Annotated in this window: 102 protein-coding genes, 3 tRNA genes and 1 pseudogene (1 of these 106 running past the window's edge); 54 read left to right on the top strand and 52 right to left on the bottom strand. The window is 65.4% G+C overall.

The window, feature by feature from the left end; genetic code table 11:
- The 3 genes from ACQP2U_RS00530 to serS all read right to left on the bottom strand — a co-directional run.
- Positions 1–1428, bottom strand: partial view of an MFS transporter gene (locus tag ACQP2U_RS00530; RefSeq protein ID WP_433712842.1) — the 5' portion only. 9 nt of this gene lie to the left of the window's left edge; only the first 1428 of its 1437 coding nucleotides appear in the window; its start codon is at positions 1426–1428; the stop codon falls past the left edge of the window.
- A gap of 123 nt (positions 1429–1551) precedes the next feature.
- Positions 1552–3333 (bottom strand): putative bifunctional diguanylate cyclase/phosphodiesterase, encoded by a 1782-nt coding sequence (locus tag ACQP2U_RS00525; RefSeq protein ID WP_397040685.1) that lies wholly within the window; start codon positions 3331–3333, stop codon positions 1552–1554.
- Positions 3334–3522: 189 nt separating this feature from the next.
- Positions 3523–4785 (bottom strand): serine--tRNA ligase, encoded by a 1263-nt coding sequence (serS, locus tag ACQP2U_RS00520; protein ID WP_433712841.1) that lies wholly within the window; start codon positions 4783–4785, stop codon positions 3523–3525.
- A gap of 92 nt (positions 4786–4877) precedes the next feature.
- Here serS and ACQP2U_RS00515 point away from each other — a divergent pair, with 92 nt between their 5' ends.
- The 6 genes from ACQP2U_RS00515 (at position 4878) to ACQP2U_RS00490 (ending at position 10656) form a co-directional block, all read left to right on the top strand.
- Positions 4878–6569, top strand: coding sequence for an aldehyde dehydrogenase family protein (locus ACQP2U_RS00515; protein WP_433712840.1), 1692 nt, complete (start codon positions 4878–4880; stop codon positions 6567–6569).
- Between the two features lie 89 nt (positions 6570–6658).
- Positions 6659–7795, top strand: a complete 1137-nt coding sequence (locus tag ACQP2U_RS00510) for a septum formation family protein (RefSeq protein ID WP_433712839.1) — start codon at positions 6659–6661, stop codon at positions 7793–7795.
- The gene (locus tag ACQP2U_RS00505) at positions 7795–8145 is read left to right on the top strand and encodes a metallopeptidase family protein (RefSeq protein ID WP_397040693.1); all 351 of its coding nucleotides are present in this window, start codon (positions 7795–7797) and stop codon (positions 8143–8145) included. The genes ACQP2U_RS00510 and ACQP2U_RS00505 overlap by 1 nt, the downstream gene beginning before the upstream one ends.
- Positions 8146–8311: 166 nt before the next feature.
- Positions 8312–8623: a PE family protein gene (locus ACQP2U_RS00500; RefSeq protein WP_397040694.1), complete on the top strand. Its 312-nt coding sequence runs from the start codon at positions 8312–8314 to the stop codon at positions 8621–8623.
- Positions 8624–8674: 51 nt separating this feature from the next.
- Entirely contained in the window at positions 8675–9829 is a 1155-nt protein-coding gene (locus tag ACQP2U_RS00495; protein WP_433712838.1) for a PPE family protein, read from the top strand.
- Positions 9826–10656 (top strand): ESX secretion-associated protein EspG, encoded by an 831-nt coding sequence (locus tag ACQP2U_RS00490; protein ID WP_397040698.1) that lies wholly within the window; start codon positions 9826–9828, stop codon positions 10654–10656. Before ACQP2U_RS00495 ends, ACQP2U_RS00490 begins: the two co-directional genes overlap by 4 nt.
- Positions 10657–10790: 134 nt before the next feature.
- Here the strand turns inward: ACQP2U_RS00490 and ACQP2U_RS00485 are convergent.
- A pseudogene (locus tag ACQP2U_RS00485) lies at positions 10791–11321 on the bottom strand (NAD(P)H-dependent oxidoreductase); the annotation flags it as partial.
- A 50-nt stretch (positions 11322–11371) separates the two neighbouring features.
- Between ACQP2U_RS00485 and ACQP2U_RS00480 the strand changes: the two are divergent.
- Positions 11372–11734, top strand: coding sequence for a MerR family transcriptional regulator (locus ACQP2U_RS00480; RefSeq protein ID WP_433712837.1), 363 nt, complete (start codon positions 11372–11374; stop codon positions 11732–11734).
- A gap of 37 nt (positions 11735–11771) precedes the next feature.
- Here ACQP2U_RS00480 and ACQP2U_RS00475 read toward each other — a convergent pair whose 3' ends face one another.
- From ACQP2U_RS00475 to ACQP2U_RS00465, 3 genes are read right to left on the bottom strand one after another with little or no spacing between them, the layout of a single operon-like run.
- Entirely contained in the window at positions 11772–12434 is a 663-nt protein-coding gene (locus ACQP2U_RS00475) for a histidine phosphatase family protein (protein ID WP_397040704.1), read from the bottom strand.
- Positions 12431–13345 carry a prephenate dehydratase gene (pheA, locus tag ACQP2U_RS00470; protein ID WP_433712836.1) on the bottom strand — a complete coding sequence of 305 codons (915 nt, stop codon included), beginning with the start codon at positions 13343–13345 and terminating at the stop codon, positions 12431–12433. Before pheA ends, ACQP2U_RS00475 begins: the two co-directional genes overlap by 4 nt.
- Before the next feature lie 10 nt (positions 13346–13355).
- Positions 13356–13796 (bottom strand): hypothetical protein, encoded by a 441-nt coding sequence (locus ACQP2U_RS00465; protein WP_433712835.1) that lies wholly within the window; start codon positions 13794–13796, stop codon positions 13356–13358.
- Positions 13797–14651: 855 nt separating this feature from the next.
- Here ACQP2U_RS00465 and ACQP2U_RS00460 point away from each other — a divergent pair.
- Positions 14652–15413, top strand: coding sequence for a DUF2470 domain-containing protein (locus ACQP2U_RS00460; RefSeq protein ID WP_433712834.1), 762 nt, complete (start codon positions 14652–14654; stop codon positions 15411–15413).
- 210 nt (positions 15414–15623) lie between these two features.
- On the opposite strand, the gene ACQP2U_RS00455 is transcribed toward ACQP2U_RS00460, so the two are convergent.
- Positions 15624–15947: a hypothetical protein gene (locus ACQP2U_RS00455; RefSeq protein ID WP_433712833.1), complete on the bottom strand. Its 324-nt coding sequence runs from the start codon at positions 15945–15947 to the stop codon at positions 15624–15626.
- A gap of 292 nt (positions 15948–16239) precedes the next feature.
- On the opposite strand from ACQP2U_RS00455, the gene ACQP2U_RS00450 reads away from it, so the two are divergent.
- From ACQP2U_RS00450 to ACQP2U_RS00435, 4 genes are all read left to right on the top strand, one after another.
- Positions 16240–17028 carry a CPBP family intramembrane glutamic endopeptidase gene (locus tag ACQP2U_RS00450; protein WP_433712832.1) on the top strand — a complete coding sequence of 263 codons (789 nt, stop codon included), beginning with the start codon at positions 16240–16242 and terminating at the stop codon, positions 17026–17028.
- A 109-nt stretch (positions 17029–17137) separates the two neighbouring features.
- A complete protein-coding gene (locus ACQP2U_RS00445; RefSeq protein WP_433712831.1) occupies positions 17138–18511 on the top strand; it encodes an LCP family protein in 1374 nt (457 codons plus the stop codon).
- Between the two features lie 10 nt (positions 18512–18521).
- A complete protein-coding gene (locus ACQP2U_RS00440; RefSeq protein WP_433712829.1) occupies positions 18522–19070 on the top strand; it encodes a ferritin in 549 nt (182 codons plus the stop codon).
- Between the two features lie 71 nt (positions 19071–19141).
- Positions 19142–19690, top strand: a complete 549-nt coding sequence (locus ACQP2U_RS00435) for a ferritin (RefSeq protein WP_433712827.1) — start codon at positions 19142–19144, stop codon at positions 19688–19690.
- A gap of 280 nt (positions 19691–19970) precedes the next feature.
- On the opposite strand, the gene ACQP2U_RS00430 is transcribed toward ACQP2U_RS00435, so the two are convergent.
- From ACQP2U_RS00430 to ACQP2U_RS00415, 4 genes are all read right to left on the bottom strand, one after another.
- Positions 19971–20894 (bottom strand): DUF5926 family protein, encoded by a 924-nt coding sequence (locus tag ACQP2U_RS00430; protein ID WP_433712825.1) that lies wholly within the window; start codon positions 20892–20894, stop codon positions 19971–19973.
- A gap of 406 nt (positions 20895–21300) precedes the next feature.
- Entirely contained in the window at positions 21301–22068 is a 768-nt protein-coding gene (locus ACQP2U_RS00425) for a glycerophosphodiester phosphodiesterase (RefSeq protein ID WP_397039972.1), read from the bottom strand.
- A complete protein-coding gene (locus ACQP2U_RS00420) occupies positions 22068–23093 on the bottom strand; it encodes a DUF4328 domain-containing protein (RefSeq protein ID WP_433712823.1) in 1026 nt (341 codons plus the stop codon). The genes ACQP2U_RS00425 and ACQP2U_RS00420 overlap by 1 nt, the downstream gene beginning before the upstream one ends.
- A 94-nt stretch (positions 23094–23187) precedes the next feature.
- Positions 23188–23559, bottom strand: a complete 372-nt coding sequence (locus ACQP2U_RS00415; RefSeq protein ID WP_433712821.1) for a rhodanese-like domain-containing protein — start codon at positions 23557–23559, stop codon at positions 23188–23190.
- 528 nt (positions 23560–24087) lie between these two features.
- On the opposite strand from ACQP2U_RS00415, the gene ACQP2U_RS00410 reads away from it, so the two are divergent.
- Complete coding sequence (locus ACQP2U_RS00410; protein ID WP_433712819.1) at positions 24088–24699, top strand: hypothetical protein; 612 nt, start codon at positions 24088–24090, stop codon at positions 24697–24699.
- 43 nt (positions 24700–24742) lie between these two features.
- Here the strand turns inward: ACQP2U_RS00410 and msrA are convergent, their stop codons facing one another.
- Positions 24743–25450, bottom strand: a complete 708-nt coding sequence (gene msrA, locus ACQP2U_RS00405; RefSeq protein ID WP_433716790.1) for a peptide-methionine (S)-S-oxide reductase MsrA — start codon at positions 25448–25450, stop codon at positions 24743–24745.
- 283 nt (positions 25451–25733) lie between these two features.
- Here msrA and ACQP2U_RS00400 point away from each other — a divergent pair, with 283 nt between their 5' ends.
- The 3 genes from ACQP2U_RS00400 to ACQP2U_RS00390 all read left to right on the top strand — a co-directional run bounded on the left by ACQP2U_RS00400 (position 25734) and on the right by ACQP2U_RS00390 (position 28320).
- A complete protein-coding gene (locus tag ACQP2U_RS00400) occupies positions 25734–26357 on the top strand; it encodes a superoxide dismutase (RefSeq protein ID WP_040685719.1) in 624 nt (207 codons plus the stop codon).
- A gap of 170 nt (positions 26358–26527) precedes the next feature.
- Positions 26528–27055, top strand: coding sequence for a peptidase (locus ACQP2U_RS00395; RefSeq protein ID WP_433712817.1), 528 nt, complete (start codon positions 26528–26530; stop codon positions 27053–27055).
- A 548-nt stretch (positions 27056–27603) separates the two neighbouring features.
- Positions 27604–28320 (top strand): TMEM165/GDT1 family protein, encoded by a 717-nt coding sequence (locus ACQP2U_RS00390; protein WP_433712815.1) that lies wholly within the window; start codon positions 27604–27606, stop codon positions 28318–28320.
- Positions 28321–28390: 70 nt separating this feature from the next.
- Here ACQP2U_RS00390 and ACQP2U_RS00385 read toward each other — a convergent pair whose 3' ends face one another.
- A complete protein-coding gene (locus tag ACQP2U_RS00385; RefSeq protein WP_433712813.1) occupies positions 28391–29062 on the bottom strand; it encodes a TetR/AcrR family transcriptional regulator in 672 nt (223 codons plus the stop codon).
- Positions 29063–29097: 35 nt separating this feature from the next.
- Entirely contained in the window at positions 29098–29985 is an 888-nt protein-coding gene (locus ACQP2U_RS00380) for an SDR family NAD(P)-dependent oxidoreductase (protein WP_433712811.1), read from the bottom strand.
- A 217-nt stretch (positions 29986–30202) separates the two neighbouring features.
- On the opposite strand from ACQP2U_RS00380, the gene ACQP2U_RS00375 reads away from it, so the two are divergent.
- Positions 30203–30970 (top strand): SDR family NAD(P)-dependent oxidoreductase, encoded by a 768-nt coding sequence (locus tag ACQP2U_RS00375; RefSeq protein ID WP_433712809.1) that lies wholly within the window; start codon positions 30203–30205, stop codon positions 30968–30970.
- Between the two features lie 179 nt (positions 30971–31149).
- Here the strand turns inward: ACQP2U_RS00375 and ACQP2U_RS00370 are convergent, their stop codons facing one another.
- The 4 genes from ACQP2U_RS00370 to ACQP2U_RS00355 form a co-directional block, all read right to left on the bottom strand.
- On the bottom strand, positions 31150–31968 hold the full coding sequence (locus ACQP2U_RS00370) for a class I SAM-dependent methyltransferase (RefSeq protein WP_433712807.1): 819 nt from the start codon (positions 31966–31968) through the stop codon (positions 31150–31152).
- 91 nt (positions 31969–32059) lie between these two features.
- On the bottom strand, positions 32060–32542 hold the full coding sequence (locus tag ACQP2U_RS00365) for an N-acetyltransferase family protein (protein ID WP_433712806.1): 483 nt from the start codon (positions 32540–32542) through the stop codon (positions 32060–32062).
- 161 nt (positions 32543–32703) lie between these two features.
- Positions 32704–34659, bottom strand: a complete 1956-nt coding sequence (htpG, locus tag ACQP2U_RS00360) for a molecular chaperone HtpG (RefSeq protein ID WP_433712804.1) — start codon at positions 34657–34659, stop codon at positions 32704–32706.
- Positions 34660–34680: 21 nt separating this feature from the next.
- Positions 34681–36354 (bottom strand): TM0106 family RecB-like putative nuclease, encoded by a 1674-nt coding sequence (locus ACQP2U_RS00355; protein WP_433716789.1) that lies wholly within the window; start codon positions 36352–36354, stop codon positions 34681–34683.
- Between the two features lie 399 nt (positions 36355–36753).
- Here ACQP2U_RS00355 and ACQP2U_RS00350 point away from each other — a divergent pair, with 399 nt between their 5' ends.
- The 9 genes from ACQP2U_RS00350 to rraA all read left to right on the top strand — a co-directional run bounded on the left by ACQP2U_RS00350 (position 36754) and on the right by rraA (position 42123).
- Entirely contained in the window at positions 36754–37404 is a 651-nt protein-coding gene (locus tag ACQP2U_RS00350; protein ID WP_433712802.1) for a DUF6474 family protein, read from the top strand.
- Between the two features lie 8 nt (positions 37405–37412).
- Positions 37413–37952 (top strand): hypothetical protein, encoded by a 540-nt coding sequence (locus tag ACQP2U_RS00345; protein WP_433712800.1) that lies wholly within the window; start codon positions 37413–37415, stop codon positions 37950–37952.
- 41 nt (positions 37953–37993) lie between these two features.
- Positions 37994–38653, top strand: a complete 660-nt coding sequence (locus tag ACQP2U_RS00340) for a YcnI family copper-binding membrane protein (RefSeq protein WP_433712798.1) — start codon at positions 37994–37996, stop codon at positions 38651–38653.
- A complete protein-coding gene (locus ACQP2U_RS00335) occupies positions 38650–39204 on the top strand; it encodes a copper resistance CopC family protein (RefSeq protein WP_433712796.1) in 555 nt (184 codons plus the stop codon). Before ACQP2U_RS00340 ends, ACQP2U_RS00335 begins: the two co-directional genes overlap by 4 nt.
- Before the next feature lie 22 nt (positions 39205–39226).
- Entirely contained in the window at positions 39227–40156 is a 930-nt protein-coding gene (locus tag ACQP2U_RS00330) for a CopD family protein (protein ID WP_433716788.1), read from the top strand.
- 47 nt (positions 40157–40203) lie between these two features.
- Entirely contained in the window at positions 40204–40662 is a 459-nt protein-coding gene (locus ACQP2U_RS00325) for an SRPBCC family protein (protein ID WP_433712795.1), read from the top strand.
- Positions 40663–40706: 44 nt separating this feature from the next.
- Positions 40707–41087: a DUF5313 family protein gene (locus ACQP2U_RS00320; protein ID WP_433712793.1), complete on the top strand. Its 381-nt coding sequence runs from the start codon at positions 40707–40709 to the stop codon at positions 41085–41087.
- A gap of 63 nt (positions 41088–41150) precedes the next feature.
- A complete protein-coding gene (locus ACQP2U_RS00315) occupies positions 41151–41516 on the top strand; it encodes a DUF5313 family protein (RefSeq protein WP_397040002.1) in 366 nt (121 codons plus the stop codon).
- 118 nt (positions 41517–41634) lie between these two features.
- A complete protein-coding gene (gene rraA, locus ACQP2U_RS00310; protein ID WP_433712791.1) occupies positions 41635–42123 on the top strand; it encodes a ribonuclease E activity regulator RraA in 489 nt (162 codons plus the stop codon).
- Positions 42124–42127: 4 nt separating this feature from the next.
- Here rraA and ACQP2U_RS00305 read toward each other — a convergent pair whose 3' ends face one another.
- A complete protein-coding gene (locus ACQP2U_RS00305; protein WP_397040006.1) occupies positions 42128–42349 on the bottom strand; it encodes an RNA-binding S4 domain-containing protein in 222 nt (73 codons plus the stop codon).
- Positions 42350–42566: 217 nt separating this feature from the next.
- Here ACQP2U_RS00305 and lysX point away from each other — a divergent pair, with 217 nt between their 5' ends.
- Together lysX and ACQP2U_RS00295 are read left to right on the top strand one after the other, a co-directional pair.
- Positions 42567–45881 (top strand): bifunctional lysylphosphatidylglycerol synthetase/lysine--tRNA ligase LysX, encoded by a 3315-nt coding sequence (gene lysX / locus ACQP2U_RS00300; protein ID WP_433716787.1) that lies wholly within the window; start codon positions 42567–42569, stop codon positions 45879–45881.
- 79 nt (positions 45882–45960) lie between these two features.
- Positions 45961–46239, top strand: a complete 279-nt coding sequence (locus ACQP2U_RS00295) for a hypothetical protein (protein WP_433712789.1) — start codon at positions 45961–45963, stop codon at positions 46237–46239.
- 56 nt (positions 46240–46295) lie between these two features.
- Here the strand turns inward: ACQP2U_RS00295 and ACQP2U_RS00290 are convergent, their stop codons facing one another.
- On the bottom strand, positions 46296–47810 hold the full coding sequence (locus ACQP2U_RS00290) for an MFS transporter (protein ID WP_433712788.1): 1515 nt from the start codon (positions 47808–47810) through the stop codon (positions 46296–46298).
- A 108-nt stretch (positions 47811–47918) separates the two neighbouring features.
- On the opposite strand from ACQP2U_RS00290, the gene ACQP2U_RS00285 reads away from it, so the two are divergent.
- Positions 47919–48620, top strand: coding sequence for a winged helix-turn-helix transcriptional regulator (locus ACQP2U_RS00285; RefSeq protein ID WP_433712786.1), 702 nt, complete (start codon positions 47919–47921; stop codon positions 48618–48620).
- A 39-nt stretch (positions 48621–48659) separates the two neighbouring features.
- On the opposite strand, the gene ACQP2U_RS00280 is transcribed toward ACQP2U_RS00285, so the two are convergent.
- Entirely contained in the window at positions 48660–49238 is a 579-nt protein-coding gene (locus tag ACQP2U_RS00280; protein WP_433712783.1) for a Uma2 family endonuclease, read from the bottom strand.
- Positions 49239–49316: 78 nt separating this feature from the next.
- Between ACQP2U_RS00280 and ACQP2U_RS00275 the strand changes: the two genes are divergently transcribed.
- Both ACQP2U_RS00275 and ACQP2U_RS00270 read left to right on the top strand, forming a co-directional pair.
- Positions 49317–49934, top strand: a complete 618-nt coding sequence (locus ACQP2U_RS00275) for a histidine phosphatase family protein (RefSeq protein ID WP_433712781.1) — start codon at positions 49317–49319, stop codon at positions 49932–49934.
- A gap of 129 nt (positions 49935–50063) precedes the next feature.
- Complete coding sequence (locus tag ACQP2U_RS00270) at positions 50064–50387, top strand: hypothetical protein (protein WP_433712779.1); 324 nt, start codon at positions 50064–50066, stop codon at positions 50385–50387.
- 90 nt (positions 50388–50477) lie between these two features.
- Here the strand turns inward: ACQP2U_RS00270 and ACQP2U_RS00265 are convergent, their stop codons facing one another.
- The 4 genes from ACQP2U_RS00265 to aroQ form a co-directional block, all read right to left on the bottom strand.
- On the bottom strand, positions 50478–51377 hold the full coding sequence (locus ACQP2U_RS00265) for a cutinase family protein (RefSeq protein ID WP_433712777.1): 900 nt from the start codon (positions 51375–51377) through the stop codon (positions 50478–50480).
- A gap of 381 nt (positions 51378–51758) precedes the next feature.
- Positions 51759–53228 carry a glutamate synthase subunit beta gene (locus tag ACQP2U_RS00260; RefSeq protein ID WP_433712775.1) on the bottom strand — a complete coding sequence of 490 codons (1470 nt, stop codon included), beginning with the start codon at positions 53226–53228 and terminating at the stop codon, positions 51759–51761.
- Positions 53221–57873 carry a glutamate synthase large subunit gene (gene gltB, locus ACQP2U_RS00255; RefSeq protein ID WP_433712773.1) on the bottom strand — a complete coding sequence of 1551 codons (4653 nt, stop codon included), beginning with the start codon at positions 57871–57873 and terminating at the stop codon, positions 53221–53223. The genes ACQP2U_RS00260 and gltB overlap by 8 nt, the downstream gene beginning before the upstream one ends.
- A gap of 765 nt (positions 57874–58638) precedes the next feature.
- Complete coding sequence (gene aroQ, locus ACQP2U_RS00250) at positions 58639–59193, bottom strand: gamma subclass chorismate mutase AroQ (protein WP_433712771.1); 555 nt, start codon at positions 59191–59193, stop codon at positions 58639–58641.
- Positions 59194–59478: 285 nt separating this feature from the next.
- On the opposite strand from aroQ, the gene ACQP2U_RS00245 reads away from it, so the two are divergent.
- The 6 genes from ACQP2U_RS00245 to ACQP2U_RS00220 all read left to right on the top strand — a co-directional run bounded on the left by ACQP2U_RS00245 (position 59479) and on the right by ACQP2U_RS00220 (position 67757).
- Complete coding sequence (locus ACQP2U_RS00245; protein WP_433712769.1) at positions 59479–61239, top strand: DUF4407 domain-containing protein; 1761 nt, start codon at positions 59479–59481, stop codon at positions 61237–61239.
- Between the two features lie 283 nt (positions 61240–61522).
- Positions 61523–63088 (top strand): adenylate/guanylate cyclase domain-containing protein, encoded by a 1566-nt coding sequence (locus tag ACQP2U_RS00240; protein WP_433712768.1) that lies wholly within the window; start codon positions 61523–61525, stop codon positions 63086–63088.
- 474 nt (positions 63089–63562) lie between these two features.
- Positions 63563–64435 (top strand): hypothetical protein, encoded by an 873-nt coding sequence (locus tag ACQP2U_RS00235; protein WP_433712766.1) that lies wholly within the window; start codon positions 63563–63565, stop codon positions 64433–64435.
- Positions 64432–65478: a DUF4129 domain-containing protein gene (locus ACQP2U_RS00230; protein WP_433712765.1), complete on the top strand. Its 1047-nt coding sequence runs from the start codon at positions 64432–64434 to the stop codon at positions 65476–65478. The genes ACQP2U_RS00235 and ACQP2U_RS00230 overlap by 4 nt, the downstream gene beginning before the upstream one ends.
- Entirely contained in the window at positions 65475–66458 is a 984-nt protein-coding gene (locus ACQP2U_RS00225) for an AAA family ATPase (protein WP_433712764.1), read from the top strand. The genes ACQP2U_RS00230 and ACQP2U_RS00225 overlap by 4 nt, the downstream gene beginning before the upstream one ends.
- Positions 66459–66461: 3 nt before the next feature.
- Entirely contained in the window at positions 66462–67757 is a 1296-nt protein-coding gene (locus ACQP2U_RS00220; protein ID WP_433712763.1) for a DUF58 domain-containing protein, read from the top strand.
- Positions 67758–68070: 313 nt separating this feature from the next.
- Here ACQP2U_RS00220 and ACQP2U_RS00215 read toward each other — a convergent pair whose 3' ends face one another.
- Entirely contained in the window at positions 68071–68877 is an 807-nt protein-coding gene (locus tag ACQP2U_RS00215) for an RDD family protein (protein ID WP_433712762.1), read from the bottom strand.
- A gap of 41 nt (positions 68878–68918) precedes the next feature.
- Between ACQP2U_RS00215 and ACQP2U_RS00210 the strand changes: the two genes are divergently transcribed.
- Entirely contained in the window at positions 68919–69950 is a 1032-nt protein-coding gene (locus tag ACQP2U_RS00210) for a stage II sporulation protein M (RefSeq protein ID WP_433712761.1), read from the top strand.
- Between the two features lie 724 nt (positions 69951–70674).
- On the opposite strand, the gene ACQP2U_RS00205 is transcribed toward ACQP2U_RS00210, so the two are convergent.
- Positions 70675–72840, bottom strand: coding sequence for an MMPL family transporter (locus ACQP2U_RS00205; protein WP_433712760.1), 2166 nt, complete (start codon positions 72838–72840; stop codon positions 70675–70677).
- Between the two features lie 89 nt (positions 72841–72929).
- Here ACQP2U_RS00205 and ACQP2U_RS00200 point away from each other — a divergent pair, with 89 nt between their 5' ends.
- Positions 72930–73562: a TetR/AcrR family transcriptional regulator gene (locus tag ACQP2U_RS00200; protein WP_433712758.1), complete on the top strand. Its 633-nt coding sequence runs from the start codon at positions 72930–72932 to the stop codon at positions 73560–73562.
- Here ACQP2U_RS00200 and ACQP2U_RS00195 read toward each other — a convergent pair.
- Positions 73555–74967: a hypothetical protein gene (locus ACQP2U_RS00195; RefSeq protein WP_433712757.1), complete on the bottom strand. Its 1413-nt coding sequence runs from the start codon at positions 74965–74967 to the stop codon at positions 73555–73557. The two genes, ACQP2U_RS00200 and ACQP2U_RS00195, sit on opposite strands and share 8 nt — an antisense overlap.
- Before the next feature lie 200 nt (positions 74968–75167).
- Between ACQP2U_RS00195 and ACQP2U_RS00190 the strand changes: the two genes are divergently transcribed.
- Positions 75168–75806, top strand: a complete 639-nt coding sequence (locus ACQP2U_RS00190; RefSeq protein WP_433712755.1) for a class I SAM-dependent methyltransferase — start codon at positions 75168–75170, stop codon at positions 75804–75806.
- Here ACQP2U_RS00190 and ACQP2U_RS00185 read toward each other — a convergent pair whose 3' ends face one another.
- Entirely contained in the window at positions 75807–76574 is a 768-nt protein-coding gene (locus ACQP2U_RS00185; protein ID WP_433712753.1) for an SDR family NAD(P)-dependent oxidoreductase, read from the bottom strand.
- Between the two features lie 56 nt (positions 76575–76630).
- A complete protein-coding gene (locus tag ACQP2U_RS00180) occupies positions 76631–76999 on the bottom strand; it encodes a MerR family transcriptional regulator (protein ID WP_433712751.1) in 369 nt (122 codons plus the stop codon).
- Between the two features lie 54 nt (positions 77000–77053).
- Between ACQP2U_RS00180 and ACQP2U_RS00175 the strand changes: the two genes are divergently transcribed.
- Entirely contained in the window at positions 77054–77896 is an 843-nt protein-coding gene (locus ACQP2U_RS00175) for a polysaccharide deacetylase family protein (RefSeq protein ID WP_433712749.1), read from the top strand.
- 238 nt (positions 77897–78134) lie between these two features.
- Here the strand turns inward: ACQP2U_RS00175 and ACQP2U_RS00170 are convergent, their stop codons facing one another.
- The 3 genes from ACQP2U_RS00170 to ACQP2U_RS00160 form a co-directional block, all read right to left on the bottom strand.
- Positions 78135–79031 (bottom strand): DMT family transporter, encoded by an 897-nt coding sequence (locus tag ACQP2U_RS00170; RefSeq protein WP_433712748.1) that lies wholly within the window; start codon positions 79029–79031, stop codon positions 78135–78137.
- Between the two features lie 451 nt (positions 79032–79482).
- Positions 79483–80028, bottom strand: coding sequence for a DUF2231 domain-containing protein (locus ACQP2U_RS00165; protein WP_433712747.1), 546 nt, complete (start codon positions 80026–80028; stop codon positions 79483–79485).
- A gap of 217 nt (positions 80029–80245) precedes the next feature.
- Positions 80246–80328, bottom strand: a tRNA-Leu gene (locus ACQP2U_RS00160).
- A gap of 224 nt (positions 80329–80552) precedes the next feature.
- Between ACQP2U_RS00160 and ACQP2U_RS00155 the strand changes: the two genes are divergently transcribed.
- From ACQP2U_RS00155 to pknB, 7 genes are all read left to right on the top strand, one after another.
- The gene (locus ACQP2U_RS00155; protein ID WP_433712746.1) at positions 80553–81968 is read left to right on the top strand and encodes a DUF3662 and FHA domain-containing protein; all 1416 of its coding nucleotides are present in this window, start codon (positions 80553–80555) and stop codon (positions 81966–81968) included.
- A 202-nt stretch (positions 81969–82170) separates the two neighbouring features.
- Entirely contained in the window at positions 82171–82638 is a 468-nt protein-coding gene (locus ACQP2U_RS00150) for an FHA domain-containing protein FhaB/FipA (protein ID WP_014980860.1), read from the top strand.
- A complete protein-coding gene (locus ACQP2U_RS00145; protein ID WP_433712744.1) occupies positions 82635–84119 on the top strand; it encodes a protein phosphatase 2C domain-containing protein in 1485 nt (494 codons plus the stop codon). The genes ACQP2U_RS00150 and ACQP2U_RS00145 overlap by 4 nt, the downstream gene beginning before the upstream one ends.
- A complete protein-coding gene (locus tag ACQP2U_RS00140; protein WP_433712743.1) occupies positions 84119–85594 on the top strand; it encodes an FtsW/RodA/SpoVE family cell cycle protein in 1476 nt (491 codons plus the stop codon). Before ACQP2U_RS00145 ends, ACQP2U_RS00140 begins: the two co-directional genes overlap by 1 nt.
- Positions 85591–87057 (top strand): peptidoglycan D,D-transpeptidase FtsI family protein, encoded by a 1467-nt coding sequence (locus ACQP2U_RS00135; RefSeq protein ID WP_397039841.1) that lies wholly within the window; start codon positions 85591–85593, stop codon positions 87055–87057. The genes ACQP2U_RS00140 and ACQP2U_RS00135 overlap by 4 nt, the downstream gene beginning before the upstream one ends.
- A 37-nt stretch (positions 87058–87094) precedes the next feature.
- Entirely contained in the window at positions 87095–88600 is a 1506-nt protein-coding gene (locus ACQP2U_RS00130; protein ID WP_433712742.1) for a protein kinase domain-containing protein, read from the top strand.
- Positions 88597–90501: a Stk1 family PASTA domain-containing Ser/Thr kinase gene (gene pknB, locus ACQP2U_RS00125; RefSeq protein WP_433712741.1), complete on the top strand. Its 1905-nt coding sequence runs from the start codon at positions 88597–88599 to the stop codon at positions 90499–90501. Before ACQP2U_RS00130 ends, pknB begins: the two co-directional genes overlap by 4 nt.
- Before the next feature lie 252 nt (positions 90502–90753).
- Here pknB and ACQP2U_RS00120 read toward each other — a convergent pair whose 3' ends face one another.
- From ACQP2U_RS00120 to ACQP2U_RS00110, 3 genes are read right to left on the bottom strand one after another with little or no spacing between them, the layout of a single operon-like run.
- Positions 90754–91212, bottom strand: a complete 459-nt coding sequence (locus ACQP2U_RS00120) for a deaminase (RefSeq protein WP_433712739.1) — start codon at positions 91210–91212, stop codon at positions 90754–90756.
- Positions 91213–91238: 26 nt separating this feature from the next.
- Entirely contained in the window at positions 91239–91928 is a 690-nt protein-coding gene (locus tag ACQP2U_RS00115; RefSeq protein WP_433712737.1) for a RibD family protein, read from the bottom strand.
- A complete protein-coding gene (locus ACQP2U_RS00110; protein ID WP_433712736.1) occupies positions 91925–92569 on the bottom strand; it encodes an aminodeoxychorismate/anthranilate synthase component II in 645 nt (214 codons plus the stop codon). Before ACQP2U_RS00110 ends, ACQP2U_RS00115 begins: the two co-directional genes overlap by 4 nt.
- A gap of 206 nt (positions 92570–92775) precedes the next feature.
- Between ACQP2U_RS00110 and crgA the strand changes: the two genes are divergently transcribed.
- On the top strand, positions 92776–93039 hold the full coding sequence (gene crgA / locus ACQP2U_RS00105) for a cell division protein CrgA (RefSeq protein WP_040697865.1): 264 nt from the start codon (positions 92776–92778) through the stop codon (positions 93037–93039).
- 192 nt (positions 93040–93231) lie between these two features.
- Complete coding sequence (locus tag ACQP2U_RS00100; protein WP_397039855.1) at positions 93232–93633, top strand: PH domain-containing protein; 402 nt, start codon at positions 93232–93234, stop codon at positions 93631–93633.
- Between the two features lie 55 nt (positions 93634–93688).
- On the opposite strand, the gene ACQP2U_RS00095 is transcribed toward ACQP2U_RS00100, so the two are convergent.
- On the bottom strand, positions 93689–94561 hold the full coding sequence (locus ACQP2U_RS00095; protein WP_433712733.1) for a rhomboid family intramembrane serine protease: 873 nt from the start codon (positions 94559–94561) through the stop codon (positions 93689–93691).
- A 4-nt stretch (positions 94562–94565) separates the two neighbouring features.
- The gene (locus ACQP2U_RS00090) at positions 94566–95093 is read right to left on the bottom strand and encodes a peptidylprolyl isomerase (RefSeq protein ID WP_397039829.1); all 528 of its coding nucleotides are present in this window, start codon (positions 95091–95093) and stop codon (positions 94566–94568) included.
- Positions 95094–95359: 266 nt separating this feature from the next.
- On the opposite strand from ACQP2U_RS00090, the gene ACQP2U_RS00085 reads away from it, so the two are divergent.
- Entirely contained in the window at positions 95360–95572 is a 213-nt protein-coding gene (locus ACQP2U_RS00085; RefSeq protein ID WP_433712732.1) for a hypothetical protein, read from the top strand.
- 21 nt (positions 95573–95593) lie between these two features.
- Here ACQP2U_RS00085 and ACQP2U_RS00080 read toward each other — a convergent pair whose 3' ends face one another.
- The 3 genes from ACQP2U_RS00080 to ACQP2U_RS00070 form a co-directional block, all read right to left on the bottom strand.
- Positions 95594–96412, bottom strand: a complete 819-nt coding sequence (locus ACQP2U_RS00080; RefSeq protein ID WP_397039853.1) for an ABC transporter permease — start codon at positions 96410–96412, stop codon at positions 95594–95596.
- A 32-nt stretch (positions 96413–96444) separates the two neighbouring features.
- Positions 96445–97449: an ATP-binding cassette domain-containing protein gene (locus ACQP2U_RS00075; RefSeq protein WP_433712731.1), complete on the bottom strand. Its 1005-nt coding sequence runs from the start codon at positions 97447–97449 to the stop codon at positions 96445–96447.
- A gap of 698 nt (positions 97450–98147) precedes the next feature.
- Positions 98148–99074 (bottom strand): acyl-CoA dehydrogenase family protein, encoded by a 927-nt coding sequence (locus ACQP2U_RS00070; protein WP_433712730.1) that lies wholly within the window; start codon positions 99072–99074, stop codon positions 98148–98150.
- 154 nt (positions 99075–99228) lie between these two features.
- Here ACQP2U_RS00070 and ACQP2U_RS00065 point away from each other — a divergent pair, with 154 nt between their 5' ends.
- The 3 genes from ACQP2U_RS00065 to ACQP2U_RS00055 all read left to right on the top strand — a co-directional run bounded on the left by ACQP2U_RS00065 (position 99229) and on the right by ACQP2U_RS00055 (position 102231).
- Positions 99229–99939, top strand: a complete 711-nt coding sequence (locus tag ACQP2U_RS00065) for a YoaK family protein (RefSeq protein WP_433712729.1) — start codon at positions 99229–99231, stop codon at positions 99937–99939.
- 39 nt (positions 99940–99978) lie between these two features.
- Complete coding sequence (locus ACQP2U_RS00060; protein ID WP_433712728.1) at positions 99979–101223, top strand: hypothetical protein; 1245 nt, start codon at positions 99979–99981, stop codon at positions 101221–101223.
- 474 nt (positions 101224–101697) lie between these two features.
- Complete coding sequence (locus ACQP2U_RS00055) at positions 101698–102231, top strand: cytochrome P450 (protein ID WP_433716786.1); 534 nt, start codon at positions 101698–101700, stop codon at positions 102229–102231.
- A 409-nt stretch (positions 102232–102640) separates the two neighbouring features.
- Here ACQP2U_RS00055 and ACQP2U_RS00050 read toward each other — a convergent pair.
- The 10 genes from ACQP2U_RS00050 to dnaA form a co-directional block, all read right to left on the bottom strand.
- Positions 102641–102713, bottom strand: a tRNA-Ala gene (locus ACQP2U_RS00050).
- A 24-nt stretch (positions 102714–102737) separates the two neighbouring features.
- Complete coding sequence (locus ACQP2U_RS00045) at positions 102738–102845, bottom strand: DLW-39 family protein (RefSeq protein WP_433712727.1); 108 nt, start codon at positions 102843–102845, stop codon at positions 102738–102740.
- 29 nt (positions 102846–102874) lie between these two features.
- Positions 102875–102948: transfer RNA gene (locus tag ACQP2U_RS00040), tRNA-Ile, on the bottom strand.
- Positions 102949–103083: 135 nt separating this feature from the next.
- A complete protein-coding gene (locus tag ACQP2U_RS00035; protein WP_433716785.1) occupies positions 103084–104028 on the bottom strand; it encodes a DUF3566 domain-containing protein in 945 nt (314 codons plus the stop codon).
- Positions 104029–104226: 198 nt separating this feature from the next.
- On the bottom strand, positions 104227–106749 hold the full coding sequence (gene gyrA / locus ACQP2U_RS00030; RefSeq protein ID WP_397039815.1) for a DNA gyrase subunit A: 2523 nt from the start codon (positions 106747–106749) through the stop codon (positions 104227–104229).
- Positions 106750–106796: 47 nt separating this feature from the next.
- Complete coding sequence (gyrB, locus tag ACQP2U_RS00025) at positions 106797–108845, bottom strand: DNA topoisomerase (ATP-hydrolyzing) subunit B (RefSeq protein ID WP_397039814.1); 2049 nt, start codon at positions 108843–108845, stop codon at positions 106797–106799.
- Between the two features lie 408 nt (positions 108846–109253).
- On the bottom strand, positions 109254–109814 hold the full coding sequence (locus tag ACQP2U_RS00020) for a DUF721 family protein (RefSeq protein ID WP_397039812.1): 561 nt from the start codon (positions 109812–109814) through the stop codon (positions 109254–109256).
- A gap of 222 nt (positions 109815–110036) precedes the next feature.
- Positions 110037–111224 (bottom strand): DNA replication/repair protein RecF, encoded by a 1188-nt coding sequence (gene recF / locus ACQP2U_RS00015; protein ID WP_433712725.1) that lies wholly within the window; start codon positions 111222–111224, stop codon positions 110037–110039.
- Between the two features lie 136 nt (positions 111225–111360).
- The gene (gene dnaN / locus ACQP2U_RS00010; RefSeq protein ID WP_433712724.1) at positions 111361–112536 is read right to left on the bottom strand and encodes a DNA polymerase III subunit beta; all 1176 of its coding nucleotides are present in this window, start codon (positions 112534–112536) and stop codon (positions 111361–111363) included.
- Between the two features lie 842 nt (positions 112537–113378).
- Positions 113379–115343 (bottom strand): chromosomal replication initiator protein DnaA, encoded by a 1965-nt coding sequence (gene dnaA, locus ACQP2U_RS00005; RefSeq protein WP_433712723.1) that lies wholly within the window; start codon positions 115341–115343, stop codon positions 113379–113381.

The following is a 115343-nucleotide window of genomic DNA, read 5'->3' as shown; positions in this document are numbered from 1 at the left end:
GGCGACCGCATCCTCGTATTCCAGAGCCTCACTGCCGCACCGCTCGGCGGTACGCCGCGGTAGCGAGGACGGGATCAGCAGGGCAATCGCAAGCAAGGAGGCCCCCAGCAGCGCGACCGTCGTCGACATCGACAACCACATAGTGGCGATTGCGGCGAACCCGAATACCACCAGCGCGACAACCTCCGATGCGAGGCCGGATACCGAGGTGACCGTTGCCCTGGCAGGCCCTTCGATCGCATCCTGCAACCGAGCCCCCGCCACCACACTGGCGTTGTAGACGATGCCGTAGGAAACACCGATCGCGGTAAAGCCCACGCCCGCAAGCACATACACCGCCGCTGGCGAGCGGACAGCGAGACCGGCGACCACCGCACCGCCGACGAACAGCGCCCCACCCAGACCCACCGCGATCGCCATGGCACGTGCCGACATTCCCTCGGTACGCCCGGCCGACACCGAACCCACCAGCGAACCGACAACCGTAATACCGACCAGCACCGGCACCACCGCCGTCGCCACTCCGACCTCCTGGGCGAGCAACGCAAAGTACTCGTCGAAGGCCGTGACCCCGGACAGTAGCGCGCCCAACGCCACCGCATTGCGCACGGCACGCACCCGAATCGCCTCGCTCACACCGGTTCGCAGCATGTTGAGATACGTCGCGAAGGGTCGCGATTCCGTCACTATCCCGGCGGCTTCCGTCGCCACGCGTCCTGTCTCCGACGCGTAGTGAGCGTGCGGTCCCTGAGCTATATCGCCATCCAACTGCACAGATGACCCGGACGCGCTCGACTCCCGCACCGCGACCGGCTGCCCGGTCGAGGCGCCCGCCGCTCGAGATATCTCGGAGGAGCCATCCTCGTCTTCCAGATCCTCGACCGCCGAAGCCGACACAGCCTTCGGCGCGCTCGGCAATGAAAGCCCGACCAGAGTGTGCAGCGCCGCGAACGCGACACTGCACCACCCGAGCAACGGATAGCCGCCCCAGATATACAACGGCGTCGCGGCGAGAATGGCGATCACGATCGCGGCTTCCGACGCCGCCCTGGCATATACGATGATGCGCGGATACGCCCGTTGCTTGTTCCTGGCAACGAGTTCGTCATAGAGCAATGCCTCGAAGGTCCCCGACACCAACGCGCCCGAAACACCCCACAGTACGAAGCCGATCGCGAACCCCAGATAGGTCGGCAGCACAGTCCAGCACATGAAACCGGCAGTCAACAGCACACCGCTGGTGACGAGCAGTCCACGCCGTGACACCGTATCGGCCCAGGCACCGGATGGCACCTCTAGCAGGAACGCGGTCGCCGACCACATTGCCAGCAGGGAAGAGATCTGCCCGGTGCTCAATCCATGATCGGCGAACAGCACCGCGTACAGCGCGTAGAGCGGAATCAGATCGCCGATGCCCTTGAAGAGCACCGCCCGCACGGTAAGCGCGCGCAGACCGATCCCGCCGGTCAGCGACCTACCTGATCAACAGCCGTAGATGAGCAAACGCATACCGTCAGCCTGACGAACTGTCCCGCGCACGTCAAGCGATTTTCAGCCGAGCGGCAGCCACCCGTTGGCGGTGTGCAGGTCCCCATCGCCGAGTTCGTCGAGCCCGGGACCGACTCGCCCCTGATGTTCGTTCAGATCGGTGATCAACTCCGAGACCGGATGCGAATCGCTGTAGTGATAGCCCTGGGCCAGCGCGAAACCGAGTTCGGTCAGCACCGCCGCCTGGTACTCGGTCTCCACGCCCTCGGCGATCACCTGCAGGTCCAGTGCACTGCTCAGTGCCGCGATCACGCCGAGCAGCGGCGGCGCGGGCGAGTCCGAACGGATCGCGGCGACGAACGACTGGTCGACCTTGATGATGTCGCTCGGCAGCGTGGCAAGGCGGCTCAACGACGAGTACCCCGTGCCGAAGTCATCGATCGCGATGCGCACGCCGCGTTCGCGGAGAATATGCAGATTGCCAATGGCCGTTTGGGATTCGGCCGCCAACTCGCTCTCGGTCACCTCGAGCACCAGTTGATCGGCGGGCCAACCGGTGCTGGACAGGATATCGGCGACCCGGTCGGCATAACCTGTCTCGGCCAGTTCCAGGCCGCTGACATTGACATTCAGCGTCAGATCCAGTTGGGCGAAGGTCTCCTGCAGACGAGCCGCGTCCGCACAAGCGCGGCGCAATACCAGTTCGTCCAGATCGGAGATGAGGTCGTATTCCTCGGCAACCCGAATCAGCCCCTCGGTGGTGACATCCGGCTGTGCACTCGACGACCAGCGCAGCAGCGCCTCGACACCGACCGCCTTACCGCCGCCCTCGGTCAGGCTGACGATCGGCTGGTAGTGCACATCGAGCGCGCCACGGTCGATGGCCTCGCGCAACTCGACCGCCAGCGGCAACTGCCGTGACGACTCCAGCACCGTCCGGTTGCGCCCCGCTTGCTTGGCCCGGTACAGACCGACATCGGCCCGACTCACCAGCAGCGAACCCGACTCACCCGGCTGCCATGAGGTGACACCGGCCGAACAGCCCGTTGTCACCGATGCCCGCAACTGCTCGGTCAGCAGAATCGCGGCCTGCTCGGTGGTATTCGGCAACAGCAGCGCGAAGGCGTCACCGCCGTAGCGAGCCAGTCGCTGATCCGACGCGAGCAGCTTCGACCACGTATCGGCGACTCGCTGCAGCACCGCATCGCCCGCGCGATGGCCGAGGTGATCGTTGATCTTCTGGAAGCGGTCGAGGTCGACGAGCACCAGCGCCAGTCCCTGGCCGGTTCGCGTGGCGGTTTCGATCGCGCCGTTCAACGCTCGGTCGAAACCACGCCGGTTGAGCAGTCCGGTGAGCACGTCGATATCGGCCTCGGAGGCCATTCGGGTCAGGATCCCGACCACCACGCCGACACCGAAGGTCACACCGGCCGGTATCAACCCGGACCACCACGGCAGTGTGGGATGTATCGGCCGCGTGGGCATCACCCACAGGCACATGACCATAGCGAAGGCTATGTGCGCGAATGCCTGCGGCCATGCGAAGAACAATGCGGCATCACAGGCCACGAAAGCATAGAAGGAGGCGAGACTGATCGCGCCGACGGTATTCGGGAATGCGTATACCGCGATCGTCACCAATACCGTCGCGATCGCGACATAACCATGGTGAATCCCATGCGGCAACCGCGGACCCCAGCCGAGCAGGCTGAGTCCGAGCAGCAGCGCCACCGCGGCGGCGGTACCCACCAGCGCTCGATTGCCTTCGCTGCCCGGGGCAATTCCCGTGATCAGCAGGCCGAGCGCGCCCCCCATTACATAGAAGGCCCCGGTGGTCCGGGACATGACCATAGCCGTCGCCAACGCAGAAGCGGCCCGCACCCGGGTTCGGGTATCGCCGCGAGACCCGATTCCTCGCACGGGGAATAGCCTAGACATAGAAATTACCTACAGTTGCCACATCCTGTGAATCCGGCATGGCGAACCCCTAGCTATTTACCTGCAGGCAATGTGGGACGGGCTATTTCGAGGTGTTTATCGCGGGGGTGTCAGCACCTCGGTACCGACGAACGGTACCAGCGCGGCGGGCACCCGAACAGAACCGTCGGCCTGCTGATGGTTTTCCAGGATCGCGACAATCCAGCGCGTAGTCGCGAGCGTACCGTTCAAAGTGGCTGCGATCTGCGGCTTTCCGTTCTCGTCGCGATAGCGCACGGCGAGGCGGCGGGCCTGGTAGGTGGTGCAGTTCGAGGTCGAGGTGAGCTCGCGGTAGGTCTGCTGGGTCGGCACCCAAGCCTCGCAGTCGAATTTGCGCGCGGCCGAACTGCCAAGATCACCCGCGGCGACATCGATGATTCGATAAGGCACCTCGACGGCCGCGAGCATGTCCTGCTCCCAGGCGAGCAGTCGCTTGTGTTCGGCCGCTGCCTCCTCGGGTGTGGTGAACACGAACATTTCGACCTTGTCGAATTGGTGCACCCGGATGATGCCGCGGGTGTCCTTGCCGTAGCTGCCCGCCTCGCGCCGGAAACACGACGACCAGCCCGCATAGCGCTTCGGCCCCGCGCTCAGGTCCAGGATCTCGTCCGAGTGGTAGCCCGCCAGCGGCACCTCCGAGGTGCCGACCAGGTACAACTCATCCTCCTCGAGGTGGTAGACCTCGGCGCTGTGCTGGCCAAGGAATCCGGTACCGGCCATGATCTCCGGGCGCACCAGCACCGGCGGAATCATCATGGTGAACCCGTTGGCCACCGCCTTCTGCGCGGCGAGTTGCAGAAGACCCAGCTGCAGCAGCGCACCGTAACCGGTCATGAAGTAGAACCGCGCGCCCGAAACCTTCGCGCCGCGTTCCATATCGAACAGACCGAGCGATTCACCGAGCTCCACGTGGTCCTTGGGCTCGAAATCGAATTCCCTTGGCGTGCCGATCGTCTCGAGCACGATGTAATCGTCCTCGCCGCCCGCGGGAGCGCCTTCCTGGACCACATTCGAGATGGCGCGGTGCGCGGTGTCCATATCGGCGTCGGCGGCGTGCTGGGCGACCTCGGCCTCTTTGACCTTCGCCGACATCTCCTGCGCCTGTTCCAGCAGGACGGACCGTTCCTCCGGTTTCGCCTTGCCGATCAGCTTGCCCATCGCCTTGTGCTCGGCGCGCAGGTTATCGGCGGTGGCCACCGCCGCACGCCGCGCCGCGTCCGCCTCGAGCAGGGCGTCGACGAGGGCGGGGTCTTCGCCGCGGGCGCGTTGCGAGGCGCGGACCGCGTCGGGATTGTCCCGCAGGAATCGGAGGTCGATCATGGGTGACCAGCCTAATGGTCGCGATATTGCGGTTTCACGCCGATATCCCAGTATGCGGATCGTCCTGCGGTACACACGCGCATAGTTGGCTTGTGGGCACAGCTTTCGACGAAACCGCTATTGATAACGCAGTAGCCGATCTGGTCGCGGGCGAGAAAACTTGGGCGCATACCCCGCTGCGGCGCCGCCGCGAACTTCTCGACGATATCCACACCCGCACCGGCCGGTTCTCCCATGAATGGGTGCGTGCCGCGCGCACCATCAAGGGTCTGGCCACGGACTCGCCGCTGATCGGCGAGGAGTGGATGTCGGGTCCGATGACACTGCTGCAGGCAACGGCCGCGCTGTCGGCCACGCTCTCGGCGCTGGAGCAGGGGCACAGCCCGCTCGACGGGGTCGCGTTGGCCGAGGCACCGGGGGAGCGGGTCGCTGTGCCGATTCTGCCGCTCGATTTCTACGACAGGTTGCTGCTCAGCGGCTTTCACGGGGAAGTATGGTTACGACCCGGCGTCGACGCCGATACCGCGCGTCGACGCGCCGGGCTCGCGCAACTCGACCCCACCGCGACCGGCGGCGTCGGCGCGGTCCTCGGGGCTGGCAATATCACCTCCATTCCGCCGCTGGACGTGCTCTACGAGCTCTACGCCCACAACCGGGTGGTCGCGCTCAAATTGAATCCGATCACCGACCCACTGTTCACGGTGTACGAGATGGTCTTCGCACCCCTGATCGAGCTCGGTGTGCTGCGGATTCTGACCGGTGGGGCCGCGGCGGGCGAGTTCCTGGTGCACCACAGCGACGTCGCGCATGTGCACATGACCGGCAGCATGCGAACCCATGACGCGATCGTCTGGGGTCCGGACGGCAAGGCCGCGGGTCGGCCGCTGCTGGACAAGCCGATCACCAGCGAACTCGGCGGCGTCTCGCCGACCATTGTGGTGCCCGGCGAATGGGAGGACGCCGACCTGCGCTTCCAGGCCCAACACGTCGCGACCCAGCGGCTACACAACGGTGGCTACAACTGCGTCGCGACCCAGGCGGTGGTGGTGAGCGCGGACTGGCCGCAGAAGGACCGGTTCCTCGCCGAGCTGCGTGCCGCGATCGAGCGGGCACCACAGCGCCGGGCCTACTATCCGGGCAGTGACGATCGGGTCGCCGCGGCGCTGGATTCCTATCCGGATGCCGAGCGGCTCGGGCCCGATCGCGAACGCGTGCTCGTCGAGAGGCTGCCGTCGACCGAAACTCCGCTGCTGCGCACCGAATACTTCTCGCCGGTGCTCGGCGTGGTCGAACTGCCGCATACCGGAGGTGAATTCCTGCAGCGCGCGGTTGATTTCGCGAATGACGACGTGATCGGGACGCTCGGGGTGAATGTGATCGCGCATCCGAGCACCATCAAGCGGCTCGGCATCGCCTTCGACCGCGCGGTGGAGCGGCTGCGCTACGGCGCCATCGCGGTGAATGCCTGGACAGCACTGGCTTTCCTGGCCCCGAGGGCGTCCTGGGGCGCCTATCCCGGCCACACCCTCGACGACGTGCAGAGCGGAATCGGCGTGGTGCACAATGCCTTCCTGCTCGACGATGTGGAGCGCACAGTGGTGCGCGGACCGTTCCGGCCCTCGCCCCGGTCGCTGCTGCGCGGCGAACTGGCACTGTCGCCGAAGCCGCCGTGGTTCGTCGATAATGCGACCGCCGCCGCGACGGGACGCAAGCTCACCGAGTTCTACGCCAGCGCCAATCCGGCACGGTTGCCCGGCCTGTTCCTCTCCGCGTTCCGCGGCTGACGCGCCTCGCATAGGTACGACCGGGGCGCTTGCGATCGATTCGACCAGGTCGTAGCAACTGCGAACAGACGCTGACATGATGGACCGCGATGTCTGCTGATGATGTGACCAAGGACGTGCGCGAGTCCGACCTGCCCTCGGGCGAGTTCTCGCGCGCGGAATCGTTCCCGCAGTCGGTAATCATCGACCGCGACGCCGTCGCCGACGGCAAGCTGCATCTGTCCGCGCCGAAGCTGCGTTGGGTATTGCTCGCCGCGGCGGCCGGCGCCGTCATCATCTCGTTGGTCGGTCTGTTCATCACCGGCTACGACAACAAGGGTCTGGAGGCGCACAATCCGGGCTCTCCCGGCCAGCCCGCCATTGACAAGGAGTTCGGCACCGCGGCCAGGGGCGATTGTCTCAGCTGGAGCAAACCGGACCGCGGCGATCTGGTGAAGGTGGCCTGCTCCGGCAAGCATCTGTTCGAGGTCGCGGCCGATGTCGATATGGCCAAATATCCTGGCGTGGAATTCGGTCCGGGCTCGCGCTTTCCGGACTCGCTGCGACTGACCGAACTCAAGGAAGAGCACTGCACCCCCGCCGTCGAGCAGTATCTGAACGGCAAATTCGATTCGCGCGGTCGCTATGTAGTCGGCCTTATGTATCCGAGTCCGGACGGGTGGAAGCACGGCGACCGAACATTGCGCTGCGGCCTCCAGTTCTCCGGCAGCACCGGCACCCCGCTGCCGACCAGCGGCGCGGCCACCGAACACGATCAGTCGAAGGTCTTCGAGCCGGGCACCTGCCTTGGTATCAATCAGAATCTGCCCACCGATCCGGTGGATTGCGCACAGGCGCACGCCGTCGAGATCGTGTCCACCATCGATCTCGGCCAGCACTTTTCCGGCGGTCCGCCCACCAAGGACGACCAGGACAAGTTCATGGAGGACGAGTGCGGTCGGGCGGCAAACGACTATCTCGGCTCACCCGATGCGGTGCGCAACAAGACGCTGACCGTCTTCTTCGACTACCTCGACGCGCGCAGCTGGCTGGCGGGCAGCCGCAAATTGGACTGCATGATCGGAAAGGGCACCGACCGTGAGGGTTTCGCGCCGATCACCGGATCGGCGAAAGGCGACATCCTGATCAACGGCCAGGCTCCGGTGCCGCCACCGAACTCCGGCCGCTCGACTCCTGCCCCGCTGCCCGGCGCCGCACCGCTGCCACCACAGCCGCAACCGCGCTGATGGCGGTGACCATGTCCGCGGACCGGTTCGAGGAGCTGGTCGGCGATGCGCTCGATCACATTCCGCCCGAATTGGCCCGCGCCATCGACAATGTGGTCGTGCTGATCGAACCGCGCAATCCGGAGGATCCGCATCTGCTCGGGCTGTATCACGGAATCGCGCTGACCGAGCGCGACAGTCACTACGGCGGCTCGCTGCCCGACACCGTAACCATCTATCGCGAGGCGATTCTCGATATCTGCGGCAACGAGCGCGAGGTCGTCGAGGAGGTCGCGATCACTGTGATCCATGAGATTGCACACTATTTCGGCATTGACGAAGACCGGTTGCATGAGCTGGGATGGGGCTAGTCTTATCCAAGTTGTGTTCGGCTCGGCTCGACGAGCGCGAAACCAGCACGGATGACCGGAAGAAACTTGGGGATTCGATGGAACCGATCGCGTTGCTGTCGCGTCCTATCACTCGAAGGGGGAATTCTCGTGGTTCCGCCCCACAGCCACTAGAAGGAGTCGAGTCATGGTTGGACATGTACTGATCTCGCCCGAGGCCATTCTCGCCGCCGCGGCAGAACTCGATCTGGTCGCCGAGCGGCTTTCCGCAGCGTCCATGATCACCGCACCAGCGACGCATGTGATCCCGTCCGGCGCCGAAGAGGTGTCGCTCGTGTCCGCAAGCCACTTCAACCAGGGCGCGGTAACCCACGATCATTCCGTCGCCCAGGGCATTCTCGAACTGCATCATGCCGCCCAGACATTGCGCATGCAGCTGGCGCAGCATATCGCCGGCGATGTTGTGCGCGCCGCTGGAGTCAACGCCATTCAGGTCTAGCCCGCTCGGCTGTCCTCAACCACCATTCAGACATTCAGGGGAGTTACAAGCATGGTTGCAGGAGTCACCGGGGTCCTGTGGGTCGCCCGGCCGTCCGAAGTCAACTCGGCCACCCTTCACGCGGGCGCACACGCGGTCCCGATTTCGGCCGCCGCTACCGCATGGGGCGCGCTCACCGCCGCCTGGGTCGATGCGACGACCACCGTTGCCCGTGTCATGGCCGAACTCGGCGTCGGCATGCAGGGGGTCAACGGTATTGCCGCGCTCAGCAAGCTGACCGGCTTCCTCGGCTGGTCCGAACAGCAGGGTGTGCAGGCCGCGGCGATGGGCGGCAAGGCAGCGGCGAACGTCATCGCGTACGGCGTTGCCGCGCTCGCTATGCCGAGCCCGCCCGAAATCGCGGCCGTCAATGCCGCGCTGATCGCTTCGACGAACCCGGCCGGGGCCGTCAGCGGCGCCTATGAGGCCGCCGAACTCGCCAGGCACGCCATGGATCTGCGCGCGGCGATGGTGATGGAGACCTACGAGGCGGCGACCTCGGCGATGGTGGCCACACCCGCCGACTTCCCGATGCCGCCGCCGATCGCCGCGGGTGCGGGTCAGGCCAACCCGAGCGGGACCGCCGATGCCGCCTTCGAAGCGCCCACCGACCCTATCTCGACAGCAGTCGCCGCCGTGCAGGCGTTCGTGTCGAACCCGGGTGTGGCCAGCGCCGCGACGCAGGCCGCGCAGGCAGTCGGATCAGTGGTCAGCACCGGTGTGTCGACGGTCGGCAGCGTGGCGAGCAATGCGGTCGCCGCGGCGGCGACGAGCACGCCGATGGCCACCATGGCCCCGATGGCGATGGGTGGCGCGATGGCCGCGGCGGGTACTGCGGCCGCGACTCGTGCGGTCTCGTTCTCCGGCACCTCGGCCGGTGCGGGCAGCGCCCAGCTCAAACTGCCGGAAGGCTGGGGTACGGGCAGCGTGATCGGCGGTAACACCGCGACAGCGGCACCCGAGACGGTCGCATCTGTCGAAGCCACACCGGCCCGGTCGATCAGCAACGGCAGCGCGGGTAACCCGCTGCTGGGAAACCAGGCCCGTGACGGCGAGGACGACGAGTCCGAGCACGACAGCAAGGTCGACCTGCGGGCCGATCACTTCACCGATGGTCGCTTCGCCGCCGACGGGGTGATCGGCGCCAACGCCGGGACGGTGGGGTGACCGTCCTCGGCTCTATCGGTGGCCCATCCGCACTCGAGGCGGTTGTGCTGTCTCCCGACGAGATCCAGTTTCTCCGCGAGAAACTGGATCTCGATGACCTCCCGGTTGTACTGAACGCATACGCCCGCTTCGACAGTGTGCCCGCGCATCAGGCGGCAATGGCCGCCGCCGCCGAGTCGCTCGAACAACGGGACCTGCTGATCGACGGTGGGATTCAGCCCGACTTGGAGGACCGACTTCGGGTGCTGAACCGGCCGCACTGGATCATCGCCATGCGGCTGATCGTCGATGGGTACGTGAGTCGTTTTTGTCTGGCGAAGGGCGACGACCTTTCCGTCGTAGCCCTTCGCGGGCAGGACTCGTATGTGATCGACGAAGTGGGAATCGACCTGGCGGGCACCGTAATAGCGGCGCTCGGCACGGCCCAGCCACTCGAGCTCTACGGGATGAACGCACCGACCGAGGAGCTCGCCACGATCTTCGAGGATGTCGGCGATGCGACTGCCACCGCCGAACGACTCGCAAAGGTCGGCAATCCCGCGCAGGACGCGCAAACGATCGCCTCGGCCGTGGTCCAAATCCATTCGCACGCGCAGATCACGGCCGTCCTGTACGGGGACGGCACCCGCGATATCGTCGAGAATCACATCGCTGTGTTCAACACCCGCAACGGGCGATTCATCTCGACGGCGAGCGTGGCCGATGACGGCACCAAGTGGTCGTCGCTGGCCAGCGGCACTCCCGCCCGCCTGCGCGCCGCGGTGGAGGATCTGATCCATTCCTTGCCGGAGCGCGAAGAGTTTCCGAGGAATCCGAGGTTGGCCTGAGGGCGCATCCGCTGGGAAGTAATGCCCGCTATGCCGCGTCCTGATCTCGAGCCGATTGCGCCCGCTGCGCCAGATCTACACCGATCCGGTGTCTGGTCGATCAGCCGTTCGTGAACTCGCGGGTCGTCGGTCTCGGTGCCGTAGAGCATCTTGATGGATGACTCGGCTATCCCACAGTATCCGGCAACGCCGTGCACCATCAGAGTCGTCATCGCCTCCTTGTATCGGCGCCGGTCGTAGGTGCCTTCATCGAGACCGGCAACTGCGATGAAATGCAAAGCTCTTACTGCACTCTGACCGCTTTCCAAAAGGGTGTCGTAGGCCCAGCCTCTGGCGAATACGCGGTCTATCCATCCCTTGGCCAAGGCCGGCATCGACCACCAGTGCACCGGGAAGAGGAGAGCGATTGCATCGGCCGAGTCGAGCAATTCCTGCTCACGCCTGACATCGGGGGGAACCTCGCCCCGTAGCCGGTGCACCGCCAGATCCTGCTTGCCGAAGACGGGATCGAATCCCGACTTTGTCAGATCATGTGTTGTGGCAGTGGTGTTTCCAACCGCCTTGATGCCTTGTGCAACTGCTCTGGCAATGGCCCAGGTAGCGGAGTCGTGATCCGGGTGCGCAACCACTAGTACGACGTTCGGCCGACCGTCTTCGTTCGTCATATGGCCAAGCTAAAGTGTGACACTAACGTCAATGTCAAGGAGTTTGCCGGGTGCGGATCAGCGATCTGAGTCGTATCACGGGCGCGAGCCCTCGAATGCTCCGTCATTACGAGGCCGCCGGTGTTCTCTCGCCTCGGCGGGATCTCAACGGCTATCGGCATTACCGCCCCGAGGATGTCAAGACCGTGAAGGATATTCGCTGCTTGCTGGCATCGGGACTGTCGCTGACCGAGTCCTACACGATGTTGCACATTGCGTGCACCGCCCCGTCCAGTGCATCCGAGGACGATCGTGAAGCCGTGCTGCGGCAAATCGATGAGCGCACAGGCCAATTGGACACCGCCATCGAACGGCTCGTCGCCGAGAAGGCCAATCTGCTCGAGCTCCGCTCGGATATCGAGGCTGGCCGATAACACGAAGGCGAGCGGGGAGCATTGTGCCCCAAGCGATTCAGCCCATCGGGTCGTCGGCGGTAGGGGAAACTTCGTAGGCGAAGGGTGGGGTGAAGCGCCCCCAACGGATGCATTCCCAGCCGCCTACGGGCCGAGGGACGAGTTCGATGGTTTCGGTGTTGTCGAGATGGTTGTTGGTGGTGAAGGGCGGTGCAACGCCGCTCAGGTTGCGCGAGACCAAGCGCATCGCGGCACCGTGGCTGACCACCAAGATGTCGCCGTCGCCGCCGTCGGTCAGGTATTTGGTGCGCAGGTCCTCGACGACCGGTAGGAAGCGGGCCAGGACGTCGTATCCGGATTCACCGCCCGGGGGGCGTTCACCGAGATCGCCTTCGTGCCAAGCTCGGTAGATCCGCTGGAAATACGAGTGGGCTTCCTCGGTGTTCTTGCCCTCCAGTTCGCCGACCTGCACCTCGTGAATGTCATCGAGCACCTCGACCGGTACGCCGGTCGCCGCCTCGATATATCCGGCGGTCTGTCTGGCGCGCAGCGCGGCCGAGCAGAACAGCGCCTTCGGCGGTCTCAGCAGACTCGAGCCGAATGTCTTCGCTTGGGCCGCACCACGTTCGGTGAGCGGTAGGCCCGGGATACGGGTGTCCAAGATTTTGGCGACGTTGCCCTCGGTCTCACCGTGGCGAACGAGTATCAGTCTGCCGGTCATAGGTCGGCCACCCCCTTACGCAACTGGGTCAACCACTCGGCGGCGGGTTCATCCGAGGGCGGTGGGGTTCCGGTCGCCGAGGTAGCGGGCCAGGAGCCGAGGAAACGGATACGCGCCGTGCGGTGCAATGCCTTGAGCGCCTCGGCGACCGCGGTGTCGTCGATATGGCCGACGCAGTCGAGGTAGAAGCGGTAGGTGCCCATACCCGTTCGAGTCGGCCGGGATTCGATTCTGGTGAGATCGATACCGCGAGTGGCGAATTCGGCGAACGCGCGCATGAGTGAGCCCGGCTCGTTGAGCAGTTCGAGCACGATCGAGGTGCGGTCCGTGCCGGTAGCGGGTGGCGCGACACGGGGGCGGGTCACCAGCACGAAGCGGGTGATCGCCTGGTCGTGGTCGGCGACACCGGAGGCCAACGCCGTCAGACCGAGGCGTGCACCGGCCAGCGCGGTAGAGACCGCGGCATCGGCGCGACCCGCGGCGACATCCTCCGCGGCAGCCGCATTCGAGGACGAGGTGTACATCTCGACATCCGGCAGCGTGCGGGCTACCCACAGCCGCACCTGCGCCGCGGCGACCGGATAGGCGGCCAAGGTGCGAACATCCGCGAGTTCCGTCCCCGGCCTGGCCAGAATCGCGAAGCTCACCTCGAGTTCGGTTTCGGCGACGATCTGCAGCCGCGGTCCGATGGCCAGCGAATCAAGGGTCGCCGAAATCGAACCCTCGACCGAACTCTCGATCGGCACAACGGCACCCTCGACATCACCGGATCGGATCAGGTCCAGCGCCGCACCTTGGCTGGGCGCGGCAATCCGCTCGACCGGTCCGTCGAAGGCTTGCGAGGACTCGAGTTCGGCGAGGGCCATCTCGGTAAAGGTTCCGGACGGCCCGAAGTACGCGATTCGCGGCACGGTTACGAGATTACTTGCGTGCGCTGAGGATGCTCAGAGTTCCAGCTAGATCGTCGGGCACATCGGTTTCGATCGCCAGCAACACACTGCGCGCCGCCTCTACGGCAGGCGGCTTCAACGAGGTCAGAAAGGAGATATCGGGCTGGGCCAGCGCCGCTCGAATATCCTCACCGCATAGCGCCGCAACCGTTCCCGCGACGATAGCCAGGGCCCGCTTCCCATCGGAGGTCCGCGCGATGAACCCGCCATCGGAGTGCGCGACCTCGACCAGAAATTCGGCGACCTCCCCATCGGTCACCTCCGCGTCGAGAATCCGAACACCTGACGCCCCGGTCCCCACCGCCCGCACCAGGCCGTCGTCCAAACTCCGCCGAGCCGCCGACGGTGCCGCCAACGAAAGCAACACCGGCTCCCCCGCCACCCCATGCGCCGCCTGCACTCCATCCGCCATGTCTCCACCGTAGCCACGCCCACCGACCCACCCGGGGTCACCTGCGCACATCCAGTTGCTCGCACCGTCCGCCCATCCAGTTGCTCGCACCGGTCCCGTCCGCCGGTCGTTGACTTCTCTACCGACGTCAGGGACGCGCTCGCAGACCTCGGCCGCGTGGACGCTCGGCTTGGCGTTATCGCCTGCCATGAGTCGGTGCAGGCTCGAGCGTGAAACACGGTGCCTACACGGCAGCACCGCCTCCGACCTACGCGGCCGCGCTGATCCCATCGGCCTCGGCGCGCAGTCCGCGCAACCTGCCGAGTTGCACATCCTCCGCCCATTGACATGTCGCGAGCTGCTCGCACGGTCAGCGCGCGGGCGGAGTCGCCGTGGGCGGCCCCTTCGGCCAGCAGGCCGAAGGTCTGCTCGTGGAGGGGCGATCTCGGACGGCCGGGTGATGAGTTCGACGCTCGCGGCCCAGCCCGGCTGAACGACGCCGACGGAAACGTCACTGCGAATACCGGGGCGTCCGGCTACGGGCTGCCCCGCGAATCGGCGTTGAACCGATGAGGCACCCCGACCGTCGACCATCCCGTAGGCCAGGCCGCCGCTGAACCGCCGGCCGCCGATCGCGAGTTTGCAGAACAGCTGAACCGGATGCGGTCTGAGCGAAATGACGTTGGCTGAACGCGGACGTGAGGTCTACGCGCTCTCTTCTGCACGCTCGCGAAGGACTCCCGCAAGAGCTGGGACGCACCGTCGGTGCCGCGACAGGTCGTAATCGAGGGGATTCGATGCTGGAGCGGTTGCGGAAAGCCGGGAGGTAACTTAGCTTAGGGTAACCTAATCGTGCCGCGTGACTCGGAGGTCTGCATGCTGAAGCCGACTGTTGCACCGTCTACCGCTGAGCGGGTCCGCAGTGCATGTGCTCATGCGGAGCAGGCTGTACTGGCGATGCCGGGCATCGACCCGACGCCGATTTCGGTGCATCACGTGCGGCAATGCGGAGATGCGGTGATCGCGGTGCCGACCGCGTCCATGGCGGCGGTATTGGCCGGGAATTCGGGTGAGAGCGGTGCACCGGCGGTGCTGGAGCTCACCGATCACGCGCCGCTGCCACTGCGGGAACCGGTGCGGGCGTTGGTGTGGCTGCGCGGGTCGGTGCGGGCGGTGCCGGCGCAGGCGCTGCGGCCGCTGGCCTCCGAGGTCGCCAAGGATCATCCGCATCCCGACCTGCTCGACGTCGGCTACAGCTCCACCCTGTTACGCGTGGTGATCAACTCCGCGGTGGTGGCCGATTCGACCGGCGCCGAATCCGTCTGCGTCGACGAACTCCGACTGGCCCAACCGGACCCCTTCTGCGCACTGGAATCGGCCTGGCTGCAGCATATGGACGCCGACCACGCCGACATCATCGCCCAACTCGCCCGCCACCTTCCACTCCGCCTGCAGACCGGCGCCGTGCACCCACTGGCCATCGACCGCTACGGCGTGACCCTGCGCATCGAAGGCCACGACGGCGACCACGATTTCCGCCTCCCCTTCAACTCCCCCGCCGATGACATCGAATCCCTCGGCCGCGCCGTCCGCACCCTCGCAGGCTGCCCCTTCCTGAACGGCCTGCGCCGCATCTGATGCGGACCGCCGGCCTGCGCCGGATACCGAAACCCTGCACCGCAACCCGCAGCGAAGATCGCCTGCCGCGACCGTCAGCAGCGACGCACCCCACCGAGCAGACGCGTACCAACCCAACCGGCAGCACCGGACAGGACCACTATCCGGGCGGCCACGCCTCGCCAGTGAAGCGACACCCAGCAAGCGACACTGCACCCAGACCAACCGACCTCAACCGACGATGCGGTCCGCAACGCGGACTCGCTGTTCCAGCGGACTGTTGCGACGGTGGCCATTGCTGCCGGAACCCAGGTCCTCGACATGGAAGGTGTCCGCTTTGGCGCCGCCAGGAGGAGCCGAGGGCAGGATGGCGGCCACGCGTGCCGCCAGTCGCCGCACGTGCCGCGTTGGCTGTCGTGCTGGATGCGGTCGGTGTGTCGGTGTGCCGGGTAGCTGCTGCCGGGTTTGCCCGAGGTGTGCCACCCAGCCCGCTGCCCGTGCTTTGCCCGGATAGCTGCTCGGCGTCGTCGCCACCTCGAACTGCTTACCGAACACGACCCCCACGCCGGGCGGACACAGCGGCCACCCTTCGCCAGTGAAGCAACACCTAGCAAGCGACACTGCACCCAGACCAACCGATCCTCAACCGACGATGTGGTCCGCAACGCGGACTCGCTGCGCCACCTCGAACCGCTGATCGAACAGGCATGTCGGGCGGTGGCGGTGTCGCCGTACCGCCGTAGCCTGCGACCAACAGGTGCCGCGATCGCGACGACAGAACCGCTGATCAATCCGACGCGACACGCACAGCGCACGCCTGAACGGTGCGGGCAATAGATTCGGACGCATGCGTGCTGAGACCGGTGCCGGGGACGAGCCCGAGTTGACCGATCGGGAGCGGCTCGGGATTCGGCTCGAAATCCTGGTCGTGCTGGTGGTGACGTTCGGGCTGAGTGGTTTGAATGCGGCGCTGTCGTTGCTGGAGAGTGCGCTGTCGCCGGGCGGGGTGGGCGGGCAGACCGTGGCGCTGAATCCGACGCGGGCGGCGCAATCGACCATCGACCTGTTGTTTCAGCTGCTCAGCGCGTTGCGACTGGCCGGGTGGGGTGCGCTCGGACTGTATCTGTTGTGGCGCAGCGGGATCGGGCCGCGAATGATCGGTTTGGCCAGGGTCCGTTGGCGTTCCGATGTGCTGCCGGGGCTGATTCTCGCGGCGGTCATCGGACTACCGGGGCTCGGACTGTATTTGATCGCGCATGCGCTCGGGTTCAGCGTGACGATCGTGCCGAGTTCACTCGGTGACCACTGGTGGCGCCTGCCCGCACTCATCGTTTCCGCCTGTGCGAATGCTGGGGCCGAAGAAATCCTGGTGGTGGCCTATCTCATTACCCGATTGCGCAGGCTCGGCTGGTCGGAGAACCGGTCGCTGCTGGCCTCGGCACTGCTGCGTGGGAGTTATCACCTGTATCAAGGCTTGGGCGGCGGGCTCGGCAATCTGGTCATGGGGGTGATTTTCGGCCGGTTCTGGCAACGCACCAACCGGCTGTGGCCGCTGGTGCTGGCCCACGCCACCATCGATGCGGTCGCCTATATCGGTTATACATTGCTACGCGGTCACGTTTCCTGGTTGCCGTAACATCCGCCGGTCCGCGCGGCGAATTCATCGACGAGCGCTCACCCCGAGCGCACCGCTTCCGGCCGCTCGTCAAGCCCCCCGACGGCCCTCGAACAGTAGAGTCTGTGTGATGAACGGCGACGATCCCCAGCGCTACGACCGGATGCGTCGGGTGCCGCAACCCTTCGCAAATCCCGGTGCGCCGTCCATGCCGCCGCAGCGGCGCGAACCACATCCGCCGGGTCGTCGCGGACCCGGCCCGGACCCGAGGCATATCGACCCGACCAACATCATCCGCCGCGACGGATCGGATTCCGCGCCACCACTGGCGTATTCGCAGGTACCGCCCGAAACGCGAATGCCGCCGCGCAGGGCCCCCCAGCCGCCGCAACAGCCGCAGCCCTACCACGAGCCTCGCGGCGTTCCCGGCTATGCGCCGCCCCAGCGGCCGGTCCCATACCAGGAACCGCAGAGCCTGCGCCCGCGCCGCGAGGTCCCCCCGCCACCGCCATCCTCGCCGCCGTCGCGCCGCCAGCGCGAACCCCGCCCGCCGCGTCGCCGTCGCAAACTGCACCTGTTCCGCTGGTTCCTGGTGCTGTTGGTGGTGCTGGTCCTCGCGATTGTCGGCGCGGTCGTCAAACTCGACGGATCGCTCAATCGGATAGACGCACTCGCCAACTACTCGGGCCGCGTCGGCGATACCCCGGGCACGAACTGGCTGCTCGTCGGCTCCGATGGCCGGGCCGGACTCACCGCCGACCAGGAACAGGAACTCGCCACCGGCGGTGAAGTCGGACCCGAGCGCACCGACACGATCATGCTGGTGCACATCCCGAAGTCGGGTCCGACCACGCTGGTCAGCCTGCCGCGCGACTCGTATGTGAGCATTCCGGGCCAAGGCAAGGACAAACTCAACGCCGCCTTCGCCTTCGGCGGTGCGCCGCTACTGGTGCAGACCGTCGAAACCGCCACCGGCGTGCACATCGATCACTACGCCCAGATCGGATTCGGCGGCTTCGCGGGCATCGTCGACACCCTCGGCGGCATCGATGTCTGCGTGCCCAAGGCCATCGACGATCCGCTCGCGGGCATCAATTTGGCGGCTGGGTGCCAAACCCTGGACGGTCCGCAGGCCTTGGGTTTCGTTCGCAGCCGTGCCACCGCCCTCGCCGATATCGACCGGATGAACAACCAGCGACTGTTCATGGCCGCCCTGCTGAAAAAGGTGACCGGCGCGGGCACGCTCGCCAATCCGTTCACGCTGTGGCCGCTGGCCAGCGATACCGCGAAATCGCTGAAGGTCGATAAGGGCGATCACATCTGGAATCTGGGCCAGCTCGGTTGGGCAATGCGCGGCGATACCGTCGCGACCACCGTCCCGATCGGCGGCTTCACCGATACCGATAGCGGAAATGTATTGCTGTGGGATAAGCAACGTGCTGGTCAATTCTTCGACGACCTCGCCAAGGACCAACCGATCCCGGGGGATCTGTTGACCAGGTAGCGTCGGGCCTATGCCAGATACCGATGCCGACGAGCCGTTCCCGGACCTGCTGCGTGACCAGATCCGTCGTGGCTTCACCGCCTCGCAGCAATATCTGGCTGCCGCGGTCTACTTCGATTCGAATCGCCTGCCGCAGTTGGCCAGGCACAGCTACGGCAAGTCCGCCGAACACCGATCGCACGCCCTGCGCATGGTGCAGTACCTGCTGGACCGCAATCTGGAAGTCCAGGTCGGAGGCCTGGACGACGTGCGATCCAGCTTCGAATCACCGCGCGGCGCCGTCGTTTTCCTACTGGAATCCGAGCGGGCCCGCAATGCGCAGATCACCGAATTGGCCAGCACCGCGCGGGCCGCGGGCGACTACCTCGGCGAGCGATTCATCCAGTGGTTCCTCAAGGAACAGGTGGAGGACGTCGCCGGGATGACCACCCTGCTGACCGTCATCGACCGTGCTGCGGGCGATCTGTTCGACGTCGAGGACTTCATCTCGCGCGAGCTGCGTACCACACCGCGCGCCGATATTTCCGCCCCGAGAATGGCGGGGGCGGCCAAGAATTAATTAGGCAACACTAGCCTCAATAAGGCTGCACTTGGATGACACGTGGCATGACCAGCGCTAATGTCGCAATCATGTCCAGCCATCCGGAGTCCCCACGCAGCAAATTCCACAGCCTGCTCCACGATCAGATCCGGCACGAATTCAATGCCGAGCACCAATACATCGCGATCGCGGTCTGGTTCGACAATGCGGATCTGCCGCAGCTGGCCAAACGTTTCTATGCGCAGGCGGTCGAAGAGCGTAATCACGCGATGATGATCGTGCGGTACTTCCTGGACCGGGATATCAGCGTCGAACTTTCCGGTATCGACGCCGCGAAATCGCATTTCGAGAATGCTCGCGAACCGATCGCACTGGCTCTCACCCAGGAAAAGAACGTCACCGACCAGATCATCCAGTTGGCGAGCACGGCTCGCGAAGAGGGTGATTACCTGGGCGAACAGTTCATGCAGTGGTTCCTGAAGGAGCAGGTGGAGGAGGTCGCCAATATGACGACCCTGCTCACCATTGCCGATCGCGCCGGGTCGAACCTGTTCGACCTCGAGGATTTCGTCGCTCGGGAAATGAGTGGTCCCAGCGATGCTTCCGGCGCCCCTTCGGCCGCGGGCGGCAGCATTTAAATTCGCGATTCATCAGGGCCGGCTCGTCGCGACGAGCCGGCCCTGTCGCTGTGTATCGAGCGGGATCGCAACCCCGCGGTCCGCGTAACGGCTTATGCGGCGCTCATGGAGCTGAGCAGCGTCTTGAGCAGCGTCAGAATAATTTCCATGATGGTCCTACTTTCCTCATCTTTCGGTGAGACTTCGCTCACCACCACCAGCTTTCGGTGATGCAGAGAACCTAACCGAGCAACGATTAGAAAGGAGGGTGTTTCACAAAATTATTCGTAATTTTTCAAAATCACCGCAGAGTGACCTGACGCGATCGCAGCCCGTCCCGGGAGCGACGCTCGTCAGCCGAGAGCGGAGCCTCATCGGCCAGTGCCGCCGCCAGGCGTTTCCCGAATTCGATCGCCGGTTTGGTCCACTCGCTGGCATGCATTTCCGGATCCAGGTCGAAGACCGGCACCAGCAGTCCGTGCGTGCGGAACGAGCCCGCGAACCGGGAACCCTCGCCGAGATGCAGTCCACCCGACGCGTGCAGCCGAGCCAGCGCCAGCATCAAATCGTCCTCGTTCTCCGGACGCACCCAGCGCAGATGCGCCTTGTCACCGGCATCGACCCACCAGGCCGCGCCGATCGAATCGGGACCGAGATCCAGTCGCGCGGACGGCATGATCGCCTGCTTGGCCTGTTCGATGGTCGCGGCGACCTGCGGGTCGGGCTGCACGCCCTCGGGCACCCACCAGTCGAAGTCCTGGTGCACGGTCAGTTCCAGCTGTGCGTCCGCATCGATCACATCGGCCAAACGCGGTCCGCCCTCGGCACTTTCGGCCGCGGTCAGCGATTCGCCCGGTTCGGCGGACTGGGTCCACAGGATCGCCGCCGCTATATCGGCGGCCGGATCCGGACCCTGGAATTGCACCTGCGCGGCGACGTATCCGGTCGGCGGCTCGCCCGCCCGCACCATTGCGGCGACCGCTCCCGGCAGTACCGTTGCCAACACGACGGAACGCTCCGCCGCGATATCGGACGACAACGGCAGCGTCGCGGTCGCCGACGGCACGAATTCGCGCAGCGCGACCAGATCACACTCCGCGGCCAGCCCCACGAACGGACGCGAACCGGACTGCGCCGCCTGCAGTTCCAGCGCCGCCCGCCGCTCGGCGAGACGCTGGGCCCGGTTCCCTCCGGGCTTCGGACTATTGCGCTTGCTTTTACCCACGGCAGGTCAAACTACAGTGGCTGGGTTGGATTTGCCGCGCCTGGCGGCGCGGCGTGTTCGCGGGCTCTGTTTAATGGCCGCGGCTCCGCCGCGGCGGGTTCGCGGCCCCCTGGTGTCTCGCGTCCGAGCCGTCGAGACTCGCGACTTCGTCGCATGCGCTTCGACGGCTCGGACGCGAGACGGGCCGCGAACGGTCGCTCGTAAGACCCGCTCCGTTGAGATCGGTGATAGCGGGGCGTTCGGCACCTGGTGCGCGGGTGCTGGATGGTGGAGACTCTGACTTCGTCGCATGCGCTTCGATCGTTCGGACACGAGACGGGCCACGAACTCCTCGCTCGTAACCCTCGCTCCGTCGTGGTCGTCCCAGCAGGTCGTTCGGTTCGCTCGCCCAGCGAACCGATTCGACTCAGGCGGGCGCGAGCAAGGCCTTCGTGCGGGCCGGGTGGTTGGTCGCGACCCAGCTGACGCCCAGGTCGGCGCACAGGCGCACATCGTCGGGATCTTCAACCGTCCAGCAGTAGGTGGCGCGGCCAGCGGCGGCAGCCTTGTCTACGAGGTCCGGATGGTCGCGCAGAGTTTTCACCGAGGGACCGACGGCGGTCGCGCCGACCGTGGTCGCGGCGCTGCCGCCGAGGTAGCGCGATGATTCGCCGAGCAGGACCGTCGGCAGCAGCGGTGCCGAACGTCGGATGCGCCAGACCGCGGTGGCCGCGAAAGACATGACGACGGCGCGGGAGTGATCGGCGGAGGCCGGGGTGGCGATGCCGAAGCGCTGGAGTTCGGCGAGTAGCTTGTTCTCCACCAGCGCGCCGTAGCGCACCGGATGTTTGGTCTCGATGAAGAGCTTGGTCGGCCTGCTACGCCAATCGAGTACCAGCTCGATCAGTTCGCTGAGGGTGAGTACCGCGGCGGGTTTGCCATCGGCACCGAAATCGAGTTCCTTGAGCTCGTCCAGGGTCATTTCGCTGACCAGTCCGGTGCCCGAGGAGGTCCGATCGACGGTGCGGTCGTGCACGCAGACCAGATGGCCGTCCCTGGTCAGCCGGACATCACACTCCACGCCATCGGCGCCCTCCTGCAGCGCTAGCTCATACGCGGCGAGCGTATGTTCCGGGCGCGCCGCCGACGCTCCCCGGTGCGCGACGACGAATGGTGCGCGACTGCCCTGGCTCACTAGGCCGAAACCTCCTCATGCTCACGGTGCGGTGTACTTGTTTCGAGCGCGACGGGCTGCTTCGACGCGCCGCCACCCGGCTGCACCGGTTCGATGACGGGCACCGCGGGATCGACGGCGATCACCCACCGGCGCGCGATCCTGGTGCGGCCGAACAGATCACGACCGGTCATCGACCGATGTACCCAGAGAGTCAGCACCGCGACCCCGGCCGCGACCAGATCGGTGAACGCGGTGAACAGCACACCGTCCGCCTTGGCCTGCAGCGTATCCGCGGTCCGCCACAGCAGGGTCGCCACCGTACAGCCCGCGCCGAGCACCCAGCCCACCCACCAGATGCGCACGGCCCGCAACGTCCGCGGATCCGGCCGCACGGCTACCGCCTCGGTAAGAAAAACACCGGGCCACAACAGATTCACCACCGGTATCAGACAACCGAGCGCGAGCGTCCGGACCAATCGCGGGTCGCGACGGCCGACCGCGGCGAAGGCGGCCCGACGCGTTTCGATCAACCAGCCGAGCATCGCGATCGCGGTGATCAACCCGAGTGCCAGGCCGACCAATGCGGAAAGCCACACCATGGCATCGGAGACGTGCAGCAGCCACGACGGAATCAGTCGGGTGCGGTTGCGCAGCAGGATCAGATAGCGCCCGAGTTCGGCGCAGGCGGCAACCGCGAAAACCGTCGCGGTCGCGATGAGCAGCACACCGGCCCGATTGGTCAGCCGATCCAGCCGACGTTGTGGCGCAGACGCGGACTCGACCGGCGGATCCAGCAGGCCCCAACGTGGAATCTCCCGGTAGCGCGGTGTTTCCACGGGTGGCCGCGGTCGAGATGAACTCAGTTTGCGGCTGCGCTGATCGGGCCGGCGCGCCACCCATCGGTAATTGCGCCGCTCGGCGGGGGCATCTATGGGCGCCGGTGACAACAGCACGCCACGGCAGCGCGGGCACCAGTGCATCGGGGTCGTCTGCACGGCCCAGCGCGCGCCACAGCGCGCACAAGGTTGCACCACCGTACTCACGGTGTCTCCTTTGCGGCATGCCAGGGCCCTTCGTGGTTACGCAGGCTGCCGCCTCCGGGCCTGACGTTCATGCCGCGTGCCTCGCTCTCTTGCCTCAGTAGATCTTCGCCTGGTGATCGCCGTCGGCGACCACTGGTCGACCGGCCCGTTGCCATGCCACCATGCCGCCGCTGACATTGACCGCGTCGTATCCGATGTGCGCCAGGTACTTGACCACCTCGATCGAGCGGCCACCCTGGCGGCAGACCACATACAGCTGGGCGTCGTAATCGAGCTCGTCGCCCCGTGCCGGCACGTCGGCCATCGGAATGTGGATCGCGCCCGGCGCGTGTCCGAGCTGCCATTCGTCGTCCTCGCGCACGTCGAGCAGAATCGCCGCCGGAGCGTCCGCGGCGACACGCTCGGTCTTATCGAATTCGTCCGGGACGGCTTCCACCGGCACCGACGACACTTCGGGGCTCGTCACGCTTCGATCCTGCCATGGGTGGCGCACCGCGGGGGAGTTCCGGCCCCGCTACGCCGGTGTCCCACGGGTACTTCACGGCCTCGACATCGGCACGTTACCTCGGGTATGTTCTGTGCTTCTGGCTCCTGTCCGATGCCCCGCTCCGGGGCCGCTTGTGCATACCTCGGTCGAAGTTATCCACATAATCCACAAGTTGATCCACAGGGCGCAGCTATCTAGCAGCACACTGCTCATGAGCATTGGATATCCAGCAGCTGTCGATCTACATGGGATGATGCGCCGAGTCCGTAATCAGGCGGGCGATCCCAGGAGATTGCTGGAGGAGGTCGCGGTACGAACGACCGATCCGGGACTCCCCTCCTTGCCATCCCGGAGCGGTCATTCGCCGCTGCTTCGGGATCTGAGGCTGTGCAGGTCCCGATATCTACTTGGACGCCGCCCATCGCCGATCGGTTCCAAAAAATTCGAGAACACCAGCGAATAACTGAAATACCGGGTTCGGGCGGGTGCTGTCGGTAGCCTGGGCGCATGGACGTGAGCAGGGGGCTACTCGACGGAATGGATACAACAGCACTCAACACAGCACTCTCGGAGGCCACATGCCTAGGCGTGGCGGTCGATACCGCGGATGCGCGACTGAGCCTCGACCTGGAGGTATTGACGCTTCCGGCCGAGGGACCCGCGCCCGAGGACTACCGCGTGAAGTTGACCTTCACCGGTGTGAGTCGAGTCGCGGCATCGCTGCGCATTCAAGAGTGGGACGATGTGGCGGCCAGGGTGCTGCCGCTACAGCTGGACAATCTGGACGCGGCCATCCGTAGCTTCGGCGGCGGTCGACTGCACGGCTGGGAGTTCATCGATGTGGACGACAGTGGCTGGGTGCACTGGGGTGAACTACTCAGCTTCGACACCCAGATCGACTCGCACGCCGCCACACACGTACTCGAGTTCTCCCAGGAGGAGGGCATCGACCCGCGCGAACTCGACGTGCGAGTGTGGTTCGACGACATCACAATTCACGACGCCAACGGCGCCGAGATCCCGCTGAAGGAATTCATCGCGGGCGGGGTGCGCTGGTGGAAGGCGCATGACGAGGGCGACCCGCGGACTATGCGCGCCGGAATCGTGCCGCAGCTGTAGTCACGCGACCCGCACGCCCGGTCACCGGGTGTGCGGGTCGTGTTCAGGCGCCCAATCCGACCGGGCAGCTGACGCCGGTGGCGTGCACCGGGCAGTAGCCGTCGGGATTCTTGGCCAGATACTGCTGGTGATAGCTCTCGGCGTAGAAGAATTCGGGCAGCGCCCGCAACGGATCCGTGCCGCCGTGACCCGGCAGTTCGTTGATCCCCGTGGTGATCTCGCCGTAGCCCGTCGCAGCCAGCCGTTCGCCGAAGGTCTGCGCGGTGCTGTGGGCGAGCTGCTTCTGCGTCGCGTCGACGGTGAAGATCGCCGAGCGGTACTGGGTGCCGCGATCGTTGCCCTGGCGCATGCCCTGGGTCGGATCGTGGTTCTCCCAGAATTGGCGCAGCACACCGGCGTAGTCGATGACGTTCGGATCGAAGACGATCAGCACGGCTTCGGCATGGCCCGTGCGCCCGCTACAGACCTCTTCATAAGTGGGGTTCCGGGTATAACCCCCGACGTACCCCACCGCCGTGGTGAAAACACCGTCGAGTTGCCAGAACTCCTTCTCGGCACCCCAGAAGCAACCCATGGCCAGCACCGCGATCCGCAGACCTTCCGGAAACGGCGGATGGATCGGCCGACCGTGCACATAATGGGTATCCGATACCAGCAGCGGGTCGAGACGACCGGGCAGCGCTTGCTCCGGCTTCACCATCACTGGCTCGGGAAGACGAATTCGTCCAACTAGTTCGTCGTACCAGGACATGATGCTCACCGTCTCTCCGCCGTCTTCAGGCCATCCGAGTCGAGTGCCGCACGGCCCGGTCTCAGGTGCTGTGTAGGAAGCCTGGCCGACTTTCGGGCGCACCGGGCGAGTTACCCATGTACTCACGAAATCAGTCGTACCGTCAGTTGTCCAGCGCACCGCGCAAGTCCCCCAGCGGAATGTGGGGGCAAGAAGCGCGGTTGCAAACGAGCGGGTGTACGAATGATGGTTGGGTGTGTTCGAGACGGCGAGCACACACGGCCCGACATTAGGAAGGGACATCGTGGCTGAGTACACGTTGCCAGATCTGGATTACGACTACAGCGCCCTGGAGCCCCATATCTCTGGGCAGATCAACGAGATTCATCATTCCAAGCACCATGCTGCCTATGTCGCCGGCGTCAACACCGCACTGGAGAAGCTCGAGGCCGCACGCGAGGCGGGCGACCACGGCGCCATCTTCTTGAACGAGAAGAACCTGGCCTTCCACCTGGGCGGTCACGTCAACCACTCCATCTGGTGGAAGAACCTCTCCCCCAACGGCGGGGACAAGCCGGTCGGCGAGTTGGCCGCCGCGATCGACGACCAGTTCGGTTCGTTCGACAAGTTCCGTGCCCAGTTCACCGCCGCGGCCAACGGCCTGCAGGGCTCCGGCTGGGCGGTGCTCGGCTATGACACCCTCGGCCAGAAGCTGCTGACCTTCCAGCTCTACGACCAGCAGGCCAATGTGCCGCTCGGCATCATCCCGCTGCTGCAGGTCGACATGTGGGAGCACGCCTTTTACCTGCAGTACAAGAACGTCAAGGCGGACTACGTGACCGCGTTCTGGAACGTGGTCAACTGGGAGGACGTGCAGGAGCGCTTCGCGCGCGCCGTCGGCCAGGCCAAGGGCCTGATCTTCGGCTGAGCACTTCCCGCCTCCGAGCCCGCGAACCGACACGGTTCGCGGGCTCGTTGCTTTATCGTGTCCGATTAGCACTCTTTGGTACTTGTGTGCCAACTGAGTTTTGGCGCATCCTCGAGAATCCACAGTTCGAGGACGGGCAAAGCCGCCCCCGTTAGCTCACGGGAGGCATCATGAGTACGAACGGACCCATCGGCATCACGCCGTTCCAGGCCCGCGGATCGCTGCGGGGGTTCGTCATCTCCGGACGTTGGCCAGACACCACCAGGGAATGGGCACAGGTATTGGTGCTCGCGGTGCGGGTCGCCTCATATCCGGGGCTGCTGACCACCTCGACCGTCTTCGGTGTGCGCGAGGAGCTACCGGATGATCCTGCGCCTGGCACCGTCGGGCTGGTCCTCGCCGAGGGGCCGGTGCTCGGTGACGAGGCGCTCGAACCCGGCCGGTTCGCCGATCATGTGCCACCGGCGCTGTTGATGCTGCATCCGCCCTCGGAGACCCGCCCGTCGCTGCCGGAATGTGTGGGTGTGGCATCGGGTTGTGTGCTGCTGCCCGGCGTCCCGCATCTGGGGTTGGAGCATCGGGCGGCGTGGGCCGAGGCCGAATCCGACGGCACGGTCACCTCTTTGGTGAGCCGAGTTGGTCTGGACCCGATCAGTGACCCCGATACCGCAGTACTGGCCATGCTGCTGGCGGCCTGATCTCGCAGCCTCGCACGGCCAGTGATGACCGCACAGTTCGGACAGCGGTCTGGCTCGTGCCACGGCATGTGATGGGGCCTGTCTAGTGGGACTGGCATTGGCCTTGCCACTTGCGATCGCCTTGACCCTCGCCCTGACGACTGTCGCGCACCGGTTCTCTGTGGCAGCCCACGGAATGCCGACCGGCGCCCAACCGTGCTGATTGCCGAGGACTAGCTCACTTCTGGATAAGAGTCGGCTGCCAGACCTGTCAGGGCACCCGAAACTCCGGAGTTGGGCCGCCAAACTTATTGTGCGCATTGCGATTTCGATTACAGCGGCTTGGCGTGCGTGCGCCAGCGGGGTACAGTCGATGGCAGCGAAGGGGAGTAGCCCGCAATCGCGCTGTCGACATACTGGCCCGCCGCCTCATGAGGGCGCGGACCCGGCCGCGTGAACCGGCGCAGATCCGGTGGGCGAGACCTTCGGCCGAGACAACCATTTCGTTGTCGGCCGGAGGCGTATCCGATCTCCCGGCCGACAGGCCGGAGCCCGGGAGTACACACCACATGATCGCGACGATATTGCTGAGCGTCGGAATCGTCTTTCTCGCCGAACTGGGCGATAAGTCCCAGCTGATGGCGCTGACGTTCGCGTTGCGCTATCGGTGGTGGGTGGTGCTCGGCGGCATTGCCACCGCGAGTGCGGCGGTGCATCTGATCTCGGTCGGCGTCGGCTATTTCCTCGGTACCGCGCTGCCCACCCGAGCCATCGCCCTGGTCGCCGCACTGACCTTCCTGGCCGTCGGCTTGTGGACGCTGCGCGAACATTTCGGCAGCGATGATGAAACGGCCGAACCCAAGCCGCCACGCGGTACGACCGCGCCGTTCCTCGTGGTCCTGTCCGCCTTCCTGCTCGCAGAACTCGGCGACCGGACCATGTTCGCCACTGCCGCCCTGGCCACCGATAACAGTTGGGTCGGCGTTTGGGTCGGCTCCACCATCGGCATGGTCGCCGCCGATGCCCTCGCCATCGCCGCAGGCATCCTGGTCGGCAAACATCTCCCGGAACATGTCATCGGCATCGGCTCCGGTCTGCTGTTCCTCTACTTCGGTACCGCGAGTCTGCTCGCCGCCACGCTCCCCGACCTCGGCATCGGCACCGGCGGCGCACTGGCCATCCTCGCACCGGCCGCCGCAGGCATTGCCCTGCTGATTCGAGCACGCCGCACTCGGCGCAATTCGAAACCCGTCGCGGTAGCTGAACTTGCCGAAGAGCTGCGCTGATCGCTACGGCCCTTACGCAGCATAGCCTCGCCGTATTGATCGCCGTGTTCCGAACACGACCGTTGGCGGCTCAGGCACGTACTCGCGCCTGACGCATCGCCTCGCCGTAGAGGTCGCCGCTGCGGCGGACCAGGTCGATCAGGGGTTCACGCAGGGATCGGAGACCCGGCAGGTCGTCGACGGCTATCCGGGCGGTGACCATGGCGCTGACGGCGGCGGCGAGGGTCTGGCAGGCGAAGCGCTGTTGGTCGGTGCGGGCGTCGAGGACGTCCGCGATCATCGCGACGAAGGATTCCTGCAGTTGGGCGCGACGGGCGACCGCCTTCGAGCCCACCGCGTAGACCTCGACGAGGTAGAGGCGGGCGTATGCGGGTTCGGCGATCAGCACGTCGAAGTAGGCCTCGAGGATGCGACCCATCCGGTCCGGATCGGCCGGGTTGGCCGAATCCCGCGCATCGCCGCTGATCGCATTCGAGATAGTCGAGATCAGCAGTTCGACGGCCCGCTCGTAGGCGGCCTCGAAACAATCCTGTTTGGAACGGAACTGCTCGTAGAAGGTCTCGCGGGAAACACCGGCCCGCTTCAGGATGGCCGCGACCGAGGTACCGACGTATCCGTTCTCGACCATCGCCTCGGCCATCGCACTCAAAATCCGCTCACGCTGCGAGGCGATCACCTCCTCCCTCGGCAGGCCGTGTCGCCCCCGTGGGAGTTGGCGTGCGCTGCTGGCGGATTCGGTCATTCAGTGGCTCCGAAGGTCGGGCGGGCGTTATCCGGCTATGCCGGTCGCTCCATTTTGCGGGGCCTGGCCGGTTGGTCTGTGGTGAAGCGCGCATCTTCGGTTCGCGCGATCTCCAGCGCCCGCGCCACCCCGCGGCGCAGCGCGATATCGATGACGCGCTGTGTGATCGGCCGGAACGGCAACGCCACCGCTACCCACCATGGCGATACCACCTGACGTTTGCGCCGGGCGATGGCACGCTCGACCGCATCGATCGCGGGACCGAGCGGTGCGACGCCGGACACCGTGGACCGGCCGAGAATGGCGCGCGCGGCGGCGGTACCGAAGCCGCGCGTGGTCATATCGGTATCGAGTTCGGCGAAATACGCGACACCTACCTTCGCACCGGTATGCCTGACCTCGTGCCGAAATGTATTGCCGAGCGCCTCCACTCCGGCCTTCGAGGCGCTGTATGCCCCAACCAACGGCAGGTTCACCGCCGCCGCCAGTGACGAAATGACCAGCGCGTATCCACTCGGATGACAGATGTGCGGTCCGGCGGCGCGCAGCGTGTAGTAGACGCCGAGCACATTGACCGCCAGCGTCTGCTCGATGACCGCCGGATCCCCGCCGAGCAGCGCCAATTGTCTGGCGATCCCGGCATTGGCCACCACCACATCCAGCCCGCCGAGTTCGGTGACCAGCGTGCTCACCACCCGCTCCACCTGCCCGTGATCGGCGATATCGCAGTAACGCCACGGTGCGTCCCCGCATTCGCGCGCCACCTCCGCGAGCAGGTCCGCCTCCAGCCCGAGCAGGGCTACCTTCGCCCCTTTCGCATGCAACTGCCGCGCCAATGCGGCCCCGATGCCGCGCGCCGCGCCGGTGATCAGAATCCGGCGCCCGCTGACCGACGCGGCGGAAAACAGCTGCCCACCTGTCACCTGGCTACCAACCCTGATCGAGTCGCTCCGCGATGCTGCATAGCTGCGACGATACCAGCCGCGAACACATATGTTCGCAAATAATTTTCCGTTTATCGGGCCGTGCTATATGCAGCGGATATCGGGCGCGAGGGAGCCGTGATCGGCCTCTCACACGCCACCGGTTAGGGTGCAATTGACGAAGGGCCAACTGGCTGTCACGAACGAGAGGACCATCGTGGAGATTTCGGGTTCCGCCGCCATCATCACCGGAGGCGCATCCGGCCTCGGCGCCGCCACTGCCAAGCGTTTCGCCGATCTGGGCGCGACCGTCTTCGGACTCGACGTACCTCAATCCATCGAGCGCGCCGGGGATAATGTGCCCGACGGCGTCACCCTGATCCCCGCCGACGTCACCAGCAACGACGAGGTTTCCGCCGCGGTCGCGCAGGTCGTCGAATCCGGTGCGCCGCTGCGCATCGTGGTCAACTGCGCCGGTGTCGGCTGGGCCGGGCGCATCCTGTCCAAGAACGGCCCGCACGATCTGGAACTGTTCCGCACCGTCATCACCGTCAACCTGCTCGGCACCTTCAATGTGATGCGCCTGGCCGCCGACGCGATCGCCAAGGCCGACGCCGTCGACGAATACGGCCAGCGCGGCGTGATCATCAATACCGCTTCGGTCGCCGCATTCGAGGGTCAGATCGGTCAGATCGCGTACTCGGCCTCCAAGGGCGGCGTGCACGGGATGACCGTCCCGGCCGCGCGTGACCTGGCCCAATTCGGCATCCGCGTGAACACCATCGCCCCCGGCATCATCGACACCCCGATGCTCGCCGGTGTCACCGACGAATACCGCAAGGGCCTCGAGGCGGGTGTACCGTTCCCGTCGCGCCTCGGCCGACCGGACGAGTACGCGCAGCTGTCGCAGTACATCGTCGAGCACGACTACCTCAACGGCGAGACCATCCGCATGGACGGCGCCCTGCGCATGGCCCCCCGCTAACGAGCCTTCCGCCTCCCGGATATTCAGGCCGAAGCAGTTGGGTGCCACGATCGGTGGTCGTAGACCAGCGATCGGGCACCCATTGGGCTTTCGGGCGTACCCGATGAGGGTACCGATGCACTCACGAAATCAGTTGGCGCGCTGGGCTCCTGCGGAGCCCAGCGTTTTTGTGACTGGGCTCAGGAGGTCGGTTTGTGGCCGATGCCGAGGAATGCCGTGGTGGCCAGGGGTTTGTTCGGGCGGTAGTTGACGGCGAGATAGGCGCGCATGAGGGCGACGCGTTCGGCCCAGACCTCCTCGCCGACGGTGCGGCGCATGAGCAGCAGTGGGGCACTGCTGCGCGCCATGGTCTCCCACATCTCGTCGACATCGGCGAAACTCAGTGTGCTGGTATGGCGTTGGATGCTCACCCCGGCGAAGCCCGCGGTGCGCATCTCGGTCGCGAAGACCTCCGGATTTTCCAAAGTGAGGAAGTTGGGTTGGGGCTCGGAGATGGTCGGATCGGCGGCGGCGAAGGCGCCGAACATCATTCGCATGAGCGTCGACTCGGCCACCGGCGCCCAACTCGACACCACGGCGGTGGCACCGGGACGCAGTACCCGGAACAATTCGGCGAAGCCCTTGGCCCGATCCGGGAAGAACATCAGCCCGAACATCGAGAAACCGGCATCGAAGCTCGCGTCGTCGAACGGCAGCGCCTGCCCGTTCCCCACCCGCGCGTCGATATTGGTCAGCCCGGCGGCGCGGGCATCCTCGGTGAGTCGCTGGATCATCGGCTCGGAGAAGTCGATGGCCGATACCCGCGCGACCCGTTCGGCGGCGGGCAGACTCAGCGTGCCCGGCCCCGCCGCCACATCGACCACGTGTGATTGCGCCGAAAGACCGGCGAGTTCAAGGGCATGGGCGGAGAAGGGCGCCATAATCGCGGGGCCGAATTCGGCATATCCGTCGGCGACGAGATCCCACGGTTCGGCGGCGGCAAGCGGGTTACCAGACATCAGCTGACGATCCTTTCGACCGTCCAAGGCTAACCGGGCGATACCCCCGGGGCCTATCAACTCCGGCCGAACACGTTGTGCGCGAAGCAGATCAGATTTCGCGTTCGAAGGTGATCAGGTGATGTCCGGGTCCGTTGTAGTCACGCACCGGTCCGGCGACCGTGAAGCCGAGGTGCCGGTGGAAGCCGATCGACTCGTCATTGCCAGGCGAGGTGATCGCCTTCACGATATGGCGGTCATTTGCCCTGGCTATCGCGAAGAACCGCTCGTAGAGCTCACGCGCGAGACCGCTCTTGCGGGACTGTGGATCGACGCCGACGAAGTGGATGTAGGCCTCATCGGATTCCGACGGCGAGAGGAAGCCGATCAGGAAGCCCGCCAGCCAGTCGGTCGGTTCCCGCCGTCCGGCCCCGGGCACCTCGGCGACCAGGCTGGTTCGATAGAAATGATCGAGGAACAACCTGGGCAGGTGCGTCAACACCGAGCGCCCCCACCAATCATCGATGACGGTGGCGATGGCGTCGTAGTCATCGGCACGTGCGGCCCGGATGACCGGTCCGTTCGCATTCGGCACGTTAGCTAGCCCGCCTCCCCGCATATTCAAGCCAGATCAAGTGCCACGATAGTCGCGTTGGCGTTGCGGGTCGTCGCAGACCTGGTGAGCGGCTCACACAGGTTGGAACCTATGTGAGCCGCTCACTGGTTATGTGTCACCCATTCTTCGCAGGTCGACCTTCAGAGCGTGCGGGTCAGGCGCTCGGTGAGGATCTGGGCGAAGCGGGCCGGATCCTCGAGTTCGCCGCCCTCGGCGAGAACCGCTGTGCCGTAGAGCAATTCGGCGGTCTCGGTGAGTTCGGGAACCTTACCCGCGTCGGCGTCGTCCTTGCGGGTGTCGTAGGCGTCGCGCAGGCCGGTGACCAGCGGGTGGGTCGGATTGAGCTCGAGGATCCGCTTGGACTCGGGGACCAGCTGACCGGAGGCGCGGTACATGCGCTCCAGCATCGGGGTGAAGTCGAAGACATCACCGACGAGGCAGGCCGGCGAGGTGGTGAGCCGGTTGGTCAGGCGCACCTCCTTGACGTTTTCCAGAGTCTTGCCGAGCCAGCCGAGCAGTTCGGCGAAGTCCTTGTCCTGCTGTTCGCGCAGCGATTCGGTGGCCTTCTTCTCCTCCTCGGTCTCCAGATCGACCTCGCCCTTGGCGATGGACTGCAAGGGCTTGCCATCGAATTCGGTGACCGAACCGACCCACATCTCGTCGACCGGATCGGTCAGGATCAGCACCTCGCGGCCCTTGGCCTTGAAGGCCTCCATGTGCGGGGAGCTTTCGACCTGCTGACGGGTCTCGCCGGTCATGTAGTAGATGGCGTCCTGGCCATCCTTCATCCGCTCGACGTAGGCGGCGAGGGAGGTCAGCTCGTCCTCGGAGTTGGTCGAGGCGAACGAGGACACCTGCAGCAGCGTCTCGCGGTTGTCGAAGTCCGAGAGCAGGCCCTCTTTGAGGACACGCCCGAACTCCTTCCAGAACGTCTGGTACTTCTCCTGATCTTCGGCACCCTGCAGTTCCTTGACCGTCGAAAGCACCTTCTTCACCAGGCGCTTGCGAATCATCTGGATCTGCCGGTCCTGTTGCAGGATCTCGCGGGAGACATTGAGCGACAGATCCTGCGCGTCCACCACGCCCTTGACGAAGCGCAGGTATTCCGGCATCAGCTCTTCGCAGTTGTCCATGATGAACACCCGCTTGACGTAGAGCTGCACGCCGCGCTTGTGCTCGCGGGTGAACAGATCGAACGGCGCGTGCGAGGGAATGAACAGCAGCGCTTGGTACTCGAAAGTACCCTCGGCCTTCATCGGGATGATCTCGAGCGGATCGTCCCAGCCGTGGCTGACGTGCTTGTAGAACTCCTTGTACTCCTCGTCGCTGACCTCGCTCTTCGGGCGGGTCCACAGCGCCTTCATGGAGTTGAGCGTCTGCTCCTCGAGAATTGTCTTCTCGGTCTTCTCCTCGCCCTCCCCCTCGGTGACGGTCCGCTCGACCTGCATGCGGATCGGCCAGGCGATGAAGTCGGAGTACTTCTTGACGATCTCGCGGAGCTTCCACTCCAGGGTGTAGTCGAAGAGGTGGTCGTCCTCGTCCGGGGTCTTCAGGTGCAGTGAGACGGCGGTGCCCTGCGGTGCCTCGTCGAGGGTTTCGATGGTGTAGGTCGAGCTGCCCGCGGCCGACTCCCAACGGGTCCCCTCCGTCTCGCCGGCCTTGCGCGTGGTCAGGGTGACCTTGTCGGCGACCATGAAGGTCGAATAGAAGCCGATACCGAACTGGCCGATCAGCTCCTCGGCGGCTGCCTCGGATTTGGCCTCGTTCAGCTTCTTGCGCAGCTCCGCGGTGCCGGATTTGGCCAGTGTGCCGATCAGATCGACCACCTCGGCGCGGGACATGCCAATGCCGTTATCCCTGACCGTCAGGATCCGGTTGTCCTTGTCGACCGCCAGCTCGATATGCAGATCGGCGGTGTCGACGTGCAGATCCTTGTCGCGGAAGGACTCCAGCCGCAGCTTGTCCAGCGCGTCGGAGGCGTTCGAGATCAGCTCCCGCAGGAACGTGTCCTTGTTGGAGTAGACCGAATGGATCATCAGCTCGAGCAGCTGATGGGTTTCTGCCTGGAACGCGAGTTGTTCGACGTGCTCTGTCACGTCGCGATGGTACCGCTGCGCCTATCCGACATCCGCCGACATCTGCCCGAAGTCGGCGAGTCCGGGCACTTCGATGTCGGCACGGTGCGGATCATCGGCCCGTGTGGGCCGTGGATGCATCCATTCGCGCAGGACCATGGTGGCCCGCACATCGTCCTCGTTGTACTCCAGCAGCCGGGTGCGCTGGCTCGGATCGGGTTCGCCCTCGTAGCCGACGGCCAGCCGATACCAGCTCATCGACGCCTCGCCGCCCGCCTCCGGGTCACGCCAGGAGAATCCGGCCACCGGCGCGATCTTCTTGAGCCCCTTGCCATTCGGGCAGATGAACTGATCGGAGACGGCCTGGAACATATCGACCCACTGCGGTCCGTCGACGAAGGCGCGGACCTGCTCGACCGTCGGCACCCCGGGCCGCCCCGCGAACCGGCGTGCCGATTCGTAGAGCCACTTGTCCTCTGCTGTGCGCGAATAGCAGTACGCGGCGAAGGTTTTCCCGGAGGCGACGGCCTCGGCACGGACGGTCATCAGCCAGGTCCAGAATTCGCCGAAGGAGCGGCCCTCATCCTCGGTGGGCAGCGGATCCCAGGTGACGAACGGGCGGTACACGCCGTCGAGCAGCGTGCCCCAGAGGTATGCGCCGTACTCCTGAAAGCTCTCCAGATCGACATCCACCTCGACATCGGCACGACGCACCCAGACCCGCTCGACCCGGCGCACCAGTGGTGCACCCGCGAGCCAGGCGCGTGCGGTCACCACGGCCTCCTCGAAGGGGCCGTGCTGCCAGTCCTCCGGATCGTCGCCGACCCAGGCGGCAAGATCGTCTATGGTTTCGACACCGTGACCGCGCAGCACCTCGGCGCGGGAACCGGGCGCGACCAGGCTCACGTCCCGATGTTCGATCAGCCAGCCCTCGCAGCTTTGACCCGCGACCCGCGCCTCGTCGGCGGGCGCTTTGCGCGTCCACCACGGGCACTGGCGGCATTCGGGCACCTTCGACGGAACCGTCGGCAATTCCCCGCGCACCACCGCGATTCGATCGGCGTAGCGCCGGTCGTAATCGGCGAGCAGCGGGCCGAGATCGTGCACCAGAATGCGGTCGAAGTGGTAGCCGATCACGCCACCGACCAGCGCCGGACTGGCCAACCCGTGCCGCTGCAGCATCCGGTACAGATGCGCGAGCCGTTGTTGATCGCGGGGCTGCGGGCGCAGTTTGCGATGCGGATCCGGTTGCGGATCCCAGTGATACGGATCCGAGGTGGTCGGGTGGAAATCGGCCGGTTCGGGCTGACGCGGATCGGTGACCTTGTGATTGACCACTATGACCGGAATGTAGCCGCCGCGATCGCGATCGCGCAGCAGGATCTCCGAGCCGCCGCGGCGGCCGGTATCCGGTTCCTGCGGCAGCAGTCCGCCCCAGATATGTTGCGCGCCTTCGGCACACGCGCGCATCGTGGCCGCGGCCCGCTCCCCGGCGCGCAGCGTCGGATCGATCACCACCCAGTTGTCCGGATCCGCGGCGATCAGCGCCTCACGCACCCGGGTTCGATGCGCGGAGGCGGCCTCCCGGCGCTGCCGGACCCCGGCATCCTCGATCACCCCGGTCAGCAGGACCGGATGGGCGGCGTTCAAATGCAAGCGGTGCCGACACCCGATCAACGCTCTGGCATCGACGAACGCGGTCGGCTCAGCGGGCATCGGCGCAGCGCTCGGCTCGGTCTGCCGCTCGTCGGCTACGCCTTCGTGATTGCGACCCTCGCGGTCACCGCTGCCCGAATACACATACGCAGTATGGTCCAGACCCCTGACAACTCCGTGATCGCATGACGCGACGTCGCGTAGTACACCCTGAAGTCGCGTGGTACACGTACGGGCCGCGTGATAGACCTATGCACTGGTAGTCCTGCAACGGATGATTCAATATCACTCAACCCGTTCGGAGCGAGTCTTACGAGCGACGTTCGCGGCCCGTCTCGCGTCCGAGTCGTCGAAGCGCATGCGCCGCAGGCGCGAGTCTCGACGGCTCGGACGCGAGACACCAGGGGCCGCGAACACGCAGCGCCGCAGGCGCTGCAAATCAGACACAGGAGGGCCTCGATGGGGTTGTTCACGAAGCGCAAGCGGCGGCCGAGCCGCAGGGCCGAGGCGAAGGCTCTCAAGCACAAGGCCGCCATGGAGGCGAAACTCGGCGCCAAGAACGACCGCAAGGCCCGCCGCGCGGAGGCCCGCACCCAGAGCAAGGTCGCCAAGGCGCAGATCGCCGCATTGCAGGCCGAGGAGAAGGCCGCACTCAAGGTGGCCGCCAAGGCTGAGCGGGATCCGTTCACCGCGAGCCAGGTCCGCAAGTACCTCGGTGTCGCCCGGGTGCTGGTGCCTGTGCTCGCACCGCTGGCCTACCGCGCCGCGACCTACATCCGCGGGCAGATCGACACCCGTCGGGCGCATCAGCTCGGCATCGGCGTCGAACAGCTCGGCGATTTCAGTGGTCACGGCGGTCGGCTGCAGGCGCGGATCGCCACTACCGAAGCCGCCCTCGACAAGATCGGCACGCAGTCCAACGACAAGGCGAGCAAGGGCGAGACCCAGAAATTCGTCGCAGCCACCCAGGATCGACTCGGCAATCTGACCGCCGCGATTCGGACCGCGGAGCAGATGCCGGCGCCGCGCCGTCGCTCCGTGCACGCGTCGATCTCGAGCGAGCTGTCCGGTATCGAGGCAGACGTCTTGGCGCGCCTCGGCGTCAGCTGATCCACCCGATGTCTTCCGGCCAGCCCTCCGGCAGTCCGCGTGGCTGCCTGGTCGGCGGCATGGTCGGTGCGCTCGCCATCGCCGCACACGGTGCGGCCGGTGGCGGATTTCCGGATTCGACCGAATCCGCTCTGCTGCTGCTTGTTTCGGCGTTGTCGGGTTGGGCCGCGGGGCGGCTCCAACAGCGCAGCGACCGCCGGTGGGCCGTACTCGGTGCGCTCGCACTCGGACAGCTCGCTGGGCATGCGGTGCTATCCGGGTTGATCGACCACACCCACACCCATACCGGCGCACCGCAACTCGAGCCGTATCTGCCCTCGAGCTGGATGTTGTCGGCGCACCTGATCGCAACGCTCGGCTGCGTTGCACTGATCCTGCTGGCCGAGCGGCTCTATGCGATGGCGTCCAGCGTCATTCGCGCGGTTTTCGCCAACGGATCACCGCTCGCGCTCGCCAGCCCGGTTCGCTGGTCCGATCCACTTCCGCGGCACTACCGCTTTCATCCGAACGGCGCGATCGGTCCGCGCGCGCCACCGGTGTCGGCCTGACCCGCCACACCCAACTCCCTTCGGACAGAAAGCACTTCATTATGCGTACGCAGATCACGCGCGCCTGCACGGCCGTGGCCGCCGCCGGTTTCGTTCTCCTCGCGGGCGGCACCGCCTCCGCACATGTCACCGCCGACGCACCCGGCGCGACACAGGGTGACTACTCGGTGATCACCTTCAAGGTCCCGACCGAATCGGAAACCGCGAACACCACCGCGCTCACCGTCGCCCTGCCCAACCTCAAGAGCGCCCGCACCGAACCCATTCCGGGTTGGAGTTCCAAGGTCGACCGCAATGACAAGGCCGAGGCCACCTCGGTCACCTGGACCGCCGATCCCGGCATGCCCGGCGTGCGTCCCGGCCAGTTCCAGCGCTTCGTCCTCTCGGTCGGGCCGCTTCCGACCCAGGACGAGGTCAGCTTCCCGGCCACCCAGACCTACAGCGACGGCAAGGTCGTCAAGTGGGATCAGCCCATGGGCGCGGACGGTTCCGAACCCGAACATCCGGCACCGACGCTCACCCTCGCGGCGGCCACCGGCGACGGCCATGACGGCCATCACGTCGGCGGTTCGGCTGCCGCCCAGGAGAAGTCGAAGGACACCGACAACACCGCGCGCTGGCTCGGCGGCATCGGTCTCGCACTCGGACTGCTCGGTGTCGCGCTCGGGCTCGGCAATGTGATCCGCGGACGCCGGGCATGAGTGCCACCGCCATGCGTCGCATGGTCGCCGGGCTGGTCGCGGGCGTGCTCTTGCTGAGCATGGGCGCGCTCGCGGCCGGAACGGCGGCGGCCCATTCCACGCCGGTCAGCAGCGTGCCCGCCGATGGCACGAGCATCGAAACCGGTCCGGAGCGGGTGAGCATCACCTTCAACGAGCCACTGCAGGAAAGCTTTCCGGCACTCACCGTGGTGGGGCCGGACGGGAATCTGTGGTCCAAGGGCGATCCGAAGGTGGATGGTCCCACCGTGAGTGTCGCGGTCGGCGAACTCGGTCCGACCGGCGTCTACAAGATCGGCTACCGAGTCACCTCCGCCGACGGCCACCCGGTCAAGGGCGAGCGGACCTTCACCCTGACCAAGGCGGGCAACGGTACCCCGGGCCCGAAGGCCGACGCCAAGAACAACTCCGCGGGTGGTGACGATTCCAACGGAATTCCGCTGTGGGTCTTCATCATCGGCGCGGTCGTCCTGTTCGGCGGTGGCCTGGCCTTCGCCCTGTTCGGCGGCAGGAGCCGCAAATCGCCACGGTGAGAAGAGCACACGGGTGAACAAGGTGCAGCCGACGACCGGCGGCGGAAATGCGCAAGCTCTGCTGCTGGTCGTCCCGGCCGGGTTGCTCGGGGTGGCGCTCGCGCTGATCCTGGCCGTCCCGGCTCCCGCACAGACCGAGAGCGTCATCCGGGTGCTCGCGGACTGCACCGGGGCGACCGTGCTCGGGCTGGCCGCATTGCCCCGGTTGCACGATCGACTGCGGCCGCCGTGGCGGATGGTCGCGGTGCTGGCCGGGATCTGGTGTGTCACCGAATTCACGGTGCTCGCCTTCGAGGCGGCCGCCGTAGTCGGCGTGCCGATCGGCGACCTCAGTGCTGGGCAGTTCGGTAATTTCCTGGTCGAGATCAGCGCCGGGCAGGTCGGCATCGCGGTGCTGATCGGCAGCGGTGCGGTCGCCTGCTATGCGGCGATGGCCTTCCGGCGACCGGACACCGCATCGGCGGATCTGGTGCTGGTCTTCACCGCGGTGTCGTTGGCGTTGCGGCCGATCACCGGTCATATGTCGCAGCAGACTTTCGGCTCGGTGCTCGCGGCGGTGCACGCGCTGGCGGCGGCGTCCTGGTTCGGACTGCTGGTCGCGCTGGTACTGGTGGTGCGCACCCGGGGTGAGTGGGCGGTGACGCTGCCCAGGTACTCAGCGGTGGCGCTGCCACTGGTCGGGATTGTCGCGGTCACCGGCGTGGTCAACGGCTTGGTGCGGGTCGGCGGGATCGCCGCGTTCGCGACGACCGGCTACGGCCGCATTCTCCTCGCGAAAACCCTTGTGCTGGTTGGGCTGCTGGCGCTGGGCTGGTGGTGGCGCCGGAGCTGGGTACCGCGGGCGACGGGACATCGGATGTCTGCCGAATCCTCGCTGCGGCGCGCGGTCATCGAGGTAGCGGTGATGGCGGTGGCCTTCGGACTGGCGGCGACCCTGGCGGTCACAGCCTGACGCTTGCAAATGCAAGCACCCGCTGGGAACCCGTTACAGTTGTGCCCATGACCGAGGTGAAGATCGTCGAGGACTGTGTGGCGTCTGCCGAAACAGCCTTCGCGTATGTCAACGACTACCGGAATTTGTCGCGTTTCATCACCGAGGTCCAGGACTTCACGCCGATCACCGACCAGGTCGAGGGCGTCGGCGCGACCTTCGACGGCACCATCAAACTCGGTCCCGCCTCGTTGCATTCGCGTCTGCGCGTCGTGCGGTGGGAGGAGAACTACGCGATCGCGGTGAGGTCGATCAAGGGCTTCGAGATCGAATCGACCTTCCTGTTCCACGCCAAGGGCACCGATAGCTGCACGGTCGACGCCATTGTCGACTATCGCGTGCCTGGCGGAATCGCGGGCAAGGTGCTCGGCAAGACCATCGAGCCGTTTGTGAAGATCGCGGTCAAACACTCCACGCACAACCTGACCACCCAGATCGCCGAATTCCACGCCAGCGGAAAGGGCTAGCCGGAACTTGTCCTGGTCGGTCCCGCCAGAGGATGCTTGGCACCATGGCCGACCGAACAACACCGACATTTCCGCAGCGCATCGCCTACATCTGCGGACGCACGCTGCCGCGGTCGATGTCGGCGTGGGTACTCGAGGACCTCACCGGCCCCGGTGCGGCACGGCGCTATCTGATGCGCTTCCTCATTCCGATGATTCCGGTACTGAGTCTGTTCCTGCTGGTGCCGGGACCGAAATGGATGGGCCTGGCGATGATGGCGCTGCTGTATCTGCCACTGATCTATTTCACCGCGGCACTGATGTATGTGTATCGCAGGGCGCGTCTGGTCAAGCATGGCCTCGATCCGGCATTGGCCGACTCCGCGTCCAGCAAGCGTGCCGAAACCGAGCGGCTGGCCTACGAACGCCGCCACGGTCGCGCCTGATTTCGGCTGCCGAATATTCGCCGAACCTGGCGGTGACGCATCTCACGAGCATAGCCTGAACATATGAAACGCCCCACGATAGGCCAGCGGATCTCTTACGATCTCGGCCGCGAGCTCCCCGAGGAGCTGCACGAGTGGGTCATCCACGACCTCGTCGGGCACGGGGCCGAGGTGCGCTATCTCGTCCGGTTCATCGTTCCATTCATCCCACTCTTGCTGGTCCCGCTGCTGTTCCCCGGGCCGATCGCGCTGAAGATCGGCGTGATCATCATGATGCTCGTGCCGCTGGTCGTGTTCACTGTGGCGCGCAGCTATGTCTGGCGCCGCTATCGGATGAGGCAGCACGGCCTCGATCCGCAATGGATCGACCACAACAAGATGCGCGAAACCGAGCGAATCAAGTACGAGATGCATTACGGGCACCGCTAGCGAACTGCTTGCAGGTCGCTCGAAGGGATCAGCCCACGGACGCAAAAAGTCCAGCAGCCCCGGCAGACCAGGTGGTCCGTTCGGAGTCGACTGCGGCCCGAACTCTAAGCTGGCACTCGTGACCGAATCGCAAAAGACCACTGCTACCGCGGATCTCGCCGACGAAATCGGCCCCGAAATCCGTAGCTGCGATACGCAGTTCATCCAGTTCGGCGGGCGCGCGGAGTTCTCCGGGCGCATCACAACGATCCGCTGCTTCCAGGACAACCTGCTGGTCAAGCAGACGCTGAGCGAGCCGGGCAACGGCGGCGTGCTCGTCGTCGACGGCGGCGCCAGCGTGCACACCGCACTGGTCGGCGACATCATCGCCGGACGTGGTGTGGCCAACGGCTGGTCCGGCGTCATCGTCAATGGTGCGGTGCGCGACTCGGCCATCCTGCGCACGCTCGATATCGGCATCAAGGCGCTGGGCACCAACCCGCGCAAGAGCACCCAGACGGGCAGCGGCGAGCGCGATGTCCCCGTCGAATTCGGTGGTGTCAGCTTCGTCCCAGGTGAAATGCTCTACTGCGACCACGACGGCATTGTCGTCCGTGCCGAAGACTGAGCGACTAGACCGCGGCCACCCTCGCCTTGTGACCGGCGATGGCCACAATGTCGCCGACATGCAATTGCCGGCCGCGACGCAGTTCCACCTCCTCGTTCACCCGTACCAGACCCGCGGCGATCACGGTCTTGGCCTCCGATCCGGAATCGATCAGATTGGCCAGCTTGAGGAACTGACCGAGTCGAATGACGTCGTCATCGATCGGCACATCGACTGCATCGGACATGGGATACATCCTTACTCCGTCGCCGTCGAACCGGAAATCCCGCCCCCACCCGCGGTGCGAACGACGGACCCGGAGACGGTGGCGCACAGTAGCCGTGAACACCGCGAATCGAACACAGGCGACCGAAACGCATGAATGACGCGCCCATAACCGACATGCCCGGGTGGTCTTGGAGCACCACCACCGCGGCACCGTACACACTGGTGCTGTGACAACCATGCACGCCGGGCAACACATCGACACCGAAGCACCCTCGGAGCGATCGGCACCACCGGTTCCGCATCGCGGGCACGGACGGTTGCGCGAGGTCCCGCACATCGCGGGTCTGCTCCTCGGTGTGTTCGCCGTGCTCTGCTTCCTGTGGAGTCTCTCGCCCGGACTGCGCTATCTGAGCCATGTACCGCGTCGCTATATCGACCTGTACTACTTCGACGCACCCGATACCAGCCTCGTGTGGGCACTGGTAGTCGGTCTGCTCGCGGGGGCGACGGCCAGTCGCAAGCGAATCGCCTGGTGGTTGCTGGTCGGCTATATCGCGCTCTATGCCCTGGCGAACGTGCTCGAATTCCTCGACGAGGCCAATATGCACGCGCTCGTGGCGGCGGCGGTGCAGATCGCCGCGATCGCCGTGCTGCTCGCGTCCTGGCGGGAGTTCTACACCAAGGTGCGCCGAGGCGCGGGCTGGAAGGCGCTGGGCGTACTGGCCGGCGGCCTAGCGGTCGGGTGTCTGCTCGGCTGGGGTCTGGTGGAACTGTTCCCCGGTTCATTGCCGCGCGGCGTGCAGCGGCCGCTGTGGTCGGTCTATCGGGTGACGGCCGCGGTGCTGGTGGACAACGAACATTTCGACGGTCATCCGCGCCCGTTCGTCAACTTCCTGCTCGGCCTCTTCGGCGCCATCGCACTGTTGGCCGCGGTGGTCATCCTGCTGCGCTCGCAACGGGCGGGCAATGCGATGACCGGAACCGACGAATCCGCGATCCGCGGTCTGCTGGAGCGTGCCGATGTCGAGGATTCACTCGGCTACTTCGCGACTCGGCGCGATAAGGCGGTGGTCTTCGCGCCGAGCGGCAAGGCGGCACTGACCTATCGTGTCGAATTGGGCGTTTGCCTCGCCAGTGGCGATCCGATCGGCATTCGCGGGGCTTGGCCGCAGGCGATCGATGCATGGCTGCAGCTTGCCGACCAATTCGGTTGGGCTCCGGCGGTGATGGGCGCGAGCGAACTCGGTGCGACGGCGTATCGGCGGGCCGGACTTTCGGCGCTGCGCCTCGGCGATGAGGCAATTCTGGACACCAGATCCTTCTCGCTCGCGGGCCCGGAGATGAAGCAGGTCCGGCAGGCCGCGAATCGGTTGCGCAAGCACGGGATCACCGTGCGCATCCGCCGCCATCGCGATATTCCGGCCGCGGAGTTCCGGCAGGTGATCGCTCGTGCGGATGCCTGGCGCGATACCGAAACCGAGCGCGGCTTCTCCATGGCGCTCGGACGCCTCGGCGATCCGCTGGACGGCGACTGTCTGCTCGTCGAAGCGGTGAATTCGCAGGAGCGGGTGCTCGGCATGCTCTCACTGGTGCCATGGGGACGCACCGGCGCGTCACTCGAGCTGATGCGCCGAGATCCACATGGCCCCAACGGTGTCATGGAGCTGATGATCTCCCAGCTCGCGTTGGCCTCGGAACAGCATGGGATAACCAAGGTTTCGTTGAACTTCGCGGTGTTCCGCTCGGTCTTCGAGGAGGGCGGCCGCATCGGCGCCGGACCGGTGCTGCGGCTGTGGCGCGGTGTGCTGCTGTTCTTTTCGCGCTGGTGGCAGTTGGAGGCGCTGTACCGGTCGAATGTGAAGTATCAGCCGCACTGGGTGCCGCGGTTCTTCCTGTTCGAGGAGCGCAGGCAACTACCCCGGGTGGCCATGGCCAGTGCGCTCGCCGAGGGCTTCCTACCGCGGTTCGGCAAGGAACCCGAAACCATTACCCACACCGGTCTGCACAGTGCGGTACCGGCGGGCATCACCGGACTGCACGCCGACGGCAGTCCGCCGGACCTACCGGATAACGTTGGTGTGGAACTACTTCCGCGCCGCCCGGAACAGGTACGGGTGCGCATGGACAAGCTCGACCGGCTCACGGCCGCCGGAGTCGATGCCTATCCGGTCGCCTATCCCCCGACGCATACCGTCGCGGCGGCGCGTCGTTCGCCGCGCGGCACCACCGTGCGGGTCTGCGGCCGGCTGTTGCGCATCCGCGATTACGGCGGTGTGATCTTCGCGGTGGTGCGGGACTGGACCGACGATATCCAGCTCGTCATCGATCGCGATCGGGTCGGCGCCGGACGCAGCGCCGAATTCGGCGAATTCTTCGACCTCGGTGATCTCATCGAGGTCAGCGGTCAGATCGGGCACAGCCGCCGCGGCGAGCTTTCGCTGCTGGCCGCGGACTGGCGGATGATCGGCAAATGCCTGCATCCGCTGCCGGACAAGTGGAAGGGCCTGGCCGATCCCGAGGCCAGGGTGCGTCAGCGCTACGTCGATATGGCGATCAATCCCGAGGTCCGCGAGGTGCTGAGTAAGCGCACCGCGGTGGTGCGCTCGCTGCGGGATTCATTGAATGCCTGGGGATATCTCGAGGTGGAGACCCCGATCCTGCAGAAGGTGCACGGCGGCGCCAATGCGACACCGTTCCTCACCCATATCAATGCCTACGATCTGGATCTGTATCTGCGGATCGCGCCCGAGTTGTATCTCAAGCGGCTGTGCGTCGGCGGTATGGAAAGGGTGTTCGAAATCGGGCGCAATTTCCGCAACGAGGGTGTGGACTTCAGCCACAATCCGGAGTTCACCAGCCTGGAAGCCTATGAGGCACATGCCGATTACGAGCGAATGATGCAGCTGGCGCGCCAACTCATCCAGAACGCCGCACAGGCGGCCAACGGTTCGATGGTCGCGCTGCGCCCCAAGCCGGACGGCTCGTTCGAAGAGGTGGACATCTCCGGTGAGTGGACGGTGAAGACCGTGCACGGCGCGGTATCGGAGGCGCTCGGCACCAAGATCACTCCGCACACCACGCTCGAAGAACTGCGCGAACTCTGCGATCAGGCGCAAGTGCCCTATCAGCACGGTTGGGATACCGGACAGGTCGTGCAGGAGATGTATGAGCATCTGGTCGAATCCCATACCGAGAAGCCGACTTTCTACATCGACTTTCCCACCTCGGTCTCCCCACTGACCCGCGCACACCGCAGCATTCCCGGCGTGACCGAGCGCTGGGATCTGGTCGCCTGGGGCGTCGAATTGGGTACGGCCTACAGCGAACTCACCGATCCGATCGAACAGCGCCGCAGGCTCACCGAACAGTCGATGCTGGCGGCCAACGGCGATCCAGAGGCCATGGAGCTCGACGAGGACTTCCTGCAAGCGCTCGAACATGCGATGCCGCCGACCGGCGGATTGGGAATGGGCGTGGATCGCATCGTCATGTTGATCACTGGACGCAGCATTCGCGAAACGCTGCCATTCCCATTGGTGAAACCGCGCTGAAACCTGCATATCGAAATCATCACTCTGAAGGATTTCCAAACATAGGAAAGGCTTCCCAGACGGTATTCGCCCACTACGCTTGACAACTCGGCCCCGGGAGGAGGCCGGTACCTTCGACAATGGGATGCATATGTACCTTGATCTGCTGACCAATACCGCTTTGCTGGACCCGCAGGTATGGGCGAGCGCGGACACTTGGACCAACTCCGACACCGTCGCATCCGCAGTGGAATTCGCGGCCAAGAAAAAGAAGAAGAGCAGCAGTGGGCTGCTCATCGGCGGCATCTGCTGCCTGGTCGTCGTCGCACTGATCGTCGGCGGCATCTACCTGCTGACCCAGCGCAAGAAGCAGCAGTAAGCCCACGAAAAGGCCCGGTTCGCGATCGCGAACCGGGCCTTTTCGGCATTTCCGGACTAGATGGCGGTGCGTTCGGAGGCCACCTCGGCTTCGAGCAACAGCTCGTCATCGAGTTGATCGTGCGGCTGCGTCGGGACCGACTTCAGCACCACCACCGCCGCGACCAGCGCGGCGACCACCAGTGCGGCGCCGATCCAGAACGCCAGCTGGAATCCGTTGGTGAGCGCCACATTTGCCGCGACACCGTCCTTCAGCAGATGTTCGGTCTTGCTCGCCGACAGGGTGGCGAGCACCGCCAGACCGAGCGCGCCGCCGACCTGCATGGTGGTGTTGGCCAGGCCCGAGGCCAGTCCGGCCTCCTGCGGCTCGACCCCCGACATCGCCAGATTCATCAGCGACGGGAAGGCCAGACCCGCGCCGGTGCCGAACAGGGCCATCGGACCGAAGATATTGAGCCAGTAGTTGCCGTCCACCGGCGCCTGGGTCAGCCAGAGCAGCGCGACGAGAATCAGCAGCAGACCGGGAATCAGCACCTTGCGGGCGCCGAACCGTATCACCAGATGTTCGGAGTAGCGCACCGACAGCAGACCCATGATCGCGGCGACCGGGAAGAAGGCGGTGCCGAGTTGGATCGGCGAATAGCCGAGCACCTGCTTCAGGTACAGCGAACCCATGAAGAACATACCGAACATGCCAGCCACGGTGAGCACCTGGATCACATTGGCGCCGGACAGATTCCGCGAGCGGAAAATCTTCAGCGGCATCAACGGGGTGGCCGCCGTCGCCTCCCGCGCGATGAATCCGGCCAGCAGCGCCAGCGCGGCCGCACCGAGCCCGAGCGTGACCGGATCGGTCCAGCCGTATTCGGCGGCTGGCTTGACGATCGTGTAGACGCCGAGCATCAGCGCCGCCGTGATCAGCACGGCGCCGGGGACATCCGCGCCGTCCTTAAGTCCGGCACCCTTGTCTTTGTCCAGAATCTTCAGCGCGCCGAGGCCGACCGTAATGCCGATCGGCAGGTTGACCAAGAAAATCAGCCGCCAGTCCAGCGCGGTGAGGAAACCGCCGAGCAGCAGACCGATCGCACCGCCGGCCGATGCGACGAAGGCATAGCGACCGATGGCCTTGGCCTGCTCGCGCGGATCCGGGAACATCGCGAAGATCATGCCGAGAATGACCGCCGAGGTCATGGCACCACCGATGCCCTGCAGGAAGCGGGCCGCGATGAGAGTCACCTCGTTGACGGCCGCACCACACAGCGCCGAGGCCAGGGTGAAGACCACCAGACCGGACAGGAACATGGTGCGGCGACCGATGAGGTCACCGAGTCGGCCGGCCAGCATGAGCAGCCCGCCGAAGGAGATCAGATATCCGTTCACCACCCAGGCCAGACCCGATGCGGTGAAGCCGAGGTCGGTCTGGATATCCGCCAGCGCGACATTCACGATCGTCGCATCGAGCACGATCATCAGCATGCCGCCGCACAACACATAGAGGGCGAGCCAGCGCTTGCTGTCCGCACCGGAGGGGGCGTCCCCCACCTGTCTATGTCGTTCTTTTGCTTCCGTCACCACAGACGCCTTCCACCCGAAGATCGTTACTGTGGCACGCTAGCAATGGCTAGTCCTAAAAGACAACTATTTAATTCAGTTGAAGAATCGACTGATATGCTGTAGTCCATGACTATTGCCCCGGAGCAGCGCGCCAAGCGCAGCTACCACGACGCCTGCGGTGCCGCCCGCGCACTCGACCTCGTCGGCGAACGCTGGTCCCTGCTCGTCGTGCGCGAATTGCTCCTAGGCCCCAAACGCTTCACCGATCTGCGCGCCGGACTGCCCGGCATCAGTCCCAATGTGCTCTCCCAGCGCCTCGAGGAACTCGTCCAGATCGGCGTCGTACACAAACGCAAGCTGCCGCCGCCGGTCGGCGCCGCCGTCTACGACCTCACCGATTGGGGTCGCGAACTCGATGACGTGATCGTCGCGCTCAACCGCTGGGGCTCCCGCACCCCGAACAGCTACAGCTGCTCCGATATGTCGACCGATTCGCTGATGGTCACCCTGCGCACCTTCTTCCAGCCCGAGCAGGCGGCAGGCGTGCACGCCGACTACGACCTGTACTTCACCGGGTCCGATTCCGGCACAGACGAATTCCACGCGGTCGTCGCCGACCAGACCCTGAGCGTCAGCCGTGGCGCGACGGGTACTGCAACCGTCGCCATCCACACCACCGTCCCGGCGTTCATATCCGTCGCATTTCACGGGCGTCCGCTGGCCGAGGCCTTGCGGACCGGCGACACGAAGATCAGCGGCGACTATGCAGCGGCGGCACGATTCATCGACTTCTTCGAACTCCCCCCGGAGTGCACGACGAAGCGATGAACATGATTGCTCGAACCGGTTCTAGGGCCGGAGTCGTTGCTAGAGCCGATCGATGTCGCTGAGGTCTATCTCGATCTTGAAGGGTGTACTCAGCTGCAGTCGCTCGTGGTGAATGCCGGTGAGTGCGTAGAGGGATGTGGCTGGGTCGAGTTCATAGACGTAGACCACCGGTCGCCCATCGGCATTCTCGATACGCCAGAAATGCGGGATTCCTGCCTGGGCATAGAGCTGAGGCTTACGCTCTCGATCACGTGTCTGCGATTCCGCGGACACGACCTCTATCGCCAATACGACGTCCTCGGCGTTATAACTGGTCGCCGAAGGATCGCTGGTGGCGTTCGCGCGTAGTACCAACACGTCCGGCTCCGGGCGCTGGTTACGGCCGAGCGTAACCGTCATCTCGCGACGCACCCGCATGCCCTCCGGCGCAAAACGGCGAAGCATGTTCTCCAGCAACGAAATCACCAGCATGTGAAACTCCGCCTGCGGGCTCACGAAGACAAGACTCCCGTCGATCAACTCGGTATGCGGAGGCAGGTCGGGCAGGCGGTCCAGGTCCTCGGCGACAAAACCGCCCGGCGGCGGGCGCAGCCACTGCGGAAACGGTTCGACGGTCATGGCTTCGAGTATGGCACCCATACGTCGCTTACTCCCCCTAGTGCGAATGAACACCGATCGTACGGCAGAGTGGGCGAGGTGCAGTTGATATTCGTTCGTCATGCGCAGCCACTGCGGGTGCAAGCCTCCGATGGACGAGCCGATCCCGGGTTGGCGCCGGTCGGCCTCGAGCAGGCCGAACGGGTGCCTGCGGCATTGGGTCAGCATCGGATCAGCCGGATCGTGAGCAGTCCGCAGCGGCGGGCGCGGGAAACGGCCGAGCCGACCGCGGCGAAGCTCGGGCTGCCGGTGGATGTGATCGATGATCTCGCAGAATACGATCGCGACCTGCCCGCATACATTCCGATCGAGGATGCCAAGGTCGAATTCTCGGCCGTCTACGAACGGATCAAATCCGGACATCTGCCCGAGCAGATCGATGGGCCGGCCTTCACCACCCGGGTGCGTGACGCCGTCACCTCGATCGCCGCGCATACCGATCCGGCCGATACGGTGGTCGTCTTCGCACACGGCGGGGTGATCAATGTGCTGCTGCAAGATGTGCTCGGCCTGGCCCGGCCGCTGACCTTCCCGATCGACTATTGCTCGATCACCCGGATCCTGTTCTCCCGCAGCGGCCGCCGCACAGCGGCGACCATCAACGAGAACGGCCACGTGTGGGATCTGTTGCCGCGCAACATCTCACAGCAATCCTGACGGCTATTCACAGACACCGGCGTTCACAGCCGACTGCCAGACAGATCCCACCCCAATCCCAGTGACGGAGCCTTGTATTGGTCCGGTGAGCCGCCGCAGCGACTCACAGTCCGAGGAAAGGAATCCGTTTTGCTCTCCAAGACATCGACCTCCTTCAGGCGGGGCTTCGCTCGCATTGCGATCGCAGGCGCGCTGGCCGCGGTTCCGCTCAGCGCGCTCGCGGTCACCGCATCCGCGGCGACGGCCGATTCGACCGTGCCGACGGTTCAGGCAGCATCGGATCAGATTCCGTTGCAAGGCGCAGATATCGACCGCCACCACCATGGTGACTGGGACGGACAGCGCGGCGACCATGACGACCGCGGCCCCGGCGATTGGCACCATGGACCCGACAATCAAAACAACGGCCCCTGGCAGCCGCCGATTGTGCCGCCAACCGGTTCGGCTGGCTAGTCGGCCCAGAACCGTTGGACACAGCGAAGGCCACCCCTCCAGACCGGAAGGGTGGCCTTCGCTTTTGCTTCGGGAACTACCGCCCTGGGATCAGGCCATGCCCGCGATCCAGTTGTGCATCCAGGAGATCGCGGTCTGACCGCCGCCCACCGGGTAGCTGCCGTAGAGCGTATGGGCGTGCGAGTTGTAGAAGCGCTCCAGATCCTTCGCCCGCTGCTGGTTGGCGGAATCGGTGAGCTGCGACTGCAGCGTCGGGATGCCGCCGAAGTTCATCAAATCGTTCATGATGGCCCCCGCCTCGAGCTGATAGCGCCAGAGGTTGGCCGGATTCGCCTCGGAGGTCTGGGCGAGGAAGCCGGCGAAGCGGGTCACGAAGTCGTCGGTCGCGGTGGCGCAGTAGAGGTCGTCGAGCGCGCAGATGGTGCGGGTGCGGTCGCTGAGCCAGCCGAAGCCGCCGACCCGAGCACCACCGGCGCCCGCGCCGGGCGCGACCGGTCCGACCTGGATGTCGGTGGGCGAACGGCGCGGATCGGAGATCAGGCCGACACCCGCGATCCGGTCCGCCGGAATCGGGCTCAGGCCGGTGCCGATTTCGGCGGCGAGATCGCCCGCCGCATCCGCGCCCTGGCTGTAGCCCACGATCGCGATCTTGGTGCCGCCACAGCTCTGCGCCATCTCGGTGGCCAGGCCACGGGCGCGATCGGTCGCTTCCTTCTTGGACGCGCCGTAGACATCGCCTTCCCACGGGAAGGCCGTCGCGGCATAGGTCACGTAATCGACGTCCACCGACCGGGGCAGATGATTGGTGACACCGGACAGCATGCCGGGCTGCGGCGTCTTGTCCTTTCCGGTCTCCCAAGTACCCGGAATCGCGACCACATAGAGGCTCGGGCAGCCCGGATCGGCCGTTACCGAACCGCTACCAAGGACTACGCCGGATGCAACAGCCGCGCACGCACCGATGGCGGCGGCAACCTTCTTCAACCGCATACTGCTCCAGTTCAAAACATCGCCCCTTGCGAGAGCAAGCACCGACAGTTGTTGTAACCGTGCTGACCTCGGCGGATGTCGGTCCAGTGCACACCGGCTCACCCACCGGTAGGACATGCACGTCGCGGCCCACATCCCAAGATCACGCACCACGCCGCAGATCACAATAAGGCAACACCACTATCGACGCCATTCGAACCCGTGACCGTGTCCGATTCCCGTCACCGCGTACACCGAAATCGGTTCCGCTCGGCGATGTTCCGTGCGACGCGCCGAGATCGAATACATACGCGAGGCAAATGCCCGGGGGTGCCGACGAATGAATAAGGGCGCCTGTGGATCGAATCCACAGGCGCCCTTTCCGCTCCGGTAAGAGAGGTTCTAACGTTGCGCGACCGCCGTCGGCGGGATCGGCGCGGGCAGCGCGGTCTCGCCCTCGAGGAACTTGTCGACCGCCGACGCGGCGGCGCGGCCCTCGGCGATGGCCCAGACGATCAGCGACTGGCCGCGGCCTATATCACCAGCGACGAATACGCCGGGGATATTGGTCGACCAGTTCTTATCGCGCTGGACATTGCCGCGCTGGTCGTAGCCGACGCCGAGACCTTCGAGCAGGCCCCGCTTCTCGGGCCCGGTAAAGCCCATGGCGAGCAGCACCAGATCGGCCTCGAGGGTGAAGTCGGTGCCCTCGACCTTCTCGAAGCGGCCGTTGACCATCTTGACCTCGTGCGCCTCGAGCGCGCTGACCTTGCCGTCCTTGCCGACGAAACGCTCGGTATTCACCGAGAACACACGTTCGCCGCCCTCCTCGTGCGCCGAGGAGACCCGGTACATGAGCGGGTACGTCGGCCAAGGCGTGGAGGACGCGCGCTCCTCCGGCGGCCGCGGCATGATCTCGAACTGGTGGATGCTGGCCGCGCCCTGGCGGTGCGAGGTGCCGAGGCAGTCCGCACCGGTGTCACCGCCACCGATGATGACGACCTTCTTGTCCTTCGCGTGGATCGGCGGCAGACCGTTCGCGTCGGTGACATCGTCGCCGAGCTGCACCCGGTTGGCCCACGGCAGGAATTCCATCGCCTGGTGGATGCCGTCCAGATCCCGACCCGGGATCGGCAGGTCACGTGCCAGGGTGGCGCCACCGGCCAGCACGATCGCGTCGAACCGCTCGCGCAGCTGCGCGGCGGTGATGTCGACACCGACATTCACTCCGGTCTTGAAGATGGTGCCCTCGGCCTCCATCTGCGCGAGCCGGCGGTCGATGAAGCGCTTCTCCATCTTGAATTCCGGAATGCCGTAGCGCAGCAGGCCACCGATGCGGTCGGCGCGCTCGAAGACGGTCACGGTGTGACCGGCCCTGGTCAGCTGCTGGGCGGCGGCCAGACCGGCCGGACCGGAGCCGACCACGGCGACCTTCTTGCCGGTGAGGCGGGTCGGATAGACCGGAGTAACCCAGCCCTCGTCGAAGGCGTTCTCGATGAGCTCGACCTCGACCTGCTTGATCGTCACCGGATCCTGGTTGATGCCGAGGACACAGGACGCCTCGCACGGCGCCGGGCACAGCCGCCCGGTGAATTCCGGGAAGTTGTTGGTCGCGTGCAGCCGGTCGATGCCCTCACGCCACTGGCCCCTATGGACCAGGTCGTTCCACTCCGGGATGAGGTTGCCCAGCGGACAGCCGTTGTGACAGAACGGAATACCGCAGTCCATACACCGGCTGGCCTGGGTCTGCAGGGTCTGGTGGGGGAAATTCCCCTCGTAGACCTCTTTCCAGTCCATCAGGCGCAGCGGAACAGGACGACGCGTCGGCAGTTCTCGTTTGGTGTGCTTCAGAAATCCTTGCGGGTCAGCCACGTGCCGCCTCCATAATCGCCTCGTCGACATCGGTGCCGTTCTTTTCGGCCTCGGAAATCGCGAGCAAGACCTTCTTGTATTCGCGCGGCATAACCTTCACGAAGTGGTTCACCTGTTGGGACCAGTCGCTCAGAATGCGTTCGGCTACAGCCGAACCCGTCTGATCGCGGTGCTGGGTGATGACGTCGCGCAGCCAGGTGAAGTCGTCACCGGCGAGCTGCTCGACCGCATCGGCCTGCTCCGGGTTGAGCTTCGCCTCGAAGGTGCCGTTAGGGTTGTAGACGAACGCGACACCACCGGACATACCGGCGCCGAAGTTGCGGCCTGCCTCACCGAGGATGACCACCCGGCCACCGGTCATGTACTCACAGCCGTGGTCACCGACGCCCTCGACCACCGCGATAGCGCCGGAGTTGCGCACGGCGAACCGCTCGCCGACCACACCGTTGATGAAGGCTTGGCCGCTGGTGGCGCCGAACAGGATCACGTTGCCCGCGATGATGTTCTGCTCGGCGACGAATTCGGCCGGTGCGTTCAGCGACGGACGCACGATGATGTGGCCGCCGGAAAGTCCCTTGCCCACATAGTCGTTCGCGTCGCCCTGCACCCGCAGCGTGATGCCCGCGGGCACGAATGCGCCGAAGCTGTTGCCCGCCGAACCGGTGAAGGTGATGTCGATGGTGTCGTCGGGCAGGCCCGCGCCACCGTAGAGCTTGGTCACCTCGTGGCCGAGCATGGTGCCGACGGTGCGGTTCACGTTCGTGATCTTGGTTTCGAACTTCACCGCCTGACCGCGCTCGAGCGCATCGGCGCTCTGCGCGATCAACTGCACGTCCAACGCCCGGTCCAGGCCGTGGTCCTGGGTCTTGGTGCGGTACCGGTCCTGGCGCATGAAGGCCGTCTCGACATCGTCGAGGATCGGCGACAGGTCCAGCTTGCTGGCCTTCCAATGCTGCTTGGCCTTGGAGGTGTCGAGCATATCGACCCGTCCGATGGCCTCGTCCAAGGTGCGGAAGCCCAACTCCGCCAGCAATTCCCGGACCTCTTCGGCGATGAACAGCATGAAGTTCTCGACGAATTCCGGCTTGCCGGTGAAGCGTTCGCGCAGCACCGGGTTCTGCGTCGCGACACCGACGGGGCAGGTGTCGAGGTGGCAGACCCGCATCATGATGCAGCCCGAGACCACCAGCGGCGCGGTGGCGAAACCGAATTCCTCGGCGCCGAGCAGTGCGGCGATCATCACGTCGCGCCCGGTCTTCATCTGGCCGTCGACCTGCACGACGATGCGATCGCGAAGTCCATTGAGCAGCAGGGTTTGCTGGGTTTCGGCCAGGCCGAGCTCCCAGGGACCACCCGCGTGCTTCAGCGAGGTCAGCGGCGAGGCACCGGTACCACCGTCGTGGCCGGAGATGAGCACCACGTCCGCATGCGCCTTCGACACACCGGCGGCAACGGTGCCGACACCGGGCTCCGCGACAAGTTTCACGTGAATCCGCGCCTGCGGGTTCGCGTTCTTCAGGTCGTGGATCAGCTGCGCCAGATCCTCGATCGAATAGATGTCGTGGTGCGGCGGCGGCGAGATCAGGCCGACGCCCGGCGTCGAGTGACGCACCTCGGCGACCCACGGGTACACCTTGTGCGCGGGCAACTGCCCGCCCTCACCGGGCTTGGCGCCCTGGGCCATCTTGATCTGGATATCGGTGCAGTTGGTCAGGTAGTGCGCGGTGACACCGAAGCGACCCGAGGCCACCTGCTTGATCGCCGAACGCCGCCAGTCACCGTTCTCCTCGACCTCGAAGCGGGCCGGATGTTCGCCGCCCTCACCGGAATTCGAGCGACCGCCGAGGCGGTTCATCGCGATCGCGAGGGTCTCGTGTGCCTCGGCGGAGATGGAGCCGTAGCTCATCGCACCGGTGGAGAAGCGTTTGACGATGGCGCTGGCCGGTTCGACCTCGTCGATCGAAATCGGCTTGCGCTCCCCGGTCTTGAACTTGAACAGACCGCGCAGCGAGGCCAGCCGCTCGGACTGATCGTCGACCAGCTTGGTGTACTCCTTGAAGATCGAGTACTGACCGCTGCGGGTCGCGTGCTGCAGTTTGAAGACGGTATCCGGGTTGAACAGGTGGTATTCACCCTCGCGCCGCCACTGGTATTCACCGCCCACCTCGAGTTCGCGGTGCGCGCGCTCGTTGCGGTTCTCCAGGAACGCCACGGTGTGCCGGGCCGCGACATCGGCGGCGATCTCGTCCAGACCGATGCCGTCCAGATGCGAACGCAGGCCGGTGAAGTACTCGTCCACCAACTCCTGCGACAGACCGATGACCTGGAACAGCTGTGCGCCGGTGTAGGAGGCGATGGTGGAGATGCCCATCTTGGACATCACCTTCAGCACACCCTTGCTCGCGGCCTTGTTGTAGTTCGCGACCGCCTTGCGGTAGTCGGCGGCCAGATCGCCGGTGCTGCCGGGCATCTGCAGTCCGCCGCGCTCGAGCAGATCCTCGATGGTCTCGAAGGCCATGTACGGATTGATCGCGGCCGCGCCGAAGCCGACCAGCATGGCCATGTGATGCACCTCGCGGGCGTCACCGGCCTCGACGACCAAGCCGACCATGGTGCGGGTGCGCTCGCGCACCAGGTGGTGGTGCACCGACGAGGTCAGTAGCAGCGACGGAATCGGCGCCAACTTCTCATTGGACTCGCGATCGGACAGCACGATGATCCGCGCGCCACCCTCGATGGCGGCCGAGACCTGGGTGTTGATGGCCTCGAGCGCCTTGCGCAGGCCCTTGCCACCCTTCTTCACCGGGTACAGACCGTGCACGACCACCGAACGCAGCTCTGGATGCGAGCCGTCGTCGTTGATGTGGATGAGCTTGGCCAGCTCATCGTTGTCCAGGATCGGCTGGGGGATGGTGATCTGGTGGCAGGACTCCGGGCCCGGATGCAGCAGATCGGCCTCCGGGCCGAGAGCCCGACGCAGGCTGGTCACCACTTCTTCGCGGATGGCGTCCAGCGGCGGGTTGGTCACCTGCGCGAAGAGCTGGGAGAAGTAGTCGAAGAGCAGTCGGGGGCGCGAGGACAGCACCGCGATCGGGGTGTCGGTGCCCATCGAGCCGAGCGCCTCACCACCGGTCTTGGCCATCGGCGAGATCAGCAGGTTCAGCTCTTCATTGGTGTATCCGAAGATCTGCTGGCGGATCAGCACACGATCGTGCGACATGTGCACATGCGGGCGGTCGGGCAGATCGGCCAGCTTGGTGACACCGGCGTCGAGCCATTCCCGGTACGGGTGCTCGGCGGCCAACTGGCTCTTGAGCTCCTCGTCGCCGACGATGCGGCCCTGTGAGGTATCGACCAGGAACATGCGACCCGGCTGCAGCCGGACCTTTTGGACCACCTTGGCTGGATCGATATCGAGCACACCGACCTCGGAGGCCATGACGACCAGACCGTCATCGGTGACCCAGATGCGGCTGGGTCGCAGACCGTTGCGGTCGAGCACGGCACCGACCACGGTGCCGTCGGAGAAGCACACCGATGCCGGGCCGTCCCACGGCTCCATCAGCATCGAGTGGTAGCGGTAGAACGCCCGCCGCTGCGGGTCCATGTTCTCGTTGCGTTCCCAGGCCTCGGGAATCATCATCAGCACCGCGTGGGGCAAGCTGCGGCCGCCGAGATGCAGCAGTTCCAGCACCTCGTCGAAGCGCGCGGTATCGCTCGCCCCCGGGGTACAGACGGGGAAGATCTTCTGCAGTCGGTTGTTGCCGGCCTCGTCGACGCCGAAGACGTCCGAGCGCAGCAGCGCCTCGCGGGCGCGCATCCAGTTCTCGTTACCGGTGACGGTGTTGATCTCACCGTTGTGCGCGACCCGGCGGAACGGATGCGCCAGCGGCCACGACGGGAAGGTATTGGTGGAGAACCGGGAGTGCACGATACCGAGCGCGGACTCCATCCGGCCGTCCTGTAGGTCCAGGTAGAACGCGCGAAGCTGCGGCGTGGTGAACATGCCCTTGTAGACGAAAGTCTGACCGGACAGGCTCGGGAAGTACACCGACTCCTTGCCGACCGCGCCCTCACCCGCACCGGCCTTGCCCAGTTCGTGCTCGACGCGCTTGCGCACGACGTAGGCCCGTCGCTCCAGATCCATGCCCGAGAGCGGTGCGGCCGAACCCTTCGGCGAGCCGATGAAGATCTGGCGAAAGGTCGGCATGGCGTCGCGGGCCAGCGCACCCAGGGTGGACTCGTCGGTGGGCACATCGCGCCAGCCGTACACGACCAGGCCTTCGGATTCGACGATGCGCTCCAAGCCGTAGGCAGCCTTGGTCGCCTCGCGGCGGGCCTGCGGCAGGAAGGCGATACCGGTGGCGTAGGAGCCCTCCGGCGGCAACTCGAAATCGACCACGGCACGGAAGAACCGGTCCGGAATCTGGATCAGGATGCCGGCGCCGTCACCACTATTGGGTTCGGCACCTGCGGCACCACGGTGCTCCAGATTCAACAGAGCCGTAATAGCCTTATCGACGATGTCGCGGCTGCGGCGGCCGTGCATGTCGACGACGAATGCGACACCGCAGGCGTCGTGCTCGTTCGCCGGGTCATAGAGCCCGATGGGTCCGGGGGACCTGTGGCCAGGAAGTTGCGTCATGCCTCTGCCTTCAAGAAAGTCGGCCTCGATGAATCGGCCTATGGGAAAGGGGCCTTTCGTCGATTGCCTCCGTCAAGACTGCGCCTGTACGTTGCGAAACCAGCCGCGCTGATGGTCTTCTTCGTGCAGTCACGTCTCCAGTTGTCCACCCGCTGCGATGACGTAGGGGTGCTCGTCGGTAACGGAACGCTTACGTGTTCCTTACCTCCGCGCGGGTGCGCGCCCGCTACGCTTGGGCACCGGATTTCCGAGCCCGAGCGGGCGCTATTGCCGAACATTGTTGTGTTCGGCATTAAGAGCAAACGATAAGTCAGGTCCTGGGCCCAACCAACTCAGGCCAGGCTAATAACCGGGTCTAGCTGGGCTTCTTCAATTGGTCCTCCACGTGTGCGCGTTGTCCAGTGTAAAGCAGCGAACGCGGTGCGATCGATCCCCATGGCACCGGGTGCCAACCAGCGAGAACGGGCGCCCAGGACCCGTATCACGCCGCACGCCGCATCCCGAGAACCGGCGCTCACCTGCATCGAAGTGGATTTCCCTGCTTCGGTCGAGGCAAACCCGATTCGCCGTGGCTAACTGACCAGCGGGGTGGATGAGAGATTTCCTACAGGGGTGTGACAAGCACACAACCCGATCCGACCGTCCGGACTCTTTTGCCCGATGTGGGATTCAGCACATTTCCAGCAATCGAACTCGAGTGGTTTACGACACATTTACATCGGGCGACACGCGGTGCCCGGGACTTGCGGCCCGCGGCACACGGATCTAGGAACCGCACAACGCGGCGGCGGCGCGGACCAGCGCCGCCCGATGCAGCGTGTCACGGCCAGCGGAGAGCACTCCGAAAACTGGCGGTACCAGGCGCTCGGCACAGTTCGCTCCAGTGAGCTCGACACGCCGCAGTGCGAGTTGGTCGACGATTTCGATGTTCACCCGGTCGATCACCGGGCGCACGGACGCCAGATCGGACGGCGCGCTCGGCACCGCAGCCGGGTCGAAGCGCCAGCGGGTGACCAGGCCGCGCTGCACGATTTTGTTGGCCTCGATCTGGCCGTAGAACACCTGGTGGATCCAGCTCTCCGGGAGCCCGCGGTCGGCGCCGAGGCGTGCCATCGCCGCATAGACCTGCGCTTCGCGGACCGGATCGTCGATAGCTGGCTCCCCGCCGTTCTGCGTGGCGCTCGCCCATTTGGCCGCGGCTACGGCGTCCGCGGTATCCAGGCGTTCGGCCACCAGCGCGACGATGCGGTCCAAGGCGGGATCTTCGTCGAGCGTTTGCGCACGGCTACCGGGGGCGGCCATCAACAAAGTCGCGGCCATACACATCAAAACCCTTGCCGAGCCTCGGAAAAGCATTCGCGACACCTCGTTCCGGTCCGGTCATCCATGCCAGATTATGGGTGAGCGGGGGCACAGGTCAGGCCGCATTGGCGGGCTCTGTGAGGCTGACCACATCCCCGGCTCCGTGCTCGGTGTGTCGCGGCCGCGCCTGTCACGCTGTGACAACGAATCTGTGACAGTTTCGGCAGGTTCTAGTCCAGCGACCTGCAAGCAGTCGCTAGCGGCCAGCCACTTTGACTTGGGATGTAGAGGATGTGGGATCCCATGACAATCACCGGCTTGTTCACCTGGCTCGGCGGAGGTCTCGGGCGCGAGCAGGGGACCGAACTCTACTACCCGCATGAGCGGGCGGATTATGCCGTGAGCGGCGCCGTTGTTCTGCTGTTCACGGCGGTGGCCGGGGTCGTCGGCGCGGTCGCACTTGCCACGGCCGGTGCCATGCCGTTGTTCGCGGTCGTGTTCGTCGCGGTGATCGTCGCACTGCTGGCCGGGGCGGTGGCTCGCGCCTTGGCGACCGCACGACCCGCCGGCGGGCCGGATCGTCGCGGTCTCGTCGGACGCATCGCCGTCGCGGTGGTGGCCGGGGTTCTGGTCGCCGAACTCGCTTCGACGGTGCTCTTCGGCGGCACCATCGATCGGCTGCTCGATGAAAAGTCCCAGCGTGCGGCCGAATCCGCACCCGCTGTGGTGACCGCGCGAACCGAGTTGGAGCGCGCGAAGGCCGATCGTGCTGCACTGGATCAGTCGATCACCAAGGCTCAGGCCGATATCGACCACGCGCTGGTGATCGCGCGCTGTGAATACAACCCGTCGCCGGAGTGCCCACAGACCAGAATCACCGGTGTGCCCGGTCGTGGCCCCGAATCGCAGACCGCCAATGCGATGCTCGATGACGCGCGCAAGCAGTTGGCCGCGGCGCAGGACCGGGTGGGCGGACTGGACCAGCGGATCATCGAGGACCAGAAGGCTCTCGACACCGCCGGTTCCGCCGCCTTCGCCGCAGCCGATCGCGGCCTCGGCGCGCGCTGGCTGGCCATGAACGACTACACCGCCGGCAGCGCGGCCGCATTCCTGCTGCGGGTGCTGACCATCGGCGCTTTCGTCCTGCTCGCGCTGCTGCCGCTGATCCTGCGGTGGTGGCGCGGTGAGACCTCACTGGATCGGCGACTGGCCTTCCACACCGTGCAGGACCGCGCCGAACGCAGCGCCGATGCCGCTATCGCGATGAAACGCGCCGAGGTGCGGACCGAGGCAGAAAATCTGCGCGCGGAACAACAATTGACCGCCGCCCGACTGGCCGTCGAGGCCGATACCGCCATCGATCGGGAGCATCAGCGCACCCGGATCATCGCCGCTATCGGCGGGTTGGAAATCGGCATCACGGACCCGGGTCGACCTGAACTTCCAGTCGGTACGGCTGGCGATCGAGAGGACAGCTCCGTGTCTCATGAGGTGACTCCCCATCTTCCGGCCACCGTGACGGGGGGTGCGCTCGCGCCGACCGGTAGTGCAAGCGCGGTAGTGCCGCATATCGCCTCCACCACACCCAAGGGCGGCGGCCTGGAACTTCCGCTGATCGGCACCGTACCGTTCTCCGATACCGCGGCCCGCTTCATCCGCCCGCTGGTACCCGCGTTCGTCGCCAATGCGATCGACACCGCCACCCACCCCCTGCGCACCGCCCGCCAGGCCTTCGAAGAGGTCGAGGAAATCACCTTCACCCTGCGCCGGACCCGCAAGGTGACCGTGGACTCCCAGGACTCACACACCCAGGCCATGACCCAGCCTCCGCACCCCGGCTACCAATTGCCCGGCACCCCCGACTCCTGGCATGCCCAGCGCGTCGCGGCCACCGTCGTCGACGCGGACTACACCCAGGACCCCCGCTACTCGGCCCTCCCCCCGGCCACCGCACCCCAAAGCTACGGCCTGCCCCAAGCCGGGCAGCGCGACGAACTCTCGGCCCACCACCGCAACGAACTCCCCAACCACCGCGGCCCACGCGAACTCCCACCCGCCAACTAGCCGACCGCACCATCCAGCGGGCCGATTCGCGCGGCCTGACGGATTGCTCCAGCCACGGCGCGACGCCCTCGGGATCAGCCGCCGTTGGCCCACGGCTGGTGCACCCGAATAGCTCGACGCGCAGTTCTGCCCCCACCAACCAACCGACCGGCGGCCGCACGATTTGGGCGGCACGGTAGCCGTACCTGGTGCATCGCGGCGTCGCTCGGCGTGAGGTACCGGACATTCTCGGGGGCGATCCGGGGTGGCGCTGGCTGCCGGTGGGGCGCATAGTCTGCAACGCATGCCCGACAGTGACTCGCGGACCGTGCCGGATGCTGGGGCTGCCCCTTGGGGGTCGCGGCTGCTCGGGTCGGCGGCGGAGTCGGCTGAAAAGCGGCGGGTTCGGGTTCAGTTGTTGTTGACGGTGCCGTTATTGATTGCGAATGTCACCGGGATCACTGTCTCGATCGCACTGATCGGGTTCGTATTGCCCGGGCCGACGGTGTTCACCAGGCGGCTGGTGCTGCTCAATTTTGTCGCGACACCGCTGTATGGGGTGTTGGCGCTGCTGATCGGGATGTGGTGGGGCACGACCCGCGGGCTGCGGGCGTTGCGCTGGGCCATCGACCCGGATCAGGTGCCGAACGAGGCGGAACAGGTCGCGGCGACGCGGGTGCCGATGCTGCTCGTCGGCTGCCAGGCGGTGCTGTGGTTGGGCGGGATGGCGCTGCTGACCACGCTGTACGGACTCTCCGAACCGGCACTGATTCCGAAAATCGTCTTCGGCATCGGGATCAGCGCAATCGTGGTGTCCGCCAATAGTTACCTGATTATCGAGTTCGCACTGCGACCCGCGACCGCCCGAGTCCTCGAAGCCGCGGCCTCCCGACAGCGGCGCGGAATCGGCGTCTTCGGCCGCTCGATTCTGGCATGGACACTCGGATCAGCGGTACCGGTCGCGGGCTCCATGGTGCTCGCCATCATGGCGCTGGCCATGGACAACATCAGCACGGCGCGACTGGCGGTGTGCATGCTCGCGCTCGGCGGGGCCGGCCTCTGTTTCGGTCTATTGCTGATGGCACAGACGCTTTCGGCGACGGTCGCACCCATTCGAGGTGTGCGGCGCGCGCTGCGTCGGGTGGAGGACGGCGATCTCGATGTCGCGGTCACGGTGTACGACGGCACCGAACTGGGTGAGCTGCAAAGCGGATTCAATCGCATGGTGGCGGGACTGCGTGAGCGCGAGCAGATCAGGGACTTGTTCGGCAGACATGTCGGCCACGAGGTGGCCGAGGCGGCGCTCGAAGGCGAGCCGAACCTCGGCGGTGTGGAGCGCGAGGCGGCCGTGCTGTTCATCGACATCATCGGCTCGACGACCATGACCGCCACCCGTCCCGCCACCGAAATCGTCGCCATCCTGAACAGCTTCTTCGAGATCGTGGTCGACGAGGTCGAAGGATGCGGCGGCCTGCTCAACAAATTCGAGGGCGACGCCGCACTGGCCGTCTTCGGCACGCCAGCACTGCTCGACGACGCGGCGGGCGCGGCCCTGAGCTGTGCCCGCGCTATCCGAAACCGTTTGACCGCCGAGGCCTCCGATTTCACCGCCGCCATCGGCGTCGCCGCGGGCCGTGTCGTCGCCGGCAATGTCGGCGCGCACCAACGCTACGAATTCACCGTTATCGGCGATGCCGTCAACGAGGCCGCGCGCCTGTGCGAACTCGCCAAAACCGACCCCAACCGCCTACTCACCTCGGCATCCACCGTCACCGCCGCCGACCCATCCGAGGCAATGCACTGGCAACTCGGCGAATCCGTCACCCTCCGCGGCCGCGTCACACAGACCCAACTCGGCAGGCCCCGGTAGGACGTCGCCACGTATGACAACGCCCCGCCGCTCCTGGGCTGCAAGAGCTACGCATCGGCCATCCCCAATCGCAACGCCACCCCGGCAGTGATCAGCAACACGACGACCGTGCCGATTGCGGCGGCGTGGACACCCGACACGAAGGGCAATTGGAGTCGAGCTTGCGGGGGTCGCGCGCCTTACGTCGAGCATTGCGGTCGCCTGGTTCGAGCCAGTTGCGCTGCATTTGGGCGCGGGTCTCGAGTCCAGCCTTGGTGTCGGCGTACTCCTCGTAGCCCCCGCGGGCGTAACTCGTGCACCGAGGTCAGGAAGCCGACCACCACCAATTCCGGCGGCTGACGGCCCACCGCGAGCAGCACCAGCGTTACCGGGCAGACCGACGCGATACCCAAAAGTCGTGGACCGGCTGCCCCAGCATTGATCGCCGTATGTTGTGTCCAGCCTGGTCGGTCGCCGACGGCTAGACTCGGCCGCGTGTTACCAGCCGCCGAGCCGGCCGGTGCCGTCGGGGCGGGGAACGATCCGGTGCCAACCTCCCCTGGAACGACGGTGCCGATCCGCCCACTGAGCTTCCGCGAACTGCTCGACGAGCCGTTCGCGCTGATCCAGGCGAATGTCGTCGTGCTGGCGTGCACCACCGCGCTCGGGCTCGTCCTCGCCGAACTGCTTGTCGTCGCCGTCACCGGCGGGATCTCCTATCTGACCAATGGCTCCGACGCGGGCACCGCATGGGCGGCCATCCTGACGACGGGCGCCGCCGCATGGCTGCTCCGGTTTCTGCTGCGCGGGATGACGGTCGCGCTCGGACTTGCGACGGTCGCCAAATCGCCGATCGGCTGGCGCACGGCGCTGGGCCGGGTGGGTGCGGTCGCCGGTCCGCTAATAGCGTTCCACCTGCTGTTCACGCTGGTCGGCATCGGCGTGCTGATCGTCGGCAGCCTGCTGATCATCACCTATCCATTCGCGCTGATCTGGCTCGGCTATCTGCGCGCCGGGCGGTTCGTCGCGGTGCCGGTGATCTTCGTCGAACGGACCACACACGCCGGTGCGGTCGCGCGCTCGAAACTGCTCGTCCAGGGCGCTCAGTCGTCGATAACCGGATTGTGGTTCGCCTGCCGGGCACTGGTCGTCCTCGTCGCGGTGCCGCTGCTCGGCATTCCGTGGTACCTCTCGGATTTCACCGGCACCCACCGCTGGCAGGTCATTGTCCTGCTGTCGGTATCTGCATTGTTGATCATCGCCTTCGGCGAGGTGGTCGAATCGGCCACGCGGGTGGTCTCGTATGTGGATCGCAGGTGTCGTCGCGAAGGGCTCGATATCCGGGTGCCCGGGACGGATAAACGATGACAGAACCCACATCGAATCAGCCCGCGGCCCCGCCACCACCACGACTCGGCCCCGCCGCCGCCCACCGCGCCGCCGCCGAAAATGCCGCACTGCACCGGGATTTCGATACCGCGCTACGCGAACGGTTCCGCGCGGTACTGCGCGGCCTGGAACAGCGCGGCATGCTGGAGGTCCGCCGCTCGCGGACCGCTCGGGAAACCGCCGACGACGCGAGCACCGCACTGCCGCTCGAGGATGCGAGCGAATTACAACCGGCCGCATACAGTTTCGACGAGGTCGTCTACGGCGGCCGCCGCGCCACCGAGGACGAATACCGCCGCCTCGAATACGCCGACCGCTACTCGCGCAGCGCCCCGCCGCCCGCACCGGAACCGGTAGAGGCGACGATCACCGAGAAAACCAGGACCCGCAGACAACTTCCGCCGCTGCCGGATTTGCTGCGCAACCCGAAATTCTGGGCCGCGCTGCTCGCCGTGGTCGCACTGGTAGTGCTGTTGTACGCGGTGCTGAATTCGTGTGCGGCGCCCGCGCCGCATAAGCCGACACCGCCGGATATGCCGCCGCCCGAACCGCCCGACCACCCGCCGGATGACAACCGCGACGATTCCGGCTTCGGCGCGGGCCAGGACTCCATTTTCGGCAGGCTGCCCGCTCCGGTCGCCTTCGGCGGCCTGCAATTCCTCATCGCCGCGGCGGTGCTGGTGTGGTGGCGGGCGCGTCGTCGGGGCGCGCTGGTCGGTGAACCGCGACCGGTGGAAGTGGCCGCGAACGAACTGCTCGGCGGTCAGGCGGCGCTCTATCGCCGATCGAAGGACTACGAACATGTGGCCGCCCGGTTGCGCGCCGCGACGCTGCGCCGCATCCGGCCGATGCTCGGCGTCGGCACCGAGGTCACACCGGACCGGATTGTCGCGACCGTCGCGGCGCGTACCAGGGCCGATCCGGCGATGGTCGGCGCCGCACTGTACGGACCGGTGCCCGATGCGAGCACCATGCAACTCGTTGCCACACAACTCGAATGGATAGAGGCAGAGGTCGGATGACCAGCACGGACACCAACCACACCCCGACCGCCGATGAGGCGGGCGCGGCATTCGCCGCGCTGCGTGCCGAGATCGGCAAGGCGGTGATCGGCAACGACAGCGCGATCATGTACCTGGTGCTCGCCCTGCTCTGCCGCGGCCATGTGCTGCTGGAAGGCGTTCCCGGCGTGGCGAAGACGCTGTTGGTCCGTGCACTGGCGACGGCCGTGGATCTCGAACACGCCAGGGTCCAGTTCACCCCGGACCTGATGCCGGGCGATGTGACCGGTTCGCAGATCTACGATCCGCACACCACCGAATTCACCTTCCGACACGGCCCGGTCTTCACCAATCTGCTGCTCGCCGACGAGATCAACCGCACACCCCCGAAAACCCAATCCGCGCTGCTGGAATCGATGGAGGAGCGTCAGGTTTCGGTGGACGGTAAGCCGCAGCCGCTGCCGGACCCGTTCGTCGTGGTCGCCACCCAGAATCCGATCGAGCAGGAAGGCACCTATCCGCTGCCGGAGGCGCAGCTCGACCGCTTCCTGTTCAAGGTCGATATCCAATTGCCCGGCCGCGATGACGAATTCCGCATTCTGCAGCGGCATGCGGGCGGCTTCGATCCGCGCGATCTGACCGCGGCCGGGTTGCGTCCGGTCGCTGGTCCGGCGCATATCGCCGCGGCGCGGGCGGCGATCACCCGGGTGAGCATCAGTCCTGAGGTGCTCGCCTACACCGTGGATATCTGCCGGGCCACCCGCAACTCTCCGGCGGTCCAGCATGGTGCGTCCACCCGTGGTGCGACCGCGTTGATGGCGGCCTCACGAGCCTTCGCCTGGTTGAACGGTCGTGGGTTCGTGACTCCGGACGATGTGAAATCGGTTGCGGTCGCGGTACTTCGGCATCGGCTGCAGCTACGGCCCGAAGCGGAGTTGGACGGCGTGACGACCGAGGGTGTCATGTCGTCGCTGCTGCTTTCGGTTCCGGTCCCGGTGTAGCGCGTGGTCGTTACCGGTCGGCTCGCCCTGACGGCGGCGGTGCTCGCGCTGTTCGTCTGCTTCGTCATGCCGTCGTGGCTCGGTGTCGTTCTCATGACGAGTGTGCTTGCCGCCCTGGTACTTTTCGATCTCGGCACGGTGGCGCGAGCGCGCGACCTCACGCTCACCAGGGAAGCGTTGACCGTGATCCGGCTCGGACGCAGCGCCGAAGTGGAACTGGGCGTGGTGAACAAAGGAACGAGAACGGTGCGCGGGCGGCTGTGGGACGACTGGCCCGGCAGTGCCCGCGCCGAAACCGGCACGCACCGACTGGATCTGCCGCCGAATACCCGCATGCGAGTGCAAACCACATTGACACCGAGCTACCGTGGCGATCGGGTCGCCGGTCCGGTGACAGTCCGATTGTTCGGCCTGCTCGGCATGGCCGGATGGCAGAGTCGCCACACCGTGCCCGCCCGGATCCGCGCGTTGCCCGAGTTCCGCAGCGAACGGTTGCTGCGCTCGAAAGTTAAACGGCTGCAGCATCTCGAGGGCCGCAATGTCGCGAATATGCGCGGTCAGGGCACGGAATTCGATTCCTTCCGCGAGTATGTCGCTGGTGACGATGTGCGGGCCATCGACTGGCGCGCGACCGCCCGCGCCACCGATGTGCTGGTACGGACCTGGCGTCCGGAACGCAACCGTCACATGCTGATGGTGTTGGATACCGGCCGCATCAGCGCGGGCCGCGTCGGCACGGGCACCCGTCTGGACGCGAGTATCGAGGCCGCGCTGCTGCTGGGCGGATTGGCCGCCGCCGCAGGGGATTCGGTGGATCTACTCGCCTACGATCGCCGGGTCCGCACCGAGGTCCGCGGTGTCGGCGGACGCCGCCTGCAACTGAAGCTCATGCACGCTATGGCGGGCGTCACCCCGGCGCTGGTCGATACCGACAGCGCGGGCCTGGTGCGCGCCGCCATCCAACGTGCTCGCCGTCGCAGCCTGGTCGTCTGGTTCACCAGTCTGGATGGGGCAGCCGTCGAAGAGAACCTGCTGCCGGTCCTGCCGACCCTCGCCCAACGCCATCGCGTCCTGATCGTCTCGGTCACCGATCCCGACGTCGCCGAGGCCGCCGCCAAACGCGACACCCTCGCAGACCTCTACTCAGCTGCCGCCGCCGAATCCCTGATCGCCGAACGCGCCCTGGTTCAGGAATCCCTGCGCCGCATGGGCATTGCCGTCGTCGCTGCCTCCCCGCAGACCCTCCCCGAAGCCTTGGCCGATGAATATCTCGAGCTGAAACAGTCCGGCACTATGTGACTCCACGGTCGCCCAATGGCGGGCACGATGCCGCCTCGGCATCGATGTCGATTCCGGGGCCACGGCCTCATCCGAATACGGATCGTGATCTCCTTGTCCGGGGCGGGCAGACGCTGGTGAGCAGCACAATGGCCACGCGCCGGGCACGGAGGTCGATCAGAGCCAGAACAGCCACAAGCCAGGTGCAGTGCCGATAAGAACCCGCGAACCACGCTCCGCGGCGGCCAGCGAGTAGCGCGTACCCCAGCACGGCGGGTCCTGCGCTAGCTCAACTGATGGCCGATGACCGTCGCAGGGGAGAGTTTCGACAGGCTCAGCTCGCGCGGGCGATCGGCATCGGCCGGTGACCCGCCATCACCATCGGTGTGATGATCGGGGCGAGGGTACGGCGTTGGCGTTCGGCGATGACCGCGCCGAGGATCTGTACGGGTGGATATCCGGCGGGGACCGGGATCTGCATGCGGTCACAGACCGCGAGGAGCAGGGTGTGGCCGAGGTTGGCCTGCGCGGCGGGGGTCAGGGTGTTGATGCGGGACAGGTACTGACGCACCGCGAGTGCGAGATCCTCGGTGATCCCGGACAGGTCCAACTGCCCTGACCAGGCGATGAGCCAGGGCGGTGCGACGGCAAGCAGCGGGTAGGGCACGCTGCGCCGACCATGCACGACAACGGTGCCCGCGAGTACATCGCCGACCCGGCGCGCATTCGGCGAGCACATCGAGGTGATCACCCCGACCGCACCGAATGCGCCCAACATCCAGAAGTCGACGATCACGCCCGCAAGACCGCGGGTCAGGGCATGGCGGAAATCAATGGGACCGCCGTCGCCGCGCACGACCCGCAGCCCGAGCGCGAGCTTGCCGACGGTCCGTCCGTGCAGGAGGGTTTCGCAGACCACCGGATAGCCGACCAGCGTCGCGACGATGGTGGTTATCGCAGCCGCGCTGTACCACGCGGAGTCGGCGCCGAAGTAGAGCAGTGCCGCGCTCAGTCCGAGCATCAGCATGCTGCCCAGCACGAATTGCACCAGCACGTCCAGGAGGAACGCGGTGGCCCTGGTTGGGATCCGCGCGATCGGCAGCTCGAGTGCGACCGCTTCGCCGGTGGTGAATTCAGCCATGTCGATAGCATTCTTGCGACCGGCGGTATGGGAGGCAACCAATGGACGTAGATGCGTACAGCTACGCACAGCGGGGGGCATGGGATCGACTGGCCTATCTGGTCGGCCGGCGCAAGCTCACCGGCGCGGAGGCCGACGAACTCGTCGCGCTGTACCGGCGCACCTCGCAGCAGTTGGCGCGCCTGCAATCGCATAGTCCGGATCCGGAACTCATCGCCGGACTCAGCGCACTGCTGACCAAGGCACGCGGCCGAGTGCTCGGCACCAGGGGCGATGCGTGGAGCCATGTCGGCCGGTTCTTCACCCATCGCTTCCCCGCGACGCTGTATCGGGCGTGGCCATGGTGGGTCGGGGTGGCGGCGGTCTTCATCATCGTCTCCACCGGTCTGGCGGTCTGGATTTCCGGATCCGGTTCGGCCCGCGATCTGTTCGGCATCTCCGATCAGAACGACTGGCTCACCGCGCCCGGCGGCGAATTCGAGACCTACTACTCCGAACATCCGCACGACGCGTTCGCCGCGCAGGTGTGGACCAATAACGCCTGGGTGACCGCGATGGTGCTGTTCACCGGGGTGCTGATCCTGCCCGCTGTGTACCTGCTGTTCGGAAACGCGCTCAATACGGCGGTGACCGGCGGGTTGATGGCCGATGCCGGTCGGATCGATTCGTTCTTCGGATTCATCCTGCCGCACGGCACGCTCGAGCTGACCGCCATCTTCGTGGCGGGCGGGGTCGGCCTGAAGCTGGGCTGGACGCTGATCGATCCGGGACGGTCGAGTCGGCTGGAGGCGGTGGCGCGCCAGGGTCGGGCCACCGCGACGGTAGCGCTCGGTCTGATCGCGGTGCTGCTGGTCTGCGGACTGCTGGAGGGCTTCGTAACACCGAGTTCGCTACCGGTACCGATGAAGGTCGGCATCGGATGCATCGCGGAGGCACTATTTCTCGGCTACGTGTTCGTGGTGGGTCGCCGGGCCGCACTCGAGCAGGACGCCCGAGCCGCGGCGGCAGCGGGATTCGGTGGCGCTGAGGAGGATTCCGCGAAGCGCTGGCAGACAACGCCGAGCACACGGTGAGTGAAATGGGTCCGGGGAACCGGTAGCAACGCTATGTTGCGGATGATTTTCGAAGTTCCCCAATTGAGTTCCGCTGGCCGCAGCGAGTCCAGCTCAGCTGCGGCCAGCGTTACCGTCAACTCTACACAATCGTTATCCCTACGCAACCCTCCCCGCCGAGGTCAGGCGTATAAAGCAGCACTCCAGCAAACCCAGGTGAGCACCTCATTTTGCCGTCATTCAGCAAACGTTTGGCGACCTTTTGACGGCTATACCAGACCTCACAATCGGCCTTCGGCAGCCGATCCCAGATCACGATCGAGAAACCACGGGTAATCCACGAACATTTCTTCGAGCGATTAGCTGCTTTGCAAACATAGAGCTCTCAATGGTTCCAAAATGCCATTCGTACCTGCGCATTCACCACTTCGTAATTGATGTTGCCGATAGTTGGATGAGGCAAAAGAGACTTCAGGTTGGTTTACCGCGTTATAAACGTGATGTACACCTAGCCGTAACGCCTCGACGTGGACTTACATCCGGTCAAGATCATGATTAACCAGTTGCGGAAATGCGGTCGTCGGAGTACCGGATCGCAGCGGGGTCAGCACCACGGCCGCAACCATAACCGGCTCTGTGATCTCTGCCACCTTCCTCGCCCAACCTCGTCGAATCGGGCGAAAACGGCAGTGCGACAGGCGAACGCGGCCCCGCACCCAACATGCGGAGCCGCGTGACATACGTCTCAGGCTTCGGCCAGACCGACCCGCCGGTGCACCAAACGCAACGGCTTCGGCGCGTACCAGGCGGCTCGGCCCAGCAGTCGCATCGCCACCGGAACCAGCACGCCACGAACCAGCGTCGCATCGATCAGAATCGCCAGACCCGCGCCGAGTCCGAAGAACTGGATGAACCGGACATCACTGCTGGTGAAGGCGAGGAAGCTGATCGAAATCAGCGCGGCCGCGGTCGTCACCAAGCGCCCGGTGCGGGCCAGCCCCTCGATAACCGCTTCCTTCGTGGACACACCGCGATCGTGCAGCTCCTTGATCCGGCTGATCACGAACACCTCGTAGTCCATCGACAGTCCGAAGGTGATGCAGAACAGCAGCAGCAACATCGAAACATCCAGCGGCGCAGGGGTGAATCCAATCAATCCGGACAGGTGCCCCTGCTGGAAGATGAACACCATCAGCCCGAGCGTGGCGGCCAGACTCAACACATTCGATAGCAGTGCGCGCAGCGGCTGCACGACGCTGCCGGTGAACAGGAACAGCAGTACAAAGGTCGTCAGCACGATCCACCCGATGGCGATCGGCAGTTTCGCGCCGATCGATGCGAGGCTGTCGCGCAGTTCGGCCACCTGCCCGCCCACCAGTGCATTCGTCCCGCCCGGACCGGGTACGTCACGCACCCGGTCGACCAGATCGCGGGCGGCGGAGGAATTGCGGTCCAGATCCGTGAGCACGGTCAGGCGCTGCGCATCCGGCCGCGCGAATCGGGCATCGGCGGGGGTGTTGGCCGTCCGCTCGCCGTGCACGAAGGTGCCCGCACTCGAATCGACCTGGGTGACGTGCTCGACCCGGGACAGATTGCGCGCGTAGTCCGCGAGCGGCGCTGCGGCGACGCCGGTTTCGGTGATCACCGAGAGCGCATTGACATCGCCGCCGCCGAAATCGTCGCGCATCGCGTCACCGACCTGACGCACCTCGGTACTCGTCGGCAGCACCCGATCGTCGGGTGTGCCGAACTGCACTTGCAATAGCGGCGCGGCAGCGAGCAGCAGTACCGCCACCACCGGCACCCCAGCGAGCAGCGGCCGACGCATCGCGAATCCGGCCACTGCGGCCCAGAACGGCGTCGCGTCGCCGCGGATCCCGCGGACACCGGGCACCCGCCACGCATCGGTCCGCACGCCGAGCACCGCCAGCAGCGCGGGCAATACGACCACTGCGGCAATGGCGGAGATGGCGACCACGCCGATGCCGCCGTAGGCGAAGGAGCGCAGGAAGTACTGCGGGAAGATCACCAGTGCGGACAGGGCCGCCACGACGGTGGCCGCGCTGAAGGCGATGGTGCGTCCAGCCGTCGATACGGCCGCGATCACCGCATCGTCGGGTTCTGCCCCGGCCGCGCGACGTTCGCGGTAGCGGCTCACCATCAAGAGCCCGTAATCCACCGCGAGCCCGAGTCCGAGTCCGGTGGTCAGATTCACCGCGTAGATCGACACATCGGTCACGGACCCGAGGATCGAGAGTTCGGTGAAGGTGCCGAGGATAGCGATCCCACCGACCACCTGGGTGAGCAGCGCGGCGACCACATTGCCGAAGGCCAGCACGAGCAGCGTCAGAATCAGCGGCACCGCAACGGCTTCCGCGAGGCCGAGATCTTTGCCGATCTGCTTGGTGATCGAGTGGAAGATCGCGGTACCGCCCCCGATCTTGATCTGCGCGGCCGGGCCGTCGGCGCGATAAGTGTCGACGATCGCGGCGGCGGAGGACTCCTTATCGGTGGCGTCCTTGTCGACATTGCCCGCCAGGACGACGGCCGCGGTCCCGTCCGCCGCGCGCATGGCCGTGGATCCGGTATCCCAGTACGAGACAACATTGGTCAGCCGCTGGTCGGCCGCTAGCCGCCGGGCCAGATCGCGGCCGATGGCGGCGACCGCGTCACCGTCGACCGTGCCCTGCTTCGCCTCGACCAGGAAGACATAGTCGGTATCGGTGCCGAACTTATCGGCCAATCGGGTTATCGCGGCACTGGATTGCGCATTGGGATCCTCCTGACCGCCGGGCTGCATCTTGCTGAAGGCCGTCGCGCCGACCACACCACCCGCGATAAGGGCGAGTACGCCGACGACCAGGATCCAGCGGGCGTGGTGGACGACGAAGCTGCCGAGTCTTTCGAACATATCGGATCTCCGATCGGGCATGTTGTCATGCGTAAACTTTACGGGTGTTAACTTGCCACGCTATGTGTGCGGGTGTCAACATCAATGTGATGGCAGATTCGGAAACCGCAACGAAGCACCCCAACCGCGACGGCCCGTACCACCACGGCGACCTGCGCAATGCCCTGGCGCGCGCGGCCGCCGAACTCGCCGAAACCGGCGGGCCGGAGGCGGTGACCGTGCGCGCGGCGGCACGGCACGTCGGCGTCACGCCGACCGCGGCCTATCGGCACTTCACCAATCACGAGCAGTTGCTGAACGCGGCGCAGGAACAGGCCCAGCAGACCCTGTTCGGCGCGATGACCGAGACGATGGCGAGCCTGGCACCAGAAGCCGATGCGATCACCCGGCTCGGCGCGGTAGGCCGCGGTTATATCGCCTTCGCGCTGCGCGAACCCGGTCTGTTCCGTACCGCCTTCTGCGGCGATCAGGCGCCATCGCCCGCATTCGATCTGCTGGCCGGGCTCCTGGACGAACTAGTCGACGTCGGCTTCCTCGATCCCGCGGACCGTCCGGATGCCGAGTACGCCGCCTGGTCGACGGTGCACGGTATGGCCTCGCTGATCGTCGATGGCGTACTCGACGACCTCGATGACGCGGCCAGGGATAAGGCGATTCACCGAGCGCTCACGAACGTCGAGCGTGGTCTGGCCACCGGACCGAACGCCCGCGACTTCAGCTGACGCGCAGGATTCCGGTAATCGTGCCCTGCAGGATCTTGCGATCAGGTGTGATCAGCGGTGACATCTGCAGTGGATCGTCGACGACGGTGCCAGCCAGCGGCCTATTCGAAACCACCGCACCGGTATCGGGGTTCACGACGGTGAAGGCGTAACCGTCGAGCGGGCTCGTGATGTCGAGTCCGACGCGGGTCACGGTGTAGATGGATCCGTCGGCGGTGGACAGATGCGGAACCGCCGCGCTGCGGACGGTGTTCTCCCACACCGTGTTGCAGCCGGTGTCGTCGACATCGACCCTGGTCATGCCGCCGACGAACGGTGCGGAAGCCGGAACAGCCGGTCCCGCGCCCTCGGGAACCGTCGGGTACGGGTATCCGTAAGTGCTGGCGACGAACAGGGACCGGCCGATGCCGATCGGCGAGTTCTCGCTGCCCGCACCGCCGCGGGGAAGCACCGGCTGCGAGCACACCAATTGTCCAGTGCCGGAACGGAAGACCAGCGCGTGGACCTGTCCGTCCGCATTGTCGACGATGGTCAGATATTCCGCTCCGGAACTGGGCCCGAAGTAGGTCGGGGTGGAGCCGGTACCCCAGCTGAGTTGGCCCGGCTTGCGCGCCGATCCGCGATCGTATGCCTCGCGCCACAGCACCTCCGGCCGCCCGGTGGCATCGGCGCGCAACTCGTACAGCGCGTATGTCGTGGCCACCGCGACCCGACCGCTCGGTGCCGACGAGATGCTGTTGGCCACCGACTCACCCGCTGGCAGCGCGACGGTGGCCGCCGCGCCCGCAGGCGTCACCAGCCCGACCACACTTTTACCGGTGGCGAACCAGACATTGCCGGACCAGTCCGGCACCAACCCGGTCACGTTGTCGCCCACCGGGATTACCGAACTGAGATCGGTGGAGGAATCGATCGACAGCCGCCATTCGCCCGCCTCGTCGCGCGAATGGCCTACGCGCAGCAGGGTGCGGTTACCGTCCACGATGACCAGGCGGTCGGCGTTGTCGAGATAGGCGTACACACCGCCGAGCAGACTGCCCTTGGCGATCTCCAGCGAAGCCAGCGACATGCCGACCGGACCGGCGAAGGTCGGATCGAGCAGATGGATGGTCGGGGTCTGGCCGATGACGGGTGTGCACAGCGCGACCAGATTGTCCGATCCCTCCAGCAGAGTCGGACAGGCCGATGCCAACGGGTATCCGCCCACGGAAATCCCGCTGCTACCAGGCCCGGCCAGCGGCGTCGCATCCGACGATCCGGCATCGCCGTGCATGGTCGCGGTACCGAGCGGCCCGAGATACGGATTGGGTGGTGCCAGCGGCCCCCACGACCCGGCTGCCTCGGCGGTACCGATCGGTGCGAGCGCCAGGACAGTGGCGGCAAGAAGTGCCAGCGGTGATCGCATCAGGTCAGCTTGCTCCCCCGTCTCCCGGCACCTTTGGCCGATCGTCGAGAGCCATGCCGGTGCCGTCGCGGACCGGCGGTGGCGTATGAGGCGAGTCCCGGACGTACCCGACGAGTTACCCATGTTCATCCGAAATCAGGAGTCCATCCGGTGTATCTTGCCGTGTCCGATTCGACATGTCGGCCGATACTATGGCCGCTATGAATGGTATCCGGACCCGCGTGCTGTCCACGATTGCCGGTCAGCTGGGCAATCCGCACGGAACGCTCGGCAAGGGCTTCGCCTTCATTCTCAATCGCGGTAACAAACGCGCCATCGCGGGCGCGGTCGAGGCGGCCGGGATCGCGGCGGGTGCGACGGTCGCGGATATCGGATTCGGCGGTGGCGCAGGGCTTTCGATACTGCTCGAGCGGGTCGGCTCGAACGGGATGGTGCACGGTTTCGAGATCTCGCCGGACATGTTGGCCAGGGCGAAGCCGAAGTTCGCCGACGAAATCGAGACGGGCCGAATGCAACTCGCACAGGGCTCGATGACCGATCTGCCGCTGGCCGATGACGCTCTCGATGCCGCCATCACCGTCAACACCGTCTACTTCGTGCCGGATCTGGCCGCCGCCTGTGTCGAACTCGTGCGCGTCGTCCGTCCCGGCGGCAGCCTCGTCGTCGGTATCGGCGATCCGGACGCGATGGCGAAAATGCCGTTCACCGCATACGGTTTCACGCTGCGGCCGGTGGCCGAGGTAATCGCCGCGCTGGAAGGCGCGGGCTGCACCGTCGACCATAAGCAACTGGCCAATCCACCGATTCCGCATCACCTACTCGTCGCCCGACCAACCTGACTACATCAGGGCGCCGCCGTCTACGCGGATCTCGGTGCCGGTCATATAGCGGCCGTCATCGGAGGCGACCATGGCGACCACACCGGCGATATCCTCTGGAGTGCCCAGCGCACCGCCGTTGAGCCAACCGGTCATGCGGGAGAACAGCTTCGGATCGAAGCCCTCCGGCTGATCGAGGATGGACTTGGTGGTGATACCACTGGTGATGCCCGCGGGCACGATATTCACCGCACGCAATCCCTGCTTGGCGTATTCCAGCGCGATCGCGTGCGTGAAGGCGTTCACCCCGCCCTTCGACGCCGCATACGACGCCAGATAAGGCGCAGCACTGAAGGCGGCGGTCGAGGAGAGGTTCACCACGACGCCGTGGCCGGACTCCAACAGCGCGGGCAACGCACTCTGGGTCATCAGGAAGGTCCCGGTCAGATTGACCCCGATCACCTGATTCCACACCTCGAGCGGCATCTCCTCGGTGCGCGCTGGCCGTAGAATGCCCGCCGCGTTCACCAGCACATCCAGGCCGCCGAGGAATTCGACCGCCTCGCCCGTCGCGGTGCGCACCGACTCGATATCGGCGATATTCACCTGCACGGTGCGCAGCCGCTCAGCGGCGTCGCCCGCCTTCGCCGCGGTGCTCTCCAGACCCGCCGCATCGATATCGGCGGCAACCAGTGTCGCCCCCTCATCGAGCAGCCGCAGGGCGATCCCCTGCCCGATTCCCGATCCTGCTCCGGTGACCAATACGCGGCGGCCGTCAAATCTACGCATGCCAAAAATTAGAACAGGTTCTCTTTAGGAGTCAACAGGTTCTGACGGAACCGGTGTCAGGAAGCGGCTTTCCCACGGACCGCCTCGAGGTATTCGGCGATGGCGTCGCGATTGCGGGACAGGCAGCGGATGCGGTCGGACATGCGGTCACGTTCGCGTTCCAGGGTGGCCAGCATTTCCGGAGTCGCGTCCGGGAAGTAGATGGTGCGCGGCTTGTCCAGACAGGGCAGGATCTGTTTGATGATGCGGGTCGGCAGGCCAGCGTCGAGTAGGCCGCGGATCTGCAGAACCCGGTCCACGAAGCGGTCGTCGTAGGCGCGATAGCCATTGGCGCAGCGGTCGGCGACGATGAGGCCCTGCTCCTCGTAGTAGCGCAGCAGCCGCCGCGAGGTGCCGGTGCGCTCCGACAGTTCTCCGATCCGCATATTTCCACCTCGCATTGACCTTCACATGTATGTGATGGTTAAAGCATAGGTCGCATGGACAACGCACTCTTCGGCTACAGCCCGATCGTCGACCGCGCACCGATTCGCTGGCCCAACGATGCTCGGGTCGCGTTCTATGTGGGGCTGAATATCGAGCACTACCAGGTGGACCGGCCCTCGACCAGCATCTTTCCCGGCACCGCCACCCTCACCCCGGATCCGCTGAACTACGGCTGGCGCGATTACGGTCCGCGGGTCGGCATCTGGCGGGTGATGCAGGCGCTGGACAAGTACGACATCCGCGCCAGCGCGCTGCTCAACTCCGATGTCACACACCATAATCCGCAGATCATCGCCGCCGGTCGGCAGCGCAACTGGACCTGGTTGGCCCACGGCAAGAACAACTCGATCTTCCAGGCCGATATGTCCATCGACGACGAGCGCGCCTACCTCACCGATATCGTCGAAACCATCGAGCGCGCGACCGGCCGCCGCCCGCGCGGCTGGATGGGCCCCGCACTCACCGAGACCTTCCACACCCCGCAACTGCTCGCCGAACTCGGCCTCGATTACGTCCTGGACTGGACCAATGACGATCAGCCGTATCGGCTCAATGTGCCAGGGCTGCTCAGCGTTCCGTACTCGGTCGAACTCAATGACAACAGCCTGTTCCTCGGAACCGGTTTGCGCGGTGCGGATTTCGTGCAGATCGTCAAGGACCAGTTGGACCGGCTCTACGAAGAGTCCGGCCGCGTCATGGTCCTTGCGCTGCACCCCTTCGTCATCGGCCAGGCCTTCCGCATCAAATATCTGGAGCAGGCCCTGGATTATGTGGCGAACCATCCGGGCGTATGGCTCGCCACCAGTGACGAGATCGCCGATGCCATGGCTGTGTGAAAGCTGGCTACACCGACGAAATCGAAATCGAGTCCGGCCTGCACCGCGCCCAACCCGCATCTTCGTCCCTCTGATGTTCCGCCATCGTCACCGCCGTTGGCGTCAACTCGCCACCGTCCTCGCCAACGGCGCATCGAACTCAGGGCCCGGCGCGAGAGCACCGACTATGTCGCACATGATGCTGCGCCGGAGTCATCTCCGTCGACATCGAACTAGCGGCCAGGGGTCACCTGTCGGATCATCGCACCGGCTGAACGCTGGTGTGGACGAGTGCGGCGGTCAGTAGTACCGCACCCAGCAGGCCGGTCGGTGACAGCCGTTCGCCGAGGATTGCGGCGGCCAATATCGCCCCGGTCAGGGGTTCGAGGAGGGCGAGCACCGCGGCTGTGCCCGGACCGACGTCGGCCAGACCGCGGAAGTACAGCGCGTATGCCATTGCGGTGGAGATCAGGCCGAACACGATTGCCAGGGCGACGCTGTGTGCGGTCGGGTCGAAGGTGAGTCCGAATATCGCGGCGAGTGGCGTCAGCAGCACGGCGCCGCCGGTGACGGCGAAACCTGTTGTGGTGATCGCGTCGAGGCCCGGCACCGGACGAGCACTTATCAGGGTGACGGTCGCGAAGGCACCAGCGGAGACCAATGCCATTGCCGCACCGGCGAATATCGCACCCGCTGCCGCGTAATCGGCGGGCGCGCCGACCAACAGGATCACCCCGAACACCGCGATTCCGATCGTCGCCGCATGTCGACGATCCAGAACCCGCCTGCCGGTCAGATGTTGCACCAGCGAGACAACCACCGGTGACATACCGAGGGTGACCAGCGTCGCAAGGCTCACCGACGAGGCCGCGACCGCACCGAAGTAGCTCGCCTGAATGATCGCGATCAGCACCGCGACCGCACCGATCCTGCGCCAAGCCGAGGTGTTTCGCGGCAGCGGCCGTCGCGTCACGGTCAGCAGAGCGATCAGCAACAGCCCGCCGACGGCGAGCCGACAGGCGGCGACGGATATCGGCGAAAGACCGGTCGCACGATGCAGCAGGGTGCCGACCAAACCACCGGTCCCCGCCGAAAGCCCGGCGCCGACAAGGCAGACCAACCCGAATCGGTTGACCGTGGTTAGAGATGTGGACATTCGCGCTCCTGCGACAGAAATGGATTGGGGTCGCGGAAGCGAGGTGCAGAACCGGGATGGGACGCGCGGTCCTACACCTCGCTCAGGAGCGCGGCGGCGGGGTAATTACGAACCCTCGGTACACCCGCCCGATACTAAAGATCGCCGGAACGAGCTGTCATTCGATTTTCTGCCGCGGTCGAAGCGGACTACGGACATCGTTGGTTCGGCGTTGCCCGTCGCGCCAGCAAATCGAGGTGGATGCGGCCGTCCAGCTCGATGTACGTCGCGACGGTAACCGGTACGCCCTGATACGACTGCTGTGCCAGATACCAGCCCTATCGCGCCGTCGACAGTGGATAACAGGGCTTTACCGTGGCGTCCGGGCACACCACATACGCACCCTCCCGGGATTCGGGAAATGCACCGCCGACGATCCCGGCAAACTTACGGCTTTGCTATCTGGGACCAGTTATTCGAGCGAGTCGACGCCGGTGGACGGGACCGAGTGTCGGTAGCCAGCGGCCTGAGTGGCTTCGTCGGCCACCCGGACGCCGTAGTGATAGGCGAGCTTGCCACCGAGAAAACCCGAGACGCCGAGCACGGCGAGGGCAATGATCGACAACACCAACTGGCCGATCGGCACGGCGCCATCCGGTCCGTGACCGGACTGGCGCCACCAGAAGTCGATGGCGAAGGCGACCGTCACTATCAAATTCAGGCTCATGTGGACAAGGCCGGTGCGAAACGCCGTGGTGCCGGTCGGGATGGCGAGCAGATCCAGCAAACCGATCACGGCCGCGACCAGTGCGCCGAGCACACCGACAGCGAGCAGCCACGCCGAGCCGCGGGCCAGCGCCTGCGGGTCACCCGCCACATGCGACGCGATATCGAATACCAGGCTCGCCACCCATGCCCCGATCGGCACGGTGACCAGGATCGGGTGGAACGGATGTCCATACGGACCGGCCAGCATCGCGCTGACCGGGCGCTTGGCATGTTGCATATCACTGGTCACGACAACCTCCTTGCGCGACTCGGCCGAATGGGACCACTCGGCCACACCGGTCGCATACCCACTCGGTTTCGACCAACACGCCGACAGCGAGGTCAGGACCATCCGCCGATTCGGCGTGATACGTCAAAACCGCTGTCCCACAAGGAAATACATACAGACAATAGAAAAAGCCGCAGACCGAGGAAAAATCCTCGATCTGCGGCTTTCCGCATATTTGTGGGCGAAGGGGGACTTGAACCCCCACGTCCCGAAGGACACTGGCACCTGAAGCCAGCGCGTCTGCCATTCCGCCACTCGCCCGAGCGACTGAGAGACAGTATCACGCGGGTCGGCGTGACACGAAATCGCCTGTTGACGGCCCCAGCGGCCGGTTCGGGCCGGCACGGGAACCCGGGCCGGCTTCCGGGAGTTACAGGTGTGGACGATCGTGGATATCATGCAATGAACGTGGTCGATACGCGACACGCCATATCCGCGTGTCGTTGTTATGAATCAGTACAGACGCGCACCGAAGGGAGGCCGAGATGGGCATCGTTTCTCGATTCGAGCGTCGCCTGCAAGGCGCCGTCGGTGACGTGTTCGCCAGAGCCTTCGGGGGCAGTGTCGTTCCCCAGGAGGTGGAAGCGGCACTCAAGCAGGAAGCCGCCGACAATATCCAGGATCTGGGTGGCGGACATCTGTTGGCGCCCAACAGTTATGTGATCACCATCAACAGCTCTGATCACCAACAACTCGACGCCGACCACGACCTCACCACCCGCGCGTTCGCCAAACACCTTCAGGACTACATCCGCGAGCAAGGCTGGCAGACCTACGGCGAAGTACACGTGGCATTCGAGGCATCACCTACGCTGCACACCGGACAGTTCAGGGCGAGCGGTCGGGTCGATCCCGACATCGGCCGCAGAGCCACCGCGGCTCGCAGCCCCGAACCCACGCCACAACGACCTGCACACCCGCAACCAGGAGCTGGCCCCATGACGCAGAACTCAGGCTACGACCCAAGCCGTGAGCCCGCGGAGTCCGATCCACGCAGCCGCGGGTACGCACCGCCGCCTGCGGGCCGGCCCGGGCCGCCGAACGGTGCGTACCGCGAAGACTACGGCCGGGGCGGGGCGCCCTACGGCGGTGGCTCCGACTACCAGGCGCCGGACCCGCAGCAGGGTTACGGCGACTACCAGAACGGCTATGACTACCAGCAGGGTGGCCAAGGCTACGGCCAGCAGGCCTACCAGGAGCCGGGGTACGGCGGAGGCTACGGCGAGCGTGGCGGCTACGGCCAGCAGCAGGGCGGCTACGGCGAGCAGGACTACGGCCAGCAGGGCTATGGCCAGTCCGGCTACGGCGAACAGGGCTACGCCGACCAAGGCTATGGCCAGCAGGGCTACGGGCAGCCCGGCTACGGCGAACAGGGCTATGCCGACCAGGGCGGTTACGGTCAGCAGCCGGGCTATGGCCAGCAGGGTTACGCGCAGTCCGGCTACGGCGAACAGGGCTACGCGGAACCGGGTTACGGCGAGCCGGGCTACGCCGCGCCCGAGGAGCAGGGCGGCTACGGTCAGGCCTACTCGCAACAGCCTGGCTACGGCGCGCAGGGCGGCGGCTACCAGGCCCCCGCGCCCGCGTATGGCGGTGGCGCACAAGCCGGTTCGGGCTACTCCGCGACGCTGCAGCTCGACGACGGCAGCGGCCGCACCTACCAGCTCCGCGAGGGCAGCAACATCATCGGCCGGGGTCAGGACGCGCACTTCCGGCTGCCCGATACCGGGGTTTCACGCAGGCACATCGAAGTTCGCTGGGATGGGCAGACGGCGATGCTCTCGGATCTGGGTTCGACCAACGGCACGCTCGTCAACGGCTCCCCGGTTCAGGACTGGCAGCTGGCCGACGGCGATGTTATCCGCGCCGGACACTCCGAGATCCTGATCCGTATCGTCTGATCCCGTAAGCTCGCGGTGCAGGTCACGACATGGCGGACAGGGATTCTGCGGCCGTATCGTGATCGAACTCGACCCACGGCCCTATGATGCTGCCTACACACGCGCGTCGCCAGGACCGGGGCTCGCGAAACCAGCAAGCCGGTGGGGGCGAACTCGCACCTACGGGCACCGACGTACACGGTCGAACAGGAGGTGGAGCGCCGTGCAGGGACTGATCCTGCAATTGACCCGTGCGGGGTTCCTGCTGCTGTTGTGGTTATTCGTGTGGGCGGTATTGCGCACCCTGCGCAGCGACATCTACGCGGCATCCGGCATCCGGATTCAGCCCAGGGCCGCACGCGGTTCCGCGGTGCTGCCGTCTTTCAGCCGAGGCCAGAAGGGCGCCAAATTTCTTGTGGTGACTCAAGGTTCACTCGCCGGCACTCGCATCTCGCTCGGCACCCAACCGGTGCTGATCGGACGTGCGGACGACTCAACGCTGGTACTCACCGATGATTACGCCTCGACCAGACATGCGCGGCTCTCACCGCGCGGTGACGACTGGTACGTCGAAGACCTCGGTTCGACGAACGGCACCTACCTCGACCGCGCGAAAGTCACCACCGCAGTCCGAGTTCCACTCGGCACCCCCGTCCGTGTCGGCAAAACAGTGATCGAGCTGCGATCGTGACACTTGTTCTCCGCTACGCAGCGCGCAGCGACCGCGGTCTTGTCCGAGGCAACAACGAGGACTCCGTCTATGCGGGCGCACGGCTGCTCGCACTAGCCGACGGTATGGGCGGCCATGCCGCCGGCGAGGTGGCATCGCAGTTGATGATCGCCGCACTCGCGCACCTCGATGACGACGAACCCGGCGACGATCTGCTCGGCAAGCTCAATACCGCCGTCCACGAGGGCAATGCCGCCATTGCCGATCACGTCGAGGAAGAGCCCGAACTCGACGGTATGGGCACCACGCTCACCGCAATCCTGTTCGCGGGCAAGAAACTCGGCCTGGTCCACATCGGTGACTCGCGCGCATATCTGCTGCGCGGCGGCGAGCTGGCCCAGATCACCCGCGACGACACCTTCGTCCAGTCGCTGGTCGACGAGGGCCGGATCACGCCCGAGCAGGCGCATACCCATCCGCAGCGTTCACTGATCATGCGCGCCCTGACCGGCAACGAGATCGAGCCGACGCTGATCATGCGCGAGGCCCGCGCCGGAGATCGCTATCTGCTGTGCTCCGACGGTCTGTCCGATGTGGTCAGCGATGAGACCATCGCCAACACCATGCGCGAGGGCAGCACCGACGAATGTGCCGACCGGCTCATCGAACTCGCCTTGCGCAGTGGCGGTCCGGACAACGTCACCGTGGTCGTCGCCGATGTCATCGATCTGGACTACGGGCAGAGCCATCCGATCGTCGCGGGCGCGGCATCGGGTCAGGACGAGGACACCCCGCCACCGAATACCGCCGCCGGTCGGGCCGCCGCGATGCGTCCGCCGCGGGCCGAACCGCGCAGGGCCGCCGCCACACCGGAGACGCCGCCGCAGGGTAAATCGCATAAGCTGCGCTGGATTCTGCTCGCCGTCGCCCTGGTGCTGGCCGCGGCAATCGGATTGCTGGTCGGCTACAACATGATTCGCAGCAACTACTACGTCGGCGCGGATAACGACCGGGTCGTCATCATGCGCGGGCTGCCGGGTTCGGTGCTGGGGTATTCGATCCACGAGGTCGAAACGATCGCCTGTGTCGACCCGAGCGGCGCTCTCACCCTGCTGCAGCAGGGCGAGAGTCTGCCGTCGAAATGCAAGGGGCTCAAGGTTTCCGATCTCAAGCAGACCGGACACGACCAAGTCGACAAGGGACTGCCGCCTGGTTCGCTGGACGAGGCGCGTAAGCAGATGCAGATGCTGGCGCGCAACGAACTGCTGCGTCCCTGCCCGTCCAAGGAGTCGGTGCCGCAGCCCGGCGTCGTGCCGCCGAGCGAACCGCCGACGCAGCCCGGTGTACCCGCGCCGACGACGGTCGCGCCGACCACCGAGAACCGGGCACCCGCACCCGAAACGCAGCCAGCTGAAACCAAGAGCCCCGACGCCAAGACCCCGGCGGCGACGGCGTCGCCGAACCCCCAGACGGCGGGGGAGCCTTGCCGGGTGACGGACTGATGTCCGCTCCGGCACCACCGTCCGCTGGGGCCTTTCCCAGTCCCCCGGGCGGATTCGCGCCAGCGCCGCCGCCGTCGACGAAGCGCAATGCCGAACTCATCTTGCTCGCCGGTGCGACGGGCATTGTCACCGTTTCGCTTTTCCTGGTCGAGGCGAGTCAGGAGCAATCGGTCACTTGGGATATCGCCAAGTACGGTCTCGCCTATCTGGCCCTGTTCGCGGTGGCGCATCTCGCGGTGCGGCGCTTCGCACCGTTCGCCGATCCGCTGCTCTTACCGATCGCCGCGCTGCTCAACGGACTCGGCCTGGTGCTGATCCATCGGCTCGATCTCGCCGATGCGCAGACCGCCGCCTACAACTCGTGGCCGATCCCCTCCCCCGACACCAATCAACAGATCCTGTGGACCGGTCTGGGGATGATCATCTTCATCGGGATCCTCGTCGTGCTGAGCGATTACCGCACGCTGGCCAAATACAGCTACACCCTAGGCCTGGTAGGCCTTGTCGCGCTGGCGATTCCGGCACTGCTGCCCGGGGCGTATTCGGAGACCAACGGCTCCAAGATCTGGATTCGGCTGCCCGGATTGAGCGTGCAGCCCGGTGAGTTCGCGAAGATCCTGTTGATCATCTTCTTCGCCTCGGTGCTGGTCGCCAAGCGCGATCTGTTTACCGCGGCCGGCCGGCATTTCCTCGGCATGGAGTTCCCGCGCGCTCGCGACCTCGGCCCGATCCTGGTGGTCTGGATCGTCTGCATCGGCGTGCTGGTCTTCGAAAAGGATCTCGGTACTTCGCTGTTGATCTTCAGCACGGTACTGGTGATGCTCTACATCGCGACCGAGCGCGTCGGCTGGCTCATCATCGGCGGCGCACTGCTGATCATCGGATTCTTCTTCGCCTACCAGGCCTTCAGCCATGTGCGGGTACGCACCCAGACCTGGCTGCACCCGTTCGCGGATTACAACAACACCGGCTACCAGATCTCGCAGTCGCTGTTCGGCTTGGCCACCGGCGGATTGGCGGGCACCGGCCTGGGCAGCGGGCGGCCATCGCAGGTGCCCTTCGCCAAAACCGACTTCATCATCACCACGATCGGCGAGGAACTCGGCCTGTTCGGACTCGCCGCGGTGCTGCTGCTGTTCCTGGTATTCGTGGTGCGTGGTCTGCGTACCGCCCTGGCCGTGCGTGACAGCTTCGGCAAGCTGTTGGCCGCCGGTTTGTCGTTCACCATCGCCATCCAGCTGTTCGTGGTGGTCGGCGGTGTCACCAAACTGATTCCGCTGACCGGTCTCACCACCCCGTTCATGTCCTACGGCGGTTCGTCGCTGCTGGCCAACTACGCGCTGCTGGCGCTGCTGATCAAGGTCTCCGACGCGGCACGTGCCCCGGCGCCGGTGCGCAAGAAGGATCCGGTGGCCCCGATCGCGGATGCGACCACCGAGCTTCTGCGCAAACCGGAAGCGAGGCCGCAAGAATGAACACACCGCTACGACGGGTCGCGGTCGCGGTCATGCTCATGATCGTCGCGCTGCTGATCAACGCCACCTATGTGCAGGTGATCAAGGCCGACGACTACCGCACCGATCCACGCAACTCACGCGTGCTGCTCGACGAATACGCCCGCCAGCGCGGGCAGATCTCCGCGGGCGGCACGGTGCTGGCCAGTTCGGTCGCCACCGACGACCGCTACAAGTACCTGCGCACCTACCCGACCGATCCGGAGGCGTACGCACCGGCGACCGGCTTCTACTCGATGCAGTACGGCAGCACGGGTCTGGAGCGCGCTGAGGATACGGTGCTCAACGGTTCGGACAATTCGCTGTTCGGGCGACGCCTGATCGATATGATCTCCGGTCGTGATCCGCGCGGCGGCAATGTGCTCACCACGCTGGACCCGGTGATGCAGCAGACCGCCTACGAACAGTTGACCGCCAAGGGCTACACCGGTTCCGTGGTAGCGATCGAGCCGAGTACCGGCAAGATTCTCACCATGGTGTCCACCCCCAGCTACGACCCGAACCTGTTGTCCGGGCACGATGGCGCCCAGGGCACCAAATCTTGGGAAGAGCTGAGTGCGGACCAGCGCCAACCCATGTTGAATCGTGCTGTGTCGCAGACCTATCCGCCGGGCTCCACCTTCAAGGTGGTCGTCACCGCCGCCGCGTTGGCCAACGGCACCGCAACCCCCGACGACCAATTCACCGCCGCACCGAACATCACGTTGCCCGGAACAGCCACGACGCTGGAGAACTACAACGGCACCACCTGCGGCAGCGGGCCCACCGCGTCGCTCACCGAGGCGTTCCGCAGATCCTGCAATACCGCATTCGCCGAACTCGGAGTCAAAGTCGGCTCCGCCAACCTCAAGGACGAGGCCGCCGCATTCGGCATCGGCGCGCACCGTGGCATCCCGATTCCGGTGGCGGAGAGTACCGTCGGCACGATTCCGGACAACGCCGCACTGGCCCAGAGCAGCATCGGCCAGCGCGATGTCGCGCTCACCCCACTCGACAATGCGGTCATCGCCGCGACCATCGCCAACGGCGGCGTCCGCATGGAGCCGTACCTGGTCGACCAACTGCAGGGACCCGATCTGAGCGAGCTCTCGAAAAATAAACCGGTCTCGGTCGGCCAAGCTGTCAGCGCCCAGGTAGCGTCGACGCTGACCAACCTGATGATCGCGTCGGAGGACAACACCGTCGGACACGGCCAGACCCGGTACCAAATCGCCTCTAAGACCGGAACCGCCGAACACGGAAGCAATCCGCGCAATACGCCACCACACGCCTGGTACATCGCCTTCGCGCCCGCACAGAACCCCAAGATCGCCATCGCGGTGATCGTGGAGAACGGCGGCGACCGGGCGTTGGCCGCGACCGGTGGCTCGGTAGCCGCGCCGATTGCCCGCGCGGTGTTGGACGCCGGTTTGCGAGGGCGCTGAGGGATATGAACGTGCGAGTGGATGTACGGGGGCCGGGATGCTGAACAACGGCGCGATGATCGCCGACCGATATCGGCTGCAACGCCTGATCGCCACCGGCGGTATGGGTCAGGTGTGGGAAGCACTCGACACCCGGCTGGACCGCCGGGTCGCGGTGAAGGTGCTCAAATCCGAGTTCTCCGCCGACCCGACCTTCCGGCACCGGTTCCGCAGTGAGGCCAAGACCACGGCCCAGCTGAATCACCCGGGTATCGCCGGAATCTACGACTACGGCGAGACCATGGATCCCAGCGGCGGGGAAACCGCCTATCTGGTCATGGAATTGGTGCAGGGCGAACCGCTCAATACGGTGCTGAACCGTCTGGGCCGCCTTTCGGTGGTCCAGGGTCTGGACATGCTCGAGCAGACCGGTCGTGCACTCGAGGTCGCGCACGCCGCTGGCGTCGTGCACCGTGACGTGAAGCCGGGCAATATCCTCGTCACGCCGACCGGTCAAGTGAAGATCACCGACTTCGGCATCGCCAAGGCGGTCGACGCCTCGCCGGTGACCAAGACCGGCATGGTGATGGGCACCGCCCAGTACATCGCACCCGAGCAGGCGGTCGGCGAGGACGCGACCGCGGCCAGCGATGTGTACGCACTCGGTGTGGTCGGCTACGAGGCACTGGCCGGGCAGCGGCCGTTCAGCGGTGACGGTGCGATCACCGTCGCGATGAAGCATGTGCGCGAGGCCCCGCCACCGATGCCGTCGGATCTGCCGCCCAATGTGCGCGAGCTGATCGAGATCACCATGGGCAAGGATCCGACCCTGCGCTATGCCAGCGGCGGCGAATTCGCCGACGCCGTTGCCGCCGTGCGCGCCGGACGCCGTCCACCACCGCCGATCGCCACCGGCGGACCTACTCCCACCGGTGCGACCAGGGTGCTGCCACCCGGTCCGACGGTGATTCTGCCGTCGCAGGACCACGACGGTCCGACCATCCGCTACAGCACCCCGGCGGGGCTGGCGGGTGCCGGGGCGACCAGACAGACACCCGCGCCAAGGACCGTGATGAGTTCCGGCGCCACCCGCACCAGCCCGGGGCCCGGTCCGGAGAGCTCGAGGTTCACCACCGGCCAGAAGGTCGGCGCGGCCGTCGCCGTCGGCGCCGTGCTGCTCGTCGGTCTGGTGCTGTGGCTGCTCTTCGGCGGCGATACCAATCCGGATACCGTGCGCCCTGCGACCAGCACCTCTAAGGTCGCGCCACCGCCGGTCACCACAGCGCCGACCACGACAACCGAGCCGCCGACGACCATCGTCACCACGACCAGGCCGGCCCCGCCACCGCCGCCGACCGCGGAACCGACCACGACAACGCAGCCACCGACCACAACGCCGAGTACCACAGCGCCGAGTACGACGAAGTCGTCGAAGACAACGAGTCCGTCCACAACCACAAGAAGCTCGTGGTTCCCCACGCTCGATTTACCATTTCCGGATAGTCCCGGTGCCCGAGGACCCTCGGCCACTCCAGGCGCTGCTACTCCGCAAGGACAACCATGACGACCCCGAAGAATCTCTCCTCCCGCTACGAGCTGGGTGAGATCATCGGGTTCGGCGGCATGTCCGAAGTCCACAAGGCGCGCGATCTACGGCTCAGCCGAGACGTCGCGATCAAGGTTTTGCGTGCCGACCTGGCCCGCGATCCAACGTTCTATCTGCGCTTCAAACGCGAGGCGCAGAACGCCGCCGCACTGAACCATCCGGCCATCGTCGCGGTCTACGACACCGGTGAGGCGGAGGTGGACGGCGGACCGCTGCCGTACATCGTGATGGAGTACGTCGACGGTGAGACGCTGCGTGACATCGTGCGCGGTAAGGGTCCGATCCCGCCGCGCCGGGCCATGGAAGTCGTCGCCGACGTATGCGCCGCACTGGATTTCAGCCACAAGGCCGGAATCGTGCATCGCGATATGAAGCCCGCCAACATCATGATCAACCGGGCCGGTGCGGTGAAGGTGATGGACTTCGGCATCGCGCGCGCGCTCGCCGACAGCTCCAACCCGATGACCCAGACCGCGGCCGTTATCGGTACCGCGCAATATCTTTCGCCCGAGCAGGCGCGCGGTGAGACCGTCGACGCCCGTTCGGATGTCTACTCCGTCGGCTGTGTGCTGTTCGAAATCCTCACCGGAGAGCCACCTTTCACCGGTGACTCGCCGATCGCCGTGGCCTACCAGCACGTCCGGGAGGATCCGCGCCTGCCATCGCACGTGCACAACGGGGTGCCGCGCGAGTTGGATTCCGTCGTGCTCAAGGCGATGAGCAAGAATCCGGCCAACCGGTACCAGTCGGCCGCCGAGATGCGTGCCGATCTGATCCGGGTGCTCGGCGGCCAGAAGCCGAGCGCGCCGATGGTGATGACCGATGAGGACCGCACCACCATCCTCGGCTCGAACGAACCGGCGCCACGCAACTACCGCACCGTCGAACGCAATGACGACACCGCCGAGCAGGAACCCGCCGAACCGGCGAGTCCGCGCCGCAATCTCTATATCGCGCTCGGCGCCGCCGCGGCGGTCATCGTGGCGTTCGCCCTGTTCTGGGTATTGATCGGGCCTGGCGCACGCCCGGATCAGGTCGCCATACCCGACCTTTCGAACAAATCAGCGCAACAGGCCCAGGATTCGCTGCAGAAGCTCGGCTTCATGGTGGCCATCCAGCAGAAGCCGGATAACAAGGTCGCCACCGGCAATGTCATCTCCACCCAGCCGCTCGGCGGCTCCCGGGTCGACAAGGGCAGCACGATTACCGTGCAGGTCTCCGCCGGACCGGCGCAGGTGCAGATTCCTCGGCTCGACGGCATGACCCAGGAGCAGGCCGAACAGCAGCTCAACGCCAGCGGGTTGCGGATGGATCCGAATGTGCAGCGCAAGCCGTCGAGTGCGCAGGAGACGGACAAGGTGATCGGCACCGATCCCTCGGCGGGTTCGCGTGTGGATGTCGATCGGGCCATCGTCGTGATCCTCGGCTCTGGGCCGGAGCAGATCCGGGTGCCGAATGTGGTCGGTCAAGACATCAGCGTCGCGCAGCCGAATCTGGTGGACAGCTCCGGATTCAAGATCACCATCCAGGAGGTGCCGTCCGCCAAGCCCAAGGGCGAGGTCATCGCGACCACCCCATCGGGTGGTACCACCGCGGACAAGGGGTCCACGGTCACCGTGCAGGTCTCCAGCGGCGACATCGTCATGCCGAGCCTGGTCGGCCTGACCACGGCGCAGGCGGTGGACAAACTGCGGCAGGCAGGCTGGACCGGCACATCGGCACAGATCAGCCAATCCACCCAGGGCACGTTCGATACGAACAGCGTCGGTCGGGTTGTCAGCCAGCAGCCTGCGGCCGGATCAGCGCTCGGGAAGAACGGAACGGTATCGATCACCACCTACGTCCTCGGTCCGCCCTGATAGCCGTGCCCAGGGCAGGGGCCTGAGTAGCGCGGAGGCTGACCGCGCGGTCCGATCGGCGCGACAATGGGCCTGCGTGGATCGGCGCCGATGCGGATGTCGAAGAGCTGCTCTATGCGATGAAGCGTCACCGGCTCGAGCGCATGCCGGCGATCGAAGCCGAACCGCTGGTCGGGATGATCGGCGAGTTCGACTCGGCAGCCAGCTCGACGACAACCAGCTCAGCGAATTCGTACCGAGCCAGGTCCGCGATCAGGAAAGATCCAGGTGGCGATTCATCGACATCGCCTCCTCGGCCAGCTCCCGCAATTCGACTACCTCGACACCGTGCTGGCGCAGCTGCTCCACCCCGACGCAATTGGGGACGAAAGTCGTCGGTTCCCGCCACGCGATGACGACGCGTGCGATCCCGGCCCGCAGAATCCGGTCGGTGCACGGCAGGCGGGTCGCGGTGGCGCGCTGGGAACACGGTTCCAGGGTGCTGTAGATCGTCGCGCGAGCCAGCCGGGGATCGTCCGCGTCGAGCTTGTCGAGCGCGGACTCCTCGGCATGGACCTTCACGTCGGTCTCGCGCGAATAGCCGGTCGAGATCTCGACGCCGTCGGCCACAATGACCGCGCCGACAGAGAACGCGGTCGAGCTGGGCGGGCACAGCCGTGCCAGTTCTATTGCCCGACGCATGAATTGGATATCGTTCCGGTCAGCCGTCATCGAGAGACCTCCGCGGTCGGGGACACTCAGCACTCATGCGCGGCATCGCCGGATTGTCGCGGCAGGTAGCGCAGCAGCGCGACGTCGCCGATCCGAGTGACCTCGGCCAAACACATCCTGTGTTGCGGGTATGCGGCGGGGCCGAGGAAGCGCGGCGCGGCGGCGTGTCCGACGACGATCGGCGCGACCGCCAGCTGCAATTCGTCGGCCAGCTCCGCCGCGAGAAACTGTGTGAGGATGCGGGTGCCCCCCTCGACCATCAGCCGGGCGATGCCGCGGCGACCGAGATCGTCGAGCAACGCACCGAGGTCGATATCGTCACCGAGCGCGACCACCTCCGCCAGACCCGCCAGTCGATCGCCGAGCTTCGACGCACCTGCTTGTGTGGTGTAGACGAGTTTGTCACCGCCGTGGTGCCAGAAATGCAGCTCGGGATCCAGATCACCGCGTGCGCTCACGGCGATCTTCAACGGATACTCCGGCTTCCCGGCCGCAACCCGCGCGGCCCGCCGGTCGGCACTGTTGACCAGCAATCGCGGATTATCGCGCCGCAACGTTTCGGCACCGATCAGGATCGCATCGGACTGCGCCCGCACCTGATCCACCCGATCGAAATCCGCGGCGTTGGACAGCTTCAGCCGCTGCGGGGTCGCATCGTCGATGTATCCGTCGATACTTACCGCGACGGACAGCAGCACATAGGGCCGTTGCGTCACTGGGTCACCAGTGCCGCGACCTCCGCCTCCAGCATCTCCACCAGGCCCTCGGACGGACGCTCGCCACAAATCTCCAGCCAGTTCGCCAACATCCGATGTCCGCCCTGGGTCAGCACCGATTCGGGATGGAACTGCACGCCGTGAATCGGCAGCGTGTGGTGCCGCATGGCCATCACGATCCCGGATTCGGTGCGCGCGATCACTTCGATATCGGCGGGCAAGGTGTTCTCCAGGACCGTGAGCGAGTGGTATCGAGTCGCGGTGAACGGGTCGGGCAGACCGGCCAGCACACCAGCGCCGAGATGGAAGACCGAGCTGGTCTTGCCGTGCAGCAGCTCGGGCGCGCGAGTCACCGTGGCGCCGAAGGCCTCGCCGATGGCCTGATGGCCGAGGCAGACCCCGAGCAACGCAATGTTGTGCCGGGCGCAGGCGTGCACCAGATCGATGCTCGCGCCGGCCCGATCCGGAGTGCCCGGACCGGGGCTGATGAGAATGCCGTCGTATTCGGTGACAACCGCGTCCAGATCGGCCAGCTTCGGGTCGTCATTGCGCCAGACCACGGCCTCGGCACCCAACTGGCCGAGGTACTGCACCAGGTTGAACACGAAGCTGTCGTAGTTGTCGACGACCAGTACACGCATGCCGATGAGATTACGTGGCGAACCGGCGGACCGTCGCGCGCATTACCAGTTGGGATAGCCTAGAGGCAGACCGGAGGGGACCTGAGCCCTCACCCGGACCGTCTCGGCCCCCGCCGGATCGGGTTCTGTGGTGCGCGAGCTCGGCCATAATTCAACCGAATCCTCCCCCGCCGGTACCCGACCTGAACGCCGAACACGAGGACGACATGCCCAAGTCGAAGGTCCGTAAGAAGACCGACTACACAATCAATCCCGCCAGCCGCACACCGGTCAAGGTGAAGGCCGGGCCGTCTCCGGTCTGGTACGTCGTGATCATGCTCGGCTTCATGCTGGCCGGGCTGGTCTGGCTGCTCGTCTACTATCTGGCCAACGACCGCATCACCTGGATGGCGGATCTCGGGGCGTGGAACTTCCTGATCGGCTTCGGTCTGATGGTCGTCGGCCTGATCATGACCATGCGGTGGCGCTGACCTGCCCGATCGCTGGTCGTTTCGAGCGACCTGCAAGCAGTCGCTAGCAGCCGGATTACAGACGTGTCATTAATGCACACCTGTGGATAACTATGTGGACAACTCGAGGAACGATGGGGGAAGTGATACGTGGATCCCGAATCCGATTCGTCTGATCCGCTTCCCGAACCACGCACTACCTGGACCACGCCGATGGCCGCACTCATCGCGGTCACCATCGGCGGCGTGGTGCTCGCCGGTGCCGCTATACTCGCGAAGGACGGACCGAGTCGACTGCTGATCGGATTGGCGGCGGCCGGCCTGCTGGCGCTGGCCGGAATCGGATTCCGACAGCGTCCGCGTTTGAGCATTACCGCCGATCCACAGCCACGGCTGGTGGTTCGCGGTCTCACCGGACCGACCGCATACTCCCGCGATCAGATAATGCGGGCCCGAGTCGTCGGTTATCGCCGCCTCGGCCGCAAAAATCCCATGCTCGAAATCGATGTCGAGCACCACGGCGACGAACGCCTGCTGATCTTCGGCCGCTGGGACCTCGGCAGCAGTCCAGACGAGGTCTTCGAAACCCTCGTCGCACACGGCTTGGCGCAGTAGCCGCGCGCCGAAGGTGCGAGGCGGCAACGCACACCGCAGCCATCAAGTGACACAGCTACCGCAGTGATATGGCCGCGGCGACGATGATGGCGAGGGCCGTCACGGCGACCGCGGCAACTGCCGCCCAGCCGATCAGCCGTACGTTCTCCTGGGTTTTCGCGCGTAACCACTCCGGCAGGAAAAGAATGCCGAGTGTGGCAAGGGTGCCCGCGGCGAGTCCGCCGAGGTGTCCCGCCAACGAGATACCGGGCAGTGAGAAGCTGATGAAGACATTGATGCCGATGAGGATCAGCATCTGATTCGGATTCTGTCGCACCCGGATCAGGACCACCGTGATCGCGCCGAACAGTCCGTAGACCGCACACGATGCGCCCGCGGTGAGGCTATCCCTGGCGAAAAGCATGACGGCGGCCGAACCACCGAGCAGTGACACCAGGTAGACCACCAGATAGCGCCCCCAACCGAGCACCGGCTCGATACCGCGGCCGACCACATACAGCGCGAACATATTGAGTAGCAGGTGAATCGGGCCGTAGTGCAGGAAGCCGGAGCCGATCAGCCGCACATACTGACCGTGCGCGACGGCGGGCGGATACAGCACCCAGTCGATGTAGAGCGCGGAATGCCCGGTGTTCTCCACCAGACTCTTCGATTGGCCCGCGGTGACCGCGAAGACGATCGTGTTCAGCGCGATCAGCACATAGGTGACGTAGGGAATCGGGGTCCGCGCGGTCTGCGTCGCACCGGCGACGGTGCGCACCGGCCGGACCTCACGCTGTCCCTGACGGACGCAGTCGACGCAGTGCTGTCCGACCGCCGCGGGTCGCAGACATTCCGGACAGGCCGGCCGCCCGCACCGAGTGCAGGCCAGGCCCGTAGGACGATTGGGGTGGCGGACGCACGTCGGTGCGGGCGGTTGAGCATTCATCGGATTATTCGATAGTGATCTTGGAGACGGTGACGGCTTCCTTGGGACGGTCGTTGCGATCGGTCGGCGTGGTCGCGATGGCATCGACGACCTTGCGCGAATCGGGGTCGACGACCTCCCCGAAGATGGTGTGCTTGCGGTTCAGATGTGGCTGCGCGCCGACGGTGATGAAGAATTGCGAACCGTTGGTGCCCGGTCCGGCGTTCGCCATCGCCAGCAGGTAGCCGCGATCGAAGCGCAGCTCCGGGTGGAATTCGTCGCCGAATTCGTAGCCGGGTCCACCGCGTCCGGTACCGGTCGGGTCACCACCTTGAATCATGAACCCGTCGATCACCCGGTGGAAACTCACGCCGTCGTAGAACGGGCCGGAGCTGCCGCCGCTGGCGTTCTGCGTCGTGTACGGTGCCGATCCGTCGGCCAGGCCGATGAAGTTCCGCACCGTCTTCGGGGCGTGGTTACCGAAGAGCGCGATCTTGATATCACCGTGGTTGGTATGCAGCGTGGCCACGGCGGTCTGATTCGGTGAGGTCACCCCGTCATGCTAGTCAGCGAGACACCCGAGTTCGCCACACCGGCCCCTAGCCACGCAGGGATCACATGATTCTGTGCATCGAGACAATGATCTCGCGGGCACACGCGTCAGGGCTGACTCGACCATGACGTCGCAGTCGGCCGCCCACGCTGCTATGACACTCGAGTCTGGGCCCGAATACGCGGAGAGGCGGATGGGCATCGGGCAGGGTGCGGCTGTGATCGGGCACTACTGCGCGATGCGCCGTCATGTGCCACAGTTGTCGAATGACCTTGGGGCGCCTACTCACCTCCGCACGTTCCCGTAACCGACTGATCGCCGCGGTCGTCGTCGCGCTGGCCGGTGGCGTGGCTTGGTTGGTCCGCAGCAAGCGCCCCCAACCGCCGCAACCGGCGCCTGCCCCGCCGCGCATCGGATACTCCCGCAACGGTTCCGCACCGAACCCCTTGGCGGGTGCCGGCGCGGACAACGGTCGCTGACGACCGTGAGCTCGGAGCCGGTCAGCGGCTGACGGTGCGTTTGTACTGCCGCAGCGCGAGCGGGATGAATACCGCCAGGATGACCAGCACCCACGCCAGCGTGGTCGCCACCGGATGCTGCATGGACCAGGCGTCCGATTTCGGCGCCATCGGACTGGTATTGCCGAACAGATCGCGCGTCGCCTGGGTGACCGCCGAAACCGGATTCCATTCGGCGAATACCCGCAGCGCCGTCGGCAGATTCTCGAGTGGCACGAAGGTATTGGCCAGGAAGGTCAGCGGGAAGATCACCATGAAGCTGGCGTTGTTGAACACCTCGGGCGCGCGGACCAGCAGGCCGACCACGGCCATGATCCACGAGATCGCGTACGCGAACAGCAGCAACAGCACATAGGCAAGTACCGCGTCGAGCAATGATCCGCGAATCCGCCAGCCGACGACATAACCGGTCACCGACATCACCACCAGGCTGACCACATTGATCACCACATCGCTGATGGTGCGCCCGACCAGAACCGCCGACGGCGCCATCGGCAGCGAGCGGAATCGGTCGATAATGCCCTTCTGCATATCCTCGGCCAGGCCCAATCCGGTGAACGTCGCGCCGAACACCACCGACTGCGCGAAGATGCCCGCGATCAGGAACTCCCGGTAGCCGCCCGACATGCCGGGCACCTGGATCGCCGAGCCGAAGATGTAGGCGAACAGCAGCACGAACATGATCGGTGACAGCGTCGAGAAGATCAGCACATCGGGCACCCGCTTGATCTTGATGACGTTGCGTTTGGCAATAGTCACACTGTCGGTGCAGACGATGACGAGGCGTTCGCCGAGCGGCATGCGAGTTCTGGTGTCCACGGTGGCCACGGTCATCACTTGCGTCCTTCCGTTACTTCGAGCCGATCCGCAGGCTTGTCACCATTGCCGTTGATCAACTCCTCGGCCTCGTGACCGGTGAGCGTGAGGAAGACATCGTCCAGTGACGGACGACGCAGACCGACGTCGTGGATCTGCACATTGTGGGTGCTCAGTCGGCCGATGGCATCGACGAGCGCCTGCGATCCGTCGCTGACCGGAACGGTGATCCGGCGCAGTCCGGGTTCGAGATGGATCTCCCCGTCAGCCAATCCCTGCAGTGCCTCCTGGGCGGTCGCGAGGTTGTCGGCGTGGTCGACGGTGAGTTCGATGCGGTCGCCGCCGACCATGGTTTTGAGTTCATCCGCGGTGCCGCGAGCGATCACCTTGCCGTGGTCGATCACCGCGATGGCATCGGCCAGCCGGTCGGCCTCCTCCATGTACTGCGTGGTGAGCAAGAGCGTGGTGCCGCCGGCCACCAGTTCCTCGATGACATCCCAGAGGTCGAGGCGCGCACGCGGATCGAGTCCGGTGGTCGGCTCATCCAGGAAGAGCACCGGTGGATTGGCCACCAGCGCACCGGCCAGGTCCAGCCGCCGGCGCATACCGCCCGAATAGCCCTTGACCGGCCGGTCGGCGGCATCGCTCAGTCGGAAGCGCTCCAGCAATTCCCGCGCGCGCTCCTTACTGCGCTGCACGCCCATGTGATAGAGCCGACCGACCATCTCCAGGTTCTCGAAGCCGGTGAGATATTCATCGACGGCGGCATACTGCCCGGACGCGCCGATGCGCGAGCGCAGGGCCTGTGGATTGCGCAGCACGTCGATACCCGCGACGGTCACGCGCCCGGCATCGGGAATGAGCAGGGTGGTGAACACCCGGACCGTGGTGGTCTTGCCCGCGCCGTTGGGTCCGAGCAATGCGGTGACGGTGCCCTCGGGCACCGCCAAGTCGAGTCCATCGAGGGCGACCAGCTGGCCGTATCGCTTGACCAGACCCTCGGCGACGATTGCGTCGGGCATGTTTCTCCTGCGGTTCGCTCGCTCCGGCGAGGTGGCTCATTACTCGAGTCAGTATTGCCCTAGGCACCGACAATTTCCGGTGATTTTTCGTCCACCTGGGCTTTCCCACCGATCTATCGGGCGACCGAACGCAAAACGGTCGCATCCCGTTCCGGGCGGTGCTCGGGGGTGCCGGTTCGGGATGCGACCGATTCGATCTTCGCGCCCGGTACCGGTCCGATCGCGCGTAGCGCACTACCCGATTCGGGCCCGGCTGCTACTCGCGATCCGCGTGGCCGACATGCCCGCGCCCGAACGACACGCGACAAATCCGACCGAATCCGCCGTCCAACTGATGTACCCACAGAGCGATTCTGGACGCGCAGCAACCGGTCGGCATGGTTTTCACATTTGTCTCGACCGCGAAGTGAGCGCGGACCTGGTCGTAAATCACTGCGCGACAACATTTTTGACAACAGTCAGGGAATCGACGAACAGGCCGTCAACCGACCGGTTCGGCTCTCGGGGCGGCGTCCGCGCCTGTCGCAGGTGAGCCGTCCCGAAAAATCTTGGAAAGTGGTGATCCCCACGCACACACAAATCCGGATCATCGCGTAGGATCATTCACGTCGGCCCCTCCCCCCCGGGCCGACCTTACGCGGGCCTCGGCTAACTCCCCCCCTTCGCCGAGGCCCGCTCCCCATTTCTGGGCAGATCAGCTATTTGTCGGCACCGTTAATGTCCACCGATCGCCACGCCGCCGTCAACCGTTGCGCCCGTACCTTTTCGGCGGTCGCCAGCAACCGACGATCCCGCTCCCACCGCTCGCGAACGACCGGATCGGCCTGAGCCCACAGTGGCTCCAGTTCCGTCAGCGTCTGCTCGAAATACTCGTACGCACCACCCAAAGCGATATGACCGCCGGGCGAGGTCGGCCGATCCATCTCGAGGCCGCGCGCGAATGCCACCGCCGCGAGTAACCGCTGCAACGTCGTCCGCGGCCAGCCGGACTCGCGCCCGACTCGAACCAGCCAGCCGAGGACGGCCGCGAGCACATGGACGTCTTCGATGGTGCGGAACGGCTTGAGGAAATCCGAGTAACCGTCGCCGGGTAGCGGTTCGGCCGCGGCATCGGTAAATGACACCGAGCCGTGCGGGATTTCGGGTGCGAACGGTACGCCGGGCAGATTCGTCACATTGACGCCAGGCTGAGTCGCATCGACGAGCACCGCGCGCAGTTGATTGCGGCCGTCGGCCGCGGTGCCCGCGCTGGCGATCACCAACATCCGACGCGCGAGTAGCCCCAAGGTGGTGAATGTCTTGGTGCCGTTGACCCGCCAGCCAGCGTCGGTCTCGGTCACCTGGGTCGTGATCGCCGAGGGATGTGCGCCGCCCGTCTCGGTCGCGGATACCGCGACCAGCTCATCGGCGGGAAGTTCGGGCAGCAACGCCCGCATGGCCTGTTGATATCCGGACAGGAATGCGAAACCCAGTCGATCCGCAGCGAAACCACCGGCGATCGCGATATCGATCGTGGTGTCGAACCGCGCGGCAACCGCGCGGTGCCGCGTCCACGCATCGGTGATCGACTCGAGCGGTGTCGGATCGAGCGCCTCGGTCAGCAGGTAGTCGAACACAGAGTCCACTCATGCACGCTAACCGACAATCATCGCCCTGCTCACCCTTGGAAGCCAGCGACGACCTCGCAATCCTTATCCGGAAGGTCGGCGATGCGATAGGAGAATCTCAGGATCACCAGGTATCACTGACTGGTCATCCCCCTCCTGAGGAGCCTGACCAGTGACGAAACCATATCTCGCGCGCCGAAGGGCGCTCTACGACGCCGAGGCGCGGCTATCGTGGGTGCTGGCCGCACTGGCCGGTCTCATCGGCGCCGCGGCCTTCATGCATACCGAGGGCTACTTCGTCACTTTCATGACCGGCAATACCGAGCGCGCCGTGCTCGGCTATTTCCACGACGAGCCCGATATCGCCGTCGCAGCCGCCCTGCTCATGCTCTCGTTCCTCGCCGGCGTCGTGGTGGCTTCCTGGTGCCGCAGACACTACTGGTCCGGTCATCCGCACGGTCCGACTCTGCTCACCACACTCAGCCTCGCCATGGCGTCCCTGCTGGACGGCATCCTCTACTGGGCGACCAACGCCACCAATATCGATTTCCTCCCGATCCTGTTCGTAGCCTTCGGCGTCGGCGCGCTCAACACATCATTCGTCAAGAACGGCGAGGTCTCGATTCCGCTGAGCTACGTCACCGGCACCCTCGTCAAAATGGGCCAGGGCATCGAACGCCATATCGGCGGGGGCGACTACGCCGACTGGCTCGGCTACTTCCTGCTCTATGCCGCCTTCTGCACAGGCGCGCTCCTGGGCGGATTGCTCAGCCTGCTCGTCGCGGGCTGGGCCATGCTGATCACCGCCACCGTGGTGTGCCTGATCACTACCGGCTACACCTACCTGCACCTGGACCGTCACGGCCCGCCCACGACGGGCTGACGCTGTGCACACTGTCGATACGGCGGATACCGTTGTCTGGTGGGGAGTTTCGATGAGCTGACGCCGGATCGCCTTGCGACACTTGTGCTGCGGCACTTGTCCGACGTCGGAAAAGAGGTCGCGGAGTATGACGCCGAGGCTTTCCGGATCGATCTGATCGATGGATCCGAGATCGGACTCGGCAATGTGTATTACGACGCTGTTCGCCTTTCCGGAGCGGGGCGGGCGGCGCGCATCGCGCGGTTTCTGAATTGGGTGGGTGGCGACGAATACGTGCACCTGCTCACCTGGGAGCAAGCTCGTCCGCTATTGCGCCCGATTCTGCGTTCGGCCACGTACCAACAAGCGGCGCTGGACGATCTGTTGCACCGCAAACCGTTGGTCACCCACGAAGCCGCGCGGTTCGTCAGCCGTCCGGCATTTCCATTCGTAGACGAGTTGGTCGCGATCGACCAGGCGGACTCCCGAACCGTCATCAACCACTCGATCCTGGCGAGTTGGCCGGTCTCGGCCGACGAGGTCTTCGCGGCGGCTCGCGAAAATCTGGAAGCCATTGCGCAACCGCATAATCCGCGCGGCAATGCCATCCTCAGCCGCACCGATCACGAGGGCAGCGCATACCTGACCTCTTGGCCGCTCGCGCCGGGATGGTTGGCGAGCTTCAGCCAGCGCTACGCCGGCCGCCGGCCGGTCGTCTTCATGCCCGATAGAGACACTCTGATCGTTGTCCCCGATATCCCACATCTGCTCGCCCGCATCTACCGTCAGGTCGACCAGCAGTACGTAGATGCGCGCCACCGCCTTTCGCCCCAGGGCTACACCCTCGACGAGGACAACACCGTGGTCCCCTTCGACCGTGCGGGCCGACACGAACAACACCGAACCGCCGTGCGCGCCGGATACCACCTGGCCATCCGGGAATACGCCGCGCAGGCCGACTGGCTCAACGAGGCACTCGAACGTGACCTCGAATTCACCCACTACAGCTTGAAGATGGCGATCGTAGGCGAGGTAAAGCCGGCAGGCACCGACACCCGCCCGTACACCTACACCGTCTGGGGCAAAGGCGTCGACTACCTACTCCCCGCCGCCGACTACATCATGTTCGCCAGTACCGACACCGACAACATCGCCGTCCCAATTTGCACAGTACCGCTCACGGCGGCCCTCGAAATAACCGGCCTCACACCGGTTCCCGGCATGTCGCCCATTCGCTTCGAAGCGCGCTTCTGGCCCGATGAAACAATGCTCAGCCAACTGAAGCGAGCCTCGGTCGCCCTGTGAATCGGACCGGACTCGGTCCGAATATCCGACTGCTTACGGCAAACCTGTGCAAGATGGCACATCGCTCTAACCGCACGACCTTGCACGTTGCTGGCCTGTCGATTATGCGCAGAGTTTCACCCGTCGGCGGTCCACCCACTGGGTGTGACGCCGACCCCCATGGACGCAGCGACCGCCATCGCATGTCGCGTCACTCCAAAACTGTTGATGAGCGCGAAATTTCGTGATGTCCAAGGCACGCCCGGGCCGAAACTGTTCGAACCAGGAAAGGATGTATGAATAGGTGAACCCCGCGGATGAGATCCTCGAGCTGACCGATGCGTTCTACCAACATCCGCACGAGGTCTACGAGGCTTTGCGTCAGCGCGGCCCAATTCATCGCGTCCGCTTGGACGGAGTGCTCGGCTGGATGATCGTTGATCACGACGTGGCCGAACAGGCCTTCGTCGAGCCGACCATCAGCAAGAAGAGCGGATCGCCGCGAGGGGAGGCCGTGATGACCGAACACGGTGCACGATCGAACCGGACGAATTCATCATCATCTCCATCGCAGCAGCCAACCGCGACCCGAAACGATTCACCACTCCAGACCAATTCGATCCCACCCGTACCGACACCCGAAACATCGCCTTCGGCCACGGCATCCACTACTGCATCGGCGCCGCCCTAGCCCGCGTGGAAGCAACGATCGCCCTCACCCGCCTACCGGCCCGCATCCCGGAAATGTCACTCGAGATACCAGCCAGCAAGCTCACATGGCGAAAAAGCCTCCTGATCCGGGGCCTGACCACCCTCCCCAACCACCTGCGTACCACCACCGTGACAGCGGACAACGCCGCCGAGGATGGAAACCCCCTGGACAGAACCAGAAAACCTCGACGAGCCACAACTCTCAACGGTCTAGCCCCCCGCGCCGGTCGCCCTCTGAGCGCACCATCTGTCGATCCAACGCCCCCAGGCAAACCACCCCAAGCGGCCGGCGCGACATCCAAACAGGCGAATGTGTGAACATCCTCGCCTCGCCTGGCATATGCGCGGACGAAACCGGGAATCGGAAATCCAACTGAGCGCGACATTCGGGTAGGCGAGCCGAGCGCAGGAGTCGAGGGCTCAGCGCGACACCGGCCAGCGAGCTAGACCTTGGATTAGAGGCTGAGCGCGAGACGTAGACAGCGCGCAAGTATCGGTGCTATGGCTATGGCTATGGCTATGGCTATGGCTATGGCTATGGCTATGGCTATGGCTATGGCTATGGCTATGGCTATGGACCGAGCACATCACCCCTGCAAGCGAGCCAGCCACGTGGGGGGTCCGGGGGGCGATGCCCCTCCGGGGCGGGGCTTGGGGGCTCCGCCCCCAAAAAACACGCGAAACAAACAAGGCGAGCGCTCACCGCGAGCACTCGCCTCCCAGTTTGTGGAGCCTAGGGGAATCGAACCCCTAACCCCTGCCTTGCAAAGGCAGTGCTCTGCCAATTGAGCTAAGGCCCCGAATCCCTACTGTCCGAAGACAGTTCAGCGGGTGGTGACTTCGTGCCACAGGTCCGCATCGTCGCGCTTGCGCAGCTTGGTGACTCCGATGAGAACCGCGACAACGACACCGATCGTGAGAAGAATTTTCATGATTCCCACCCTACTGTGATGTTCGGGAGTGGGCCTAGGAGGACTTGAACCTCCGACCTCTTCGTTATCAGCGAAGCGCTCTAACCGCCTGAGCTATAGGCCCTTATTTCCTGTTCGGGTACCCGCCGGAGCTGCTAACCGAACCGAGGCACGAGATTACCTTACCCGGCTGCTGATGACCAAAACGGCCGGTCACCGCCCTGCGCGAGGACAGCGACCGGCCGCGCGGACACCCGTTCTAGTCGGGGTCGGCCAGGGTCACCTGGATACCACCGACGAGGTCACAGCACTGGTTGTAGATGAAGACGCCGACGGTCGCCAATGCGGTGAAAAGCACCACATTGATCAACCCGATGACACCCGCATAGCCGAATACGGAACCGGCATCCACCAACCCCACCGAGCCGCTATCCGAGGAGACCATATCGGTGAAGGTGCTGTTGAGCCGCTCCCACACACCCATGCCCTCGAGCACGATATAGAGCAGACCGACCGCGAGCATCCACACGAAGAACATGGCCACGCTGATCACCAGCGAGATCTTCAGCGTCGACCACGGGTCGATCCGGCGGATCTGCACTGTGGCCCGCAATGGCTCCCCGGAGGCTACGGCCGCCGCGACGGCGACCGGAACCGCTGGCGAGACCGGTGTGGCCTGCGGACCCGCCGGGGTCTCGACCGGCAGCGGATGCCGGATCTCGGACAGGTCCGGCATGTCCTTGATCAGTTCCGGGCGTGCGATGCTGCGGGTCGGTCCGTCGATGCCGACGGACTTCACCATCGCCGCTTCCTTGCGCGCCGCCTTGGCCGCGAGATCCGCGGTGGTACGGGCATTGCCGCCACCGAGACCGCCACCGCCGAGCCCACCACCACCACCGCCGCCGCCGCCGCTGAGCCCGCCACCGCCGAGCCCACCACCGGTGGAATTCGGGCGACCGGTCACCGGCGACTGCCCGGGCCGGTACAGGTTCGACTGCGGCTCCCGCTGCGGCAGCTGCGACCAGCCCTCCTGAAAGGGCGACTGGCCGCCGCCGTTCGATCCCGAGCGCTCGCCCGGCTGCGGCGCGGTCGACTCGCCGGAGTTACCCGGCCGAGCCGCCCGCTGATCGAATGCCTCCGACTTATCCGCACCCGAGCTCGACTCCGGCGCCTTGAACGCGACTTCGCCTTGCTGGCTGTGCATTTCGTGCGGCTGAGCTCCTCCCTGCGGGCCATTCGGCTGGCCGTTCTCGGCCGATGCGACCGGCCGTGGGATCGGCCGCGGCGGAATCGGTGACGGTGCGATCCGTTCGGTTACACCGTTCGTCTGGTGCCGCTCGTCGTTCGGCTGATTCGTGGTCAATGGGAATCCTTAGATCCGTTCGTTGCCGCCGCTGGGGGGTTACTGCTCAGAGGAACCGGTGTCGCCGTCTCCGCCGACGATCGAATCAGGATCGGGTTCGTCGGCATTGCGCGCGATAGCAAGCAACGTATCGCCATCGGCGAGGTTCATCAATCGCACGCCCTTGGTCTGTCGTCCAGCCTTACGAACCTGCTTCGCCGCCGTCCGGATTACGCCACCGCCGGACGTGATCGCGTACAACTCATCCTCGTCATCGACGATGAGCGCACCGACCAGGGTGCCACGTTTGATGTCATATTGGATAGTCAATACGCCTTTACCGCCGCGACCCTGCGGGGTGTACTCCTCGATCGCGGTCCGCTTGGCGTAACCGCCGGAGGTCGCGACAAGCAGATAGGTGTCGGCGCGAACCACATTGAGCGACAACAGTTCATCGTCGGTATTGAATCGCATGCCCTGCACACCGGAGGTGGCCCGGCCCATCGGACGCAGTGCCTCATCGGTGGCGGAGAAGCGAATCGACTGACCGCGCGCCGAGACCAGCAGCAGATCGTCATCGGCCGAGCACAGTACGGCGCCGACCAATTCGTCGTCGTCGCGCAGATTCACCGCAACGATGCCGCCGCTGCGGTTGGAATCGAAATCGGACAGCTTCGACTTCTTGACCAGACCGTTCTTGGTGGCGAGCACCAGGTAGGGCGCATCTTCGTAGCCCTTGATCTGGATGATCTGGGCGATCTTCTCATCGGGCTGGAACGCGAGCAGATTCGCGACGTGCTGACCGCGCGCGGTCCGGCTCGCCTCGGGCAGTTCGTAGGCCTTGGCCCGGTACACCCGGCCTTTATTGGTGAAGAACAGCAGCCAGTCGTGCGTGGAGCTGATGAAGAAGTGCTTGACGATGTCGTCCTGCTTGAGCCCCGCGCCCTGTACACCCTTACCGCCGCGCTTCTGGCTGCGGTACAGGTCGGTCTTGGTGCGCTTGGCGTAACCGGTCTCGGTGACGGTGACGACCACATCCTCGCGGGCGATGAGATCCTCATCGGCCATATCGCCGTCATTGGCCACGATCTTGGTGCGCCGCTCATCGCCGTACTTCTCGACGATTTCGGCCAGTTCGTCGCGCACGATCGCGCGCTGGCGCTCCGGCTTTTCCAGAATGTCCTTGAGGTCGGCGATTTCGGCCTCGATCTTGGCCAATTCGTCGACGATCTTCTGCCGCTCCAGGGCGGACAGTCGACGCAACTGCATATCGAGGATGGCGGTGGCCTGGATCTCGTCGATATCCAGCAACTGCATAAGGCCGGTGCGCGCGGTGTCGGTATTGGCCGAACGCCGAATCAGCGCGATGACCTCGTCCAGTGCGTCCAGCGCCTTGACCAGACCGCGCAGGATGTGCGCCCGTTCCTCGGCCTTGCGCAGCAAGTACCTGGTCCGGCGGATGATGACTTCCAACTGATGCTCGACGTAGAGCCGGATCATCTGATCCAGACGCAGCGTGCGCGGCACCCCGTCGACGATCGAGAGCATGTTCGCGCCGAAGCTGGTCTGCAGCTGGGTGTGCTTGTAGAGGTTGTTCAGCACAACCTTGGCAACCGCGTCGCGCTTGATGGTGACCACGATCCGCATACCCGCGCGGTCCGAAGACTCGTCGTGGATGTCGGAGATGCCCGCGATCTTGCCGTCCTTCACCTGCTCCGCGATGGAGTTGATGAAGTTGTCGGTATTGACCTGGTACGGCAGTTCGGTGATGACGATCGTGGTGCGGCCGCGGTTGTCCTCTTCGATCTCGACCACACCGCGCATCCGGATCGAACCGCGACCGGTGGTGTAGGCATCCTGGATGCCCTGACTACCGACGATGAGGCCGTAGGTCGGGAAGTCCGGCCCCTTCACCCGCTCCATGCAGGCGGCCAGGGTCGCCTCTTCGTCCGCGTCGTAGTTCTCCAGCGCCCAGTAGATCGCCTCGGCCAACTCATTGAGGTTGTGCGGCGGAATGTTGGTCGCCATACCGACCGCGATGCCGTTGCTGCCGTTCATCAACAGGTTGGGCACACGGCTGGGGAGAACGGTCGGCTCCTGTGAGCGCCCGTCGTAGTTCGGCGTGAAATCGACTGTCTCGTGGTCGATTTCCCGTAGCAGCTCCATGGCCAGCGGAGTCAGGCGGCATTCGGTGTAGCGCATGGCGGCCGCGCCGTCATTGCCGCGGGAGCCGAAGTTGCCCTGACCGTCGACCAGCGGATAGCGCAGCGACCACGGCTGGGCCATACGCACCAAGGTGTCGTAGATGGAGGCGTCACCGTGCGGGTGGTAGTTACCCATCGTCTCGGCAACCGGACGGGCGGACTTCACATAGCCGCGATCGGGCCGGTAGCCGTTGTCGTACATCGCGTAGAGCACACGGCGATGCACCGGCTTGAGGCCGTCGCGGACGTCCGGCAGCGCGCGACCGACGATCACGCTCATCGCGTAATCGATATAGCTGCTCTGCATTTCGTTCTGGATATCGACCGGCTCGATCCGGTCACCCGCTCCGCCGTTGGGTGGCAGGGTGGTTTCAGTCATCTAAAAGTCTCCTTTGGCACCGGACGTGGAACCTCACGTCACGCCGGTTACACGTCGAGGAAGCGAACGTCCTTGGCATTGCGGGTGATAAAGCTGCGACGTGCCTCGACGTCCTCGCCCATCAGGATGGAGAACAGCTCGTCGGCCGCGGCGGCATCATCGAGGGTGACCTGACGCAGCACCCGCACCGCAGGATCCATGGTGGTCTCCCAGAGTTCCTTGGCGTTCATCTCGCCGAGACCCTTGTAGCGCTGGACACCGTCGTCCTTGTTGATCTTCTTGCCCGCGGCGAGCCCCGCCTCGAGCAGACCGTCACGCTCGCGATCGGAGTAGGCGAACTCCGGATCGGAGCGCTGCCACTTCAGCTTGTACAGCGGCGGTTGCGCGAGATACACGTGCCCGTGCTCGACGAGCGGCCGCATGAAGCGGAACAGCAGCGTCAGCAGCAGGGTCGAGATGTGCTGGCCGTCGACATCGGCGTCGGCCATCAGCACGATCTTGTGATAGCGCAGCTTGGCGATATCGAATTCGTCGTGGATGCCGGTGCCGAAGGCGGTGATGATCGACTGCACCTCGTTGTTCTTCAGAACGCGGTCGATACGGGCCTTCTCGACATTGATGATCTTGCCGCGCAGCGGCAGGATCGCCTGATACATCGAGTCGCGGCCGGATTTGGCCGAGCCACCGGCGGAGTCGCCCTCCACGATGTAGATCTCGGACTTGCTCGGATCCTTGGACCGGCAGTCGGCCAGCTTGCCGGGCAGGCCGCCGAGATCGGTCGCGCTCTTGCGCCGCACCAGCTCACGCGCCTTGCGGGCCGCGACCCGGGCCTGTGCCGAGGAGACCGCCTTGTTCACGATGGTCTTCGCGTCGGCAGGGTTGGCCTCGAACCAATGCGAGAGGTGCTCGTTGCAGGTGCGCTGCACGAACGACTTCACCTCGGTGTTGCCGAGTTTGGTCTTGGTCTGGCCCTCGAACTGCGGCTCGCCGACCTTCACGCTGACGATCGCGGCCAAGCCCTCACGGATGTCGTCACCGGTGAGGTTGCCGTCCTTGTCCTTGAGCAGTTTCTTGTCTTTGGCGTACTTGTTGACCACCGTGGTGAGCGCCGCGCGGAAGCCCTCCTCGTGGGTGCCGCCCTCATGGGTGTTGATGGTATTCGCGAAGGTGTGGACCGACTCGGAGTAACCCGAGTTCCACTGCATGGCGACCTCGAGCTCGTGGCCGGTGCCTTTGCCGGTGAAGCTCACCACCGAGTTGTGGATCGGCTGCTTGGTCCGGTTGATGTGCTTGACGAAGTCCTCGAGCCCACCGGGGTAGTGATAGGTGCGGGTCTTCACCTTGTGCGCGGGCGCGGGTGCTTGCTCGTCGGCGTGCTTCGGCGCCTCGGCGGTCTCGCTGACCACTTCGTCGGTAATCTCGGTATCGCTCACCCGCTCATCGGTGAGGACGATGGTGAGGCCCTTGTTCAGGAATGCCATCTCCTGCAGCCGGCGGGCGACCGTCTCGAAGTTGTAGGTAGTGGTCTCGAAGATTTCCGGATCCGCCCAGAAGCGAATGGTCGTGCCGGTCCGCTTGGTCGGCTCACCCTGCACGAGCTTGCCGGGTTTGGCGTCCTTGTAGGTCTGGCTCCAGTGGTAACCGTCGTGGTCGATCTCGGCTTCTAGCCGGTGCGACAGCGCGTTGACCACGGAAATGCCGACACCGTGCAGACCACCGGACACCGCATAGGAGTCGGAGTCGAACTTGCCACCCGCGTGCAGCTGGGTCATGACCACCTCGACGGTGGGGATGCCCTGGGCGTGCATACCGGTCGGGATGCCACGGCCGTCGTCGACGACCTCCACACCACCGTCGGCGAGCAGCGTGACCTCGACCTTCGTGGCGTAGCCCGCCATCGCCTCATCGACGGAGTTGTCGACGACTTCCCAGATCAGGTGATGCAGGCCACGCTCGCCGGTGGAGCCGATGTACATGCCCGGGCGCTTGCGAACCGCCTCCAGGCCTTCCAGCACCGTGATGGAGGAGGCACCGTAGTCCTGCTTGCCCGATGTCGCGTTGGTCGAGCCCGTTGCGTTGGAGTCCTTGGCAGCCACTGGTCGGTAGCTCTCCTTACTTGCTGATCCCTGGTGCAGCGGTCGACAGCACACGTGGGGCCCCGGTCTGATTCTGGTCGTGAAATACGGGTCCACGCGCGGGCTGTACGGAACGCGCCGAAGGTTCGCCGCTAGTTACCCCACCATCCTACTGGTAGACCCAAGCCACAATGCACCTACGACACCCCTGACGGCTTCGTGGATGCGAGAAATCGGTCGAGCATGGGTCGGCTCCGCCTTCAACCCCTTTGAGTCCATCAGAGTCGGTCTGAGAGTTGCCTGTGTGGCAGAGCCGCGATCCAGGCCTCGTCAGCGGTGGCCGCACCATAGTTCAGCCTACGGGGCACAGGCTGTTCGATAACAGCGCGGCGTTCCACGTGAAACCGATCTACGTATCAGGACAGTCGCTTATCCGTATGTGTCCCGTGGACCTCTGCCTTTGATGTGCCGCTCGCCCTTGCGCCAGCTCGGCGCCGTTGGACCGGTGATCTTCAAAGACGTGACGACGCCCTGCCCGACCGCCGCATTGATCTTCGCCAGGATCTGGCCCTGCAGCATGCGCAGTTGGGTGGCCCATGCCGTGGATTCGGCGGCAATGCTCAGCACGCCGTCCTTCAATGTCATCGGAGTCGCATGCGAGGCGATGTCCTCACCGACCACACCGGTCCAGCGGCCGAAGACCATCCCCTCGGCGACCTTGGCCGACCAGCCTCGGTTCTTCGCGATGGCGCCGGTCAGGCTCGAAAGCAGCTGCGGATCACGGTCATCGGGCCGCGCGCCCGACCAGCCGGTGCGGCGGCGGGCTCCGGTGCGCAGCCGACGCGGCGATGCCCGGCCCTGCCCAACTGATTTACCGCTCGCCTTGGCGGCCGCCCGTGCCTCCTCGAGCGCGCGCCGCGCCAGATCGATGCCCCGCAGCTCCGGTTCCGGCTCGGACGCCGAAGCATCCGACGCTGTTCGATCGCTCACCGGTCCGCCTCTCTCCCCGAATCCTTTGCCGGTCGTAGATGTATCGAATCTTCATCACCGAGCCGACGGTTGGATGCGCGAAAGTTCTGGCCGTACCCAGCGAGTTCGTATGAGATCAGTTCGTGCGCGGTAGCCACGGCGTTGCACTGCATCCGCGGGTGATCTTACAGAGCAGAAGCACGAAAAGACGCACTGACTTCAGTCCCGAATAGGCCGCGCGAATCAGGCGGTCGCGGTGGGAGTTTCGGTGTCGGCGATTCGGGAGATGCGGCCGTCGGCATCGCCGTTCGTCTCCACCCGCAGCGGCACCGCGGAAAGTTCCGCGGGCACATCCTCAGGGACGGCGGCGGTGATCAGCACCTGCTCAGCGCCGGCCGCGACCTCGGCGAGTGCCGTGCGCCGACGGCGATCGAGTTCGGCGAAGACGTCATCGAGCAGCAGTACCGGTTCGGCGCCGGTGGCACGCAGCAGTTCGAAAGCCGCCAGCCGCAGCGCCAGCGCGAACGACCACGACTCGCCATGGCTGGCAAAACCTTTCGCCGGAGCGGTGCCAAGCATCAGATCCAGCTCGTCGCGGTGCGGGCCGACCAGACAGACCCCGCGTTCCAGTTCCTTCGGCCGCGCCGCCGCCAATTCACGCAGCATATTCGCCTCCAGCGCCGCCACGTCATCGGACTGCGGCGCCCGCGCCGGATCCAGGAACTCCGGCGGCAGGTTCGCGCTGCGGTAGCCGATTGCGGCGGGGCGTGATTCGGGCGCGATCGCCGAGTACGCCTGTGCGAGATAGGGATACAGATCGTGGACCAAGCGCAACCGTTGGGCGAGCAGAACCGAGGCATGGGTCGCCAAATGTCCGTCCCATACGTCCAGGGTGCTCAGTTCCGCCTTCGAGCGGGCCTGACGGCCAGCGGATTTCAGCAGCGCCGAACGCTGTCGCAGTACCCGGTCGTAGTCGACGCGCACCGCGGCCAGCCGCGGCAATCTGGCTGTGCACAACTCGTCGAGGAAGCGCCGCCGTTCGCCTGGATCGCCGCGGACCAGGGCGAGATCCTCCGGTGCGAAGAGCACCGTCTGCAGAATGCCGAGGATCTCTCGCGGCCTACGCACCGGAGATCGGTTGATCTGCGCGCGATTCGCGGCGCCTTGGTTCAATTCGAGATCGATGCGCAGTTCACGGCCCGCGTTCACGACGGTCGCGCCGATCCTGGCGCGATCGGTGCCGATCCGAATCAGCGGTGCGTCGGCGGCGACCCGATGTGAGCCCAAGGTAGCGAGGTAGCCGACCGCCTCGAGCAGGTTCGTTTTCCCGTTGCCATTGGACCCGAGGAAAACCGTGCGGCCTGGGGATAATTCGAGCTCGGCGTGCTCCCAGGAGCGGAAGTCGCGCAGTGACAGCGTCCGGATGAACACCCGTCTACTCCGCTCCGGCCGTCGTCATCGCCGTTTTTCGCCGCTGATGGCGACGAATCGGACCCAGACCACAACATCTTGTGGTCCATCCACTGTCTGTGGACGAACTGTGGATAAATCGCATCGCCGCCGATGCTCAGCCCGGCAGCCGAACCGGCATCAACAGGTAGATGTACGGGCTCTCCAACGCGGCGAACGCACCCGACTCCGTCACCTTGGGCTCCTCGTCGCTCGCGGGCAGAAGCACCGCGGGGCGGCTCGGTGTGGTGAAGCCGAAGGTGACCCGATCGGCGTGCAGCGCGGAGAGTCCGTCGATGAGGTAGCCCGGATTGAACGCGATTGTCAGTGCCTCGCCGCGGAATTCGGCTTCCAGCCACTCCTCGGCACGGCCTGCGTCATCGCCGCCCGCCGAGAGCAGCAGCCCCTCGTCGGTGAATTCCAACCGCACCTGGGCACCGCGCTCGGCGACCAGCGCGACGCGCTTGATGGCTTCGGTCAGTGTGCCGACCGGCAGGGTCGCGATCGAGGTGTGCTCCTTGGGGAGCAATTGCCGGAACTTGGGGAATTCCGCGTCGAGCAGTCGGGTGGTGGTCCGGCGGCCCGCGTTCACGATGCCGAGCAGACCGTCCGCGCCACCGCCGGTGCCGAGCGAAAGCTGCACGGGGGCATCGGAGGGGCCGAGCGTTTTCGCGGCCTCCGACAGGGTGCGCGCCGGAATGAGTACCGAGGTCTCGATATCGGTGCGGGCGGGCTGCCATTCGATGTGGCGGACCGCCAGGCGGAATCGGTCGGTGGCCGCGAGTACGACCTGCGGCCCCTCGATTTCGACCCGGATACCGGTGAGCATCGGCAGCGTGTCGTCACGCCCAGCGGCGACCGCAACCTGCCCGACCGCCTCGGCGAAGACATCGACGCTCAGTTCACCGGTCTGCTGGGGCACCTCGGGCAGCTGGGGATAGTCCTCGACCGGCATGGTCGGCAGCGAGAATTTCGCGCTGCCACAGGTGATCAGCACGCGGGTGCCATCGATAGCGACATCGACGGGCTTGTTGGACAACGCCTTGGTGATATCGGCGAGCAGTCGGCCGGAGACGAGCACCTCACCCGGGCCGGCGACCTCGGCCGCGACACGCATCTGCGCGGAAACCTCGTAGTCGAAGCCGGAGACAGTGAGTCCGTCCTCACCGGCCACGAGTAGTACGCCGCCGAGTACGGGAACCGGAGGCCGTGACGGGAGGCTGCGTGCCACCCATGCAACGGACTCGGCGAAATCCTCTCGGGCGACCCGAAATTTCATACTCGCCAGCTCCATCGCCCGATCTGTCCTCTCCCGGTTCCGTGATCTCTGTCGGCTCAGTCAGCGTTGATTCTCGAAAAGGGGGTGCTGTACCTGCCGCCTTGCAGTCTGGCATAGGCGACCGACATTGAACCGTACTCGTCCGAACCAGCTGAACCTAGCCCGACCCTCCGGTTGTTCTGTGTAGCGAAGACGATCCGCGCTCCGAAATATCGAGCAAGGAGGACAGGTACGGGTGGAGCGCGCGGATGTGTCGTCCCTGCCTCTCCTTGCTCGTCTGCGCGAGTGGCTCGGATGCCGATGCTCACCGATCGACTTTCCACACACCCTGTTTTGAAGAGAGATCTTCTAGAAGAAGAACTGAAGTAGTAGTAGGCACTGTGGAATCTGTGGACTACGGCCGAATCCGCAGGTCCGGGGGCGTGGTGCGGTGGGGATGACCACTGGGTGACTCGAGGATGAACGCAGGGGGGCTGTGGACGTTGCAGGTTTGTTCCTCATTCATCCTCGAGTGCTCCTCGAGTTGTTCCACCTGATTCACCAGGTTGTTCACACGTGTGCACCGACTCGTGGATAGCTCGAGGAATCCTCGAGGACTCCACAAGGATTCCTCGAGGATTCCCCAACCCGCTGACCGAGCCCCGCACTGGTCAAGGCCTGTGTGTGGGGCGGGCTGTGGACTCTGTTGATTCCACCCCTGTTAGCAACCGATCCTCGATCATGGGCACAGCCTGTGGACGAACCGGTGCACAACTCGCAGTTTCCTCGAGGACTCCACAAGAATTCCTCGAGGACTCCACAGGGCATAAAAAAGCACCGCCCCAGGTCAGGGGCGGTGCCGAGGTGTTAGTTGCCGATCAGCGCGAACGCTGTTTAATTCGGGCTGTTAGTTCTTGTACTTGGTCGTATACCCGGCGCCGCTCGGTCATCTCCTTGCGCACCTTCTTCTCCGCGTACATGACCGTGGTGTGGTCGCGACCGAAGGCCTGGCCGATCTTAGGTAGCGATAGATCGGTTAGTTCCCGGCATAGATACATGGCGATCTGCCGGGCCTGAGCCAACGGCCTGGCCTTACCGGGGCCGGTCAGCTCTTCGAGCGTGGTGTTGAAGTACTCGGCGGTGACGGCCATGATCGTCGCCGCATTGATCTCCAGCGTCGCGGTATCCGGCATGAGATCGCGCAGTACGACCTCGGCCAATGGCAGATCCAGCGGCTGGCCGTTCAGCGAGGCGAAGGCCGTCACCCGGATCAGCGCGCCCTCGAGCTCACGGATATTGCGCTCCACCCGACTGGCGATCAGCTCCAGCACATCGTGCGGTACATCGAGCCGGTCCATCCGCGCCTTCTTGCGCAGAATCGCGATGCGCGTCTCCAACTCCGGCGGCTGCACATCGGTGATCAGCCCCCATTCGAACCGGGTCCGCAGCCGTTCTTCCAGCGTGGCGAGCTGCTTGGGCGGCCGGTCGGAAGACACCACGATCTGCTTATTGGCGTTGTGCAGGGTATTGAAGGTGTGGAAGAACTCCTCCTGGATACCTTCCTTGCCCTCGATGAACTGGATGTCGTCGACCAGCAGAATGTCGGTCTCGCGGTAGCGGCGCTTGAACGCCACCTTGCGGTCGTCACGCAGACTGTTGATGAAGTCGTTGGTGAATTCCTCGGTCGATACGTACTTCACCCGCATGCCTGGGAACAGCCGCTGGGCATAGTGTCCAGCCGCGTGCAGCAGATGTGTCTTGCCCAGCCCCGAGGCGCCCCAGACGAACAGCGGGTTGTAGGCGCGTGCGGGTGCCTCGGCGATCGCGACCGCCGCCGCGTGCGCGAAGCGATTCGACGCACCGATGACGAAAGTCTCGAAGGTGTACTTCGCATTCAGGCTCGCCGAGGAATTCGACGGAGCCGGATTCTCCTGCGACTTGGTGAAGTAAGTGGGCCACGAATTGCGCACATTGACGACCGGTTCGTCGTCGTGTGAGTTGTCCGAGAGCGGCTCACGGACCGATTCGTGCGCGGCGGCGATTGCCGGATCGGTGCTCGTTCGGGACTCCCGCGTGGACGCCGCCTCCCGCATCGGCGCCCGGCCTTGCACACGCACCGGTTCCCGTGTCGGCTCCGGATTGAACAGTGACTCCTGCCCCGGCGGCGCGGAATCGCGTCGCGGCGGGAGTCCGGATTCGCGGCGGGGCGCGGGCGGCGTCTCCTGCCGTTCGCCATTGGTCTGGCTCGGATAGTCGCTACGGCTCGGGTATTCGTCGGTCGGATACTCCCCTGCGACTTCATAGCCGGGTACTGGCAGGTAGTCCGGTGCGCCCGGGTATTCGGGCGCGGCCTCATAGTCCGGTCCGGCCGAGTAGTCGGGCGCCGCCGAGTAATCGCTGGGCTGTGCATAACGCGGCGGCGCGTAGTCATTGCGTCCGGGATAGTCGGGGGCGGGATAACCGGCCGGACCGCGCCCGCTGTCGCGGCCACGTTCGGGCCGACTCGTCATGCGCGCGTGGCGGGGATTGTTGCCGGGACGTTCGATCGGCTGCGTCGCCGGCGCCGCGATCCGGACGCCGAGGCCCTCGACCTGCGGACCGAGACGGCGGCCGAGGGAACGCAGGATGGGTTCGCGTAGATCGCGTTCGATGGCCTCCTGGGCCAACGACGACGGCACCGAGAGCAAGGCGAAGCCCTGCGCCACGGTCAGCGGCTTGACCAGTTTTAGCCAGGCCTGCTGTGCCCGGGAGACCGGCGGGATGGCACCATCGGCCGAGCCGGTGGTGAGCTCGGCGACCACCTCCGGCCATACGTTGGCCAACACGTTCTGCTCGTCGTCCAT

It is taken from the genome of Nocardia sp. CA-084685, assembly GCF_050955785.1.
Lineage (GTDB): Bacteria > Actinomycetota > Actinomycetes > Mycobacteriales > Mycobacteriaceae > Nocardia.
The sequence above is the reverse complement of the archived record's forward strand: the minus strand, read 5'-3'. Positions and strand labels throughout refer to the sequence as shown.

What these genes read in the sequence shown, in the direction of transcription:
- ACQP2U_RS00525 (WP_397040685.1), bottom strand. Translation starts at nt 3,333, where the DNA reads ATGTCCCGGACCACCGGGGCCTTCTATGTAATGGGGGGCGCGCTCGGC.
- serS (WP_433712841.1), bottom strand. Translation starts at nt 4,785, where the DNA reads ATGATCGACCTCCGATTCCTGCGGGACAATCCCGACGCGGTCCGCGCC.
- ACQP2U_RS00510 (WP_433712839.1), top strand. Translation starts at nt 6,659, where the DNA reads ATGTCTGCTGATGATGTGACCAAGGACGTGCGCGAGTCCGACCTGCCC.
- ACQP2U_RS00505 (WP_397040693.1), top strand. Translation starts at nt 7,795, where the DNA reads ATGGCGGTGACCATGTCCGCGGACCGGTTCGAGGAGCTGGTCGGCGAT.
- ACQP2U_RS00500 (WP_397040694.1), top strand. Translation starts at nt 8,312, where the DNA reads ATGGTTGGACATGTACTGATCTCGCCCGAGGCCATTCTCGCCGCCGCG.
- ACQP2U_RS00495 (WP_433712838.1), top strand. Translation starts at nt 8,675, where the DNA reads ATGGTTGCAGGAGTCACCGGGGTCCTGTGGGTCGCCCGGCCGTCCGAA.
- ACQP2U_RS00475 (WP_397040704.1), bottom strand. Translation starts at nt 12,434, where the DNA reads ATGACCGGCAGACTGATACTCGTTCGCCACGGTGAGACCGAGGGCAAC.
- ACQP2U_RS00465 (WP_433712835.1), bottom strand. Translation starts at nt 13,796, where the DNA reads ATGGCGGATGGAGTGCAGGCGGCGCATGGGGTGGCGGGGGAGCCGGTG.
- ACQP2U_RS00460 (WP_433712834.1), top strand. Translation starts at nt 14,652, where the DNA reads ATGCTGAAGCCGACTGTTGCACCGTCTACCGCTGAGCGGGTCCGCAGT.
- ACQP2U_RS00450 (WP_433712832.1), top strand. Translation starts at nt 16,240, where the DNA reads ATGCGTGCTGAGACCGGTGCCGGGGACGAGCCCGAGTTGACCGATCGG.
- ACQP2U_RS00445 (WP_433712831.1), top strand. Translation starts at nt 17,138, where the DNA reads ATGAACGGCGACGATCCCCAGCGCTACGACCGGATGCGTCGGGTGCCG.
- ACQP2U_RS00440 (WP_433712829.1), top strand. Translation starts at nt 18,522, where the DNA reads ATGCCAGATACCGATGCCGACGAGCCGTTCCCGGACCTGCTGCGTGAC.
- ACQP2U_RS00435 (WP_433712827.1), top strand. Translation starts at nt 19,142, where the DNA reads ATGTCCAGCCATCCGGAGTCCCCACGCAGCAAATTCCACAGCCTGCTC.
- ACQP2U_RS00410 (WP_433712819.1), top strand. Translation starts at nt 24,088, where the DNA reads ATGGACGTGAGCAGGGGGCTACTCGACGGAATGGATACAACAGCACTC.
- msrA (WP_433716790.1), bottom strand. Translation starts at nt 25,450, where the DNA reads ATGTCCTGGTACGACGAACTAGTTGGACGAATTCGTCTTCCCGAGCCA.
- ACQP2U_RS00395 (WP_433712817.1), top strand. Translation starts at nt 26,528, where the DNA reads ATGAGTACGAACGGACCCATCGGCATCACGCCGTTCCAGGCCCGCGGA.
- ACQP2U_RS00390 (WP_433712815.1), top strand. Translation starts at nt 27,604, where the DNA reads ATGATCGCGACGATATTGCTGAGCGTCGGAATCGTCTTTCTCGCCGAA.
- ACQP2U_RS00385 (WP_433712813.1), bottom strand. Translation starts at nt 29,062, where the DNA reads ATGACCGAATCCGCCAGCAGCGCACGCCAACTCCCACGGGGGCGACAC.
- ACQP2U_RS00370 (WP_433712807.1), bottom strand. Translation starts at nt 31,968, where the DNA reads ATGTCTGGTAACCCGCTTGCCGCCGCCGAACCGTGGGATCTCGTCGCC.
- ACQP2U_RS00355 (WP_433716789.1), bottom strand. Translation starts at nt 36,354, where the DNA reads ATGCCCGCTGAGCCGACCGCGTTCGTCGATGCCAGAGCGTTGATCGGG.
- ACQP2U_RS00350 (WP_433712802.1), top strand. Translation starts at nt 36,754, where the DNA reads ATGGGGTTGTTCACGAAGCGCAAGCGGCGGCCGAGCCGCAGGGCCGAG.
- ACQP2U_RS00345 (WP_433712800.1), top strand. Translation starts at nt 37,413, where the DNA reads ATGTCTTCCGGCCAGCCCTCCGGCAGTCCGCGTGGCTGCCTGGTCGGC.
- ACQP2U_RS00340 (WP_433712798.1), top strand. Translation starts at nt 37,994, where the DNA reads ATGCGTACGCAGATCACGCGCGCCTGCACGGCCGTGGCCGCCGCCGGT.
- ACQP2U_RS00335 (WP_433712796.1), top strand. Translation starts at nt 38,650, where the DNA reads ATGAGTGCCACCGCCATGCGTCGCATGGTCGCCGGGCTGGTCGCGGGC.
- ACQP2U_RS00325 (WP_433712795.1), top strand. Translation starts at nt 40,204, where the DNA reads ATGACCGAGGTGAAGATCGTCGAGGACTGTGTGGCGTCTGCCGAAACA.
- ACQP2U_RS00320 (WP_433712793.1), top strand. Translation starts at nt 40,707, where the DNA reads ATGGCCGACCGAACAACACCGACATTTCCGCAGCGCATCGCCTACATC.
- ACQP2U_RS00315 (WP_397040002.1), top strand. Translation starts at nt 41,151, where the DNA reads ATGAAACGCCCCACGATAGGCCAGCGGATCTCTTACGATCTCGGCCGC.
- ACQP2U_RS00305 (WP_397040006.1), bottom strand. Translation starts at nt 42,349, where the DNA reads ATGTCCGATGCAGTCGATGTGCCGATCGATGACGACGTCATTCGACTC.
- lysX (WP_433716787.1), top strand. Translation starts at nt 42,567, where the DNA reads ATGCACGCCGGGCAACACATCGACACCGAAGCACCCTCGGAGCGATCG.
- ACQP2U_RS00285 (WP_433712786.1), top strand. Translation starts at nt 47,919, where the DNA reads ATGACTATTGCCCCGGAGCAGCGCGCCAAGCGCAGCTACCACGACGCC.
- ACQP2U_RS00280 (WP_433712783.1), bottom strand. Translation starts at nt 49,238, where the DNA reads ATGACCGTCGAACCGTTTCCGCAGTGGCTGCGCCCGCCGCCGGGCGGT.
- ACQP2U_RS00265 (WP_433712777.1), bottom strand. Translation starts at nt 51,377, where the DNA reads ATGCGGTTGAAGAAGGTTGCCGCCGCCATCGGTGCGTGCGCGGCTGTT.
- gltB (WP_433712773.1), bottom strand. Translation starts at nt 57,873, where the DNA reads ATGACGCAACTTCCTGGCCACAGGTCCCCCGGACCCATCGGGCTCTAT.
- aroQ (WP_433712771.1), bottom strand. Translation starts at nt 59,193, where the DNA reads ATGGCCGCGACTTTGTTGATGGCCGCCCCCGGTAGCCGTGCGCAAACG.
- ACQP2U_RS00245 (WP_433712769.1), top strand. Translation starts at nt 59,479, where the DNA reads ATGACAATCACCGGCTTGTTCACCTGGCTCGGCGGAGGTCTCGGGCGC.
- ACQP2U_RS00240 (WP_433712768.1), top strand. Translation starts at nt 61,523, where the DNA reads ATGCCCGACAGTGACTCGCGGACCGTGCCGGATGCTGGGGCTGCCCCT.
- ACQP2U_RS00230 (WP_433712765.1), top strand. Translation starts at nt 64,432, where the DNA reads ATGACAGAACCCACATCGAATCAGCCCGCGGCCCCGCCACCACCACGA.
- ACQP2U_RS00225 (WP_433712764.1), top strand. Translation starts at nt 65,475, where the DNA reads ATGACCAGCACGGACACCAACCACACCCCGACCGCCGATGAGGCGGGC.
- ACQP2U_RS00215 (WP_433712762.1), bottom strand. Translation starts at nt 68,877, where the DNA reads ATGGCTGAATTCACCACCGGCGAAGCGGTCGCACTCGAGCTGCCGATC.
- ACQP2U_RS00210 (WP_433712761.1), top strand. Translation starts at nt 68,919, where the DNA reads ATGGACGTAGATGCGTACAGCTACGCACAGCGGGGGGCATGGGATCGA.
- ACQP2U_RS00205 (WP_433712760.1), bottom strand. Translation starts at nt 72,840, where the DNA reads ATGTTCGAAAGACTCGGCAGCTTCGTCGTCCACCACGCCCGCTGGATC.
- ACQP2U_RS00200 (WP_433712758.1), top strand. Translation starts at nt 72,930, where the DNA reads ATGGCAGATTCGGAAACCGCAACGAAGCACCCCAACCGCGACGGCCCG.
- ACQP2U_RS00195 (WP_433712757.1), bottom strand. Translation starts at nt 74,967, where the DNA reads ATGCGATCACCGCTGGCACTTCTTGCCGCCACTGTCCTGGCGCTCGCA.
- ACQP2U_RS00190 (WP_433712755.1), top strand. Translation starts at nt 75,168, where the DNA reads ATGAATGGTATCCGGACCCGCGTGCTGTCCACGATTGCCGGTCAGCTG.
- ACQP2U_RS00185 (WP_433712753.1), bottom strand. Translation starts at nt 76,574, where the DNA reads ATGCGTAGATTTGACGGCCGCCGCGTATTGGTCACCGGAGCAGGATCG.
- ACQP2U_RS00180 (WP_433712751.1), bottom strand. Translation starts at nt 76,999, where the DNA reads ATGCGGATCGGAGAACTGTCGGAGCGCACCGGCACCTCGCGGCGGCTG.
- ACQP2U_RS00175 (WP_433712749.1), top strand. Translation starts at nt 77,054, where the DNA reads ATGGACAACGCACTCTTCGGCTACAGCCCGATCGTCGACCGCGCACCG.
- ACQP2U_RS00170 (WP_433712748.1), bottom strand. Translation starts at nt 79,031, where the DNA reads ATGTCCACATCTCTAACCACGGTCAACCGATTCGGGTTGGTCTGCCTT.
- ACQP2U_RS00155 (WP_433712746.1), top strand. Translation starts at nt 80,553, where the DNA reads ATGGGCATCGTTTCTCGATTCGAGCGTCGCCTGCAAGGCGCCGTCGGT.
- ACQP2U_RS00140 (WP_433712743.1), top strand. Translation starts at nt 84,119, where the DNA reads ATGTCCGCTCCGGCACCACCGTCCGCTGGGGCCTTTCCCAGTCCCCCG.
- ACQP2U_RS00135 (WP_397039841.1), top strand. Translation starts at nt 85,591, where the DNA reads ATGAACACACCGCTACGACGGGTCGCGGTCGCGGTCATGCTCATGATC.
- ACQP2U_RS00130 (WP_433712742.1), top strand. Translation starts at nt 87,095, where the DNA reads ATGCTGAACAACGGCGCGATGATCGCCGACCGATATCGGCTGCAACGC.
- pknB (WP_433712741.1), top strand. Translation starts at nt 88,597, where the DNA reads ATGACGACCCCGAAGAATCTCTCCTCCCGCTACGAGCTGGGTGAGATC.
- ACQP2U_RS00120 (WP_433712739.1), bottom strand. Translation starts at nt 91,212, where the DNA reads ATGACGGCTGACCGGAACGATATCCAATTCATGCGTCGGGCAATAGAA.
- ACQP2U_RS00110 (WP_433712736.1), bottom strand. Translation starts at nt 92,569, where the DNA reads ATGCGTGTACTGGTCGTCGACAACTACGACAGCTTCGTGTTCAACCTG.
- crgA (WP_040697865.1), top strand. Translation starts at nt 92,776, where the DNA reads ATGCCCAAGTCGAAGGTCCGTAAGAAGACCGACTACACAATCAATCCC.
- ACQP2U_RS00100 (WP_397039855.1), top strand. Translation starts at nt 93,232, where the DNA reads ATGGCCGCACTCATCGCGGTCACCATCGGCGGCGTGGTGCTCGCCGGT.
- ACQP2U_RS00095 (WP_433712733.1), bottom strand. Translation starts at nt 94,561, where the DNA reads ATGAATGCTCAACCGCCCGCACCGACGTGCGTCCGCCACCCCAATCGT.
- ACQP2U_RS00085 (WP_433712732.1), top strand. Translation starts at nt 95,360, where the DNA reads ATGACCTTGGGGCGCCTACTCACCTCCGCACGTTCCCGTAACCGACTG.
- ACQP2U_RS00080 (WP_397039853.1), bottom strand. Translation starts at nt 96,412, where the DNA reads ATGCCGCTCGGCGAACGCCTCGTCATCGTCTGCACCGACAGTGTGACT.
- ACQP2U_RS00075 (WP_433712731.1), bottom strand. Translation starts at nt 97,449, where the DNA reads ATGCCCGACGCAATCGTCGCCGAGGGTCTGGTCAAGCGATACGGCCAG.
- ACQP2U_RS00045 (WP_433712727.1), bottom strand. Translation starts at nt 102,845, where the DNA reads ATGAAAATTCTTCTCACGATCGGTGTCGTTGTCGCGGTTCTCATCGGA.
- ACQP2U_RS00035 (WP_433716785.1), bottom strand. Translation starts at nt 104,028, where the DNA reads ATGCACAGCCAGCAAGGCGAAGTCGCGTTCAAGGCGCCGGAGTCGAGC.
- gyrA (WP_397039815.1), bottom strand. Translation starts at nt 106,749, where the DNA reads ATGACTGAAACCACCCTGCCACCCAACGGCGGAGCGGGTGACCGGATC.
- dnaN (WP_433712724.1), bottom strand. Translation starts at nt 112,536, where the DNA reads ATGGAGCTGGCGAGTATGAAATTTCGGGTCGCCCGAGAGGATTTCGCC.
- dnaA (WP_433712723.1), bottom strand. Translation starts at nt 115,343, where the DNA reads ATGGACGACGAGCAGAACGTGTTGGCCAACGTATGGCCGGAGGTGGTC.